The sequence below is a fragment of the Microbacterium sp. Leaf436 genome (assembly GCF_001424715.1).
In the GTDB taxonomy this organism is placed as follows: Bacteria; Actinomycetota; Actinomycetes; order Actinomycetales; family Microbacteriaceae; genus Microbacterium.
The window spans coordinates 1-115343 of record NZ_LMRB01000001.1 but is presented as its reverse complement, the minus strand read 5'-3'; the positions used below and the strand labels follow the sequence as shown (position 1 = coordinate 115343).

General features: G+C 71.3%; 102 protein-coding genes and 1 pseudogene (1 of these 103 running past the window's edge). 45 read left to right on the top strand and 58 right to left on the bottom strand.

Going from position 1 to position 115343, the window contains the following annotated elements:
- Positions 1–1215, top strand: the 3' portion of a protein-coding gene (locus ASG45_RS00505) for a lipopolysaccharide biosynthesis protein (protein WP_055831979.1). 246 nt of this gene lie to the left of the window's left edge; 1215 of the gene's 1461 nt are visible here — the last part of the coding sequence; the start codon falls outside the window, past its left edge; it ends in the stop codon at positions 1213–1215.
- 19 nt (positions 1216–1234) lie between these two features.
- On the opposite strand, the gene ASG45_RS00500 is transcribed toward ASG45_RS00505, so the two are convergent.
- From ASG45_RS00500 to purS, 6 genes are all read right to left on the bottom strand, one after another.
- On the bottom strand, positions 1235–2164 hold the full coding sequence (locus ASG45_RS00500) for a 2-hydroxyacid dehydrogenase (RefSeq protein ID WP_235561535.1): 930 nt from the start codon (positions 2162–2164) through the stop codon (positions 1235–1237).
- Entirely contained in the window at positions 2161–3627 is a 1467-nt protein-coding gene (locus ASG45_RS00495) for an FAD-dependent oxidoreductase (protein ID WP_055831977.1), read from the bottom strand. Before ASG45_RS00495 ends, ASG45_RS00500 begins: the two co-directional genes overlap by 4 nt.
- Positions 3624–4118 (bottom strand): ureidoglycolate lyase, encoded by a 495-nt coding sequence (locus ASG45_RS00490; protein WP_055831976.1) that lies wholly within the window; start codon positions 4116–4118, stop codon positions 3624–3626. Before ASG45_RS00490 ends, ASG45_RS00495 begins: the two co-directional genes overlap by 4 nt.
- A gap of 105 nt (positions 4119–4223) precedes the next feature.
- Complete coding sequence (locus ASG45_RS16675) at positions 4224–4940, bottom strand: GntR family transcriptional regulator (protein ID WP_055831974.1); 717 nt, start codon at positions 4938–4940, stop codon at positions 4224–4226.
- Positions 4941–5139: 199 nt separating this feature from the next.
- Positions 5140–5847, bottom strand: coding sequence for a phosphoribosylformylglycinamidine synthase subunit PurQ (gene purQ / locus ASG45_RS00480; protein ID WP_055831972.1), 708 nt, complete (start codon positions 5845–5847; stop codon positions 5140–5142).
- Positions 5844–6092, bottom strand: coding sequence for a phosphoribosylformylglycinamidine synthase subunit PurS (gene purS / locus ASG45_RS00475; RefSeq protein WP_022878640.1), 249 nt, complete (start codon positions 6090–6092; stop codon positions 5844–5846). Before purS ends, purQ begins: the two co-directional genes overlap by 4 nt.
- Positions 6093–6374: 282 nt before the next feature.
- Here purS and ASG45_RS00470 point away from each other — a divergent pair, with 282 nt between their 5' ends.
- From ASG45_RS00470 to ASG45_RS00450, 5 genes are read left to right on the top strand one after another with little or no spacing between them, the layout of a single operon-like run.
- Positions 6375–7652: an ABC transporter substrate-binding protein gene (locus ASG45_RS00470; protein WP_055831970.1), complete on the top strand. Its 1278-nt coding sequence runs from the start codon at positions 6375–6377 to the stop codon at positions 7650–7652.
- A gap of 60 nt (positions 7653–7712) precedes the next feature.
- Positions 7713–8789: a carbohydrate ABC transporter permease gene (locus ASG45_RS00465; protein ID WP_055831969.1), complete on the top strand. Its 1077-nt coding sequence runs from the start codon at positions 7713–7715 to the stop codon at positions 8787–8789.
- Positions 8786–9685, top strand: a complete 900-nt coding sequence (locus tag ASG45_RS00460; RefSeq protein ID WP_055831968.1) for a carbohydrate ABC transporter permease — start codon at positions 8786–8788, stop codon at positions 9683–9685. The genes ASG45_RS00465 and ASG45_RS00460 overlap by 4 nt, the downstream gene beginning before the upstream one ends.
- 29 nt (positions 9686–9714) lie before the next feature.
- Entirely contained in the window at positions 9715–11169 is a 1455-nt protein-coding gene (locus ASG45_RS00455) for a glycoside hydrolase family 1 protein (protein WP_055831967.1), read from the top strand.
- A 32-nt stretch (positions 11170–11201) separates the two neighbouring features.
- Positions 11202–12215: a LacI family DNA-binding transcriptional regulator gene (locus ASG45_RS00450; protein ID WP_055831966.1), complete on the top strand. Its 1014-nt coding sequence runs from the start codon at positions 11202–11204 to the stop codon at positions 12213–12215.
- 18 nt (positions 12216–12233) lie between these two features.
- Here the strand turns inward: ASG45_RS00450 and ASG45_RS00445 are convergent, their stop codons facing one another.
- The 7 genes from ASG45_RS00445 to ASG45_RS00415 all read right to left on the bottom strand — a co-directional run bounded on the left by ASG45_RS00445 (position 12234) and on the right by ASG45_RS00415 (position 19768).
- Complete coding sequence (locus ASG45_RS00445; RefSeq protein WP_082516387.1) at positions 12234–13025, bottom strand: MerR family transcriptional regulator; 792 nt, start codon at positions 13023–13025, stop codon at positions 12234–12236.
- Positions 13018–13530, bottom strand: coding sequence for a glycosyl transferase (locus ASG45_RS00440; RefSeq protein WP_055831962.1), 513 nt, complete (start codon positions 13528–13530; stop codon positions 13018–13020). The genes ASG45_RS00445 and ASG45_RS00440 overlap by 8 nt, the downstream gene beginning before the upstream one ends.
- A gap of 97 nt (positions 13531–13627) precedes the next feature.
- Positions 13628–14983 (bottom strand): MFS transporter, encoded by a 1356-nt coding sequence (locus ASG45_RS00435; protein WP_055831961.1) that lies wholly within the window; start codon positions 14981–14983, stop codon positions 13628–13630.
- 192 nt (positions 14984–15175) lie between these two features.
- Entirely contained in the window at positions 15176–16504 is a 1329-nt protein-coding gene (gene nhaA / locus ASG45_RS00430; protein ID WP_055831959.1) for a Na+/H+ antiporter NhaA, read from the bottom strand.
- A 125-nt stretch (positions 16505–16629) separates the two neighbouring features.
- The gene (locus ASG45_RS00425; protein ID WP_156458681.1) at positions 16630–16827 is read right to left on the bottom strand and encodes a hypothetical protein; all 198 of its coding nucleotides are present in this window, start codon (positions 16825–16827) and stop codon (positions 16630–16632) included.
- A 527-nt stretch (positions 16828–17354) separates the two neighbouring features.
- Positions 17355–18692, bottom strand: coding sequence for a uracil-xanthine permease family protein (locus ASG45_RS00420; protein ID WP_055831956.1), 1338 nt, complete (start codon positions 18690–18692; stop codon positions 17355–17357).
- 113 nt (positions 18693–18805) lie between these two features.
- Positions 18806–19768: a phosphoribosylaminoimidazolesuccinocarboxamide synthase gene (locus ASG45_RS00415; protein WP_055831955.1), complete on the bottom strand. Its 963-nt coding sequence runs from the start codon at positions 19766–19768 to the stop codon at positions 18806–18808.
- Positions 19769–19846: 78 nt separating this feature from the next.
- Here ASG45_RS00415 and ASG45_RS00410 point away from each other — a divergent pair, with 78 nt between their 5' ends.
- The 6 genes from ASG45_RS00410 (at position 19847) to ASG45_RS00385 (ending at position 26975) form a co-directional block, all read left to right on the top strand.
- Complete coding sequence (locus ASG45_RS00410; RefSeq protein ID WP_055831954.1) at positions 19847–21574, top strand: BCCT family transporter; 1728 nt, start codon at positions 19847–19849, stop codon at positions 21572–21574.
- 324 nt (positions 21575–21898) lie between these two features.
- The gene (locus ASG45_RS00405; RefSeq protein WP_055831952.1) at positions 21899–22522 is read left to right on the top strand and encodes a PadR family transcriptional regulator; all 624 of its coding nucleotides are present in this window, start codon (positions 21899–21901) and stop codon (positions 22520–22522) included.
- The gene (locus tag ASG45_RS00400) at positions 22519–24075 is read left to right on the top strand and encodes an MFS transporter (RefSeq protein ID WP_055831950.1); all 1557 of its coding nucleotides are present in this window, start codon (positions 22519–22521) and stop codon (positions 24073–24075) included. The genes ASG45_RS00405 and ASG45_RS00400 overlap by 4 nt, the downstream gene beginning before the upstream one ends.
- 272 nt (positions 24076–24347) lie before the next feature.
- Complete coding sequence (locus ASG45_RS00395) at positions 24348–25007, top strand: hypothetical protein (protein ID WP_055831949.1); 660 nt, start codon at positions 24348–24350, stop codon at positions 25005–25007.
- 9 nt (positions 25008–25016) lie between these two features.
- Positions 25017–25646 (top strand): TetR/AcrR family transcriptional regulator, encoded by a 630-nt coding sequence (locus tag ASG45_RS00390; RefSeq protein WP_055831947.1) that lies wholly within the window; start codon positions 25017–25019, stop codon positions 25644–25646.
- 45 nt (positions 25647–25691) lie between these two features.
- On the top strand, positions 25692–26975 hold the full coding sequence (locus ASG45_RS00385) for a glycosyltransferase (protein ID WP_055831945.1): 1284 nt from the start codon (positions 25692–25694) through the stop codon (positions 26973–26975).
- Between the two features lie 35 nt (positions 26976–27010).
- Here the strand turns inward: ASG45_RS00385 and purD are convergent, their stop codons facing one another.
- Positions 27011–28282, bottom strand: a complete 1272-nt coding sequence (purD, locus tag ASG45_RS00380) for a phosphoribosylamine--glycine ligase (RefSeq protein WP_055831943.1) — start codon at positions 28280–28282, stop codon at positions 27011–27013.
- 156 nt (positions 28283–28438) lie between these two features.
- Here purD and ASG45_RS00375 point away from each other — a divergent pair, with 156 nt between their 5' ends.
- Complete coding sequence (locus tag ASG45_RS00375; protein WP_055831942.1) at positions 28439–28795, top strand: sterol carrier family protein; 357 nt, start codon at positions 28439–28441, stop codon at positions 28793–28795.
- Between the two features lie 154 nt (positions 28796–28949).
- Here ASG45_RS00375 and ASG45_RS00370 read toward each other — a convergent pair whose 3' ends face one another.
- From ASG45_RS00370 to ASG45_RS00345, 6 genes are all read right to left on the bottom strand, one after another.
- Entirely contained in the window at positions 28950–29882 is a 933-nt protein-coding gene (locus ASG45_RS00370) for a sugar kinase (RefSeq protein WP_082516385.1), read from the bottom strand.
- Between the two features lie 106 nt (positions 29883–29988).
- Entirely contained in the window at positions 29989–30621 is a 633-nt protein-coding gene (locus tag ASG45_RS00365) for a bifunctional 4-hydroxy-2-oxoglutarate aldolase/2-dehydro-3-deoxy-phosphogluconate aldolase (protein WP_055831940.1), read from the bottom strand.
- Complete coding sequence (manD, locus tag ASG45_RS00360; RefSeq protein ID WP_055831938.1) at positions 30611–31837, bottom strand: D-mannonate dehydratase ManD; 1227 nt, start codon at positions 31835–31837, stop codon at positions 30611–30613. Before manD ends, ASG45_RS00365 begins: the two co-directional genes overlap by 11 nt.
- A 104-nt stretch (positions 31838–31941) precedes the next feature.
- Complete coding sequence (locus ASG45_RS00355) at positions 31942–33342, bottom strand: MFS transporter (RefSeq protein ID WP_055831937.1); 1401 nt, start codon at positions 33340–33342, stop codon at positions 31942–31944.
- Positions 33343–33377: 35 nt separating this feature from the next.
- Complete coding sequence (locus ASG45_RS00350) at positions 33378–34382, bottom strand: L-idonate 5-dehydrogenase (RefSeq protein ID WP_055831935.1); 1005 nt, start codon at positions 34380–34382, stop codon at positions 33378–33380.
- A gap of 43 nt (positions 34383–34425) precedes the next feature.
- The gene (locus ASG45_RS00345) at positions 34426–35925 is read right to left on the bottom strand and encodes a mannitol dehydrogenase family protein (RefSeq protein WP_055831932.1); all 1500 of its coding nucleotides are present in this window, start codon (positions 35923–35925) and stop codon (positions 34426–34428) included.
- 148 nt (positions 35926–36073) lie between these two features.
- On the opposite strand from ASG45_RS00345, the gene ASG45_RS00340 reads away from it, so the two are divergent.
- Positions 36074–37045 (top strand): LacI family DNA-binding transcriptional regulator, encoded by a 972-nt coding sequence (locus tag ASG45_RS00340; protein ID WP_055833076.1) that lies wholly within the window; start codon positions 36074–36076, stop codon positions 37043–37045.
- Between the two features lie 109 nt (positions 37046–37154).
- The gene (locus tag ASG45_RS00335) at positions 37155–37490 is read left to right on the top strand and encodes a hypothetical protein (protein ID WP_055831930.1); all 336 of its coding nucleotides are present in this window, start codon (positions 37155–37157) and stop codon (positions 37488–37490) included.
- On the opposite strand, the gene ASG45_RS00330 is transcribed toward ASG45_RS00335, so the two are convergent.
- Entirely contained in the window at positions 37491–38102 is a 612-nt protein-coding gene (locus ASG45_RS00330; protein WP_055831928.1) for a hypothetical protein, read from the bottom strand. It lies immediately after the preceding gene.
- Positions 38103–38314: 212 nt separating this feature from the next.
- Between ASG45_RS00330 and purM the strand changes: the two genes are divergently transcribed.
- Genes purM through ASG45_RS00315 form a run of 3 tightly spaced genes read left to right on the top strand, consistent with a single transcriptional unit; the run spans position 38315 to position 42153 of the window.
- A complete protein-coding gene (gene purM / locus ASG45_RS00325) occupies positions 38315–39457 on the top strand; it encodes a phosphoribosylformylglycinamidine cyclo-ligase (RefSeq protein WP_055831926.1) in 1143 nt (380 codons plus the stop codon).
- Between the two features lie 6 nt (positions 39458–39463).
- Positions 39464–40939 (top strand): amidophosphoribosyltransferase, encoded by a 1476-nt coding sequence (purF, locus tag ASG45_RS00320; RefSeq protein WP_055831924.1) that lies wholly within the window; start codon positions 39464–39466, stop codon positions 40937–40939.
- A complete protein-coding gene (locus ASG45_RS00315; protein ID WP_235561534.1) occupies positions 40936–42153 on the top strand; it encodes an MFS transporter in 1218 nt (405 codons plus the stop codon). Before purF ends, ASG45_RS00315 begins: the two co-directional genes overlap by 4 nt.
- A gap of 13 nt (positions 42154–42166) precedes the next feature.
- On the opposite strand, the gene ASG45_RS00310 is transcribed toward ASG45_RS00315, so the two are convergent.
- Positions 42167–42349, bottom strand: coding sequence for a DUF3073 family protein (locus tag ASG45_RS00310; RefSeq protein WP_055831919.1), 183 nt, complete (start codon positions 42347–42349; stop codon positions 42167–42169).
- Positions 42350–42515: 166 nt separating this feature from the next.
- Between ASG45_RS00310 and ASG45_RS00305 the strand changes: the two genes are divergently transcribed.
- Positions 42516–43034, top strand: a complete 519-nt coding sequence (locus ASG45_RS00305) for a universal stress protein (RefSeq protein WP_055831918.1) — start codon at positions 42516–42518, stop codon at positions 43032–43034.
- A 4-nt stretch (positions 43035–43038) separates the two neighbouring features.
- On the opposite strand, the gene ASG45_RS00300 is transcribed toward ASG45_RS00305, so the two are convergent.
- The 3 genes from ASG45_RS00300 to ASG45_RS16420 form a co-directional block, all read right to left on the bottom strand.
- Positions 43039–43644 carry a PadR family transcriptional regulator gene (locus ASG45_RS00300; RefSeq protein ID WP_055831916.1) on the bottom strand — a complete coding sequence of 202 codons (606 nt, stop codon included), beginning with the start codon at positions 43642–43644 and terminating at the stop codon, positions 43039–43041.
- Complete coding sequence (locus ASG45_RS00295; RefSeq protein WP_055831914.1) at positions 43644–44489, bottom strand: DUF4097 family beta strand repeat-containing protein; 846 nt, start codon at positions 44487–44489, stop codon at positions 43644–43646. The genes ASG45_RS00300 and ASG45_RS00295 overlap by 1 nt, the downstream gene beginning before the upstream one ends.
- Positions 44490–44717: 228 nt before the next feature.
- Positions 44718–44882: a hypothetical protein gene (locus ASG45_RS16420; RefSeq protein WP_191916165.1), complete on the bottom strand. Its 165-nt coding sequence runs from the start codon at positions 44880–44882 to the stop codon at positions 44718–44720.
- 251 nt (positions 44883–45133) lie between these two features.
- Here ASG45_RS16420 and ASG45_RS00290 point away from each other — a divergent pair, with 251 nt between their 5' ends.
- From ASG45_RS00290 to ASG45_RS00275, 4 genes are all read left to right on the top strand, one after another.
- Positions 45134–45403: a DUF7218 family protein gene (locus ASG45_RS00290; protein ID WP_055831912.1), complete on the top strand. Its 270-nt coding sequence runs from the start codon at positions 45134–45136 to the stop codon at positions 45401–45403.
- 3 nt (positions 45404–45406) lie between these two features.
- On the top strand, positions 45407–46372 hold the full coding sequence (locus ASG45_RS00285; RefSeq protein ID WP_055831910.1) for a DNA topoisomerase IB: 966 nt from the start codon (positions 45407–45409) through the stop codon (positions 46370–46372).
- 68 nt (positions 46373–46440) lie between these two features.
- A complete protein-coding gene (locus tag ASG45_RS00280) occupies positions 46441–47511 on the top strand; it encodes a LacI family DNA-binding transcriptional regulator (RefSeq protein ID WP_082516384.1) in 1071 nt (356 codons plus the stop codon).
- A gap of 107 nt (positions 47512–47618) precedes the next feature.
- The gene (locus ASG45_RS00275; RefSeq protein WP_055831908.1) at positions 47619–48275 is read left to right on the top strand and encodes a hypothetical protein; all 657 of its coding nucleotides are present in this window, start codon (positions 47619–47621) and stop codon (positions 48273–48275) included.
- Between the two features lie 60 nt (positions 48276–48335).
- Here the strand turns inward: ASG45_RS00275 and ASG45_RS00270 are convergent, their stop codons facing one another.
- The gene (locus tag ASG45_RS00270; RefSeq protein WP_055831906.1) at positions 48336–49172 is read right to left on the bottom strand and encodes an inositol monophosphatase family protein; all 837 of its coding nucleotides are present in this window, start codon (positions 49170–49172) and stop codon (positions 48336–48338) included.
- A 160-nt stretch (positions 49173–49332) separates the two neighbouring features.
- Here ASG45_RS00270 and ASG45_RS00265 point away from each other — a divergent pair, with 160 nt between their 5' ends.
- The 6 genes from ASG45_RS00265 to ASG45_RS00240 all read left to right on the top strand — a co-directional run bounded on the left by ASG45_RS00265 (position 49333) and on the right by ASG45_RS00240 (position 56633).
- Positions 49333–50277, top strand: coding sequence for a carbohydrate ABC transporter permease (locus ASG45_RS00265; RefSeq protein WP_055831904.1), 945 nt, complete (start codon positions 49333–49335; stop codon positions 50275–50277).
- A gap of 29 nt (positions 50278–50306) precedes the next feature.
- A complete protein-coding gene (locus tag ASG45_RS00260; protein WP_235561533.1) occupies positions 50307–51113 on the top strand; it encodes a carbohydrate ABC transporter permease in 807 nt (268 codons plus the stop codon).
- A gap of 23 nt (positions 51114–51136) precedes the next feature.
- Complete coding sequence (locus tag ASG45_RS00255; protein ID WP_055831902.1) at positions 51137–52483, top strand: ABC transporter substrate-binding protein; 1347 nt, start codon at positions 51137–51139, stop codon at positions 52481–52483.
- Positions 52484–52565: 82 nt separating this feature from the next.
- Positions 52566–52931: a fluoride efflux transporter FluC gene (locus ASG45_RS00250; RefSeq protein WP_055831901.1), complete on the top strand. Its 366-nt coding sequence runs from the start codon at positions 52566–52568 to the stop codon at positions 52929–52931.
- Positions 52928–53293: a fluoride efflux transporter FluC gene (locus tag ASG45_RS00245; RefSeq protein ID WP_055831899.1), complete on the top strand. Its 366-nt coding sequence runs from the start codon at positions 52928–52930 to the stop codon at positions 53291–53293. Before ASG45_RS00250 ends, ASG45_RS00245 begins: the two co-directional genes overlap by 4 nt.
- Before the next feature lie 178 nt (positions 53294–53471).
- Positions 53472–56633 (top strand): efflux RND transporter permease subunit, encoded by a 3162-nt coding sequence (locus tag ASG45_RS00240; protein WP_055831898.1) that lies wholly within the window; start codon positions 53472–53474, stop codon positions 56631–56633.
- Positions 56634–57078: 445 nt separating this feature from the next.
- On the opposite strand, the pseudogene ASG45_RS16740 reads toward ASG45_RS00240, so the two are convergent.
- The 3 genes and pseudogenes from ASG45_RS16740 to ASG45_RS00230 all read right to left on the bottom strand — a co-directional run.
- Positions 57079–57615, bottom strand: a pseudogene (locus tag ASG45_RS16740) (DUF998 domain-containing protein); the annotation flags it as partial.
- 334 nt (positions 57616–57949) lie between these two features.
- On the bottom strand, positions 57950–58855 hold the full coding sequence (locus ASG45_RS00235; protein WP_055831896.1) for an aldose 1-epimerase family protein: 906 nt from the start codon (positions 58853–58855) through the stop codon (positions 57950–57952).
- Positions 58852–59478 carry an antibiotic biosynthesis monooxygenase gene (locus ASG45_RS00230; RefSeq protein WP_055831892.1) on the bottom strand — a complete coding sequence of 209 codons (627 nt, stop codon included), beginning with the start codon at positions 59476–59478 and terminating at the stop codon, positions 58852–58854. Before ASG45_RS00230 ends, ASG45_RS00235 begins: the two co-directional genes overlap by 4 nt.
- Before the next feature lie 390 nt (positions 59479–59868).
- Between ASG45_RS00230 and ASG45_RS00225 the strand changes: the two genes are divergently transcribed.
- Positions 59869–62247: a DEAD/DEAH box helicase gene (locus ASG45_RS00225; RefSeq protein ID WP_055831890.1), complete on the top strand. Its 2379-nt coding sequence runs from the start codon at positions 59869–59871 to the stop codon at positions 62245–62247.
- Positions 62248–62297: 50 nt separating this feature from the next.
- On the opposite strand, the gene ASG45_RS00220 is transcribed toward ASG45_RS00225, so the two are convergent.
- Entirely contained in the window at positions 62298–63401 is a 1104-nt protein-coding gene (locus ASG45_RS00220) for an Rv2578c family radical SAM protein (protein ID WP_055833071.1), read from the bottom strand.
- A 125-nt stretch (positions 63402–63526) separates the two neighbouring features.
- Between ASG45_RS00220 and ASG45_RS00215 the strand changes: the two genes are divergently transcribed.
- Together ASG45_RS00215 and ASG45_RS00210 are read left to right on the top strand one after the other, a co-directional pair.
- Positions 63527–64219 (top strand): hypothetical protein, encoded by a 693-nt coding sequence (locus tag ASG45_RS00215; RefSeq protein ID WP_055831888.1) that lies wholly within the window; start codon positions 63527–63529, stop codon positions 64217–64219.
- 106 nt (positions 64220–64325) lie between these two features.
- Positions 64326–65468 (top strand): M15 family metallopeptidase, encoded by a 1143-nt coding sequence (locus ASG45_RS00210; RefSeq protein WP_055831887.1) that lies wholly within the window; start codon positions 64326–64328, stop codon positions 65466–65468.
- A gap of 141 nt (positions 65469–65609) precedes the next feature.
- Here ASG45_RS00210 and ASG45_RS00205 read toward each other — a convergent pair whose 3' ends face one another.
- From ASG45_RS00205 to ASG45_RS00170, 8 genes are all read right to left on the bottom strand, one after another.
- Entirely contained in the window at positions 65610–66170 is a 561-nt protein-coding gene (locus ASG45_RS00205; RefSeq protein WP_055831885.1) for an ECF transporter S component, read from the bottom strand.
- 17 nt (positions 66171–66187) lie between these two features.
- A complete protein-coding gene (locus ASG45_RS00200) occupies positions 66188–67009 on the bottom strand; it encodes an energy-coupling factor transporter transmembrane component T family protein (protein WP_055831883.1) in 822 nt (273 codons plus the stop codon).
- A complete protein-coding gene (locus ASG45_RS00195; protein WP_082516444.1) occupies positions 67006–68688 on the bottom strand; it encodes an ABC transporter ATP-binding protein in 1683 nt (560 codons plus the stop codon). Before ASG45_RS00195 ends, ASG45_RS00200 begins: the two co-directional genes overlap by 4 nt.
- A 125-nt stretch (positions 68689–68813) precedes the next feature.
- Positions 68814–69371, bottom strand: coding sequence for an ECF transporter S component (locus ASG45_RS00190; RefSeq protein WP_055831879.1), 558 nt, complete (start codon positions 69369–69371; stop codon positions 68814–68816).
- 122 nt (positions 69372–69493) lie between these two features.
- Positions 69494–70738, bottom strand: coding sequence for an LCP family protein (locus tag ASG45_RS00185; RefSeq protein WP_055831877.1), 1245 nt, complete (start codon positions 70736–70738; stop codon positions 69494–69496).
- A gap of 132 nt (positions 70739–70870) precedes the next feature.
- Positions 70871–71926, bottom strand: a complete 1056-nt coding sequence (locus ASG45_RS00180) for a pirin family protein (protein ID WP_055831875.1) — start codon at positions 71924–71926, stop codon at positions 70871–70873.
- On the bottom strand, positions 71923–72261 hold the full coding sequence (locus ASG45_RS00175; protein WP_055831873.1) for a GNAT family N-acetyltransferase: 339 nt from the start codon (positions 72259–72261) through the stop codon (positions 71923–71925). The genes ASG45_RS00180 and ASG45_RS00175 overlap by 4 nt, the downstream gene beginning before the upstream one ends.
- A 162-nt stretch (positions 72262–72423) precedes the next feature.
- Positions 72424–72945: a CGNR zinc finger domain-containing protein gene (locus ASG45_RS00170; RefSeq protein WP_055831871.1), complete on the bottom strand. Its 522-nt coding sequence runs from the start codon at positions 72943–72945 to the stop codon at positions 72424–72426.
- Between the two features lie 25 nt (positions 72946–72970).
- Here ASG45_RS00170 and ASG45_RS15775 point away from each other — a divergent pair, with 25 nt between their 5' ends.
- Positions 72971–73165 (top strand): hypothetical protein, encoded by a 195-nt coding sequence (locus ASG45_RS15775; RefSeq protein ID WP_055935621.1) that lies wholly within the window; start codon positions 72971–72973, stop codon positions 73163–73165.
- Positions 73166–73227: 62 nt separating this feature from the next.
- The gene (locus tag ASG45_RS00165) at positions 73228–74454 is read left to right on the top strand and encodes a DUF5684 domain-containing protein (RefSeq protein ID WP_055831870.1); all 1227 of its coding nucleotides are present in this window, start codon (positions 73228–73230) and stop codon (positions 74452–74454) included.
- Here the strand turns inward: ASG45_RS00165 and ASG45_RS00160 are convergent.
- The 10 genes from ASG45_RS00160 to ASG45_RS00115 form a co-directional block, all read right to left on the bottom strand.
- Positions 74451–75776, bottom strand: coding sequence for a S8 family serine peptidase (locus tag ASG45_RS00160; RefSeq protein ID WP_055831868.1), 1326 nt, complete (start codon positions 75774–75776; stop codon positions 74451–74453). The genes ASG45_RS00165 and ASG45_RS00160 overlap by 4 nt on opposite strands.
- Positions 75773–77107, bottom strand: coding sequence for a type VII secretion protein EccB (gene eccB / locus ASG45_RS00155; protein ID WP_055831866.1), 1335 nt, complete (start codon positions 77105–77107; stop codon positions 75773–75775). The genes ASG45_RS00160 and eccB overlap by 4 nt, the downstream gene beginning before the upstream one ends.
- Before the next feature lie 4 nt (positions 77108–77111).
- Positions 77112–78446 (bottom strand): type VII secretion integral membrane protein EccD, encoded by a 1335-nt coding sequence (gene eccD / locus ASG45_RS00150; protein ID WP_055831863.1) that lies wholly within the window; start codon positions 78444–78446, stop codon positions 77112–77114.
- Positions 78447–78584: 138 nt separating this feature from the next.
- Positions 78585–78872 (bottom strand): WXG100 family type VII secretion target, encoded by a 288-nt coding sequence (locus ASG45_RS00145; RefSeq protein WP_055831861.1) that lies wholly within the window; start codon positions 78870–78872, stop codon positions 78585–78587.
- 1 nt (position 78873) lies between these two features.
- Positions 78874–79191, bottom strand: coding sequence for a WXG100 family type VII secretion target (locus ASG45_RS00140; protein WP_055831859.1), 318 nt, complete (start codon positions 79189–79191; stop codon positions 78874–78876).
- Positions 79184–80743, bottom strand: coding sequence for a hypothetical protein (locus ASG45_RS00135; RefSeq protein WP_055831857.1), 1560 nt, complete (start codon positions 80741–80743; stop codon positions 79184–79186). Before ASG45_RS00135 ends, ASG45_RS00140 begins: the two co-directional genes overlap by 8 nt.
- Positions 80740–82038 carry a S8 family serine peptidase gene (locus tag ASG45_RS00130; RefSeq protein WP_055831855.1) on the bottom strand — a complete coding sequence of 433 codons (1299 nt, stop codon included), beginning with the start codon at positions 82036–82038 and terminating at the stop codon, positions 80740–80742. The genes ASG45_RS00135 and ASG45_RS00130 overlap by 4 nt, the downstream gene beginning before the upstream one ends.
- Positions 82038–82406 (bottom strand): hypothetical protein, encoded by a 369-nt coding sequence (locus ASG45_RS00125; protein ID WP_055831853.1) that lies wholly within the window; start codon positions 82404–82406, stop codon positions 82038–82040. Before ASG45_RS00125 ends, ASG45_RS00130 begins: the two co-directional genes overlap by 1 nt.
- A gap of 173 nt (positions 82407–82579) precedes the next feature.
- The gene (locus tag ASG45_RS00120; protein WP_070408677.1) at positions 82580–82867 is read right to left on the bottom strand and encodes a WXG100 family type VII secretion target; all 288 of its coding nucleotides are present in this window, start codon (positions 82865–82867) and stop codon (positions 82580–82582) included.
- A gap of 29 nt (positions 82868–82896) precedes the next feature.
- Entirely contained in the window at positions 82897–83208 is a 312-nt protein-coding gene (locus ASG45_RS00115) for a WXG100 family type VII secretion target (RefSeq protein WP_055831852.1), read from the bottom strand.
- Between the two features lie 292 nt (positions 83209–83500).
- Between ASG45_RS00115 and ASG45_RS00110 the strand changes: the two genes are divergently transcribed.
- The 8 genes from ASG45_RS00110 to ASG45_RS00075 all read left to right on the top strand — a co-directional run bounded on the left by ASG45_RS00110 (position 83501) and on the right by ASG45_RS00075 (position 99372).
- A complete protein-coding gene (locus ASG45_RS00110) occupies positions 83501–84862 on the top strand; it encodes a hypothetical protein (RefSeq protein WP_156459314.1) in 1362 nt (453 codons plus the stop codon).
- Positions 84859–85881, top strand: coding sequence for an RDD family protein (locus tag ASG45_RS00105; protein WP_055831847.1), 1023 nt, complete (start codon positions 84859–84861; stop codon positions 85879–85881). The genes ASG45_RS00110 and ASG45_RS00105 overlap by 4 nt, the downstream gene beginning before the upstream one ends.
- Complete coding sequence (gene eccCa / locus ASG45_RS00100) at positions 85878–89879, top strand: type VII secretion protein EccCa (RefSeq protein ID WP_055831845.1); 4002 nt, start codon at positions 85878–85880, stop codon at positions 89877–89879. The genes ASG45_RS00105 and eccCa overlap by 4 nt, the downstream gene beginning before the upstream one ends.
- An 84-nt stretch (positions 89880–89963) precedes the next feature.
- A complete protein-coding gene (recQ, locus tag ASG45_RS00095; protein WP_055831843.1) occupies positions 89964–92006 on the top strand; it encodes a DNA helicase RecQ in 2043 nt (680 codons plus the stop codon).
- Between the two features lie 262 nt (positions 92007–92268).
- Positions 92269–94371 carry an acyl-CoA dehydrogenase family protein gene (locus ASG45_RS00090; RefSeq protein ID WP_055831841.1) on the top strand — a complete coding sequence of 701 codons (2103 nt, stop codon included), beginning with the start codon at positions 92269–92271 and terminating at the stop codon, positions 94369–94371.
- 144 nt (positions 94372–94515) lie between these two features.
- Positions 94516–95088 carry a DNA-3-methyladenine glycosylase I gene (locus tag ASG45_RS00085; protein ID WP_055831839.1) on the top strand — a complete coding sequence of 191 codons (573 nt, stop codon included), beginning with the start codon at positions 94516–94518 and terminating at the stop codon, positions 95086–95088.
- A gap of 219 nt (positions 95089–95307) precedes the next feature.
- Complete coding sequence (locus ASG45_RS00080) at positions 95308–96864, top strand: DEAD/DEAH box helicase (RefSeq protein WP_055831838.1); 1557 nt, start codon at positions 95308–95310, stop codon at positions 96862–96864.
- A 162-nt stretch (positions 96865–97026) separates the two neighbouring features.
- Positions 97027–99372 carry an ATP-binding cassette domain-containing protein gene (locus ASG45_RS00075; protein WP_055831836.1) on the top strand — a complete coding sequence of 782 codons (2346 nt, stop codon included), beginning with the start codon at positions 97027–97029 and terminating at the stop codon, positions 99370–99372.
- A 116-nt stretch (positions 99373–99488) separates the two neighbouring features.
- Here ASG45_RS00075 and ASG45_RS00070 read toward each other — a convergent pair whose 3' ends face one another.
- The 8 genes from ASG45_RS00070 to ASG45_RS00035 all read right to left on the bottom strand — a co-directional run bounded on the left by ASG45_RS00070 (position 99489) and on the right by ASG45_RS00035 (position 107847).
- Positions 99489–99965, bottom strand: coding sequence for a hypothetical protein (locus ASG45_RS00070; RefSeq protein WP_055831833.1), 477 nt, complete (start codon positions 99963–99965; stop codon positions 99489–99491).
- Between the two features lie 199 nt (positions 99966–100164).
- A complete protein-coding gene (locus tag ASG45_RS00065; RefSeq protein WP_055831832.1) occupies positions 100165–100917 on the bottom strand; it encodes an SDR family NAD(P)-dependent oxidoreductase in 753 nt (250 codons plus the stop codon).
- Between the two features lie 188 nt (positions 100918–101105).
- A complete protein-coding gene (locus tag ASG45_RS00060; RefSeq protein WP_200943377.1) occupies positions 101106–102854 on the bottom strand; it encodes a cation:proton antiporter in 1749 nt (582 codons plus the stop codon).
- A 71-nt stretch (positions 102855–102925) separates the two neighbouring features.
- Complete coding sequence (locus tag ASG45_RS00055) at positions 102926–104167, bottom strand: kynureninase (RefSeq protein WP_055831830.1); 1242 nt, start codon at positions 104165–104167, stop codon at positions 102926–102928.
- Complete coding sequence (locus ASG45_RS00050; protein WP_055831828.1) at positions 104157–105095, bottom strand: amidohydrolase family protein; 939 nt, start codon at positions 105093–105095, stop codon at positions 104157–104159. The genes ASG45_RS00055 and ASG45_RS00050 overlap by 11 nt, the downstream gene beginning before the upstream one ends.
- A gap of 10 nt (positions 105096–105105) precedes the next feature.
- Positions 105106–105363: a glutaredoxin family protein gene (locus ASG45_RS00045; RefSeq protein WP_055831826.1), complete on the bottom strand. Its 258-nt coding sequence runs from the start codon at positions 105361–105363 to the stop codon at positions 105106–105108.
- 43 nt (positions 105364–105406) lie between these two features.
- Positions 105407–106534 (bottom strand): glycosyltransferase, encoded by a 1128-nt coding sequence (locus ASG45_RS00040; RefSeq protein ID WP_055831824.1) that lies wholly within the window; start codon positions 106532–106534, stop codon positions 105407–105409.
- Between the two features lie 158 nt (positions 106535–106692).
- Complete coding sequence (locus tag ASG45_RS00035) at positions 106693–107847, bottom strand: polysaccharide deacetylase family protein (protein ID WP_055831821.1); 1155 nt, start codon at positions 107845–107847, stop codon at positions 106693–106695.
- A 128-nt stretch (positions 107848–107975) separates the two neighbouring features.
- Here ASG45_RS00035 and ASG45_RS00030 point away from each other — a divergent pair, with 128 nt between their 5' ends.
- The 3 genes from ASG45_RS00030 (at position 107976) to ASG45_RS00020 (ending at position 111837) form a co-directional block, all read left to right on the top strand.
- Positions 107976–108932 carry a Gfo/Idh/MocA family protein gene (locus tag ASG45_RS00030; protein ID WP_055833063.1) on the top strand — a complete coding sequence of 319 codons (957 nt, stop codon included), beginning with the start codon at positions 107976–107978 and terminating at the stop codon, positions 108930–108932.
- A gap of 41 nt (positions 108933–108973) precedes the next feature.
- A complete protein-coding gene (gene chrA / locus ASG45_RS00025) occupies positions 108974–110170 on the top strand; it encodes a chromate efflux transporter (protein ID WP_055831820.1) in 1197 nt (398 codons plus the stop codon).
- An 83-nt stretch (positions 110171–110253) separates the two neighbouring features.
- Positions 110254–111837 (top strand): AMP-binding protein, encoded by a 1584-nt coding sequence (locus tag ASG45_RS00020; RefSeq protein ID WP_055831817.1) that lies wholly within the window; start codon positions 110254–110256, stop codon positions 111835–111837.
- Between the two features lie 59 nt (positions 111838–111896).
- Here the strand turns inward: ASG45_RS00020 and ASG45_RS00015 are convergent, their stop codons facing one another.
- On the bottom strand, positions 111897–113957 hold the full coding sequence (locus ASG45_RS00015; protein WP_055831816.1) for an MDR family MFS transporter: 2061 nt from the start codon (positions 113955–113957) through the stop codon (positions 111897–111899).
- A 187-nt stretch (positions 113958–114144) separates the two neighbouring features.
- A complete protein-coding gene (locus ASG45_RS16025; protein WP_156459313.1) occupies positions 114145–114660 on the bottom strand; it encodes a hypothetical protein in 516 nt (171 codons plus the stop codon).
- Positions 114661–115343 lie beyond the last annotated feature (683 nt).

Sequence of the window (115343 nt, the reverse complement as noted above, 5' to 3'; positions counted from 1 at the left end):
CTGTTCTGGATCAACACCGGCATCGGGGCCGTTCTGGCGCTGCTGGTGGCGGCCGTCGCCGTTCCGATCGGCGCCGCGTTCGGCGACGGCCGGCTGGTCGGGGTCGTGCTCATCGCGGCACCCGCCTATCTCCTCCGCGCCGCCGCGGTCCAGTTCCTGGTCGAGCTGAATCGCCGGGAGAGGTTCTCGCGCCTCGCCGCGTCGGAGGTGGGAGGGGATGCCGCGGGGATCGTCGCCGCGATCCTGCTCGCCCTGCTCGGCTCGGGTTATCTGGCTCTCGCCGTGCAGGGCACGGTGGCGGCGGTCGTGTCGCTCGGGTGGGCCGTTGCCGCGGCGGGCTGGCGTCCCGGACTCCCGCGTCGCGTCGAGATGGGGTCGCTGCTCACCTTCGGCCTGTCGACGCTCGCCACCCACGCAGCGCACTACGTCACGACGAACGTCGACACGATCGTCATGGGGGCCTGGTACCCGTCGGCGATCGTCGGGTTCTACTCGCGGGCGTACCAGCTGGTGATGCTGCCGCTGCTGCAGGTCGCCGCCCCGCTGACGCGCGTGGTGCTGCCGCGATTGGCGCACGTCGCCGACAGCCTTCCCGCCCTCAACGAGGCGCTGGCGCGCGCGCAGCGGCTCGTCAGTCACGTGCTGCTCGCCGTCACGGGCCTGCTCGTGGTGTGCGGTGCGCCGTTGATAGACGTGGTGCTGGGCGCCGACTGGCTCCCCGCGATGCAGTTCCTTCCGATCCTCGCCGTGGGCACGGTCTTCCAGACCACGGCGTACGCCTACTACTGGGGGTTCGCCGCTCTGGGACGCTCCGGGGCTCTCTTCCTGTCGGAGATCGTCGGGCGCGTGCCGATGGTGCTCCTCATCGTGCTGCTGGCGCCCCTGGCTCCCGCGGGGATCGCCTGGGGAGTGGTCGTGGGCCAGGTGCTCATCTGGGCCTCGGGAACCTTCGTGTTCGCCCCCCGCGCGGGCCTCGAGGTCGGGGTCCTCGTGCGCGCGTCCCTCGTGCCCCTGGCGGTGAGCGGCGGGGCGACCCTCGTCGCGTGGGGCCTGGACCTCGCGGTCTTCGGGCCGTGGCCCGCTCTGCTCCGCCTGGTCTGCCTGGCAGCGGCGTGGCTCGTGGCAGCGGCGGCGATCATGGCGGTGGGGGGCCGCGGCGACGCCCGGCTCATCGCGCAGACCCTCCGGTCGATGCGTCCGCGACGCTCCGCCTGATGCCCGACGGCGGCGGCTCTCAGCCGCCGATGACGACGTTCAGCGGTTCCTCGCCGGCGCGGAGGCGCTCGATCTGACGGCGCACGAGTCGCGCGATGCGCGGGCGCATGGCATCGGTGGCTCCTCCGACGTGCGGGGCGATGAGCACGCCGTCCAGGGCCCAGAGCGGGTGATCCGCGGGAAGGGGCTCGGGGTCGGTCACGTCGAGCGCGGCGCGGAGACGCCCGCGACGCACGTGGTCTACGAGCGCATCGGTGTCGATGAGGGGACCGCGGCCGACGTTGACGACGAGGGCGCCGTCGGGCAGGGCCGACAGGGCGGCGTCGTCGAGGATGTGGCGGGTGCGGTCGCCGCCGGGGAGCGACGCGATGAGGATGTCGGTCTCGGCGAGCACGTCGTCGAGCTTTCCGAGGGGGAAGACCTCGACGTCGTCCTGCAGCCGGCCGTGCGAGGCGACCGCGCGCAGCTCGACCTCGAAGGGCTTGAGGCGCGCGGCAATGGCGCGGCCGACCCCGCCGAATCCGAGGAGCGTGACGCGCTGGTCGGCGAGACCGGTCGCGCCGCCGCCGATCCACTCCGCGCGGTCCTGAGCGCGCACGAACTCCGGCAGGCGCCGCTGCGCCGCCAGGGCCAGCGTCACCGCGAGCTCCGCGGTCGCGGTCTCGTGCACGCTGGAGGCGTTCGCGAAGGCGAGGCCCTTCGGCAGGCGTCCCTCGACATTGTCGTAGCCGATCGACTGGCCCTGCACGAGGCCGACCTCGACGCTCGACAACGCCTCGATGACGCCGTCCATCGACATGTACGGGGGCACGACCAGGTCGAACCGCTCACGGGGAGCGGGCCCCGTCATGTCCCACAGCACGAGCTCGACGCCCTCGGGCAGGGGCTGCAGATCGTCGCGCAGCTGTTCGGTGGGCACGGACACGATCAGGGGGGTCTCGTTCGTCACCCCCTCGACGCTACCGCCGTCGGCGCCTCGGCGGCGGCGGGTTGCGCGCGTCGGCCGATCTGCACGCCCACGGGAACGTCGTACGCGAGGTACTCGGCCAGCAGGCTCGCGGAGTCGCGCGCGAACAGGCGGCGGGAGAGCGCGGCGGCCAGCTTCGTCGCCCCGCCCACGAGGCCGGGGATCTGGTGGCTCAACATGCCCTGGCTGATCCGCGCACCGTGGTTGAACATGTGGATGCGCGACAGCGCCTCCCCGCCCGCGCGGTCGACGAGCCCGAAGTCGTCGTCGAGGTAGGGGAACGCGGCGAGCCCCGGGTTCTGCGCCACGGCCTCGGGGGTGAGCCGCTCGCTCCAGAGCACGGCGTCGGCGGCCACTCTCGCCAGCTCGGGCCGTCGGGCCAGGTCCGAGGCGATGCCGGTCGCGGCCAGGACGACGTCGTAGTGATGGATGCCGTGCGGCGTCGTCACCGCGATGTCGCTGCCCGTCCACTCCACGCCCTGCCACGGTGACGAGGTGAGGAAGCGGAACGAGTCGAAGGCGTGCGCGCGCCACAGGGCGTTCTGCGTCGCGGGCTGGTCGACGGCCGACAGGTGCACGTTGAACGCCCACTTCTGCGCGTCGGTGAAGGTGCCGTAGTTCTCGATGAGTCCGGCGAACTCCATCCAGCGGTACGGGCTGACCTGGGGCATCGCGGCGCGGCGCATGTGCACGTCGACGAGGGCGGCTCCGTGCTCGAGGGCGGTGGCGGCGTTGTCGAACGCCCCCGTGCCGGCACCCAGGATGCCGATGCGCAGGCCCGCGAGGGCGGCGAAGTCGATGTCGTCGTGCGTGTGCCGCACCCGATCCGCGGGAAGGTCGTGCAGCAGCGACGGGATGGACCGCCCGCCGGCTCCCTCGATGCCGGTGGCGAGCACGACGTGGTGGGCCGAAAGCGTCCAGGTTCCGTCGGGGCCCTCGAGCGCGAGGTCGAGCGGACCGTCGGTGGGGGTGATCGCCGTGACGTGGGTGGCGGGCACCACGGTGATGGCCGAGACCTCGCGGTACCACTGCAGGAATCCCTGCCACGCCGTGGTGGGGAAGTACTCGATCTGCTCCCACGCCGCCGTGCCGTACACGGCTTCGAACCACGCGCGGGGACTCACCGCGGGGGTGCCCCACGTCGGCCAGGCGATGTCTTTGGGGGTGCGCAGGGTGTGCATGCGCGCGTAGGTGGTCCAGGGGCCCGCAGCCCCCGCGGGGGCGGCGTCGAGGACCACCACGTCGTCGATTCCGCGGCGCCGCAGGCCCCGCGCGAGCACGAGCCCGGCTTGACCGGCGCCCACGATCACGACGGGGCGCACTCCGTCGCGCGCGCCCACCCAGGGCCGCCCGTCGCCGGCGCTCAGGGCGGACTGGTGCGCCGCCTCGCGTTCGAGGCGCGCGAGACGCGCGGGGGCGTCGGGAAGCGGGGTGAGCACCGTCACTCCGCGTCGATCACGACGCGCACGCCGAAGGCGTCGTCGAGCCGGTGGTTGTGGTGGTCGGTGACGTTGGTGTCGTCGAGCTCGAGGTTGACGAAGTCCATGCTCGGGTCGGCGAAGAACGGTCCCGCGTGCCAGGTGCCCTTGCGCATCGTGATGGCCGTGCGCGGCGGAATACGGAACGCCCGCAGGTCGTCGAGCGCGGGGGCGTCGAGGCCGGGGGCGGCGACCGCGATCGTCCACTCCACGTCGCCGACGGCCATGAGCGTCTGCGTCGTCTCGAGGTGACGGGTGACGCGTACGAACTCGGGCGACTTGTCGTCGAGGTGCATGAGGTAGAAGCGGGGGATGCCGTTCGACACGTCGAGCACGGCTTCCTCGGCGGTGAAGGGCGTGCCGTCTTCCATCGGGGTCAGCACGACACCGTAGGGCTCGAAGCCCGCGGGGGTGACGGTCTCGGCGGTGAGGTGGTGGGTGGAGAGGGTGTCGGACACGGGGGCTCGCTTTCGTCGGGTAGCCCGACAGTACGCTTGTCCAACAAGCTCGCGCGCTACTTGTCCAACAACTTCACCGCTCGTTTACGCGGCAGAAACGCGCGTTCAGGAGCGGACGCGACGGATCAGCGCATTGCGCAGGCCCGCCGGCGCCGGCAGCTGCACCTCGCGCGACCAGTACCCGATGGCGTCGTCGACCCCGTACCCGCAATACGTCATCTCGATGGCCGGGGTGCCGGCATCCGTCGACAGGATCGCGGCGCGCTCGGCGTCGAGGGCGATCGCGTCGATCCACAGGGTCTCCCACGCGACCCGGATGCCGTTGGCCGCCTCGGCCAGCTCGAACACCGGCCGGTGCGGGTCGAGATCGACCTCGCGCGAGAGCGGCACGAGGTCTTCGGCCAGTGCATAGGGGGCGGCGTCGACGCGCCACATCTTCACCGTGCGCAAGACCCCGGTGCCGTCGGGCAGCTCGTCGTACCGCGCCGGATCGCCCGCGGCGAGGGTGAGTCGATCGGATGCCACGAGCTCGAGCGTCGGCTCGTACCCCGCCGCGCGGATCGACAGCGAGTGGTCGAACTGCTGGTCGATGCGCCGGCCGACACCGGGGAGTCGCCGGTTCGGCGACGTGCGGGCACCCTGCGTGCGATGCACGTACCCGCGCTCCTCGAGGCGGATGAGCGCCTCGCGCACCGAGTTGCGGCTCGCGCCGGTGAGCTCGGCCAGGCGCGGTTCGGAGGGCAGGGTCTCGGCATCCGCTCGCCACAGGTGCAGGATGCGGTCGATCAGTGCGTCCTGGTCGGGCGCGCGCTTCTCGGTCACGCCCTCACGCTATCGCGGGGGCGCGCCGGTGGCCGCCGCGGGCGGGCCTGCGCAGCGCGGTGAGGAGCGCAGCGCGGTGAGGAGCGGAGGGCGAGGGGCCGCGGGAGGACGCTGGGCGGCGGAAGGACCTCCGCTCGTCTCCGGCTCTCCGCACGTCACGGATGCGGCGGGCTTGCGGGGGCCGACGGCCCGCCGGGTGTCAGGCTGCGGCGCCCACCACGGCGGCGATGGCCGAGGTGAAGAAGCCGAGTCCGTCGACGCCCGAACGCATCGCGACGTCGGTGCCGGGGCCGAAGCCGGGCTCCACCGCGTGCTCGGGGTGCGGCATGAGTCCCACGACGTTGCCGCGCTCGTTGGTGAGGCCGGCGATGTCGTCGAGCGAGCCGTTGGGGTTCACGCCCACGTAGCGGAACGCCACCAGGCCCTCGCCGTTCACGCGCGCCAGGGTCTCGGCGTCGGCGATGTAGCCGCCGTCGGCGTTCTTCAGCGGGATGACGATCTCGTCGCCCTCGGTGAAGTCGCTGGTCCACGCGGTCGAGGCGTTCTCGACGCGCAGGCGCTGGTCGCGGCGGATGAACTGCTGGTGGGCGTTGCGGATGAGGCCGCCGGGCAGCAGGTGCGCCTCGACGAGCATCTGGAAGCCGTTGCAGATGCCGAGCACCGGCATGCCCTTGGCCGCGGCGTCTTTGACCTCGGCCATGATCGGCGCGAAGGCGGCGATGGCCCCGGCGCGCAGATAGTCGCCGTAGGAGAAGCCGCCGGGCAGCACGAGGGCGTCGACGCCCCGCAGGTCGTGCTCGCCGTGCCAGAGGGCGACGGGCTCGCCGCCCGCGAGGCGGATGGCGCGCTGCGCGTCGCGATCGTCGAGCGAGCCGGGGAACGTGATGACCCCGATGCGAGCCGTCACTCGACGACCTCGATGTTCACGACGTCTTCGATGACCGCGTTCGAGAGCATCTCGTCGGCCAGCTCGCGGGCGCGGGCGAGGGTGGCCTCGTCGACCTCTCCCTCGACGGTGAGTTCGAAGCGCTTTCCGATGCGCACGTCCGAGAAGCGGTTCTCGCCGAGCCGCGACAGGGCGCCGGCGACGGCCTTCCCCTGCGGGTCGAGAAGCTCGGCCTTGGGCATGACGTCGACGACGATGGTGGGCACTGCAGCTCCAGAAGTCGGGTGGCGTTGTGGGTGCCAGTCTACGACGCTCGGGCTCGGCATCCCCGCCTCGCGCGGACCGACCGCGCGCGCGGGGATCGCATCGGGTGGACCGAGCTCGGGGTCGTCGGCTCCCGGCTGGACCGCGAGGAATGTGGGAGCGCTCCCTTGACGTGATGGGAGCGATCCCATATCGTCGACCTCGATCGGTTGAGAGCGCTCCCACGTGAGGTTGCGGGGGAACACCAGCGCTACCGGTCAGCACCCACCACAAAGGAGTGATCTGTGAATTCACGTGCCCTGCGCCGGACCGCGCTCATCGCCGCCGTCGCCTCCACCTCCGCCCTCGTGCTCGCCGGTTGCTCCGGTGGCGGGGGAACCGCCGCGGGCGGTGGTGACGAAGAGGTGACCCTCACCGTCGCCACGTTCAACGACTTCGGCTACACCGACGAGCTGCTCAACGCCTACACGGCCGAGCACCCGAACGTGAAGATCGTGCACAACCGCGCGGCCAAGTCGAACGACGCCCGCGCCAACTACTTCCAGAAGCTCGGCAAGTCGGGCCTGGCGGACATCGAAGCCATCGAGGTCGACTGGCTGCCCGAGGTCATGAAGTACTCCGACCTGCTGGCACCCGTTCCCCAGGACCTGCAGAGCCGCTGGCTGGACTGGAAGGTCAAGGCCGCCACCGATGCCTCGGGCAACCTGATCGGGTACGGCACCGACATCGGCCCCGAGGCCATCTGCTACCGCGCCGACCTGTTCGAAGCGGCCGGGCTCCCCTCCGACCCGGCCGAGGTGGCCGCCGCCCTCGAGGGCGACTGGTCGACCTACTTCGAGATGGGCGACAAGTACGTCGCCGCCACCGGCAAGCCGTTCTTCGACTCGGCCGGCAGCGTCTACCAGGGCATGATCAACCAGGTCGAAGCGGCCTACGAGAACCCCGACTCGGGCGAGATCACCGCCACCACCAACCCCGACGTCAAGAAGATCTACGGCATGACCCTCGACGCCGCCAAGACGCAGTCGGCGCACTTCGAGCAGTGGTCGACCGACTGGTACGCCGGCATGGCGAACGGCGCCTTCGCGACGCTGTCCTGCCCCGGCTGGATGCTGACGCAGATCGAGGGCAACGCCCCCGAGGTGGCGGGCTGGAAGATCGCCGACACGTTCCCCAACGGCGGCGGCAACTGGGGCGGGTCGTACCTGACCGTTCCCGGCAACGGCGCCCACGTCGCCGAGGCGCAGGCCCTCGCCGACTGGCTGACCTCGCCCGAGCAGCAGGTGAAGTTCTTCCAGCAGGCGGGCACCTTCCCGAGCCAGGTCGACGCGCTGAAGGCGCCCGAGCTGCTCGCGAGCACCAACGCCTACTTCGGTGACGCCCCCATCGGCGAGATCTTCACGAAGCGCGCCGAGGCGGTCAGCGTGACGCCGTTCAAGGGCGAGTACTACTTCCAGGTCAACGACGCGATGCAGAAGGCGCTGACCCGCGTCGAGAGCAACACGCAGGACGCACAGACCTCGTGGGACCAGTGGGTCTCGCAGGTGGACGCCATCGGCTGATCTCGCCTCGATCACGGGCCGGACGCTGCGCGTCCGGCCCGTGCTCCCGGAAGGAACCTCGTGACCACGACACTGCAGCCCCCCGTGACCCCCGCGGCATCCGCCGCCGACGGTCCCCCCGCCCGTTCCCCCCGACGTGTCGGCTTCGGCTCGAAGCTCAGCGCGTGGGACCTCAAGCTCTCGCCCTACCTCTACATCTCGCCCTTCTTCCTGCTCTTCATCGTCACGGGCCTCTTCCCGATCCTGTACACGGGCGTCATCTCGTTCATGGACTGGGACCAGATCCGCGGCTCGGGGACGTTCGTCGGCTTCGACCAGTACGCCTACGTGCTCTCGCAGCCCGCCTTCTGGGACGCCCTGCGCAACACCTTCAGCATCTTCGTGCTCTCGACCGTTCCGCAGCTGCTGCTCGCGGTGTTCATCGCGGCGATGCTCGATCAGAACATCCGGGCGAAGACCCTCTGGCGCATGGGCGTGCTCGTGCCGTACGTCATGGCCCCCGTGGCCGTGGCGCTGATCTTCAGCAACATGTTCGGCGACCAGTACGGCATCATCAACACCCTGCTCGGCCGGATCGGCCTGCCCGGGGTCGGGTGGCACTCCGACGCGTTCGCCAGTCACATCGCCATCGCCACGATGGTCAACTTCCGCTGGACCGGGTACAACACCCTCATCCTGCTGGCCGCGATGCAGGCGGTGCCGCGCGAGTACTACGAGGCGGCGACCGTCGACGGGGCCGGCAAGATCCGCCAGTTCTTCTCGATCACGCTGCCGAGCCTCAAGCCCACCCTGATCTTCGTCATCATCACCTCGACGATCGGTGGCCTGCAGATCTTCGACGAGCCACGCATGTTCGACCAGTCGGGCACCGGTGGCTCGGACAACCAGTGGCTGACCATCTCGCTGTACCTCTACAACCTCGGCTGGGGCGAGTGGAACTTCGGCCGCGCCGCGGCACTGGCGTGGATCCTCTTCCTCATCATCCTCGCGATCGGTGCGGTCAACCTCTTCATCAGTCGCTCCCTCGTGCGCGACGAGGGCTCACGCGACGGTCTCAGCCGCGCGCAGCGTCGCGTCGCCGCCCGTGCCGCGAAGCAGCGGCTCGCCGAATCGACCGGAAAGGTCGCCCGCTCATGAGCGTCATCGACACCAGCCCCGTCACCGGGGCAGCCGACCCGAAGCCCGCGCGTCGGCGCCCGCGCGCCGTCCGCGGCTCCCGGCCCGGGTGGTTCGTCTACGCCAGCCTCGGCGTCGTGCTGCTCGCCGCCCTCGTGCCCTACTACTGGGCTCTCCTGATCGGTTCGGGCGACTCGGCGACCATCCGCAACCCCGAGCTGTCGTGGATCCCGGGCGGCAACTTCTTCGTCAACGCCGCCGCGGTGCTCGGCAACCCCGCCGTCAACTTCTGGGCGGGGCTGTGGAACTCCATCTTCAGCTCGGCCGTGATCGCGGCATCCGTCGTCTTCTTCTCCACGCTCGCGGGCTGGGCGTTCGCGAAGCTGAAGTTCCGCGGCGGCCCCTGGCTGCTGTTGTTCGTCGTGGCGACGATGGCCGTTCCCACGCAGCTCGGCGTCGTGCCGCTGTACATCCTCTTCAGCGAGATGGGATGGACGGGGCAGATCGGCGCGATCATCGTGCCCGCGCTGACGAGTGCGTTCGGGGTGTTCTGGATGACGCAGTACCTGCGTCAGGCCGTGCCCGACGAACTCATCGAGGCCGCCCGCGTCGACGGCGCGAGCTCGTTCCGCACCTTCCTCACCGTGGGGGTTCCGGCCGCGCGGCCCGCCGCCGCGATGCTCGCGCTGTTCACCTTCGTCACCGCGTGGAACAACTTCTTCTGGCCGTTCATCGTGCTCGACCGCCAGAACCCCACGCTGCCGGTGGCCCTGTCGCTGCTGCAGTCCAACTACTTCGTCGACTACTCCATCGTTCTGGCGGGAGTGCTGCTGTCGACGATCCCGCTGCTGCTGCTGTTCGTCTTCGCCGGCAAGCAGCTCGTGAGTGGCATCATGCAAGGGGCGGTGAAGGGATGACCCTCGCGCCCACGGAAGGAACCCGAACCATGTCCGACACCCGAGCCTTTCCCGAGGGCTTCCTCTTCGGCGCCGCGACCGCGGCCTACCAGATCGAAGGGGCGGCCTTCGAAGACGGCCGCGCCGCGTCGATCTGGGACGCCTTCAGTCGCGTCCCCGACGCCGTCATCAACGCCGACAACGGCGACGTGGCGTGCGATCACTACCACCGCTACGCCGGTGACGTGCAGATGATGAAGAGCCTCGGACTGCAGACCTACCGCTTCTCGACGTCGTGGGCGCGCGTGCGCCCCGACGGGGGCCCGGTGAACGCGAAGGGCGTCGACTTCTACAAGCGTCTCGTCGACGAACTGCTCGGTGCCGGCATCCTTCCCTGGCTGACGCTGTACCACTGGGACCTCCCGCAGGCGCTGGAAGACCGCGGCGGATGGACGGTGCGCGAGACCAGCGAACGCTTCACCGAGTACGCGCTCGACATGCACGACGCCCTCGGCGACCGCGTCGACGTCTGGACGACCCTCAACGAGCCGTGGTGCTCGTCGTTCCTGAGCTACACCGCCGGCGCGCACGCTCCCGGCCACTACTCGCAGGCCGAGGGCATGCTCGCCGCCCACCACCTGCTGCTCGCCCACGGGCAGACGGTGCGGGAGCTCCGTGCGCGCGACTCGTCGCTCAACCTCGGCCTCACCCTCAACCTGACGGTCGCGGATGCCGTGGACGCGGCCGATCCCGCCGACCTCGACGCCGCGCGTCGCGTCGACGGACAGTTCAACCGCTGGTTCCTCGACCCCGTGTTCCGGGGCGAGTACCCCGCCGACATCATCCGGGACTTCCGCGACACCGATGCCGCGGCCGTGGCCCGCTGGCAGGAGGCCGTCCGGCCCGGCGACCTCGACATCATCTCGACGCCGATCGACTCGCTCGGTGTGAACTACTACCACGGGGAGTTCGTCGGCGGCACGCCGCCCGAGGTCGACCCGCCCGCCGGGGACGCGCCCACCACGCGTCCCATCGGAAAGCCGTTCCCGGCCCACGAGAACCTGTACTGGCACGACCGCGGCCTCGCGCGCACCAACATGCACTGGGAGGTGCAGCCCGAGGGGCTCACCCGGCTGCTCGAGCGGGTCAGCGAGGAGTACTCGGCCGAGGCCGGCGTCGCCCTGTACGTCACCGAGAACGGCGCCTCCTACGACGACGAGCTGGTCACCGACGGCGACGAGGCGCGCGTGCACGACACCGAGCGCGTGGAGTTCGTCGAGGCCCACCTGGGCGCGGTTCTGGATGCCGTGGACAAGGGCGTCGATGTGCGCGGCTACTTCTACTGGTCGCTCATGGACAACTTCGAGTGGGCCTGGGGATACGAGAAGCGCTTCGGCATCGTCTACGTCGACTACCAGACGCAGGAGCGCACGGTGAAGGACTCCGGCCGGCAGTACGCTCGCATCATCGCCGAGCGCGCACTGGTCACCGCACCCGCGGTGTAGGCCGCGCGCGAGGGGGTCGAGGAGGCAACGCGATGGAACTCGCACCCGTGCGGGGCACCGCCACGATCGAAGAGGTCGCGGCGCGGGCCGGTGTGTCACGCTCGACCGTGTCGCGCGTGGTCAACGGTTCCACCGCCGTCTCCCCGGCCGCCCTCGAAGCCGTGCGCCGCGCGATCGACGAACTGCAGTACGTTCCCAATCGCGCGGCGCGCTCCCTCGCCAGTCGGCAGACCCGGGCCATCGCCCTCGTCATCCCCGAGCAGACGGAACGCTTCTTCGGAGACCCGTTCTTCGCCTCGATCGTCGCCGGCATCGGCGAGGTGGTCGGCGAGTCGGACTACATCATGAACATGCTGATCGCCAGCGACGACGCCAGCGCCAAGGCTCTGGCGTACCTGCGCGGCGGCAGCGTCGACGGGGCGATCGTGGCCTCGCACCACACCAGCGACACCTTCCTCGACCGCGTGGCCGACGTCGTGCCCGTGGTCTACGGCGGGCGCCCGGCCCGCGTGCGCGCCGACGACTACTACGTCGACGTCGACAACGTGGAGGGCGGTCGTGTCGCCACCGCCTATCTGCTGGCGCGCGGTCACCGCCGCATCGGCACGATCTCGGGCCCGCTCGACATGCCCGCCGCGATCGACCGCCTGCAGGGCTTTCGCGACGCGCTCGGCGAGGCGGGCGTCGAGCCCGCGGCGATCGAAGACGGCGACTTCACCGAGATGGGCGGCGCGCTGGCGATGAGCCGCATCCTGTCAGCGGGCCCGCTGCCCGACGCGCTCTTCGTCGCCAGCGACCTGATGGCCCGCGGCGCCTACGCGGCGCTGCGCGACAAGGGGCTCGAGGCCGGGCGCGACCTCGCCGTCATCGGGTTCGACGACTCCGCCGTGTCGACCGCGTTGCGCCCGGCGCTGACCACCGTGCGTCAGCCGTCGTTGACGCAGGGGCGGCACATGGCATCCGTTCTGCTCGACATCCTCGCCGGGCGCCCCGCGGCGCACGCGACGATCCTGCCCACCGAGGTCATCGAGCGCGACTCGGCCTGAGACTCTCGCGATCGGCCGTCACTCCCAGGCCGCCGTGTCGGGATCGATCCCGTGCGCGCGAGCGCTCGCCTCGATGGCGTCGCGGAGCCAGGTCGAGAGGCCCGGCCGCACGGCGTCGTAGTGGTCCGCGAAGCGCGGATCGGCGGCGTACATGCGCCCGAGGTGCACCTGCATCTGCCGGGTGATCGGGAAGTACTGCGAGAAGACCTCGCGGTGGCGTTCCACGAGCGCGTTCGCGGTGGCGTCTCCGGGCACCGCTCCCGCATCGACCGCGGCGCCGAGCTCGGCGTCGAACGTCGCGACCGTCTCGGTCACGGCCGCCCAGTCACCGGCCGTGCGCGAGGCGGAACGCTCGGCGTACTGCTGCCACTGCGCCGATGCGCCGTACGCCTCGCGCGCCTGGGCGGGCCACGCGGTGTTCCACCCCGGGCCGAACGTCTCGCGCTGCTCCTCGTCGGAGAGCAGGATGCCGTGTTCCTGTGCCGCGATCATGCGCTGCAGATCGTCGTCGAGGTCGCGCAGCTGCGCGATGCGCCGGGTGAGCTGGGCGCGCTGCACCCGCAGCTGCGACGCGACGTCGCCGCCGGGCTCGTCGAGCACGGCGCGGATGGCGTCGAGGTCGAGTCCGAGCTCGCGGTAGACGACGATGCGGCGCAGTCTCTCGAGGTCGTCGTCGGTGTAGAGGCGGTACCCGGCGGCGGATCGCGCCGCGGGGCGCGCGAGGCCGATCTCGTCCCAGTGGTGCAGAGTGCGCACGGTGAGGCCGAGCCGGGTGGCCGTCTCGCCCACCGGCATCCCCTGGTCAGTCATGCGACTCATTGTCGTCGCGCCCGATGCCGACGGCCTGCAGATTGCGCCCCTCCGCGGTGGTCGGGTCGAAGACCTTCGCGGCGGTGAAGAGCACGCGGGCGTTCTCGGGCGTGACGATCTCGACGTCGCGGGTGTTCCACGGGGTGTCCCGTGGCCCGGCGTCGATCCCGACTGTCCGCAGCGACTCGACGAGCGGGCCGATCTGGTCGATCACGCAGGCGAAGCTCACACTGGCCGCCGGTGCGACGGCGGGCGCATCGCCGACCGTCAGCAGCACGTCCTGGAAAGCCCAGCGGCGCAGGTGCACCATCTGCCCCGGAATGCCGAACAGCTCGAAGAACCCGAGCCCCCGCGTCCAGAAGTCGACGGAGGCCGCGAGATCGGCCGTCGGCACGGTGACGAACATCGGCATCCCGTAGAGGCCGCGAAACAGCGGAGGCGCGACGGCGGCGGGGCCGGGAGGCGGGACGGGGCTGATGTCGAAGGCGTCGAAGGTGTCGTTCATTCCCCCAGGCTCGGGCCTGACGCCGCGTGAGGGTCAAGCTCGAGTGCGAAGCCGTCGTCGGCACTGCCGGGGCCCCGCCTCCCCGGCAGCGTCGACGTCAGCGTCGTGCGGTGCTCGCCCCGACCCCGGGTGCGGGTTCGTCGTCGACTTCCTCGCGGTGCAGGGTCTCGGGCAGAGCCGAGATGCCGACGACGCCGATGATGCTGAGTCCCACGAGATAGGCCGCGACCAACCACGGTGCCCCGCCGGCGAGGCCGACGAGCGCGGTGGCGACGAGGGGCGCGGTGCCCCCGACCAGAGCCGCCGGGATCTCACGCGAGATCGCGATACCGCTCCACCGCATGCGGGTGGGGAAGAGTTCCGCGAGCATCGCGGCGCTGACGCCGATCGTCGCCCCCTGCACGATGGCCAAGCCGAGCACGAGGGCGACGCCCACCAGAACGGAGCTCTCGGTCTGGAACAGCAGGAACATCGGGAACGCGAAGACGATCGCGAACACGGCCGCCGCGAGCAGCACCGGCTTTCGCCCGATGCGATCGGCGAGCCGACCGAACCCCAGCGTGGCGGGGATGGTCAGCAGCTCGGCGACGATGAGCGCGATGAGCGCGTGCGTCGGATTCACGGCCAACGTGCCCGTGGTGTACGAGATCGAGAACGTCTGCACGATGTAGACCCACGGCAGCGCGAAGACGAAGAACGCCATGCCCGCCAGCAGGGTGCGCCAGTGCGAGCGCACCGCGGTGGCGAGCGGCGCGCGCGACACCTCGCCGTCTCGCTCGGCCGCCGAGAAGGCCGCGGTCTCGGTCACCCGCAGGCGGAAGTACAGCGCGAAGGCGACGATGACGATGCTGGCCACGAACGGGATACGCCAGCCCCACGCCTGGAACTGCTCGAGCGGGAGCAGGCTGATGAGGGCGAACGTCGCCGTCGCGAGGGCCATGCCGAGGTAGACGGAGGCGCCCGGGAATCCGGCGATGAACGCCCGGTTGCGCGTCTCGGACGACTCGCTCGCCATCGTCATCGCGCCGGCGAACTCGGCCCCCGCGCCGGCACCCTGGAACAGACGCAGGACGATGAGCAGGATCGGAGCCCAGATCCCGATCGACTCGGCCGTGGGGAGCAGACCGATCAGGGTCGTGGCGATGCCCATCATGAGCAGGGTCGCCAGCAGCGTGCCCTTGCGGCCGATGCGATCGCCGAAGTGCGCGAAGATGAGGCCGCCGATCGGACGAGCGCCGAAGCCCACCGCGAAGGTCGCGAAGGCGCCGAGGAGCCCGGCGAACTGACCGCCGCCGGGGAAGAACAGCGGCGCGAAGACCAGAGCGGATGCCAGTCCGTAGAGGGTGAAGTCGTACCACTCGATCACCGTGCCGACGGAGCTTCCGATCACCGCCCGGCGGCGCTGCGCCCGCGGGTTGAGCTGCCGATCGTCGATGTCGTTCGCGATGTCCATGTCCAGGCACTCCCTCGTGTCTTGCGGTACCTCCCCAGGCTAGGAAGGCGCCACCCGCGGCCCGCTGTGCCCACGACACAGCATCCGAGGAGGGGAATGGATGCATCGCACAGGCCGGCGCACGGCGAGGCCCGCGGGCGGGGGGACTCCCCGTCGCGATGCGGCGGTCGCCGTGCGACGCGCGGTCGGGACTCAGCGGTCGCCGCTCGACGGCTGCTGGTACACGTCTGCGACGTCGTCACCGTCGGCATCCACCGCTTCGTCGCGCGCCAGCTGCGCGTACCGGCGATTGCGGACGAGCAGCACGCACGACGCCAGGAGCGAGGCGAGGAGCGAGGCGACCATGATGGCGATCTTGGCGTCGTCGGTGTGCGGGGAGCCGTCGGGGAAGCTCAGCTCGGCGATCAGCAGCGAGACGGTGAAGCCGATGCCGGCCAGCAACCCGACCCCGGCGAGATCGATCCACCGCAGCGCCGGGTCGAGACGCACGCGGGTGACGAGCGTGAGCAGGCGCACACCCAGCAGGATGCCGAGGGGCTTGCCCAGCACCAGACCCGCCACGACGCCGATGGTCACCGGGTCGCTGAGCGCTCGGACGATGCCGTCGCCCCCGCCCACGGCGACCCCCGCGGCGAAGAACGCGAAGATCGGCACAGCGATGCCGGCCGAGATCGGACGGAACCGGTGCTCGAACTGCTCGGCGAGGTCGGTGCCCGCGTTCGTCCGCCGACGCGAGGGCCCCACGGGGATCGTGAAGGCCAGGGCGACACCGGCGATGGTGGCGTGCACGCCCGACGCGTGCAAGAACGCCCACGCCGCGAAACCGATCGGCAGCAGCACCACCCACGCCGCCCAGGGGGTGCGCGCGAACCACGCGCGTGCGCGATGGGCGATGACTCCGTAGACCACGACGAGCGCGGCGAACACGCCGAGGGGCAGCAGGGCGATGTCGCTCGTGTAGAAGATCGCGATGATGGCGATCGCGATGAGGTCGTCGACCACGGCCAAGGTCAGCAGGAAGATGCGCAGCGGACCCGGGAGGTGCGACCCCACCAACGCGAGCACGGCGACGGCGAAAGCGATGTCGGTCGCCGTCGGGATGGCCCAGCCGGCGAGCAGGCTCGGCTGGGTGTGCACGACCGCGATGTAGATGAGCGCCGGGACGGCGACACCGGCGACGGCGGCGGTGACCGGCACGATGGCCGTCTGGAATCGGCGGAGGCTGCCCACGACGATCTCGCGTTTGAGCTCGAGGCCCACGAGGAAGAAGAAGATGGCGAGGAGGCCGTCGGCCGCCCAGGCGCCCACGCTGAGTTCGAGGTGCCACGGCTCGTAGCCGAAGCGGAAGTCGCGCAGCGCGAAATAGGAGTCGGAGGCGGGCGAGTTGGCCCACACGATGGCGACGACCGCCGCGATGACGAGCAGCAGGCCGCCGACGGACTCGCGGCGGAGGATCGTGGTGACGCGGTGCACTTCGGCGTAGCCGGGCCAGCGCGGGGCGCGGAGGTCGTTCTGGGTCATCGGGATTCCTCAGGGGTCGGTCGACAGAATGTCGACCAGACTTCCCGACGCACCGTCATCCATTCTACGCGACAGGCACGACGGTGACCGGCGGTCCGCACCACCGGTCACCGAGCGAGGAGCGGTCAGTCGGACTGCTCGTCTTCCTCCGGGTTGAAGTGCGAGGCGGTGGCGGAGTGCCCGGCCGCGACCCCGTCGGGATCGTTGGGGATGGTCCCGTCGGCGCCCAGGCCGCCCGGCTTGGGCGTGCCCTCGTCGTCGGGCGCGTCGTGCAGGTTCTCGTCCGCCGCGGGCTGCGAGGGGTCGGAGGTTCCGGATGCCATGATCGTGCCTTCCTCGTCATCGGTGGCGAGGCGCCGGTCGGGCACCCTCGCCGAGAGGCCCGACGCTATCGACGCCCGTGTGCGGCGTATGCCCGCTTGCGGGACGGCGGCGGGTGTGCTGCGCCTCGCCGCCAGCCGCGGCCGCCGCCCGCGAGCGGGGCTAGGCGGGTCCGCCCGCCCGGTGCGCGTACCCCCGCCACGCCGGCTGCCGGCCTGCCCGCGCGGTGCGCGCGCTCGCGGGTCTGCACGCGCGGGGCGGGGGACCGACGGGCCGAACTCCTGAGTTTCCCGAGCATCGCCGGCGTTTCCGCCCACGAGCGCTCCCGGCCGCGTGACTGATCAGGAGTTCGGCCCGCCGTCGCGCCCCGGACGGCGGGGGTCGGTTCGCCGTGGCGCCCGGGCGGCCTGCGCCGTCGAGACCGCATCCGATTGTCGAGACCGCAGCCTTTCGGCGGCAATCGCGTGCGGTTTCGGCAAACGGATGCGGTCTCGGCGAGGAGGGCGCCCGGCGAGGGGCGCGCCCGGCGTCAGTTCGGGTCGCCGCCCAGCGGCCCCACCGCGGGGATCGGGCCGCCGTCGTCGGCGCCGGTCTTGCGCGCTCGGGCGATGGCGTTGCCGAGGTGGTAGATCACGAGCGCCGCGACCGAGCCCAGCACGATGGCCCCGAGCTGGAAGTCGCCGAACTGCATCGTGAAGCCGGCGATGGCCAGCACCAGCGCAACGGCGCCGGTGTACTGGTTGACCGGACGCGAGAAGTCGACGCGGTTGTCGACCCAGATCTTGATGCCGATGATGCCGATCAGGCCGTAGAGCGCCGTGGTGACACCACCGAGCACGCCCGGCGGAATGGTGTTGAACACGGCGCCCACCTTGGGCGACAGGCTCAACACGATCGCTGCGAGACCGGCCACCCAGTAGACGGCCGTGGAGTACACGCGGGTGGCGGCCATCACGCCGATGTTCTCGCCGTACGTCGTGGTGCCCGATCCGCCGAAGGTGCCCGCGATGGTCGTCGCCACGCCGTCGGCGATGAGGGCGCGGCCGGTGGAGCGGTTGGCGGTGGCATCGGTCATGGCGGCGACCCCGCGTACGTGGCCGACGTTCTCGGCCACGAGCACCAGCACCACGGGAAGGAACATCGCAATGACCGACCACGTCTGCGGCGAGGCGAAGTCGGCGAGGTGGAACTCGGGCCAGCCCACCCACGGAGCGGCCTCCACAGCGGCGAAGTCGATGAGCTTCTCGCCCGTGCCGGCCTGGATCAGCACGGTGGCGACGTAGCCGACGATCACGCCGAGGAAGATCGAGATGCGGCCGAGGAAGCCGCGGAACAACACGCTGAACAGGATGACGGCGACCAGCGTGATGGTGCCGGGCAGCGGCTGGAGCTGGAAGTTCGACCACGCCACGGGCGCCAGGTTGAAGCCGATGAGGGCCACGATCGCGCCGGCCACGACCGGCGGCATGACCTTGTCGACCCATCCGAGACCGACGAACTGCACGACGAAGCCGATGGCGGCGAGCAGGATGCCGACGGCCACGATGCCCGCGAGGGCGGAACCCATGCCCGCGGTCGCGGTGGCCGCGGTCACCGGCGCGATGAACGCGAACGACGAGCCGAGGTAGCTGGGGAGGCGGTTGCGCGTGACGAGCAGGAACAGCAGCGTGCCCACGCCCGAGAACAGCAGCGTCGTCGACACCGGGAAGTCGGTGAGCACCGGCACCAGGAAGGTGGCGCCGAACATCGCGATGACGTGCTGAAGGCCGATCGCGACCGTGGCGCCCCAGTTGAGGCGCTCGCCGGGTGCGACGACCGCTCCCGGTGCGACGGTGCGCCCGTTTCCGTGCAGCTTCCAGCGGAACATGTGTCTCCTCGTGAGGTCGTGATCGGATGCCGAGATCACACGGCATCGGCGAGGTCACACGCCGTGTCGTGGTGTCTCGGCGACGGCGCGTGATCTCGCGAGGGGGAAAGGGGTCAGGCGGTCAGGAGGCGCAGGAGTTCGGCGTAGCGGTCGCGGGTGCGGGTGACGATCTCGGCCGGGAGCGCGGGGGGCTCGCCCTGCTTGTCCCAGTTGTCGGCGAGCCAGTTGCGCACGATCTGCTTGTCGAAGCTCGCCATGCGCTCGGCCGCGGTGGACCCGGTGCGCCAGGCCTCGGCATCCCAGTAGCGGGAGGAATCCGAGGTCAGCACCTCGTCGGCGAGTGTCAGCACGCCGTCGGCGTCGTATCCGAACTCGAACTTGGTGTCGGCGAGGATCAGGCCGTGCGCCTCGGCGGTGGCGGCGGCGCGGCGGTAGATCTCGAGCGACAGCTCGCGCAGCGCCTCGGCGGTGTCGGAGCCGACGAGCTCGACCGACCGCTCGAACGTGATGTTCTCGTCGTGCTCGCCCATGGGCGCTTTGAACGCCGGGGTGTACAGCGGCTCCGGCAGGCGGTCGCCGTCGTTCAGGCCGGCGGGCAGCGGGATGCCGCACACGGTGCCCGAGTCGCGGTACTCCGCCCAGCCCGATCCGGTGAGGTACCCGCGTACGACGCATTCGATCGGCTGCATATCGAGGGAGCGCACGAGCATGGCGCGTCCGCGCACGGCATCCGGGATCAGCTCGACGGCCTCGTCGCCCACGAGGGCGTGGTCGGCCGCGAGGTGGTTCGCGATGCCGCGACCGCCATCGGCGCCGGCGAGCTGGTCGAACCACCACAGGCTGAGCGTGGTCAGCAGCGTGCCCTTGTCGGGGATGCCGGGGGCGAGCACGTGGTCGAAGGCGCTCACGCGGTCGCTGGCGACCACCAGCAGGTGCGTCGGGGCGGCCTCGTCGGCGGTGCCGGCGGGAACGTAGAGATCGCGCACCTTGCCGGAGTAGATGTGGCGCCAGCCGGGGAACTCGAGCGGGGGAGCGGTGGTCACACGCTCATTATTGCGGAGGCGCGGCCTCTTCATCGGCGCGGATTGTGTCATATGCGGCCTCGCGGTGCCCGCCCCCGGGCTCGCGCGCGGCTGTTGACTACCCTCGGAGGAATGACCGAGGCAGCCCCCGACACCGCGGTGAACATCGACCCACACCTGGGTAGTCGCCACAAGACCATTCGCGGCTGGGTCTTCTGGCCCGCCGCCGGCATCGCTCTGGCGTTCATCGCCTTCGCCATGCTCTTCCCCCACGCGGCCGAAGCCACCTTCGGCGCCGTCCAGACCACCATCGTCTCGGCCTTCAACTGGTACTACGTGCTGATCGCGGCGTTCTTCGTCGTCTTCGCCCTCGCGATGGGCTTCAGTCGCTTCGGCACGATCAAGCTCGGCCAGGACGACGACGAGCCCGAGTTCTCGACCATGTCGTGGTTCTCGCTGCTGTTCGCGGCGGGAATGGGCATCGGCCTGGTGTTCTACGGCGTGAGCGAGCCGCTCAGCCACTTCGCCCAGCCCCGACCGGGCGTGGAGGGGACCCCGAACCAGCTCGCCCAGCAGGCGATGTCGCAGACGTTCCTGCACTGGGGCGTGCACGCCTGGTCGATCTACGTCGTCATCGGCCTCGCCCTCGCCTACGCGTTCCACCGCCGCAAGCGCCCGCGCACCATCCGCTGGGCGCTGGAGCCGATCCTCGGGGCGCGCCTCGTGCAGGGCGCCTGGGGCAACGCCGTCGACGTGGCGGCCCTGGTCGGCACGCTCTTCGGTGTGGCGACATCGCTGGGTCTGGGCGTCATCCAGATCAGTGCCGGCCTGGACTATCTGGGCATCGTGGCGCCGTCGGCGATCAGCGAGGCCATCATCGTCGGCATCATCACCGGCTTCGTGCTGTTCTCGGTGCTCTCGGGTGTCGGCAAGGGCATGAAGTGGCTGTCGAACATCAACCTCGTGCTCGCCGGCGCGCTCATGCTGTACCTGCTGTTCGCCGGTCCCACCGAGTTCCTGCTGCGCGACGTGGTGCAGTCGATCGGCAACTACATCCAGAACTTCGTCGGGCTGTCGTTCACGACCAGCGCCTATTCCGGTGAAGACGGGGTCGCCTGGCAGGGGACCTGGACCTCGTTCTATTGGGGCTGGTGGATCTCGTGGGCCCCCTTCGTGGGGATCTTCATCGCGCGCATCTCGCGCGGCCGCACGGTGCGCGAGTTCGTCACCGGCGTGATCCTGGTGCCCACGCTCGTCGGCATCCTGTGGTTCACCGTGCTCGGTGGCACCGCGATCTACGGCGAGCTCACCGGCAGCGTGTCGCTGCTCGGTTCCGACGGCTCGGTGAACGTCTCGACCGCGCTGTTCCAGATGCTCGAGGGCATTCCCGGCACCGTGTTCCTGGCGATCGGCTTCCTCGTGCTCATCGGGATCTTCTTCGTCACCTCGGCCGACTCGGGCGCGCTGGTGATGGGAATGATCGCGACGGGCGGCGAAGAGGAGCCCAAGCGGTGGGTGCGCATCTTCTTCACCCTGGCGACCTCGCTGATCGCGTTCGCCCTGCTGCTGGCCGGTGGTCTCACCGCGCTGCAGACGGCGGCGATCAGCATCGCGCTGCCGTTCAGCGTCGTGCTGCTGGCGATCTGCTGGGCCACGGTCGTGGCGTTCCGCCGTGAGATGAAGGCGTACGACAAGGCCGAGCGCGCGCACTTGCGCGACTCGATCGGCGAGCACTACGGCCTCGAGGTCGAGGAGCCCAACCAGCGGGGCATCTTCGGCCTGCCGGCGCGCTGGCGTCCGCGCAAGTCGGTCACCGCCTCGGCTCCCGACTCGGACGCTCCGGCGTCGTCGGAGTCGTAGGGCGCGGTCCCGCTGAACGTCCACGACTCCCGGATGCCGCGCCACGCGGCCCGGGTGTCGTGGACATTCGCGTTTCGCGTCGCGGCATCCTGGCCCGCTCCGCGCTCCGCGCTCCCCGCTCCCCGGCACGCGCTCCCCGCTCCCCGGCAAGCGCGCGTGAGTCGCCGCGCTCGCGAGCCCGTTGAGTGTCCAAGACGCGCCGCATGGAGCGCCCCGACTGTGGCGTGTTCTGGACACTCAACGTTCAACCCGCGAGCTCGCGTCCCGCCGTCCGAGAGCGTATAGTCCACGTGGACTAGTCGACACGGACCATGAGGGGGACGGATGCCGGAACAGCCCCGCCTCACCCCGATCGCGGTCATGATCCTCGCCACCCTGCGCGAGGCCGACATGCACCCCTACGAGATGGTGCGCTTGCTCAAGGAGCGGGGCGACGATCGCCTCGTCCCCCTGCAGAAGGGCACGATCTACCACGCGGTCGCCCGCCTCGAACGCGACGGCCTGCTCGCCGAGGTCGGCGTCGATCGCGACGGCAACCGCCCCGAGCGCACCACCTACACACTGCGGGATGCCGGGCGCCGGGCCGTCGAGCAGTGGGTGCGCGCCGAGCTCCCCCAGATCGACCGGGCCAGTGACTTCCGCGTCGCGCTGTCGGAGGCCCACAACCTCCCGCGCGACGAGGTCATGGCCCTGCTCGACCGACGCCGCGGCCTGCTCCTCTCCTCGGTCGACGAGCATCGCGCCGGTCTCGACAAGGCCGCCACGTCTGAGACCCCCGAACAATTCCTCGTCGAGCTGCAGCGGCAGTCCGCTCTGCTCGACGCCGAACTCGCGTGGCAGGACTCCCTGCGTGCGCGTCTCGCCGACCGCTCCCTCGCCTGGGGCATCGCCGAAATCCCCGAACACATCAAGAAGAAGCGCCGCGTCTCAAAGGAGACCACCCCATGACCGACTCCCGCGCCGCCTCCGCGGCATCCACTCGTACGGGATCCACCCGCACCGAACGCAGCCCCTGGCCCGCCCTCTGGGCTCTGGTCATCGGGTTCTTCATGATCCTGGTCGACACCACGATCGTCTCGGTGGCGAACCCCGCCATCAAGGCCGCCCTCGACCCCGACACCAACAACCTCGACAACGTCGTGTGGGTCACCTCGGCCTACCTGCTCACCTATGCCGTGCCGCTGCTCATCACCGGCCGTCTCGGCGACCGCTTCGGCCCGAAGAACGTCTACCTCACGGGCCTCGCGATCTTCACCCTCGCCTCGCTCGCGTGCGGGCTGGCCCCCTCGCTCGAGATGCTGATCGTCGCTCGCGCCGTGCAGGGTCTGGGCGCCGCCCTCATGACACCCCAGACGATGGCCGTCATCACCCGTACCTTCCCGGCGCAGAATCGCGGCGCCGCCATGGGTCTGTGGGGAGCGACCGCCGGTGTCGCCACCCTCGTCGGCCCGCTGGCCGGTGGCCTGCTCGTCGACGGCCTCGGGTGGGAGTGGATCTTCTTCATCAACATCCCCGTCGGCATCATCGGCTTCATCGCCGCGGTCATCCTGGTGCCCCAGCTGCCGCGCACCGCGCACAAGTTCGACATCCTCGGCGTCGTGCTGAGCGCCGTCGGTCTGTTCCTCATCGTGTTCGGCCTGCAAGAGGGTGAGCACTACTCGTGGGCGGCGTGGATCTGGGCGATGGTCGTCGCCGGTGTGGTCGTGATGGGCGTGTTCATCTGGACGCAGGCGCGCAGCAAGGGCGAACCCCTCGTGCCGCTCGAACTGTTCCGGGAGCGCAACTTCTCGATCGCGAACCTCGCCATCGCCGCGGTCGGTTTCACCGTGACGAGCATGGCGTTGCCGCAGATGTTCTACCTGCAGCTCGCCCGTGGCCTCACCCCGACCGAGTCGGCGCTGCTGCTCATCCCGCTGGCGATCCTGTCGGGCGTGCTCGCGCCCTTCGCGGGCAAGCTGCTCGACCGGACCGACCCGCGATTCCTGCTCGTCCCCGGTCTGCTGCTCGTCGGGGGCTCGCTCGGGCTCTACGCCGCGCTCATCCTGAACGACGCGCCGATCTGGGCCTTCCTCATCCCCGCGGCCTTCATGGGCATCGGCAACGCCGGCATGTGGGGCCCGCTGGCCACCACCGCGACGCGCAACCTGCCGCCGCGCCAGGCGGGTGCCGGCGCCGGCATCTACAACACCACGCGCACCGTCGGCTCGGTGATCGGCTCGGCATCCATCGCCGCGTTCATGCAGGCGCGTCTCGAGGCGAACCTGCCGGGGGCCGCGGATGCCGGGGCGAGCTTCGGCGGCGGCACGCTTCCGCCGCAGGTGGTCGATGGCTTCTCCGCGGCGATGGGGCAATCGCTGCTGCTGCCGATCATCGTGATCGCGGTCGGCCTGGTCGCCGTGCTGTTCATGCGTCGCCCGTCGATGATTCGCCCGCACGGTGCCCCGCGCGAGGCCGAGCCGGCCACGCAGGCGCAGGCCGCTCCGGCCGTCGCGGGCGAGTAACGTCCGACGCGCGAACGCCGTCGTCCCCCGCGGGGCGGCGGCGTTCGTCGTTCGCGCTCAGGGTTCGGACGCTCGCGGCGGTGACGAGGGGAGGAGCTGGGGCGGAGGGAGGACGGATGCCGGTCCGGCGGTCCTCCGCTCGTCACGGCTCCTCCGCTGGGCCCCCGCGACGCGATCGGCGGTGCGTCACGGCGGGCGGTTCCATATTCAGTTATACGCCGCTATAGTCAAAACGAGCCGCCGTCCGATCCCGGTCACTCGCAGGAGCATCCATGATCACCTCTGCCCCGAACACCGCCACCCGCACCGCCGTCGAGAGCGACGCCGCGACGACCGGCACCCGCCCGCGGTGGGCCCGAACCGCCGGCATCCTGATCGTCGTCGGCGGGGTGCTGCTCACCGCGGCGACCGCCGTCGAGCTCACCGCCGACGTCGCCACCGAATCCGGGCCGGCGACCGCCTTCTGGGTGTTCTTCCTCGCGAGCACGCTCGCCCATGTCGCGGCGATGGTCCCGCTCGCGCTGGGCCGGGGCGACGGAGAGGGCGCCGTCGGCTCGTCTCTCGTGGGCAAGGTCGCGCTTCTCGGGTTCGGGGCGCTGTTCCTCGCGAACCAGAGCATGTACCTCGTCACGGCCTACCTGATGCCGTCCGCCGTGTTCACCGAGGGGGCGATGGCGTTCCTGGTCGCCGTGAGCGCCGTGCAGGGCATCGCTCTGCTGATCGGCGGCATCGTCATCGTCCGCGCCGGGGTTCTGACGGGCGCGGCACGCTGGGCCGTCCTGGTGCTGGCTCTCGTCGGCTTCGCGCTCGGCGTCGTCCTCACCGTGAGCACCATCGAGGCGCTGTCGAACGCGATGTACTTCGTCTCCACCGGCGCGCAGATCGTCGCGGGGCTCGTGATCTTCCGGTCGACGGTCGCGGCGGCGAAGTAGCGTTCTCCCGTGCCCCGTAGCTACCACTCTCCCCGACGGCAGGCCGACGCCGCCGAGACCCGCGCGACGATCGTCGAGGCGGCGGCCCGGCTGTTCGTGCGCGACGGGTACGTCGCCACCTCGATCAAGGCGATCGCGGCCGAGGCGGGGGTGTCGGTGCCCACGGTGCACCTGAACGGACCCAAGCACGGTCTGCTCATCGCGGCGTTCGAGCGCACGTTCGCGGGAGATGAGGGGCGGCACTCGCTCGCCGAGCGCCCCGAGCTCGTCGCCATCATGGGCGAGCCCGACACCGATACCGCGATCGCCCGGTACGTGGACTTCCTCATCGACGCCAATCAGCGCTCGGCGGCGATCGTGCGCGCGATGGTGGCCGCCGCCGACAGCGACCCCGAGGCGCGCGCCGCCTACCTCGACCTCGAGATGCGGCGCCACCGCGACATGACGATCGCCGCGGGCTGGTTCGAGCAGCGCGACCGCATCCGCGTCGACCAGCTCGATGACGCCGCCGACGTCCTGGGGCTGCTCACCGGCCCCGATCCGTGGACGCACCTCACCGTGGCCCGCGGGTGGGACGTAGCCGCCTACCGCACCTGGCTGACCGCGCAGCTCGTCCACCTCTCCGACAACCTCGCCTAGACCCCCGCCCGTCGGCGGACAGGGTCATCCTCGAAAGACGCAGACATGACACCCTCCGCCCTGTTGTGCAGCATGCCCGCCACAGGCCACGTGGGCCCGCTCCTCGTCGTCGCGCAGGAACTGCAGCGGCGCGGGTGGCGCGTGCGCCTGCTCACCGGGTCGCGGTACCAGCGGATGGTGGAGCAGGCCGGCATCCTGTTCCTCCCCCTTCCCGCCGAGGCGGACACGCTCGACGGGATCGGCGCCGACGAACGCGACCGCGGACTCGCCACCATCAACCGCGGGGTCGAGCGCGCGTTCGTCGATCCCGCTGCCCCGGCGGCGGCCGCCCTCGACCAGATCCTGAACGACGAACCCGCCGACGTGGTGCTGCACGACATGACCTTCCTCGGCGTGCAGACCTTGTTCGCACGAACGCGCTCTCAGCGCCCCCTCACGGTGATGTGCGGCATCGGGCCCGCGGGTTTCTCCAGCCGCGACACGGCCCCGTACGGACTCGGCATCACGCCGCTCCGGCACCCCACGCTGAACCGCCTGCGCAACGGCGTGCTCGGGGTGACGGCCAAGACGGTGCTGCGTCCCGTGCACCGCTCGCTCGATCTCTTCCTCGCGGGCGTCGGCGCGCCGCCCCTGAACGGCGCGTTCTTCATGGACGTCCTCTCGCGCAGCGACCTGCTCGCGCAGTTCACGGTGCAGGAGTTCGAGTACGCCCGACGCGACGCCCCGGAGGCGCTCCGGTTCTACGGCCCCATGGCATCCGCCGCCGCCCATCCTGTTGCGGCACCGGAGTGGTTCGACGACCTCGACCCGACCCGGCCGCTCGTGCACGTCACGCAGGGAACGGTCGCGAACACCGACTACACCGAGGTGATCGAGCCGACGCTCACGGCACTGGCCGACCTACCCGTGCAGGTAGTCGTGACCACCGGCGGGCGCGACGTCGAGACCCTGCCCGTCCTCCCCGACAACGCCTTCGCCGCGAGCTACCTGCCCTACGACGACCTGCTCGCCCGCACGAGTGTGCTGGTGACCAACGGCGGCTACGGGGGCCTTCACCACGCGATGCGCCACGGCGTGCCGATCGTGATCGCCGGCGACTCGGAGGACAAGGTCGAGACCTCCGCGCGCGTGCAGCACGCCCGGGTGGGCGTCAACCTGCGCACGGGGCGTCCGACTCCGGATGCCGTCCGCGCAGCCGTCCAACGCATCCTCGCCGACGACGGTTACGCGGCCCGCGCCCGCCGTATCGGCGACGCGATCGCGGTCGCGCCCGGCGCCCCCGGGCTCGTCGACGACGTCGAGAAGATGCTCGCGGCGCGCCGCCGCTGATCTCGCTCCGGGCGGGAGCGCCGAGACCCCCGGTGTCAGGCCTCGACGACGCGCGCGGCGATGTCGGTGCGGTACTGCCCGCCCTCGAGGCCGATGCGCTCGAGCCCGGCGTAGGCCGCGGTGCGCGCCTCGCCGAACGTGGAGCCGGTGGCGACGACGCTGAGCACGCGTCCGCCGGTGGCGACGAGCTCGCCGTCGCGGAGCGCCGTCGCCGCGTGGGCCACGTGCACGCCGTCGACCTCTTCGGCCTCGTCGATCCCCGTCAGCACGCGACCGGTCAGCGGCGCCTCGGGGTAGCCCTCGCTCGCGAGCACCACGGTGACGGCGGTCGCGTCGGCGAAGGCCGGGCGGGGCTCGTTGTCGAGCGTGCCGGAGGCTGCGGCCAGCAGCAGTCGCGACAGGGGGTCGACCAGGCGCGGAAGCACGACCTGCGTCTCGGGATCGCCGAAGCGGGCGTTGAACTCGATGACCTTCACGCCCTGCTCCGTGAGGATGAGACCGGCGTAGAGCAGGCCGATGAACGGGGTGCCCTCGGCATCCATCTGCCGGATCACGGGCTCCGCGATCGCGCGCGTCACGTGGTCGACGAACTCGGTCTCGCCACCGAAGCGTTCCGACAGCCAGGGGAGGGGGGAGTACGCCCCCATGCCGCCGGTGTTCGGGCCCTCGTCGCCGTCGCGCAGGCGCTTGAAGTCCTGGGCGGGGCTGAGGGGCGCGACGCGATCGCCGTCGCTGAGGAAGAACAGCGACACCTCGGGGCCGGAAAGGAACTCCTCGATCAGCACCGCACCGGTGGGCAGGTAGGTCTCGGCGTGGGCGAGGGCGGCCTCGCGGTCGGAGGTGACGATGACGCCCTTGCCCGCGGCCAGTCCGTCGGCCTTCACCACGTAGGGGGCGCCGTACTCGTCGAGGGCGGTTTCGACGGTGGCGAGGTCGTGCGCGCGCGCCGAGCGTCCGGTGGGCACGCCCGCGGCATCCATGATCCGCTTCGCGTAGGTCTTCGACCCCTCGAGCTGGGCCGCGGCCTTGCCCGGACCGAACACGGGGATGCCGTGCGCGCGCAGCGGATCGGCGACACCGGCGACGAGCGGCGCCTCGGGTCCCACGACGACGAGATCGATGGCCTCGGCTTTGGCGAACACCAGCACGGCGGCCGGGTTGAGCGGGTCGAGGTCGACGAGGTGGGCCTCGCGGGCGATGCCGGCGTTGCCGGGCGCGGCGAAGATGGCGTGCGAGGCCTCTTCGGAACGCAGCGCGAGGATGATGGCGTGCTCGCGCGCGCCCGAACCGAGGACCAGGATTCTCACTCGGCCAGCCTACCGAGCGGGGCCTTTCGCCGTTGAGTGTCCACGACACGCCGCATCCGCTCGAGGCGATGCGGCGTGTCCTGGACACTTAAAGGGGGGACCCGGGGATGGGCGACCCGGGCGACGCGGGGGAGGCGGCGCGGGTACCGTGGAGGCATGCCTCCCCGCCGAATCGAGACCGGTGACGGCCGCGCGGCGCTCGCGGCCGTGGCCGCGGGTGACGCCCCGCGCACGGCGACGGCCACCGCCGTGCGCTACCTGCTGCAGCTCCTGGTCGAGAAGGCTCCCGGCAACTCCGTCGAGATGCGCGTACCGCCCTTCGGTGCGGTGCAGGTGATCGAGGGCCCCCGCCACACACGCGGCACCCCGCCCAACGTCGTCGAGACCGACGCCGCCACCTGGATCGCCGTCGCCACCGGGCGGGAGCACTGGGCGGATGCCGTGACCGCCGGCCGCATCGTCGCCTCCGGCGTGCGCGCCGACATCAGCGCGCTGCTGCCGCTGCGGCCCTAGGCCCGCCCGCCTGCCGCCCGCGCGCTCGCGCCGAGACGCCACCTGTGGGCGCCGAGACCGCATTCGTTCGCCGAGGCCGCACGGTATTGCGGACGAACACGTGCGGTCTCGACGAACGGATGCGTCCTCGCGGGGCGCCGAGGGGTGCGCCTCGTCAGCGCCGGACCGGGTCGCCGCCGCCGGCGAGGAACCGCACCAGGTCGCGGCGGGTCGGGGCCGCCTCCCAGTCGCCGGGTACGAGGCACGCCATCGCCCCGCAGGCGTTGGCGCGCACGAGCGCGTCGGCGACGTCGAGTCCCTCGAGGTGGGCGCTGAGGTAGCCGGCGACGAACGCGTCTCCGGCGCCGACGGTGTCGAGGGGGTCGATGACGAAACCGAGCGCCTCGGTGAGGCCGGTTTCGGTGAAGACCGCCGCCCCCGCGGGACCGCGCTTGACCACCACCTGCTCGACGCCCGCCGTGAGCAGGGAGTCGGCGGCATCCGGGGTCAGCAGGGCGAACTCCTCGACCCCGCCGAACACGAGCGTCGAACGCTCGGCGATCTCGCGCAGGATCGGCCCGGCGACATCGGGGGCGGCCAGCGCGGAGCGGTAGTTCACGTCGAAGCTCACCGGCACACCCGCGGCGCGGGCGCGATCGACGGCGGCGAGCACCGTGTCGTGCGCCGTGGCCGACAGCAGCGGGGTGATGCCCGTGACGTGGAGCAGGTCGGCATCCTCGATCCATCGAACCGGGAGGTCGCCGGGGGCGAGGCGCGAGCCGGCCGAACCGCGTCGGTAGTAGTGGACGGCGGTGGATGCCGCGGAGGGACGCTCCTTCAGCATGAGCCCCGTGGGCGCATCGGTGTCGACGAGCGCGTGCACGTCGAGGCCCTCGCCGCGCAACTCGCGCGCGATGCGCTCGCCGAGGGGATCATCGCCCACGCGGCCGAGCCACCCGGTGTCGACGCCCAGGCGCCGCAACCCGACGGCGACGTTGCTCTCGGCTCCGCCGATGCCGAGCGCGAGGCCCGCGGCATGGCGGAGCGACCCGATCTCGGTCGTGCGGGCGAGCGCCATGGTCTCGCCGAGGGTGACGACGCGGGTCACGAGCCGTCCCCCGCGTCGCAGGCCGACCCCGCAGCTGTGCGCGCGACGCCGGAACGGCCGACCGCCGAGGTCGCGGCGCGGGCCCGACCCGCCGGGGAGGCGCCGCTCACGCCGAGACCCCCGCGCACACCGCGACGAACCGCTCGGCCCTCGCGCGCAGCGCGCCCAGATCGCCGCCGCGGAACGCGTCGCCGAGCAGAGGCCCGCCCACGCTGACCGCCACCGCGCCCGCCGCGAGCCACGCGGCCGCGCTGTCGGCATCCACTCCTCCCGAGGGGACGACGGCGATGTCGGGGAACGGTCCGCGCAGATCCTTCAGGTAGCCGGGGCCGACCTGGCCGGCCGGGAACACCTTGACCGCCGAGGCGCCCGCCGACCACGAGGCGAACAGTTCGGTGGGAGTGAGCCCTCCCGGCACGATCGGCATGCCGGCGGCGACCGCGTGCTCGACCAGGGCGGTCGAGGTGATCGGGGTGACGACGTAGTCGGTGCCGACGGCGATCGCGCGCTCGAGCTGGTCGAGGTTCGTGACCGTGCCGATGCCGAGGTCGCCGTCGAACGACCCGCGCAGCTCGGCGAAGGCGTCGAACGTGCCCGGCGTCGTGAGGGTCAGCTCGACGCTCTGCACGCCCGCCTCGGCGAGGGCTGCGAGCACCGGTGCGTAGTCCGAGGCCGCGGACGCGCGGGCGACCACGACGAGCTTCGACGAGACGGTGCGGAACGGAAGCTCACCAGTCATGGACGGTCCCATCCAGCAGGCGGTTCACGGGCAGGTAGGCCTTCGTGTACTCGAACGCACCGGCGGCCTCCTCGTCGAGCTCCACGCCGAGACCGGGCTGGTCGCCGGGGTGCAGGAAGCCCCGGTCGAAGGTGAAGGAGGTTTGGAACACCTCGAGTGTCTGCTCGTTGTGCGGCATGTACTCCTGGATGCCGAAGTTGTGGATCGCGAGATCCAGGTGCAGCGCCGCCGCCATGCCGACGGGCGAGATGTCGGTGGGGCCGTGGATGCCGGAGCGGATGCCGTAGATCGCGGCGAAGTCGAGCAGCTTCTTCATCGCGGTGATGCCGCCGGTGTGGGTGACGGCCGAGCGGACGTAGTCGATCAGACGCTCGGTGATGAGCGTCTGGTAGTCGTAGACGGTGTTGAACACCTCGCCGATCGCGAGCGGGGTGGTGGAGTGCTGGCGGATGAGGCGCAGTGCCGTCTGATCCTCGCCGGGGGTGGCGTCCTCGAGCCAGAAGAGGTCGTAGGGCTCGATGTCCTTCGCGAAGCGCGCGGCCTCGATCGGCGACATGCGGTGGTGGCCGTCGTGCAGGATGCGCAGGTCGGTGCCGAACTCCTCGCGGATCTGCGAGAAGACCCCGGGCATGTGGTTCAGGTACTGACGGGTGTCCCAGGTCTCCTCGGCCGGCCGGTCGCCGGAGCGCTTCGCCGGCTCGTAGTCGTAGCGCACACCGGGGCCGGCGGCCGAGACGCCGTAGATCTGGCCGAGCCCGGGAACGCCGGTCTGCACGCGCACGGCCGTGAAGCCGAGCTCGCGGTAGCCGGTGATGGCGTTCGAGAGGGCCGCGAAGTCGGTGCCCGAGGCGTGCGCGTAGACGCGCACGCCGTCGCGGCTCGCCCCTCCGAGCAGCTGGTACAGCGGCATCCCGGCCTTCTTGGCCTTGATGTCCCACAGCGCCATGTCGACCGCGGCGATCGCGGCCATCGTGACGGGGCCGCGGCGCCAGTAGGCACCCCGGTAGAGGTACTGCCAGGTGTCCTCGATGCGGTCCTCGTCGCGGCCGATGAGCATCGACGCGAGGTGGTCCGAGAGGTACGACGCCACCGACAGCTCGCGGCCGTTGAGGGTGGCATCCCCCCATCCGACGACGCCGTCGGACGTGGTGACCTTGAGGGTGACGAAGTTGCGGCCGGGGCTCGTGACGATGACGTCGACGGTGGCGATGCTCATGCGGGGTCTTTCTGGTCGAGAGGGGAGGGGGCGGCGAACGGGCGGGCTCGCCGTCACGAGCCCGCCCGGGAGCGGGCCCGCGACGACGGCGGGCCCGCGCGGGATCACATCGCGGGGCGGGGATCCCGCAGGTCGCGACCGGTCCACTCGGGTGCCACGAGCGCGGCCACCAGAGCCGAGGCGGTGAAGATGCCCATCAGCACCATGATCGGGATGATGCTGCCCGTCACGGCGGCCACCCAGGCGGCGGCGACGACCGGGCCGATGCCCGTCGCGATGATGGCCGCGATCTCGCGGACGACGGCGGTGAGGGTGTAGCGGTTGCGGGCACCGAAGATCTCGGGGATCGAGATGTTCTCCATGGATGCCAGACCCAGCACCGAGATGTTGTGGATCAGCGCGTAGCCGACGAAGATCCAGCCCACCTCACGGGAGTTGATCAGCAGCAGGGTCGGGACGATCAGCACGAGCGACAGCGCCGACATCACGATGTACATCCGGCGGCGACCCACCTTGTCGCCGAGCCACCCGACGAGCGGGATCGTGATGAAGCCGATCAGCGACGACACGATCACGATCTCGGGGCCGACCTCTTTCGAGATGGCGAGGGTGATGGTGATGAACGAGATGAGGTAGGTCTGCACGATGCCGGAGTTGCCGGCCTGACCGAACCGCAGGAAGAACGACACGAGGACGGCCTTGATCGGCTTCTTCTGCAGCGACTCGAGCGTGCGGACGTCGTTGGTCTCGGTGGCGACCTTCTGCAGCTCGGCGCGCGAGAGCGCCTTGCCGTCGACGACGTCGGTGCGCTCCTCGAAGACCGGGCTCTCCTTGAGGTTGAAGCGCACCCACAGGGCGAAGAGCATGATGATGGCGCTGCCGATGAAGGGGATGCGCCAGCCCCACGCGATGACGTCGCTCTCCATCATCACGGCGAGCAGGATCGCCCAGATGCCGGAGGCGAACAGGGTGCCGCAGTTGGTGCCGAGGGCGACGAGCGAGGCGACGACGCCGCGGCGGTTGTCGGGGGCGTACTCGGCGAGCATGACGCCCGCACCCGAGATCTCCGCTCCCGCGCCGAAGCCCTGGGCGAGGCGCAGGATCACCAGCAGGATCGGGGCCAGGATGCCGACCTGCTCGTACGTCGGCAGGACGCCGATGAGGGTGGTCGCCGCACCCATGAGCAGGATCGTGTAGAACAGCACCTGCTTGCGGCCGATCTTGTCGCCGATGCGGGCGAAGAAGAACGCGCCGACCGGGCGGGCCACGTAGCCCACGCCATAGGTCGCCATGGCGAGCACGACCGCCATGGCGGCATCCCCTCCGGCGAAGAAGATCTGGCTGAAGACGAGGGCCGCGGCCAGCGAGTACAGCTGGAAGTCCATGAACTCCAGCGCGGTGCCGAGCCACCCCGAGACGGCGGCGCGGGCGAGATCGCCGGTCGACCTCTTGACGACGGGCGGTGACGTCGAGGCATCGACGCCGGGGGCGGAAGAGTTGCTCATCGGATTACTCCTTTGTAGTGATGACGGGTCGGGTGTCAGAGGGAGAGCAGGACCTTGGCGGATGCCGAGGAGTCGCGCGCCGTGGCGAACGCGGCGACCGCGTCGGTGGCGGGGATGACGTGCGAGACGACGGCGTCGAGGGCATCGGTGGATGCGAGGAGGTCGATGGCGTCGTCGATCTCGGTCGAGAAGCGGAACGCGCCGCGCAGGGTGAGCTCCTTGGCGAGCATCGGCGCGAGGTTCACCCCGATCTCGGCGTCGGGGAGCATGCCGACCTGCACGACGGTGCCCGCCCGGCGGGCCGCGCGGATCGCCTGGGTCAGGGCGACGCCCACGCCGGAGCACTCGAAGACGACGTCGAACGACTCGGGCGCGATCGCGTCGGTGCCGACGAGGAACGTCTCTTCGGCGCCGAGGGCGCGGGCTCGCTCGAGGGGCTCGGGCCGCACGTCGCTGGCGCCCACGACCGCGGCGCCCGCGTTCACGGCGGCGGCGGCGACGAGCAGGCCGATGGGGCCGGAGCCGATGACCAGGGCGCGTCGACCGGCGAGGTCGCCGGCCACGCTCACGGCGTGGATCGCGACGGCGAGGGGTTCCGCCAGGGCCGCCCGCTCCAGGGTCAGCCCCTCGGGCAGCACGCGCACCATGTGGTCCTCGACGACGATCAGCTCGGCCGCCCCACCCTGGCGGTGGGGGAAGCCCGCGGCGCTGCCGAGGTAGTCGCCCCCGGCACGCAGGTGGGGGCGGTCCTCCAAGCCCTCGACGGACGGTCCGAATCGCGCGGGGTGCACCGTGACCGGCGTGCCCGGGGCGAGGCGCCCGGAGGGGTCGAGGTCGACCTCGGCCGACAGCTCGTGACCGGGTGTCAGGGGCTCGCGAACGGCGTACTCGCCGTTCTTGCCGTGGAAGTAGTAGTGCAGGTCCGATCCGCAGATGCCCACGTACCGCACGCGCAGGCGCACTTGCCCCGCACCGGGTTCCGGTGACGGTCGGTCTTCCCAGCGGATGTCTTCTGCGCCGTGGATTGCGAGAAGCTTCATCGCGTCTCCTTCGTGTCGATGCGCTCCGCAGAGCGCCGGGTGGTCAGGGGGTGGTCGGTGCCAGGACATCGGATGCTGCGAGGGCGTCGGCGATCGCACTGTCGACGCCGCGCTGCACGATGGTGTCGAGCAGGTCGCCGACCCGATCGACGAACGCCGTGCGATGGGCGAGGTCCTCGCCGAACAGGTGCAGGTCGACGATGGCGCGGGCGGCGAGGTCACGGCCGCCGCGGGCGGGGCCCGCGGTCAGACGCGCGCGTGCGGGATCGGTCATGGCCGCCGCGTGCGGACCGGGATCGAAGCCGGCGGGCGGGGCGATGCAGGCCAGGTAGGCCGCGACGGTGAGCGCGATCAGGTGCGGGAACCCGCCACCATCGAGGGCGTGCCGCACCGGGCCGGGGATGCGCTGGCCGAGCTTGACCGATCCGTCGGAGCCGACCTGGCTCGTGCGGTGCCCCAGCGCGCTGTTGCCCCAGCGGGAGAAGAGCTCGCGCTCGTACTGCTCGATGTCGACACCCCGGGGCGCGGTCACGGACGGCTCGTACTCGTGCCGCAGGACGGCCGCGGCGGCGGCCTCGACGTCGGGGAGGGCGATGGCATCCGGGATCGTGGGCACGCCGCGCAGCGCGCCGAGGTAGGCGATGAGCGAGTGCGTGCCGTTGAGCAGGCGCACCTTGAGCTGCTCGTAGGCGCCGACCTCGTCGGTGAAGACGGCACCACCGGCCTCCCACGCGGGTCGGCCGCCGGCGAAGCGGTCTTCGATCGCCCACATCGTGAACGGCTCGGCGGGGACGGGTACGTCGTCGCGGACGCCCAGCAGGCCGGCCACGCGATCGGCGAACTCCGGGGTGGTGGCGGGGACGATCCGGTCGACCATGCTCGAGGGGAAGCTCACCGCGCGGTCGAGGTAGGTCAGTGCATCGGCGCCCTCGGCATCCGGCAGCTCCTGCAGGAAGGCGCGGACGAGCTTCTCGGTGTGGGAGCCGTTCGAGAGCAGGTTGTCGCAGCTGAGGATCGACATCGGCTCCCCTCCGGCCGCGGCGCGGCGTTGAAGGCCGCGGGCGAGCTGCCCGATGCTCGATCGGGGGTCGCCGCCGCGCAGGTCGGCCGCGACGATCGGGTCGTCGACATCGAGGCGCTGCGTCGAGGGCGAGTAGCTGTATCCGTTCTCGGTCACCGTGAGGGTGGCGATGCGGATGCGGGGATCGGCGAGGTCGGCGACGACGCGCGCCGGGTCGTCGGCGGCGACGTACGAATCGGTGTGCGCCCCCGGGATCTCGAGCGTGGTGCCGGTGGGCGAGATCGTCGCGACGGTGTACAGGTGGTCTTGAGCGTGCAGGGCGTCGACGACGCGGCGCGAGCGCGAGGCGACGCCGACGATGCCCCAGTCGCCGCCTGCCGCGCGCATTGCGGCGGCGGTGTACACGGCCTGGTGGGCGCGGTGGAAGCTGCCGAGGCCCAGGTGGACGATCCCGGCGGCGGCGGGGGCGTCGGGCAGGGAGGCCGTCGAGGTCGGCGCGTCGCGGCGCAGTCGGGCGGTCACGCGCGGGCTCCCGGCGACGCGGCAAGGCTCGCCATGAGGGGATCGTCGATGATCGGCATGAAAGCAGTGTGCTGTGTTTGTACAAACTTGTCAACCTTTTTCACGACCGCATGCCCGATGATGGGACGACAGAGGTATGGGGGTGGACATGGCGGCGAACCTCACGGAGGTGGCACGGCACGCGGGCGTGTCGATCGCCACCGCGTCGCGCGCCTTCGGCGAACCCGACCGCCTCGCCCCCGCCACGCTGGACCGTGTCCGGCGCGCCGCGGTCGAGCTGGGCTACGCCACCCCCCAGGTGGCCACGGGCACCCGCACGATCGCGGTGGTCGTCCCCGACGCGGCCAACCCCGTGTACGCCACCCTGCTCAAAGCCATCCAGGGCCAGGCGTGGCACGGCCGCCACCGCATCGTGCTGTTCGATGCCGACGAAGACCTGCGCCGCGAACGGGAATCGATCGAGCTCGCGGGCCGCACGGACGGTCTGCTGCTGTGCTCGCCGCGACTGCCCGAGGCCGAGGTCCTCTCGCTGGTCGGCGACACTCCGCACGTCGTCATCAACCGCGTCCTCGCCGGTGCCCCGTGCGTGGTGATGGATGCCGAGCGAGGACCGACGCAGGCGGTGGAGCACCTGTCGGCCCTCGGCCACGACCATGTCGCGTACGCGTCGGGGCCGCACGGCTCATGGGCCGACGAACAGCGGGCCGGCGCCGTGGCTCGCGCCTGCGAACGCTTCGGCATCCGCCTGTCGAGATTGAGCCACCACGCAGCCTCCATTCAGGGCGGACGCGCGGGCGCTGCCGCCGCCGCGGCCAGCGGCGCCACCGCCGTGATCGCCTACAACGACCTGGTCGCCCTGGGCCTCGAAGCGGGCATGGCCGAGCTCGGCCGTGTGTGCCCCGACGACGTCAGTATCGTCGGCATCGACGACATCGACCTCGCCGGTGCGGTCACGCCCAGCCTCACGACGGTGCGCATGCCCATCGCGCGCTCCGGCGCCCTCGCGGTCGACCTGCTGCTGCAGGCGATGGTGGGCGCGGCGTCGATCGGCGAGACCGTGCTGCCGTCGCAGCTCATCGTGCGCGGCTCGACGGCGCCCCCGCGCGCGCTCGCGCGCTGACGCGGGGCGCGGTCGACCTACTCGTGCGCCGCAGGCCGTGCGCCAGGCGGTGTCACGTCGGCGAGGCATGCGCGACCCGTCCGACGCGCCGCGGTGGGAGAATAGGGACATGGCCGAGCAGCCCGCCCCCGAACGACCGTCTCCCGTGCGCGATGACATCGAGACGGTCAGCGTGCGCCGCGCACCCAAGTACGGTGTCTTCCTCGCGGCGGGGGCCTTCATCGGCATCCTGGTCGCGCTCGTTTTGACCTTCGCCATCCAGGGCAGCGGCATGAGCCCGTACACGCAGGTGGTGTACTCGGAGCTTCAGGTGTTCGGCTTCACGGCGCTCATCTGCACCGTCGTCGGGTGCACCGTCGGGGCCGTCGTCGCGTTGATCTTCGAGCGCACCGTGGGCAGCCGTACGCGTCAGGTCATCGTCGACCACGAGCGGCACGGGGCCTGATCAGGCCAGTTCCGCGATGATCGGGTGGATCGCGGTGTCGAATGCCGCGACGTCCCCCCGCAGCCCGTCGGTCACCGCCACGGTGAGCGAGCCGATCCACCACACCCCGCGCTGAGTCAGCGGGAGCACCTGCACGTTCAGTTCGAACGAGTGCGCGCGGCGTCCGACGACGCGTTCGTGCGCGGCGATCGCGCTGGCATAGGCCCGGTAGGACACCCCCGGACGCGCCGCCGCCTCGCGGGAGTACCGGTCGTGGGCATGACGGGCGTAGTCGACGGCGTCGTCGGCATGGGCGACGATCTCCTGCCGCAGGGCATCGGCACCCTCCACGGGAAGCGCGACGAGCGTCTCGAACCCGTCGACCAGTTCGAGCGGCACGGGGGAGGGGTGCGCCTGCGGCTCGACCGTCATCGCCCAGTACTCGCGCCACTCCCGCTCGAGCTGGGACTGCGCGGCATCCGTGCGTTCCCCGACCGTCGACGGCGGAACGCGCCGCAGAGCGGGCAGTTCCTCGGGGGACCGGATGCCGAGAACCTGGCGCAGGAAGAGCGCGACGAGCACCGGTTGCGCCGCGTCCTCGCGGATCGTCCACTGCGGCTGGCCGCCCGTCATGGCGTCATTGTAGGACGCGAGGTCGGGGGCGGATGGGCCTTGCGCGCGGCGCACCCGAGGATCGGGGGCGGGGGTAGCGCGCGTGGTCGCCCGGCGGTGGGGCCCCTCCGCTCGTCACGAGACCCCACGCCACAGCCCCCACCGACCCGTCCCACACCCCCGCCGCGCCGCACTGGACACCCGCGCGTGTCCACCCCGGGTAGTCTGTTCCGGTGGCTTCCGCTCCCCACGAAAACCCATACTCCGCCGCAGGCGTCGATACCGCCGCCGGAGACCTCGCCGTCGAACTGATGAAGTCGGCCGTGCGCCGCACGCACGGGCCCGAGGTGCTCGGTGGGGTCGGCGGATTCGCCGGTCTCTTCGACGCTTCCGCGCTGCGCGATTACGCGCGTCCCCTGCTCGCGACAAGCACCGACGGCGTCGGCACGAAGGTCGCGATCGCCCAGGCCATCGACAAGCACGACACGATCGGCGAAGACCTCGTCGGCATGGTCGTCGACGACATCGTCGTGGTCGGTGCCCGCCCGCTCTTCATGACCGACTACATCGCGTGCGGCAAGGTCGTGCCGCAGCGCATCGCCGACATCGTCGCGGGTATCGCGCGCGGCTGCGCCATGACGGGCACCGCGCTCGTCGGCGGCGAGACCGCGGAGCACCCGGGCCTGCTCGGCATCGACGACTACGACGTGGCGGGGGCGGCGACCGGCGTGGTCGAGGCCGACCGCATCCTCGGCGCCGACCGCGTGCGCAGCGGCGACGTCGTGCTGGCCCTCGCCTCGAGCGGTCTGCACTCCAACGGCTACTCGCTCGTCCGCCACATCATCACCGGCGCGGGCATCGCGTACGGCGCAGCGTCGGCCGAGCTCGGCGGCACGTGGGGCGAAGCGCTCCTCGAGCCCACGCGCCTGTACACCTCGCCGCTCCTGCGCCTGCTCGACGACGGGGCCACGGGTTCCGGCATCCACTCCCTCAGCCACGTGACCGGCGGCGGCATCGCCGCCAACCTCGCGCGCGTGCTGCCGCAGAACACGTGGGTCGACGTCGACCGCTCGACGTGGAGCCCGTCGCCGGTGTTCCGCGTGCTGGCCGACATGGGTGGGCTCGAGCTGACCGCGACCGAGGGCACGTGGAACCTCGGCATCGGCTTCCTCGCGGTCGTCGCGCCGGAGGCTGCGGATGCCACGATCTCGGCGCTCCAGGCCGACGGCATCGCCACGTGGCAGGTCGGCGTCGTCCGCGACGACGCGCGCCCCGACGGAGAATTCGAACAGGGCGCGAAGGGCGTCGACGGAGGCGCCGTGCGCCTGGTCGGAACCTACGCGGATGCCGGTGCGCCGGCGAACGGAGCGAGCTAACACCCCATGTGCGGCATCGTCGGCATGGCCGGGCAGGGCCCGGTCAATCAAGAGATCTACGACGCGCTTCTGCTCCTGCAGCACCGGGGTCAGGATTCGACGGGCATGGCCACGGCCGAGTCCAGCGGCGTCTTCCACATCTACAAGGCCCGCGGCCAGGTGCGCGAGGCGTTCCGCACGCGCGACATGCGCGCGCTCCTCGGCGACATCGGCCTCGGCCACGTCCGATACGCCACCAAGGGCACCGCGTCGAACGAAGAAGAGGCGCAGCCCTTCTACGTCAACGCGCCCTACGGCATCGTCCTCGTGCACAACGGCAACCTCACGAACACGCGCGAGCTGACCGGCGAGCTCTTCCACAAGGACCGCCGGCACCTCAACACCAGCAGCGACACCGAACTGCTCGTGAACATCCTCGGTTCCGAGCTGCAGTCCGAGATCACCGGACCCGACCTCGACCCCGCGCAGGTGTTCCGCGCGGTGGGGCGCGTGCACGAGCGCGTCGAGGGCTCGTACGCCTCGATCGCCCTCATCGCGGGCTACGGTCTGCTCGCGTTCCGCGACCCGTTCGGCATCCGCCCCCTGATCCTCGGCAAGCGTCCCGCGCCGGAGGTGCCCGGCGGCGAGCCGCGCGACGAGTGGATCGTGGCATCCGAATCCCTCGTGCTCGAGAACGCCGGCTTCGAGGTCGTCCGCGACGTCGAGCCCGGCGAGGCGGTGTTCATCACGCTCGACGGCACGCTGCACGCTCAGCAGTGCGCGACGCAGTCGACGCTCGCGCCGTGCTCGTTCGAGTACGTGTACCTCGCCCGACCCGACTCGATCATGAACGGCATCTCGGTCTACGAGGCGCGACTGCGCATGGGTGAGCGCCTGGCCGACACGATCGCGAAGTACACCCCCACCGGCACCATCGACGTGGTCATGCCGATCCCCGACTCCTCGCGCCCCGCCGCGATGCAGGTGGCGCGCAAGCTCGGCATCGAGTACCGCGAGGGCTTCTACAAGAACCGCTACGTCGGCCGCACGTTCATCATGCCGGGCCAGGCGGTACGCAAGAAGAGCGTGCGCCAGAAGCTCAACGCGATGTCGAGCGAGTTCAAGGGCAAGAACGTCCTGCTCATCGACGACTCCATCGTGCGCGGCACGACGAGCCGCGAGATCATCCAGATGGCGCGGGATGCCGGGGCCAAGAGCGTGACGTTCGCCTCGGCCGCTCCTCCCGTGCGCTTCCCGCATGTGTACGGCATCAACATGCCCTCGCGGGAAGAGCTCGTGGCGCACAACCGCACGATCCCCGAGATCGCCGAAGAGCTCGGCTGCGACTACCTCGTCTACCAGGAGGTCGACGACCTCAAGGCCGCGATCATGGAGGGCACCGACCTGGTCGACCTCGACATGAGCTGCTTCGACGGCCGGTACGTCACCGGCACCGTGTCGCCGGAGTACCTCGCCTGGGTCGAGGGCAGCCAGGAGTCGTGACCCCGCGCCGGGCGGGGATGGCCGCGCTCGCTGCGGCCGCCATCGTTCTGCTCGCGTTGACGCTGCGCATCGCCGTGGCGTCGCTGTCGCCGTTGCTCACGACGATCCAGCGCGACTTCGACGTGCCCGCGGCGATCGTGGGCCTCATCGGAATGGCGCCCCCGGTGGCGTTCGCGCTGGCCGGCACCGTCACCCCGTCGATCGAGCGACGGATCGGTCTGGAGCGCCTGGTGCTGGTGGCCGCGGTGGTGGCCGCCGCCATGCTCGGCCTGCGGGCGGCCGCGGTCGACGCGTTCAGCCTGCTGGCGGCGACCGCGGGGGTCTTCGGGGCCGTCGGGATCGCGAACGTGCTGCTGCCGGCGGTGGTCAAGAAATACTTCCCCACGCGGATCGGCGTGATGACGACGGTGTACTCCACGACCATGGCCGTCGCGACCTTCACGCCCCCGCTCGTCGCGGTGCCCCTGGCCGACGCGGTCGGGTGGCGCGGATCGTTCCTCGTGTGGGCGGTGGTGGCCGTCGCCGCGGTGGTGCCGTGGATCGCGATGAGCCTGCGCGCCCGCGCGTCGCGCGCCGACATCGTCGAGGCCCCGCGTGCGTCGGTGCTCTCGCGCATCGTGCGGGTGCCGCAGACGTGGGCGCTCGTGGCGACATTCGCGGTGAACTCGTCTGTCGCCTACGGCCTGTTCGCGTGGCTCCCGCCGCTGCTCATCGACGTCGCGGGCGTGGAACCGGCCGAGGCCGGCAGTCTGCTGGCCCTGTTCTCGTTCATGGGCCTGCCCGTCTCGCTCGTCGTTCCCCTGCTCGTCGGGCGGATGCGCAGCACGGCACCGTTCTACGTCGTGGCGGTGGGGGCCGGGCTCGCCGGGGTCGCCGGTCTGCTGTTCGCCCCGACGCTCGCCACCACTCTCTGGGTCGTGCTCATCGGGCTACCCCCGCTGATGTTCCCCATGGTGCTGGTGCTGTTCGGCCTGCGCACGCGCTCGCATGACACGGCGGTCGCGCTCAGCGGGCTCGTGCAGAGCGTGGGCTACGGCATCGCCGCGCTCATGCCCCTCGCGATCGGAGTCACCCACGAGCTCACCGGAGGCTGGACCGCCGGTCTGCTCCTGTTGGGCGCAGCGGTGATCCTCGTGATTCCGGCGGGCTTCATCGTCTCGCGTGGCGAGACGATCGAGCAGTCCTGGGAGCGCCGTACGGGCGCCACATGGTGACGACGCCCGGGCGTTACGCCTTCTCGTCTTCGTAGGTGCCGCTGTACTCGTCGGCCCACTTGTCGACGTACGCGTCTTCACCCGCTTCGGGTGCACCCAGTTCGCGCTCGAGAGCCGAGTAGTTCACCGAATAGGTGTCGTACTTCAGCTCACGGGCGATCTTGGTGTTCTTCGCCTTCTGACGGCCACGCCCCATGCGAGACCCCCTCACGATCGACGTCGAGGGCCGTGCTTCGGGCCCTGCGTATTGCGGTTCCGGACCGAGCCGGTAAGAGTAACACCCAGGATATCACGGCGCCTTCCTCCCCAGCCGTCGGGCGGGATGCCGGCGACGTGGCCGCACCGACGAAAGGCCCGCGCGCATGACCGACTCCCCTCGCCCGCACACGGCTTCCGGCCCGGTGATCGCCGGGGTCGTGCCCGGTCAGTCCCCCCGAGTCGTGCGGGAAGCGGCGCGGTACGCAGCGCTCGCCCAGGCAGAACTGGTGATCGCCTACGTCGACACCACCCGCTTCGTGGCGTTCGAAGACCCCGACGGCTACGTGCATTCGTCGACCGTCGATGTGGCGGGAGCCGCGGCGAAGGCGGCACTCGACGAGGTGCAGCGGGCAGCGACCGAGATCCTCGCGGGCGATCCGACGCCGTGGCGCGTGCGCCCGGTGATCGGCGACCCGGCTCTGGCGTTGATCGGCCTCGCCGACGAGCTCGGCGCCTCGCTGCTGGTCGTCGGAACGCGGAAGCGGGGGTTGGGCGAGTCGCTGCGCGAGTTCCTCACGGGCTCCGTGGCCGCCCGGCTCACCCACCGGCAGAACCGTCCGGTGCTGGTGGTTCCGGTGAGCGAGGCGGCCGGCCCCGAGGAGCAACTGCCCTGGGAGAGCTGACGCGTCAGCCGCGCATGGCGCGGGTGACCGCGTCGGACGCCTGGCGCAGCGCCGTCTCGATGTCGTCGACTCCGGATGCCGCGAGCTCGCCGCCGCGCGAGACGTGCGCCCGAAGCTCCGAGCGCACGCGCCCGCGGAACTCGTTGATCGCCGCATCGGCGCGAGACAGCTGCTCGCGACTGCGGGAACGGGCGTCGTCGACGGGGGCGGACTGCGCGTGCTCGCGTTCCTCACGGGAGGCGGCGGCGAGGTCGGCGCGCAGGCTCCGCATGGCGTCGCGCACGCTGCCGCGGACCTCGTCGGCGATGAGGCGGACGCTGTCGGCCAACCCCGCCTGGATGCCCTCGAGGTCGCCCGCGCGGGAGGCGACCTCGGCGCGACCGGCGTCGGTGATCTCGTAGACCGTCTTGCGGCCGTCGACGGTCTTGGTGACCAGGCCTTCTTCTTCGAGCTTCGCCAGACGCGGATAGATGGTGCCGGCCGAGGGCGAGTAGGTGCCGCCGGTGCGCTCGCCGAGTGCCTGCATGAGGTCGTATCCGTGCCGGGGCGATTCGTCGAGCAGGCTCAGGATGTAGAGGCGAAGGTCGCCGTGCGAGAAGACGGGGCTCATCACCACTCCTCCTCTCCGGCGAGTTCCTCGGGACGCAGGCCCGAGATGCCGCGACGGAGCACCGTGATCTCGCCCGAGACGGTGTTCGCTCGCACGTCGACGAACGACCCCGCGAGGGTACCGGTCGAGCCGGTGTAGTTGGTCGGGCCGGAGCCCGAACGCACGTGACCGTCGATCTGCACGCGCCCGCTCACCGAGCGGGAGACGTAGTTTGCGGGCAGCGAGCGATCCAGACGCACGGTGGCGGTGCCGTTGACGGAGTTGAGGCTGATCGACTGGGTCGCACCCGTGGAGTCGACGAGCATCGCGCCCGAGACGGTGTCGATCGACGCCTTGGTGACGGCGCCGGTGACGGCCACGTCGCCCGAGACGCTGTTGGCGCTGAGGGCGCCCTCGAGCTCGCGCACCTGCACGTCGCCCGAGACGGCGTTGAGGGTGACGTCGCCGACGAGGCCGTCGACGATGATGTCGCCCGAGACCGTGTTGAGGCGGGCGTCGGTGCGCAGGCCCGAGACGAGGGCGCTCGCGCTGACGACGCCGAGGGTGAGGGCGACCGTGCGGGGAACGGCGACGCTGACCTCGGCCTTGGGGCCGCCGGCGCCGAAGTTGCGGAACACCTCGAGGAAGTTGTCCCACCGCAGCTGCGGGTGGTCGATCTCGAGGCGGCCGTCGATCATCTCGATGCGCAGGTCTTTGACGGTGACGCCGTGCACCTCGATGCGCGCGTCGGGCTCGTCATGCGCGATGACGTCGACCTGTCCGCCGACGAGGCCGATCTTGAGTTCGCGCAGCGACTCGATGTCGATGACGCGGGTCTCGCCGGGATGGACGATCCATTTCTCCATGCTGGTGCTCCTCACTCGCGATATATCGCGTTAGGGACAGTATCGAGATATATCGCGAGTTCGTCAAGACCCCATGCGGTGATGGCGCAGGGGCGCTGCTCGCGCGGCAGCGCCGCCCCGCGAAAACACGGATGCCACGCCCTCACCGAGGACGTGGCATCCGGGGCGGGGGAACCCGCCGGGGGGAGAGGGGTGGCGCGCACCCGAAACGCGCCGCTCCTCGGTGAGTCAGACGGGCTTGCGGCCGCTGATGAGGCGGAACAACAGCACGATGAGGGCGATGAGGCCGACGATGATCGCGATCCAGAGCAGGAAGTTCGCGGCCTGGCTCAGTCCGCTGACCACGGCGATGACGATCGCGGCGACGATGATGATGATCAGGAAGATGTTCATGGGGGGACTCCTTGCTGTGTCCACGTCGAGACGCGGATGCTGTGCCCGCGTCGAAACACGGAACCGGGCGAGTGGTTGATTCCACCGTGCCACCACCCTTCGGATGACCGCGCGGGGTTGACGATCCTATGAGCCCGCTGTTAGCCGGGCTCGCGCGCGATAACACGGTCGTTCGGCCGCGCCGTGTCAAGCCCGACAGGCCCCGCGCCCGCCGGGTCGTAGCGTCGGTGCTCCGACGGAGGGAGACGGCCATGCCGGAAGGGCGAGGATCGCGGAGCGTGAAAGACCCCGATCTCTACGAGGCCCTGCGCGCTCAGGGCGACTCGAAAGAGAAGGCTGCCCGCATCTCCAACGCGGCGGCGGCCCGGGGCCGCGGCTCGGTGGGGGCGAAGGGCGGGAAGGCCGGGGACTATCCGGACCGCACCGTCGCCGAGCTGAGAGCGCGGGCGAAGGAGCTCGGACTCACCGGCTACTCGGGCAAGAAGAAGGCGGAGCTGATCGACATGCTCCGCGACCACTGACGCATGCCGCGCCTTCTGCGCGTACGCCCCTACGAGGACCCGGGCTATCGGCGGGTCCGATCGGGCACGGGCTTCCGGTTCGTCGATCACACGGGTGCCGCCGCGCCCGAGCGCGATTCGGAGCGCGCGCGGGGTCTGGTCATCCCTCCCGCGTGGCGTGAGGTGTGGATCGCGAGAGACGCGAACGCCCACATCCAGGCCGTCGGGACCGACGAGGCCGGACGCCGGCAGTACACGTATCACGCCGACTGGTCGAAACGACAGGACAAGGGCAAGTTCGCGCGTGCTCTGCAGCTGGCCGAGTCGCTGCCGCGGGCGAGAGCGCGCGTGACGCAATCGCTGCGCCGCAGCGAGGGGGACCGCGAGCGGGTGCTGGCGGTGTCGTTCCGCTTCCTCGACCTGGTCGCCCCGCGCGTCGGCAACGCCCGCTACTTCGTCACGAACGGCAGCCGCGGCCTCACGACCCTGCAGCGCCGCGATGCGACGGTCGAGGGCGACATGATCCGCCTGTCGTTCCCGGCCAAGAGCGGCAAGCGCGCCGATCTGACGCTGCACGACGAAGAGCTTGCCTCGCTCGTCGCGGAGCTGGCGCTCGGTCGCTCGCGCGCGGCTCTGCTCAGCTACGCACGCGGGCGCCGCCGCGTTCCGCTCACGCCCGGTGACGTCAATTCGTACGTGCGCTCGCTGACGGGCGGGCCCTTCAGCGCGAAGGACTTCCGCACGCTACGCGGCACGATCCTCGCCGCGGAATCGCTCGCGAAGGTCGGCGCGGTCGGAGGCAAGAACGAGCGCAAGAAGGCCGAGATCGCCGCGGTGCGCGCGACCGCCGAGGCGCTGGGCAACACTCCCGCCGTGGCTCGGTCGAGCTACATCGACCCCCGCGTCTTCTCGCTGTACCGCAAGGGACGCACGATGGAACTGGGTGGGTCGAAGGATGCCGCGATCCGGCGTCTCATCCTGGGTGAGTGACCGCCGGGCGCTGCGGCATCCGGCTCGCGGGGCGACCGCGCGGGGCACCCGACCGCTAGCGTGAAGGGGTGCGAGACGACACCCCCGATGACGGTGCGCTGTCCGCCCGCGCGTCGACGCCGCGCTCGACCGGGGCCGTCCCCACCATCCACGATGTGGCCGCGGCCGCGGGGGTCTCGAAGTCGGTCGTCTCTCGTGCGCTCTCCGGCGTTCCGGGAGTCGCCGCACAGACCGTCGAGCGCGTGCGTCAGGCGGCCGCCGGCCTCGGGTACGTGCCCAACGCCCACGCGCGGGGGATGTCGGCTCGCCGCAGTCACACGCTCGGGGTGTTCGTCCGCGACGCCGCGACACCGTTCTACGGGCACCTGCTCACCGCGTTCCAGGAGCAGGCGGCGGCGCGCGGATACCGCGTGGTGACGGCGACCGGGGCGGGGTCGTTCTCGATCGACGACGAGCGCCGTGCTCTCGAGACCCTCGTCGCCCTGCGGGTGGAGGGCCTCATCGTCTGCAGTGGCGCCCTCCCGGTCGAAGACATCACGCCCTTCGCCCGGCGCATTCCGACGGTGGTGGCGGGACGCCCGGAAGAGGATCCGACGGTGAGCAGCGTCTACTGCGACGAGGTGAGCGGGGGGCGGGCCCTCGCCGACCACGTGGCCGATCTCGGTCATCGGCGGGTCGCCGTGATGACCTTCACCCCTCGATCGTCGATCACGCAGTCGCGGCGCACCCACGCGATGGCGGAGCGTCTTCGCGAACGCGGTGTCGACGTGGTGACGTTCGGCGGCGACGAGGCCGGACCGGGCTTCGACGGAGCGGGCGGCATCGTCGCCTCCGTCCTCGAGGCGGGCGGGGTCACTGCCTTCATGACCCCCAGCGACGCGTGGGCGGTCGCTGTGCTCGAGGTTCTCCGCCGGCGGGGGATCGCGGTGCCCGGGCAGCTCTCGGTGACCGGGTACGACGGCGTCACTCCGTTCATGACGTCACTTCTCGGCCTCACCTCGTGGCGTCAGCCGCTCCGCACGATCGGGCGCCTGTCGGTGAACGCGGTGGTCGATCAGATCGACGGCATCGCCACGACCGTGGGTCACGTGGCGATCGACGGCACGCTCGTCGCCGGTCGCACGGCCGTCGCCGTGTGACCCGCGTCACCCGTCGTTCATCGACCGGTTGCTGTCGCGTCGATCGCGACAGGCGTGTTCTGCGCAGAATAGGGAACGTTCCCTATTCCCCTTGATCGAGAGACCGCATGAACGACCACATCGCCCACAAGCTGCCCCGAGACAATAGCGACCCATTCCGCTACGGCATCTACCTGCGCCCCGATGCGAGAACGTGCCGCGCCGTCACCGTCGTCACCGACCAACTGCGCGCGCAGTACGGGCTGCTCTCGTCGGGGGTCTTCCCCCCGCATGCCACGCTCGTGGGCAGTCAGCCCTTCGGTTTCTCGGAGCCCGCCGTCATCGACGCGATCACCGCGCTGCTCGCCGGGCGTCCGGCCTTCGCCGTGCACAATGCGGGCGTCCGACCGCAGGGGCGGGGGTATGTCTACGACGTCAGCGAGAATCCCGACGGTTCCGTGAACGACGACCTGGTGAGTCTCGCCCGCGACATCGAGGCCGCGGTCGCGCCCTTCCGTGTTCCGATGAACAACCCGCTGCCCAACGACTTCGTGCCCGAGTCGTACCGCGGGCACCTCTCTCTCGCCTCGCACGACCTCTACGTGCGCCCCGATCTGTACGAGGAGGTGGGGGCCTTCATCGAAGAACTCGAGGTGCCCGTCCCCGATGGCTTCGCCGGGCGGACCGTCGTGATGTACCGCACCTCCAGCCCCGACTGGTCGGGGCGCTGGTGGCAGACGATGACGTGGGAACACGTGCGTACTTGGTGGCTGGCCGACGCGTAGGTGGGCCCCGGGGATCCGGATGCCGCTCGGTCGCGGCATCCGGATCCGATCAGCGCCCGATCAGCGTCCGATCGCCATTCGCTCCGCCGAGAGCTCACGCACACGCTCGATGAGCGCGCCGTGCTCTCCGCCCGCCCCCTGCGCGACGTAGTCGACGCTCTCTTGCGCACGGTCGACCGCGACGCCCGCGCGAAAACCGGTGTAGGCGCCACCCGCCCGTCGGAGGATGTGGGCGCCCGCCGCCACGTCCCAGGGTTTCGTGTCGAAGCCCATCGTCGCGTCGGACCACCCGGCCGCCACGTGGGCGAGGTTCAGGGCGCCGCTGCCGGTGCTGTGATGGTGCTGGTACGTGCGGGTGATCTCGGCGAGCAGGGTGAACGCCCCCTCGCCGAGCAGGTCGACGTCGTGCTGGTTGGGGAAGCTGGTGAGCAGCGTGGACCGCTCCAGCGAGGCGGACGCCGAGGTCATCGGCATCCCGTTCCGTTCGGCGCTCGAGGCCCCGGCGGCGAACATGTTGTCGGCGACCGGGTCGTAGACGACGCCCGCCACGACCTCGCCGTCGAGCTCGGCGGCGATCGAGATGCACCAGTAGGCCAGCCCTCGCGCGAAGTTCGCGGTGCCGTCGATGGGGTCGATGATCCAGCGCAGCGGTGCGTCTCCGGAGCTTCCCGTCTCTTCGCCGAGGATCTCCGAACCGGGCGCACCGCGGCGCAGGATCGCGGCGATCTCGGCCTCGGCCGCCCTGTCGTGTGCCGTCACGACGTCGTGCACATCGCGCTTGAACGACACGTCCATGTCGGAGCGGAACGCGGCGAGCAGTGCCGTGGCCGCCGTGCGCGCGGCTATTTCCGCGAGGGCGCGGAGCTCGTCGGGGTCGGGGTGGGGGTGGTTCGTCATGGTTCTCCTCGGGGTGTCAGGGGGATTGATTCAGGTGCTCGTGAACGCGGAATGAACGCTCGGCGACCGCTCGCCAGTCGCCTTGACCGGGTCTCACGAGCTGTCGCAGAGTGAGTCCGTCATCGAAAAGGGAACGTTCCCTATGACGGAAAGGTAACCGATGTCGCTCTCGATCCTCGACCGCCGGCGCACGTTCGCCGAGCGCCGGCGACCGGCCTCGACGCCCGCCTGGCGGCGCGCCGACCGACGCGTGGGGGCGGCTCTCCTGGTCCCCGCTCTCGCGGTCTTCGCCGTGTTCGTGTTCTACCCCCTCGCGAAGGTCGTCTGGCTGAGCGCGCAGGGGACCGACATCTTCGGTCAGGCCGCAGGCTTCGTGGGGGTCAAGAACTTCGCGACGATCTTCAGCGACCCGCAGTTCGGCGACACGCTGTGGCGGACGGGCGTCTTCTGCGTCGCCGTCGTGGTCGGCCGCATCGTCGTCGGATTGCTCATCGTCATCCCGTTGACCGCGAAGCTCCGCGGCATCCGGATCTTCCGGGCCCTCCTCACCTCGCCTCTCGTGGCGTCGGTCTCGGTGGCATCCGTCGCCTTCGCGGCGATGCTCGCGCCGGCCGGCGGCCTGGTCAACTCCGTCATCACCGGCTTCGGCGGGACCGCGGTGCCGTGGCTCACGAGTACCCAATGGGCGATGCCGAGCGTGATCGCCGTCACGGTGTGGGGCTCGCTCGGCTTCACGGTGCTGCTGCTGCTCGGGGCCTTCGGCGCGATCGACCCCGACGTGATCGAGGCGGCGCACCTGGACGGCGCGGGCCCGCTCCGCACGCTCTGGTCGATCTCGCTGCCACTGATCACGCCGACGCTGTTCTTCATCGCCGTGACGGGGGCTGTGGAAGCGCTCACGACGTTCGGGCAGATCCAGATCCTCACCGGGGGTGGACCGGCCGACTCCACGACGACGTTGGTCTACACAATCTACCAGTCGGCGTTCGGTGCGGGCAGCGCGAACTTCGGCATCGCCGCCGCGGTCGGGGTGGTGCTGTTCCTGCTGGTGCTCGGCCTCTCCCTGGTGCAGTTCGGCGTGCTCGAGAAGCGGGTGAACTACTGATGGCGCGGCCCCGGTCCGCTCGCGCACGCGTGCGCAGCGCCCTGCTCTACACCTGGCTCGTCGTCGCGGTGGTCGTGGTCTGCTTCCCGCTCTACTACATCTTCGAAGGCGCCCTCACGCCCACGGCCTGGCTCGACGAAGGGCTCGAGGGTCTCCTGCCGATTCACCTGACCCTCGACAACGTCATCCGCGCCACGCAGGTGATCCCGCTCGGGCACCAGTTCCTCAACAGCCTCATCGTGACGCTCGTGCAGACCTTCTTCCAGATCGCGATCGGAATCGCCAGCGCCTACGCCCTCGTCTTCTGCGGGTTGAGGGGGACGCGCGCACTGTTCCTGTTGATCCTGTCGAGCATGATGGTGCCGGGCGAGACGATCCTCATCGCGAACTACCTGACGATCTCGTCGTGGCGGCTGATCGACACCCTGCCGGCGGTGTTCCTGCCCTTCCTGGCCTCGGCGCTGAGCATCTTCCTCTTCCGCCAGGCATTCCTGAGCTTCCCGGGGGAACTGCGCGAGGCGGCTGTCCTCGACGGCGCGGGGCACGTCCGATTCATCCGGTCGATGCTGCTGCCGATCGTGCAGCCGACCCTCATCTCGGTGACCCTCGTCAGCGCGACCGCCGCGTGGAACGGGTTCTTCTGGCCGCTGCTCGTGACGAACTCGCCCGAGAACCGCACGGTGCAGGTCGGCATCGCCCAGCTCTCCAGCGCCGAGGCCGCCGATGTCGGGGTCGTCCTCGCCGGTGCGGCCATGGTCACCCTCCCCGTTCTCGTCCTCGTGCTGCTCGCGCAGCGCTTCCTCGCCGGCGGCATCACCGCCGGCGCCCTCAAGTAGCCCCACAGAAAGAAGCCCGAGCCATGTCCCACCGCCCTCGCGTCCTGACCGCGGCGACCGCCGCCGGCGCCGTCGTCCTCCTCTCCCTCGCCGGATGCGCGACATCCGGATCCGCACCCGGTGCCGACTCCGGACCCGTGACCCTGCAGTTCTGGCACGAGATGAGCGGACCGGCGGCCACCGAGCTCGACGCCCTCGTGTCGCAGTTCAACAGCCAGGAGGACGGCAAGATCACCGTCGAGTCGTCGTTCCAGGGCTCGTACGCCGACGCCCAGACGAAGTACACCGCCGCGGTGCAGTCGGGCACGACGCCCGACGTGCTGATGATGAACGACATCTCGACCGGCTTCATGGTCGATTCGAAGAAGACGGTGCCGCTGTCGACCTTCACCGCCGGTGACCCCTCGTTCTCTCTCGACAGCTTCCCCCCTGTCGTCAGCGCGTACTACGCCGACGGCTCGGGCGGGCTGGCTGCCATGCCCTTCGCCGTTTCGCAGCCCGTGCTCTACCTCAGCCGCGACCTCGTGACCCGTGCCGGTCTCGACCCCGAGGCGCCGCCGCGGACCCTCGCGGAGGTCGCGTCGTGGGCCGAGAAGATCCATGCGGCGACGGGGGCGTCGGGTCTCACGATGAACATGTCGGACTCGTGGATGATCGAGCAGATGACGGCCGCGGGTGGCGAGGAGTTCTGCACCCCCGACAACGGTCGTGGATCCGACCGGGTCACCGGCCTCGAACTCACCTCGCCCTCCCAGGTGACGTTCATGCGACAGCTGCAGACGCTGTTCCAGGACGGCACCATGCTCAACCCCGGCGCCGACAACAGCGCGATGGTCTCGGCCTTCGCCAGCGGCAAAGTGGGCATGATGCTGACCTCCACCGGTGCGTACACGGCGGCGGATCCGAACAAGACCGCGTCGAAGGTCGCGGCCTTCCCCTCCACCGCCGAGTCGGACGAGGCAGGGGTGGTCGTGGGCGGCAACGCGCTGTGGATCTCGGGGGAGGGGCACTCCGACGCGCAGCAGCGTGCGGCGTACGCCTTCGTCAGCTTCCTGCACTCCGCCGAGGTCCAGGCAGCCTGGTCGAGTGCCACCGGGTACCTCGCCTCGAACACGGAAGCGGCGTCGACGTCGACCGGCATCGCGTCGCTCGCCGATCCGAACGTCAAGGCCATGGCCGACCAGCTCGCGAGCACCCCGGCGTCGGATGCGGCTGCGGGATGCCGCACGGGTGCCTTCCCCTCGCTGCGCTCCACCGTGATCGGCGCGTTCACCCAGGTCGCCGAGGGCGCCGACGTGACCTCGACGATGGCGGATGCCGAAGAGAAGGCCGCCGACCAGATCGCCGCCTACAACACCGCCGCGGGCTGATCCGCCGCGCCGACAGGCGCTGAGCCCGTGACCCCCGAGCCTCGTCGCCCGGGGGTCACGGGCGTAGGGTGGCGCGGTGAGCATGTGGCGTGACGTCGTCCTCGTCGCCGTCGGCGGTGCCATCGGCACGGCGATACGCGCCGGTGTCACCCTGGCGCTCGGCGACGACCTCGGCCCGGCTCTGGTGCCCATCATCAACGTCGTGGGGGCGTTCGCGATCGGTGTGCTGTTCGGCTGGAGGTCTCGGATGCCGGGATCCGCGCGCGCGCAGCGCGTGCAGCTGTTCGTGGGCACCGGGGTGCTCGGCGGGTTCACGACGTACAGTGCGCTCGCCGTCGAGGCGGCCGGACCGGCCATGCTGTGGTGGGGCGTGGGCACGGTCGTGCTCGGGACCGCGGCGGCCTGGGGTGGCCTGGTGTGGGGCCGCGGCGGACGGCGGCAGCGATGAATCCCCTCGTCTTCGTGGCCGTGGCCCTCGCCGGCGGGGTCGGTGCGGCCCTGCGGTTCCTCCTCGACACGGCGGTGCGACGCGTGACGGGCGAGCGCTTCCCCTGGGGGATCCTCGTGGTGAACGTCTCGGGCGCGTTCGTGCTCGGCATCCTGAGCATGCTCCCGGCCGACGAGGCGTGGCGCTGGATCGTGGGCACGGGGCTGCTGGGCGGGTACACGACCTTCAGCGCCGTCGCGGTGACGACGGTGCTGCTCGCCGAGGAAGGCCGCGGACGCACCGCGACGAACTACGCCGCGGTCTCGTTCGCGGGGTCGTTGTTCGCGGCGGCGGCGGGTCTCGCGCTCGGCTCGCTCTTCTGAGGGGCCCGGTCCTCACGGGCTCGGCGGCCTCGTCGGGGATCAGCGGTCGGTCACCGCCCGCGTCGCACGCCGCCTTCTGCGCATCGCGGCCATCGGGGCGGATCCCGCGGGGAAGGCCCGTGTGATACTTACTGTCGATACATCTCTGTATCGAAACTCGACCCCCGAAGGGTGCTTCGTGTCGTATCTGGCCGTTCTGAGCCTGAAGAACCGCGCCCTCATCGCCCTGGTCACCATCGTGGCGGCGATCTTCGGCGGGCTCGCGCTGACGAGTCTCAAGCAGGAGCTCATCCCCTCGATCGAGTTCCCCCAGCTCGCGGTCGTGACGACCTATCCCGGTGCCTCGCCCGAGGTCGTCGAGGCCGATGTGTCGACGCCCATCGAGAACGCGATCCGAGGGGTCGAGGGGCTCGAGTCGACCACCGCCACGAGCACGACGAACTCGTCGATCGTGTCGGCGTCGTTCACCTACGGCACCGACCTCGCCGGCGCCCAGCAGAAGATCCTCGCGGCGATCGCGCGCATCAACGACCAGCTGCCCGAGTCGGCCGACACCACCGTCGCCTCGGCGAGCATCGACGACTTCCCCGTCATCCAGCTGGCGGTCACCGGCTTCACCGATGCCCAGGCCACCCAGGCCACCCTCGAGACGAGCGTCGTGCCCGACCTCGAAGACGTCGACGGCGTCAACGGGGCGCAGATCGTCGGCGGCATCGGCCAGCGCGTGACCATCACCCCGGATGCCACCCGGCTCGGCGAACGGGGATTCAGCCAGCAGTCGATCACCGACGCCCTCGACGCCAACGGCGTGCTGTTCCCCGGTGGTTCGCTCACGCAGAACGACCAGACCCTGACGGTGCAGACCGGCACCAAGCTCACCAGCGTCGACGAGATCACCGCCCTCCCCCTGGTTCCGAGCGACGCGTCGCAGTTCCAGGCGGGTCGCACGACCATCGGCGACGTCGCGACGGTCGCCCTGCAGACCGACCCGGTCACCACGCTCTCGCGCGTCGACGGGCAGCCGGCGCTCACCATCGCCGTCACCAAGCTCCCCGCCGCCAACACCGTCGATGTCTCGCGCGGAGTGCTCGCGGCCCTACCCGCCCTCGAGAGCTCCCTCGGTGACGGCGCGACGTTCACCGTCGTCTTCGACCAGGCGCCGTTCGTGCAGCAGTCCATCGAGGCGCTCGCGCAGGAGGGCCTTCTGGGCCTCGTCTTCGCCGTCGTGGTGATCCTGGTGTTCCTCATGTCGGTGCGCTCGACGCTCGTGACGGCGATCTCGATCCCTACGAGCGTGCTCATCACCTTCGTCGGTCTGCAGGCCTTCGGGTACTCCCTGAACATCCTGACCCTCGGCGCCCTCACCATCGCCATCGGCCGCGTCGTCGACGACTCCATCGTCGTGATCGAGAACATCAAACGGCACTACGTCGGAGACGCCGACAAGATCCCCACGATCATCCGTGCGGTGCGCGAGGTGGCGGCTGCGATCACGGCATCCACGATCACCTCCGTCGCGGTGTTCCTGCCCATCGCGTTCGTCGGCGACGTCACGGGCGAGCTGTTCCGCCCGTTCGCGCTGACCGTGACGATCGCGATGGCCGCGTCGCTGCTGGTGTCGCTGACGATCGTGCCCGTGCTGGCGTCGTGGTTCCTGCGGCCCGGCAAGGTGGTCCGCGACGCCGAGGGCAACGCGATCGACCCCGAAGCTCCGGATGCCCCGCCCTCGCGCCTGCAGAAGGCGTACGTGCCGGTGCTGAGCTGGACGCTGAAGCACTCGGGAGTGACTCTTCTGCTGGCCGTGCTCGTGCTCGGCGGCACCCTCGCCACCGTGCCCCTGTTGAAGACCGACTTCCTCGGTGACTCGGGCCAGAACACCTTCACCGTCACCCAGAAGATCGGCTCCGCCCCCAGCCTGGATGCCGAGGACACGGCCGCGCAGAAGGTCGAGGCCGTGCTGCTCGACACCGACGGGGTCGAGACCGTGCAGACCTCGATCGGCTCGAGCGGATCGGCGCTGCGCGACGCCTTCTCGGGCGGCGGGTCGGGGATCACGTACTCGATCACCTCGCAGTCGGGCGTCGATCAGGTCGACCTGCGCGAACGCGTGCGCACCGAGCTCGAAGCCCTCACCGACGCCGGTGAGATCGAGGTCGCGGCCTCGGGCGGGGGCTTCGGTTCCACCGCCATCACCGTCGACGTCACCTCGGCCGACTCGTCATCGCTCCAGCAGGCCAGCGATGCGGTCGTGAACGGTCTGCAGGGACGCGACGGCATCGGTCAGGTCACCAGCAGCCTGTCGGCGTCGCTCCCGTTCGTCTCGGTGCGCGTGAACCGCGACGCGGCGGCCGAGCGCGGCCTGTCGGAGCGCGCCGTGGGCGCCCTCGTGTCGAACACGCAGCAGCCCCGCCAGGCCGGCACCGTCGAGCTCGACGGTCGGGGGGTGACGGTGTACCTCGCCGCCGCCAACCCGCCCGCCACGATCGACGACCTGCGCGCGCTCGAGATCCCCACGGCGAGCGGCCCGGTGCGCCTCGACGAGATCGCGACCGTCGAAGAGAGCCAGACTCCGCCGTCGATCACGACGTCGCGGGGGCTCCGCACCGCCACCATCACCGTCACCCCCACCACCGACGACCTCGGCAGCTCATCGGCCAGCGTCACCTCGGCCCTCGCCGACGTGCAGCTGCCCGAGGGGTCCACCGCCGAGGTGGGCGGTGCCGTGACCGACCAGCAGGACGCCTTCACCCAGCTCGGCCTCGCCCTGCTCGCGGCGATCCTGATCGTCTACGTCGTGATGGTCGCGACCTTCAAGTCGCTGCGTCAGCCGCTCGAGCTTCTCGTGTCGGTGCCGTTCGCGGCGACCGGCGCCATCCTCATGCTGCTCATCACCGGGGTGCCCCTGGGTGTGGCCGGAATGATCGGTGCGCTCATGCTCGTCGGGATCGTCGTCACCAACGCCATCGTGCTCATCGACTTGGTCAACCAGTACCGGGCACGGGGACTCAGCGTGCGCGACGCGACCATCGTCGGCGGGGCCAGGCGTCTGCGCCCCATCCTCATGACCGCGCTCGCCGCGATCTTCGCGCTCGTGCCGATGGCCCTGGGCATCACGGGCCACGGCGGATTCATCTCGCAGCCGTTGGCGGTCGTGGTGATCGGTGGCCTGGTGTCGTCGACGTTCCTGACGCTGCTCGTGCTGCCGACCCTCTACAACCTCATCGAGGGAGCAAGCGAGCGGCGCCGGGAGCGACGGGCGGCCCGAGGGGAAGAGTCCGACGAGACGCCGACCGACGACGCCCACCCGCTGAGCCGCCGAGAGCTGCGCGGGAGCCGCTGACCCGGTCCGGGCCCGTTACCGTACGCCGGCGTGGCACCGGGCCCGCGCACGTTGCTGTCGACGCGGCGCGGTCGCTCGACGCGGGCGCGGGCGGGGTGGTGAGCGTGGGCATCATCGGCACCTGAACCACGGATGCCGTGGCGTGCGAGGTGTCGCGGGCTTCGGGGTGGAAAGCCCCGAGGTCTCCCGCCGGGGCGAGAGCACGTGCGACGAGCGGCACCGGCGGTGTCGTGCTCGGCGCGCGGCCGACCGCGGTGACCGACACCGCTCCCAGGGCCCCGGGGCGCGGTGCGCGGGCGCTCGACGAGGCGGAGCCCGCGCGGCGCGCGATCGACGACCGGTGCGCGCGGCGGCGGGGGGCGAGGTGCACGACGTGGGGGGTCCCGGCATCCGGCGCTCGAACGGCCGTCGCCTGGGCCGAGGCGAGGATGTGCGTGAACATGCCCGCCCACGCGAACATCGCGGCGCACGCGATGGTCTCGAACAGGGCGAGGTTGATCGTCGCCGACACGAACAGCGCGATCGAGATGACCAACCACACCAGGGCGACGCCCGTGCTGATGGCCATGCGCTTGCCGAGGCGGTGGAACAGGACGGGTGAGGTGAGCAGCAGCGCCAGGAAGCCGAGCACCATCGAACCCGCGACCCGGTCGTGCAGGTCTTTGTCGGTGTTGAGAGGAATGCAGCCGACGAGGGCGAGATTCACGCCGATGACATTGAGGCAGAGGAAGGCGATTGTCGCGGCTCCCCGGCGCACCGGTCCGCGACCGAGGCGGCGGACATCGCGGCGCACGCGGAAGGCGAAATACACGACGATCATTCCGCTGACCTTGAGCGTGTTGTTGAAGAATGCGGCCGAAAGGTCGTGGAACGTCCCCAACTGGCTGAAGTGCAGCTGCCACCACAGCGGGTCGCTCGTCGTCGCGATCGACAGCAGCAGGCCGCCCACCAGGACGATCAACGCCGCAGCGCCGACGTGCATCGTGGGCACGGCGTCGAGGCGTCGGACGACTCCGCGCAGGCGCAGGCGCGGGATCGAGGGCGAGGAAGGGACGGCGGATCGGAGCGCGGTGCTCATGGCGGGGGATCTTTCCTCAGGACGGAACGAGCGTCCCCCCACACCGCGGGACCCTCGGCCCCCGTCGGCTCATTCGGGTATCAACCGAGGGAACCGTGGTCCTCGGCCGCCCCCGGCCTTGACGGAAACCGTCACTCGAATGGTAACGTTCGCGGCGCGTTATTGGGAAAGGGGTTGCCTGAGGATATCCCTGATCATCCGCACATTCCGTGTCCCCCAAATGGGGGACAAGGAATGCTCACGAGTGAAAGATGATGCCCCATTCCCGGGTGAGCGAAGCCCCCGGATCGAGGGTGTCGAGGTCGAGTCCCGAGGCGAAGGCGTTCGCCGGGGCGGTCATCGGCTCGATCGCCACGGCGAGGGGCTGGCCGGGGTACCGATCGGTCGTGAACACCTGCGCCCAACGGAATCCGTCGTCCTGCCAGAGTTCCACGGCGCGTCCGTCGGGCGCGGTCAGGGTGTGCCGCGCGCGGCCCTCGGCGTCGCGCTCGAGACCGCGGTAGCCGTTGTCGAGCGAGGCATCGCCCAGGCGTCGGCCCGCTCGCAGGTCGTTCGTCTCGTCTACCGACACCTCGTCGACCGGGATCTTGCGGTCGTCGAGCACGAGCGTGGTCGTGCCGGTGGACTGTACGACGAGATCGGCGGTGTCGACCCCGCCGATCTGCAGGTACGGGTGCACGCCGAGCGCGACCGGGGCGACCGTCGCTCCGACGTTCTCGATGACGTGCGTGACGTGCAGGCCATCGGGCTGCAGCGCGAATGTCACCCGGGTGCGCAGGTGGAACGGGTATCCGGTCTGCGGAACGACGTCGGCGCTGAGCACGAGGCGGTCGGTCGTGTGCTCGATGGGCTGGTACGTGCCGAAGCGCAACAACCCGTGGCTGGCGTTGCCGAGGGCGGGCTCACTGATGGCGAGCTGCCGTTCGACCCCGTCGAAGGTGTACCTGCCGTCGCGGATGCGGTTCGGCCAGGGGACCAGCACGACGCCGGATGCCGCGGGCGTGGGTTCGTCGTCGGCGTAACGCGGAACCAGGTCGACGCCGTCGACCGTGAGCGCTCGCAGCGCCGCGCCCACCTGGGCGATCTCGGCGGACGCGTGGTCGGTGCGCAGGGGGAAGCGGTGTCCGGTGGGGTCGGCGGTCATGACGAGGCCTTTCTCGGGCGGGGCGGGCGCTGCAGCCAGGGGCGCAGCAGGCGGGTGACCCACGGGAGCACCGCGTAGGTCATGACGGGCGTGAGCATGACGGTGGTCGCGAGCACGCGCAGCACCAGGGGAACCTCGGTGAAACCGGGCACGAAGCCCAGCAGCCAAGAGGCCAGCAGGTTGGTGGGGAAGAACCCGACCCAGATCGTCACCGCCTGCTTCCACCGCGGGGGAGCGGACGGGACCGGCTGCTGCACCGGTTGGGTCCCGGCATCCGTCGTCGCCTCCATGATCGAGCCGAACGGGGCGTCGAACCACCCCTCGATCCCGGTGCGTCGCTCCACGCGCTCCTCGCGGGCGAACGGGCGCCCCGAATCGAGCCACCATTGACGCTGCGTCGAGGTGTCCCACTGCTCGAGCGTCGTGATGTCGCGGAACCGGTAGAGCATGTACCAGAGGTCGCTGTCTTCGCCCGCGCGCACCCAGCCCGAGCCGAGGAAGCCGGGGAACGCGGTCGCGAGGTCGGTGCCGGCCTGCATCCAGGAGGTCGCTTCGGCGGTGCGCGTCGGGTCGATGCGCCGCTCGATCGCCACCGTGATGGGGTGGGCGTCGGTGTCTGCCATGGGTCCATCTTCGTCCACGCCGGGCGTTCACCGACGGCGGGGGAGGCATGTCCCCCTTCGTGCGGTTCTGAGGCGTCGAACCCGCACGAAGGGGGACATGAGCGCGGGTGGGGGAGGGGGTGTCCCACTTGGTGCGATCGACGGGCCGCGAACCTGCACGGATGGGGACATGGATGCCATTCCCAGCCGCGACCGGTAACTTCGGTGAGTCGGCTCTGGACACCGCGCGTGATGCGCGGATGGGTTTGTAGTCCAAGGGGCCGATGGAGAGCACGCGATCGCGTCCTCCCATCACTAGTGAATGGCCCCCGGCCGACGGATGTCCGGGTTTCGCACCGCTGCGCGCGGTGCCGCTGTCTCGCGCGAAACAGAACCCAGAAGGACATCGTCATGCCCAAGAACAAGAAGCCCGCCGGCGGCCGCCCCGCCAAGAACTTCGAGCCGCGCTACGGTGCGCAGACCTCGTTCCAGGACCGCAAGCGCCGCCCCGAGGGCGCCGCGTCCGCGAAGCCCGGCAGCAAGAGCCCGAGCCACCGCGGTTACCGTCCCGAGGCCGAGGCCGCCCCCGACAAGCGTCGCTGGAGCGCACAGGACCGCGTCGGTCGCGACGAGTCGCGCGGCATCCGCAGCTCCGCCCGCGATGACCGCTCCGGCCGCACCGACCGCCCGGCGCGTTCGTTCGACGATCGCCCCGCGCGTTCGTTCGACGACCGCCCCCGCCGCGACTTCGGCGACCGCCCGGCCCGCTCGTTCGACGACCGCTCCGGTCGTCCCGCTCGCGACGACCGCGCCCCCCGCGTGGATCGCGTCGACCGCGACAGCCGCCGCGCCACCGGCGACGGTCGCCCGTCGTTCCGCGACGCTCGCCCGCGTCGTGACGCCGGCGAGCGTCCGGCCCGTTCGTTCGACGAGCGTCCCCGCCGCGACTTCGGTGACCGTCCGGCCCGCGACGACCGCCCCGCCCGTTCGTTCGACGACCGCCCGCGTCGTGACTTCGGCGATCGTCCGGCCCGTTCGTTCGACGAGCGTCCCCGCCGCGACTTCTCGGACCGTCCCGCCCGCGACGAGCGTCCCCGCCGCGATGCCGGCGAGCGTCCCGCCCGGTCGTTCGACCGCCGCGACGAGCGCCCGGCCCGTTCGTCGGACGACCGTCCCGCTCGTTCGTTCGACCGCAGCGACCGTCCCGCACGCTCGTTCGACCGCACTGATCGTCCGGCGCGTTCGTTCGATCGCAGCGATCGTCCGGCCCGTTCGTTCGACCGTAACGACCGCCCCGCGCGCTCGTTCGACCGTAACGACCGCCCCGTGCGCTCGTTCGACCGTAACGACCGCCCCGCTCGTTCGACCGACGACCGTCCCGCCCGGTCGTTCGACCGCAACGAGCGTCCGGCTCGTTCGTTCGACGAGCGCCCGGCCCGTTCGTTCGGTGACCGCCCCGCCCGCGACGAGCGTCCCCGCCGCACCGATGGCCCGAACCGCGCGGACTGGAACGCCACCCCGAAGCGCTCGGCCGAGCACGAGCAGCGCGTCGACGTCGTGCACGAGCGCCTGCAGGCGCAGGCCGTGGACGTCGCGACCGAGACCGGTGTCGGCTTCGCCGAGCTCGGCTTCGGCGACAACATCGTCCGTGCCCTCGCCAGCCTCGGCGCGGCCACGCCGTTCCCCATCCAGGCGGCGACGGTGAAGCCCATCCTCGACGGCCGTGACGTGCTCGCGCGCGGTCGCACCGGCTCGGGCAAGACCATCGCGTTCGGTGCCCCCATGGTCGAGAGCGTCCTGCGTTCGCAGGCGGGCGAGAAGCGTCAGTTCGCTCGCGCGCCCAAGGCCCTCATCCTCGCCCCCACGCGCGAGCTCGCCCTGCAGATCGACCGCACGGTGCAGGTCATCGCCCGCAGCGTCGGCCTGTTCACCACGCAGATCTACGGCGGCGTGCCCCAGGCCCGCCAGGTGGGTGCGCTGAAGAAGGGCGTCGACATCATCATCGGCACCCCCGGCCGCATCGAAGACCTGCTCAACCAGGGCAAGCTCGACCTGTCGCAGGTGCAGGTGGCCGTGCTGGACGAGGGCGACCACATGTGCGAGCTCGGTTTCCTCGAGCCGGTGCAGCGCATCCTGCGCGCCACCGCGAAGGGCAGCCAGAAGCTGCTGTTCTCGGCCACGCTCGACCGTGAGGTCGCCGCCCTCGTCGACGAGTTCCTCGTCGACCCGGCCGTGTACGAGGTCGCCGGTGAGGACCAGGACTCGGGCACCATCGAGCACCGCGTGCTCGTGATCGACCACCGCGACAAGGCCGAGATCCTCGGTTCGCTCGTCGACCGCCCGGGCAAGACCCTCGTCTTCGCGCGTACCCGCGCATACGCCGAGACGCTCGCCGCGCAGTTCGACGACGCCGGTATCGCCGCGGTCGCGCTGCACGGTGACCTCAACCAGCAGAAGCGCACGCGCAACCTCGAGAAGCTCACCTCGGGTCGCGTCAACGTGCTCGTCGCCACCGACGTCGCCGCCCGCGGCATCCACGTCGACGACATCGACCTGGTGATCCAGGCCGACGCCCCCGACGAGTACAAGACGTACCTGCACCGTTCGGGCCGCACCGGCCGCGCCGGTCGCAGCGGCACCGTGGTGACGCTCATCACGCGGCAGCGTCAGCGCCGCATGACCGAGCTGCTCGACCGCGCCGAGATCCAGGCGCCGTTCGAGCCGGCGCAGCTCGGCGACGACCTGATCGAAGAGATCTCGGGCCGCCAGCTCGCGGACGTCACCTCGTAATCCGCCTCGATCGAGACCCCCGTCGCGTCCGCGACGGGGGTCTCGTGCGTTCAGAAGAGCCGCGGCTCGCTGGCCGGGGCGACGCGGGGGCGAATGGATGCCGAGGGCCCGGTGCCGCGGACCGGACCGAGGCTGCTCGTCGGCGTCGCGCGGGCGGCGAGGCCCGGCTGCGGTCGCCCGCGAGGGTGCTCGTCTTCGTCCCACCCGTCGAGCCGGTGCAGGCGCAGCAGAGGGCGCATGCGCGCGCCGAGCCAGGTGCGGTAGGCCTTGGGCGCTTGGGCGGAGACGCCCGGGTAGAGACCGCGGTACGACGACACCAGGTGCGGTTGCTCGCGCCCCAGCCATTCGAGGAACCACTGCTTCGCGCCCGGACGCAGGTGCAGCGCGCCGTAGACGACGCGAGCCGCGCCGGCGGCGCGGATGCGCGCGAGGGCGTCGTCGAGCACGGCGAGCGAGTCGGTCAGGTGCGGCAGGATCGGCATGAGGAAGACCGTGACGCGGAAGCCGGCGGCGGTGGCGGCGCGGACCGTGTCGAGGCGGGCGTCGGCGCTGGGGGTGCCCGGCTCGATCGCGTTCTGCAGGGTGTCGTCGAAGACGGCGATCGACATCGCCAACGAGACCTTCACCTGCGTGGCGGCGTCGGCGAGCAGGGGGAGGTCGCGGCGCAGGAGCGTGCCCTTGGTGAGGATCGAGAAGGGCGTGCCGTTGTCGGTGAGCGCGCCGACGATGTCGGGCATGAGGCGGTATCGCCCCTCGGCGCGCTGGTAGGGGTCGGTGTTCGTGCCGAGCATGACGGGCTCGCGCGCCCACGATCCCCGACGCACCTCCGTGCGCAGCACGTCGGCGACGTTGACCTTGACGACGATCTGGGAGTCGAAGTCGGCGCCGTAGTCGAGGTCGAGGTACTCGTGCGTCTTGCGGGCGAAGCAGTACGAGCACGCGTGCGTGCAGCCCCGGTACGGGTTCACGGTCCAGTCGAACGGCATGGCCGACATGCCGGGCACGCGATTCAGGGCGCTCTTGCACTGCACCTCGTGGAACGTCATTCCGGCGAACTCCGGGGTCGTCACCGATCGGACGAGACCGTCGATGCGCTCCATGCCCGGGAGCGCCGACGGGTCGTCGACGCCCAGCTGCTGCCCCTGCCATCTCATCGCCATAGTCGAACACATGTTCGATTTTCTTGCAACCGCCACGCCGCGCATCTCGCCTGCACGAACGAGCGTCGTCGCGGTACGGTGATCGCGACGCCGACCACCGGCGAGACACGGAGGCGCCCATGGAGTCGGTCTCGCGAGTACGCGGTCAGCACCTGCTCCATGCGTCGATCGGTCGCTTGGAGCCCTGGCATCCGGCGTTGGTCGTGCGTCGTCCGGCGCTGTCGGGATGGTCGTGGTTGGCACTCATGGCGGCGCTGCTGCTGGTGTGCGACCTCGTGGACGCCCCGGAGGGGGTCGCGCTCGTCGTGTCGCTCAGCGCGGCAGCGCCCAGCCTCGGCGCGACCCTCATCGTGCTCTCGCAGACGCCGCGCACCCACCTCGATCACGAGGAGTCGATCCTCGGACACTTCTTCGCGCGCTTCTTCGCCGTGCTCGGGGCTCTGGTGCTGTGGGTCGGGTCGGTGGTGCTCGGCGCCGCGGTCGCCGTGCAGCTCGCCGAAGACACCGGCAGCAACCCCGATCAGGCGTGGTTCGAGGCGTTCGAGATCATCGGCGGGGTAGTGCCGCTGATCATCGCGATGCTCTGGGCGGTGCTCGTGCTGCGCTGCGTGGGATACATCGCGCGGCTGCGGGGGTGGGCCGCCGTCCCCGACCGGCACCGCATCCCCGATCACTTCTTCGCCGAGCACCCTCGCACACGTCGCGTCCTGATCGGGTTCGCCCACCCGCTGCTGCTGCTGGTCGCGGGTGCGGTGAGCATCGTGCTGGGCTTCCTGGCGGCCGGTGAGCTGAGCCTCGTGACCGATATCTGACTGCTCGCCGTTCCCGTCGGCCCGAGTCTGCCCGACCGCACATTCACCGCGCGAACGTGCGGCCGACTCGACCCGTGCCCCCGTCCAGGGGAGAATGGGTCGAGTCATGTCGCACGATCCCGAGATCTCGCCCCGCCGCGCCGCGCGCGCGGAGGCCGAACGACTCGCGACGGCGGCCCTCACGCTCCCGCCCGCCGCGGCCGAGCCCGTGCCCCCGATCCCCGCCGCCGAGCGGCCCGCCACCGACACGGCGGCCCTCGCCACCCGACGCCGGCTGCGCGAGGCCGCGACCGCTGCGCCGACGACGGCCTCGATCCCGGTCCTCCGCCGCCGTCGCCTTGTCGCCGTGGGCGGGGCCGTCACCCTGGTGGCCGCCCTCGCCCTCGCGATCGGTGCGGCGACCGCGGGATCCCCCGGTGGCGCCGCGGCCGACACCGACGCTCCGCCCGTCGCTTCCGTCGTCGCCGGGCCTCCCACGGTGCCCGACGAGGGTCTGCCGGTCGTGCAGCAGGCCGCCGTCGCCGCCACCTCGACGCCCTGCGACGACGCGGCGTTCACCTCGGCCCTGGCCGCGGGTGACGACGCCGGCGCGATCGCGGCCGCCGGGGGCGGGAGCGCCTTCCGCGCAGCGGTGGCATCCGGGATCGCGCCCTGCGTGTCGCTGTCGGACCCGAACCGCGAGTGGATGGTCGTCAACAAGCAGCGCGCGTACGATCCGGTCGACTACCGCCCGGGCGACCTCGTGATGCCCGACAGTGTGCGCGCGCTCGAGGAGTCGGCGCTGCGCGCGCCCGCGGCCGGGGCCCTGACCCAGCTCGTGCGTGCGGCCTCCGACGCCGGTGCCGGCGAGATCGGCTACCTGAGCGCTTTCCGCTCGTACAGCACGCAGCAGTCGACGTACGCCGGCCGCGTGGCCGTGGGTGGTGTCGAAGCCGCCGACCGCGAGAGCGCCCGCGCCGGGTACAGCGAGCACCAGTCGGGCCTGGCCGTCGACATCGTGCCGTGCAACGGCTCGTGCGCGACGCTCGACGACGTCGCCGCCTCGCCCCAGGGCGCGTGGGTGCGCGATCACGCGTGGGAGTACGGCTTCATCACCCGCTACGTCGAGGGCAGCGAGGGCATCAGCGGATACGAGCCCGAGGCGTGGCACCTGCGTTACATCGGCCCCGAGTTGGCCCGCGCGTACCACGAGGGCGGTTACGCCACCCTCGAGGAGTTCTTCGGCCTTTCCGGGGCGCCCTCGTACTGAACGTCAGCGGACGACCTCGCGTTGCGCCTGTGGGGCGTCGGATGGGGCCTTTGGCTCGTCGCGTCCGACGGCGAGCGAGGCCGCGGTCCGGCCGTACGCGACGCCGCGCGCCGGCCGGATCGTCCCCCGGCGGGGTCGTCCTCAGGTGGCGCTCGTCCGCGGGCGGCGGCGGGCAAGGCGCGCGACTCCCGCGCGGCGCAGAGCATCGGCGACGGCGATACCGATCGCCATCCCGGCAGCGGATGCCACGAGCGTCAGCAGGTAGAAGAGCACGACGGTGAGGGGCGCGAACGTGTCGAGTCCGAAAGACGCCCAGGCGAGGGTCGGGTAGACGGCTGCCACCACGACGGCTCCGGCGAAGAACTGCCACCGGTGGAAGAACCGGTACAGCACGACGAGGAACGGCAGCTCGACGAAGAAGGCCCACCAGAGGTTGGTCGCGACGCTGCCCCACCCGTAACCCGAGAGCGGCGCGGCCACGAGGCCCGAGATGAGCCCGACCAGCAGCGCGGAACCGGGGCGTTCGAGCAGACGCATCGCGACGGCCGCGGGCACCAGCCACAGCCCGGCGAGTGCCACCGCCGCGAACGGCGCGGCGGCGAACAGCACCGTCGACACCCAGTTGGCGGCGGTCAGCATGATGCCGCCGGCGACGCCGATGGCGGCACAGGTGAGCAGGAAGACGGTCGAGATGCGCGACATGGATGCTCCGGATCGGGTCAGGCGGACAGACGGGGAACGACGAAGAGGGCGGCCGAGATGGCCCAGAACGCCAGGGTGAAGACGGTGTCGCGCCGGCGCCAGGGCACGCGGTGGCGCTCGGTGCGGTCGGGGTGGGCGCCGAACGCCCGCGCATCCATCGCGAGGGCGACACGTTCGGCGTGCCGGATGGCCCCGGCCAGAAGGGGCACGACGTATCCGATCCCGCGCGCGGGGGCCGCGAGCACGCCGCCCCGCGTTCCCCGCACGCGGTGCGCCTGGCGGATCACGTCGAGCTCGTGACCGAAGCGCGGCACGAAGCGGATCGCCGCGAGAGCCGCGTAGCCGATGCGGTAGGGCACGCGCAGGTTCTGCACCAATGCCCGCACCAGGTCGGGGCCGGAGGTGGTCAGTCCGCCGACGAAGGCGAGCGTCATGATCGCGGCCAGCCGCAGCGCGGTCGACAGACCCGTGGACACCGCCCCGTCGGTGAGGGTCCACTCGCCCACGCGGATCAGCGCGGTGGTGGACTCCACCCGTGCGGGGTCGACCCAGAGCGAGAAGCCCAGTCCGATCACCATGATCGAGAGGGGCACCACTCCGGCGAGGAGGGCGACGAGACGCCGGGTGAGACGCGTTCCGGTCAGGAGCAGGACGTAGGCGAGGCAGAGGAACGCGATCGGAGTGGTCAGGTCGCGCACGAAGACCAGCGCGATCATGGCGGGGGCCGGGCCCGCGATCTTGGCGAGCGGGTTGAGACCCCCCAGCCACCGCGTGCCGCGCCGGCCGCGGGTGACGGCGGTCGTGGCGGTGCGTGTCGGTGCCGTGGTGGGGGCGGTCATGCCGACCCGCCCGGAAGGTCGCGCAGTCGCAGGAGAGATGTGAGCTCGGGATGCCGCTGCAGACCGGCGAAGGCGCGCCGCAGCGCGGGGGTGCTGAGGCCCGCGCGTCCGACGACGTCCTCGTCGTCGAAGACATCGCCGACCGGTCCGTCGGCGGCGATCCGGCCGTCGTCGACGACGATCACGCGGTCGGCGTGCTCGGCGACCACCTGCATGTCGTGGGTCACGACGATGATGGTCGTGCCGTTGTCGCGCAGGTCGTCGAGCAGGCGCAGCAGTTCCTCGGCGCGGGCGCGGTCCTGGCCGAACGTCGGTTCGTCGAGCACGAGCAGCCGGGCGCCGCCGACGAGCGCGGTTCCCACCGACAGCCGCCGCTTCTGACCGCCCGACAGCAGGAAGGGGTGCATCGCGGCCTTGTCGGCGAGGCCGAACCGCTGCAGCAGCGCCTCGGTGCGCGCGCGGACCTCGTCGTCGGAGAGCCGCTGTCGGCGCAGGCCGTGGGCGATCTCGTCGAACACGGTCGTCGCGATGAACTGGTGCTCGGGGTTCTGGAACACGAAACCCACGTGACGCGAAAGCGTGCGCGGATCGGTGCGGCGAACGTCGAGCCCCGCGATCCGCACGGTTCCGCGCGGTGGGCGCAGCACCCCGGCCAGGGCCTGCACGAGGGTCGTCTTCCCCGCGCCGTTGGCGCCGACGACGGCGACGAACTCGCCCGCGCCGACGGACAGGTCGACGCCGTGGAGCACGCGCGTGCGTCCGCGCGAGATCGTCAGCCCCTTTACCTGCACGAGGGGGTCGCCGATGCCTCGTCGCGGGGGCGGGGGAGCCGGTGCCGTCGCGGGCGGGGCGATCGTCTCGAGCGCCCGTCGCAACTCGCGAGGGGTCAGCGGCAAGGGGGCGATGTCGTATCCCGCCCGTCGCAGGCGCAGGGCCGCGAGGGTGGCCGTGGGCAGCCACACCCCGAGCGCGTGCAACTGCTCCGCGCGGTCGCGCAGCACGTCGTCGACGCCGCCGTCGGCGACCACCCGGCCCGTGGCATCCAGGGCGACGACGCGGTCGACCAGACCCATCGCGGCATCGAGGTTGTGCTCGACGAGCACGATCGCCCGGTCACCCTCGGCGACGACGTCGCGCAGCGCCGCGTATACGTCGTCGACGCCGCGAGGGTCGAGGTTGGCGGTCGGCTCGTCGAGCACGAGCAGGGGCGAGCCCATCGCCAGCGCGCAGGCGATGGCCAGACGCTGACGTCCGCCGCCGGAGAGCACGTCGGGGGCGTCGTGGCGACGCTCCCACAGGCCCACGCGGCGCAGGGCCTCTTCGGTGCGGGCGAGCACGACCTCGACGGGGAGCCGCAGGTTCTCGGGTCCGAACGCCACCTCGTCGAGAACGGTGCCCGTCACGAGCTGTGCATCGGGGTCTTGGAAGACCATGGCCACGGTGGTCGCGAGCTCGGCGACGGGCGTGGTCGCGGCATCCTTCCCCCCGACGCTCACCGTGCCCTCCACCGTGGCGGGCACGGCGTGCGGGATGAGGCCGTTCATGGCGAGCGCCGCCGTGGACTTCCCCGATCCGCTCGGACCGAGCAGCAGCACCACGTCTCCGGGGTGCACGTCCAGACGAAGCGCGGAGGGGGTGGGCGTCGCGGCGTCGAGGTGGGTGATGGCCACGTCGCGCATGCGCAGCAGAGCCCCGGTGTCGGCGCGGGTGGGCGCGGTATCGGGGTGGGGGTGAGCGGTCACGGGCGAGTCCTCGAGAAGTGAGTACGCCCTAACTTAGTGCAGCCTAAGTTGGCCGCGCGCCCTCATTTCGTCGTCGAGAGACCGCGCCCCACCCCGGCGCGACGCAGACCCGAGCCGATGGCGAGTCCTACTGCGGTCCAGGCCACCGGTCCCGCGACGCCGATCACGAGGTAGGCGACGCGGGTGACCGGCGCGAGGCTGGCGATGTCGGCCGCGAACCAGACGACCACGGCGACGAGCGCGCCGATCACGAGCGCCGAGCCGTAGAAGCGCACGGACGCCCACACGCGGTACCGGGTGAGGGCGGCGACGCCTTCTTGGATCCCGCCGAACAGCAGGGCCGTGCCGAGGAAACGGAACGTCCACTGCGGCGCCATGGCACTCGCCACCAGCGCGGCGAGCACGTGCGTCACCAGGGCCACCCCGGCGCGGCGCACCACCTGCTGCGCGATGATTCCGGGCAGCACGTGCGAGCCCAGCACGAGCCCGTAGGCCCAGGGTGCGCCCGCCAGGACGATCAACGTCAGCCACCCGGCGGCACCGCCCACGATGCCGGTCCCCACCCCGATCGCGGCGCAGACGAGCAGCACGCGCGTGGAGAGACCGGATGCCAGGGACACCCGCTCAGCGTAGCGGCGACGCCGGGATCGCTGGACGCCCCGCCGGTCGAGTCGGGCTGGTCACGGGGGAGGCTGCTGAGCGTGACGAATCCGGCGGGCTCGGGGGACCTCGGCGACGCCGGTCAGTTCACCACGCCGGCGCTGCACGTCTGCTGCGCCGCGCTCGACCCCGTGATCGACTCGGGAAGGGCCACCGCGCCGGTGTTCGGGTCGACGGTTCCGGGCTCGACCGCTTCGCCCTCGGAGGGCGCCTCGCTCGGCGCGGCCTCACCCGGAGCGGGTTCTGCGACGACGACGCCCCCGTTCGCGCCGGCGTCGCCGGTCACCTCGATGCCCTGGTTGGCGAGAAGGGCGTCCCACAGCACCTGCGCCGCGTCGTAGTTCGGCTCGACGCGGTTGGCGTCGGCGCTGGCCTGAACGGTCGGATACTGCACGAACACGATGTCCTCGAACGGCACGTCTTTGACCGCGGACGCGATCTGTACGAGCGTCAGCGGGTTGGTCAGGCTCTGCGTCGGCGTGACGTTGCGCAACCCCGTGGAGGCCAGACGGAACAGCGTCGCCGGGTTCGACAGCACCTCTTCGCTGACGAGCTTGCGGGCCAGACGCGACATGTACTGCTGCTGGTTGCTCACGCGCGCCAGGTCGCTGCCGCCCACGCCGTAGCGGGTGCGCAGGAACTGCAGGGCCTCGAGACCCTGGATGGTGCGCGGACCCGCGGCCCAGTCGATGCCGGTGTTCTCGTCGCGCATGTCGCTGGCGAGGCAGATCTCGACGCCGCCGATGGCGTTGGTGATCTCGATCACGCCGCCGAAGGTGACCATCGCGCCGAACTGCACGGGTTGCCCGCTCATGTCGGAGATCGCCGTCATCACGCACGACAGTCCGCCGTAGGTGTAGATCTCGTTGATCTGCACGTAGCCTCCGCCCCAGCGGTCGCCGTCGGCGGTGTCGCAGGCCGGGGCGTCGAAGAGCAGGTCGCGGGGGAACGACACCACCGTCACCCGACGCGGGGCATCGGAGATGTGCACGAGGATGTTGACGTCGTTGAGCTGCCCCTCGGCGTCGGGGCCCTCGCAGCGCTCGCCGAAGACCTCGCGCAGGCTCTCTTCGCACGCGTCGATGCCGACGACCATCATGTTGACGCCGCCCTCGAGCTCGCTGAGGTCGGGCGGGACGGGCGGCTGGTTCTCGACGACGACGGCCTCTTCGGTGAAGCTCGTGGTCAGGTCGTAGGCGGTGTACGCGGCAACGCCCGCGGCCGAGACGAGGACCACCACGACGGCGACGGCGACGACGGTAAGCAGCTGAGCGATCGGGTGCGGGGACCGCAGGCGCGCGTGCTGTGCGACGGTGCGACGGCGCATGGTTCCTCCTCGAATTCCCCCGAGTCTAGGGGCACCGGATGCCGCGGCTCTGCGGTCTCGGCGAGGCGTTTCACGCCGGGCTCGCTGGTCGGGTCGGACTCGTGCGCCCTGCGCGCTCCGCGGACTGACGCGTCAGTCGCGCCGCCGCCGCGGCGTCAAGCGCACCGCGGGCAGGGGCGGAGCGGGAATGCGCTCGGGGCCGTGATCGATCACCGTGCCGAAGCGGTCGGCCCGTGCCTCCCAGGCGTCGCGCGCCTCGACGATCTCGTCGTGCGAGCGGCCGACGAAGTTCCACCACATCACGATGTCGGCTTCGAACGGCTCTCCGCCCAACAAGAAGACCCGGGCGCCGCCGTCGCTGCGCAGTTCGAGGTGGTCGCGTCCTTTGCCGACGTACACCAGCCGGCTGTCGTCGATCGCCGCGGTGGATCCCGGCTCCAGGCCCGGCGCCGGTCGTCGCGCGGCGTCGGCGTCGACGGCATCCATTCCCGTCACGGCGTCGGCGTCGACGGCATCCATTCCCGTCACGGCGTCGGCGTGGCCGGTCATTCCGTAGAGGGCATACTCCCATTCGGGGTGAAGGGGCACGCGCACGGTCACGCCGGCGGGCAGCCGGACTTCGGCCCCGACGATCGGGGTGTGCACCGTCGCGGGAGAGGCGACGTCGCCGAGTTCGCCCATCACGACGACCGCGTCGGCGCCGTCGCCGAGGTCGATCGTGGGCAGGTGCTCGTGTCGCTCGAAGGCCGGAGCACCGTGCCGGCGCGCGTCGGGAAGCGCGACCCACAGCTGGAGGGCGTCGAGGGGGATGGGGCCCTCGCCGACGGAGTATTCCGAGTGCGCGATGCCCGCACCACTGGTCATGAGGTTCAGCGCCCCCGGTCGCACCACGACGTCGCTGCCCACCGCGTCGCGGTGTCGCACCTCGCCCACGATCGGCCACGTCACCGTCTGCAGGCCGATGTGCGGGTGCGGTTCGACCCGCATGAGGGTCTCTTGCGGGCCGAACCGGTCGAGGAAGCACCACGCCCCCACCATCGGCAGGGCGCGATGCGGCAGCGTGCGGTGCACCTCCATGCCCCGGACGCCGCCCAACGGCACCTCGCGCGCCTCGATCACGAGGGAACGCGGTCCGTCGCACGCGATCGGACCCTCGGATGCCGGCGGGGCGACGTCGAGTCGGGTCACGAGGGTTCGCCGGGCCCGGCGGCGTCGGCCGCGTCGTCGTCGTTCGGCCACTCCACGACGAGGCCCGGCACGTCGTTCTCGCGCAGGTAGTGCGCCACGAAGGGGCACGACGGGATGATGCTGCCGCCGCGTCGGGCGAGGTCGGCCAGCGCCTCGCTCGCGAGGACCTTGCCGAGGCCGCGACCCGCGAAGGCCGGGTCGACCTCGGTGTGGGGGAGGGTCGTGCGGTCCTCACCCGCGGGGCGGAAGTCGAGGAAGCCACCGAGCTCGTCGCCCACGTGGATCTCGTAGCGGCGCGCCTCGTCGTTTCGGGTCACGGTCAGTTCGTCGGCCATGGGCGTCTCCTATCGTCGGTGTCCGTCGTCGGTGTCCACGACAACGTACGTGCGTCCCGCGGTGTTCCGCCATCCCCGCCCGGTCGGCGACGGATCTGGTACCCCCGGTCCCCGCGGGCGCCCCGGCAGCGCCCGCCAGAACCGTCGCGCGCGCCGGGGAGGTCAGCGCGGGACGCGCGCGCGGTGTCGGCGCACCGCGGCGCGATTCGCGCAGCGCACCGAGCAGTACCGTTGCCGGCCGTTGCGGGTGACGTCGACGACCACGCGATCGCAGGGCTCGGCGGCGCATCGAGCGAGGCGGGTCATTCCCCGGGTGACGAGGTGCAGCGACGTGCCGACCGAGATGACCGCCGCGAGCACGCGGGGGAGCGATTCGTCGCTGTCGCGGTAGTGCAGGTGCCATCCCTCTCCGTCGTGGTTCGTCAGGCGCGGGTAGGCCGTCACGGCGGCCATCTGGGCGTTCAGTCGCGCGGCACGCGCATCGAGATCGGTCTCGTCGACGATCCGCAGCCACTCGTCGACGACGGTGCGGGTGCGTTCGTGGTCGTCGGGCGCCGCGGGGAAGGTCATCGTCATCCCGCTCTCGCGCGTGCGGCGTTCGATCCCCTCGCGGTCGGCCGGCCAGTCGTTCGCGAGCGAGGCGGCCAGCAGGACGGCGTACTCACCGTAAGGGTTGAGATGCATAACGGCATTACATCACGCTGGTTCCATGACCGCCCTCCCGACCGTCCTGCCCGCCGCCCCGGCATCCGTCCACGAACACGCCTGGCTCACCGAATCTGTGCACGCCACGAGCGCCGGTCGCGTGCGTTACGTGCGCTGCACGGGCTGCGCCGCCCGACGCGTGGACTTGGATCCGGTGTCACCGGCGCCGCCCGTTGCGATGACCCGACCGATCGGCTGACCACGCCTCCGCGCGCGCCGCGCGAGACGGTAGCGTCGGAGCAGACCATCGACGGGGGATGCATGAACGCTCTGGGCCTGATCGCCACGACCGCGGGCGCGGTACTCGTGCTCGCCGTGGTGCTGCACGTCTGGTACGCGATGGGCCTGTCGCGCGTCTTCGCGGCGCGCGGTGCGGAGCCCTGGCGCGCGTGGGTGCCGATCGTGAACGACGCCGAGGTCTTCCGGCTGGGGCGGGTCGACCCGGTGCGCGCCGTGCTGCTGCTCGTGCCGTTCGTCAACGTCTACGCCCTCGTGCTCAAGGCGACCGCGGCGCACCGCCTGGGCGCTGCGTCGGGACGCGGTGCCGGTACGACGGCGCTGGCGCTCGTTCTGCCGCCCGTGTGGGCGGGGATCCTCGCCGCACCCGGAGCGACCCCGGATGCCGCGAAGCCCCACGACGCGAACGACCCCGCGGTCGACGAGGCCGCGGTGGACGACGCCGAGGAGCCCTCGTCGGGCCCCCTCACCGCGGTCCCCGGGGCGGGAACGCCGGCCGCGGCCGCCGGAACCCGCCGCGCTTCGCGCTCCGTCGAGGTCCCGGCCGCCGTACCGGTGCTGGCCGGACCCGTCGACGTCCCCCCGCGGGGCGCGTCGGTCCTCACGACGACGCCCGAGGTCGGATCCTCCGTGCCGGTCGCTCCCCCCTCCGGCTCCGCTGTGCACGGCGACGATTCCGGCCCGGCCGAGCACGACGACGTCGCGCCGGTGAGTGCCGCCCCCGTCGCCCCGACCGCCGAGAGCGGCCTCGGGGGGATCGACGCCGCGGACGGACCCGCGGCCGCTGACACCGGCGCGCCGTTCGACCGGGTCGCCGAGACGACCGACGCCACGGCATCCGCCGCCGACCGCGCCGAGATGCCGGTCGCGGCGCCGCTCGACGAATCGACGCAGACCGCTCGGCCCCGCTCCCGCCGCCGGGGGGAGTGGATCCTCGGCCTCCCCGACGGGGAGCAGGTGAGCATCACCGGACGAACCGTCGTGCTCGGACGCAAACCCGCGCAGACCGAGGAATCCGTGCAGTACATCGCGGTCGCCGACGACACGCGCACCATGTCGAAGCAGCATGCGCGGCTCGACTGGACGGTGACGGGCTGGACCATCACCGACCTGGACTCGACGAACGGCGTGACGCTGCTGCACGACGACGGGCGCAGCGAACGGCTGCGCGCGCAGACCCCCGCTCTCGCCTCGGAGCGGTTCCGTCTCGGCGACGCGCAGATCGATCTGCGTCCCGGCGCGATCGCCTAGTCGGCCGGCGCGTCCCCGTAGAGTCCACGGCCCGTGGGGGCGGGGCGGCGGGGCTCGGTCTCCTCGCGGCGTCGGCTCACGAGGACCGCGAGGGCTCCGATCGCGCCCAGCACGATGAGACCGCCGACGCCGATCCCCGTCGCCAGGGTGATGGCCGCGGCATCCGGTCCGGGTCCGACGACCACCGCGACGGCCTCGGGCGTCTGCGTCGGCTGCGGCGTGGACGCGGCACCCGGGAAGGGGCTCTTGGGGCCGCGGAGCCCTGAGCCGGGTACGAGCACGATCGCGTCGTAGGGCTGCACGATGCCCCAGCCCGACGAGTTCGAGCGCGTGTCGGGCTGCGCCCGCACGGCCGTCGCCTCGAGGCGGTAGGCCCACTGCGCGGGCGTCTCGTCGGGATGGGCGGCGGCGACGAGGGCCGCCGCGGCCGAGACGTAGGCGGCGGCGTAGCTGGTGGCGGGGGCGTCGGTGGCGACCGCGCAGTCGCCGCCCTGCGGCCACGCCGACGCGATGTTCTGCCCGGGGGCGGCCAGCGCGACATGGGAGCCGCGGATGCTCGCACTCGTGACGACGCCCGCGTCGTTGGCGGCCGCGACCCCGATGGCGCCGGAGAAACCGGCGGGGTAGCGCGTGCCGTCGGAACCGTTCTCTTCGACCGCGGAGGTGGAGTCGCGGTTGCCGGCGCTGGCGACGACCAGGCTGCCGCGATCGCGGGCGTAGGCGACCGCGTCGGCCAGGGCCGCGTTCTTCTCGGTCGTGCTCATCGAGACGTTGATGATCTGCGCGCCACGGTCGGCCGCGATGCGGATGCCCTCGGCCATGCGCGCGGTGTTCGGACCGAACCCGGCCTCGACCTGCTGATCGGAGTCGCCGGCGTACACGCGCACCGGCAGGATCCGCACCTCGGGGGCGAGTCCCTGAACGCCCGACTTCGGGATGAGCCGGGCGGCGATCTGCCCGGCGATCACCGTTCCGTGACCGTAGACGTCGGTGCGCCCGATGCCGTCGGTGCCGTCGGGCACGAGGTTGACGCCGGCGATGATCGCGTCGTCGAGGTGGGGGTTCGGGGCGACGCCGGAATCCACGACGGCCACCGTGATGCCCGCGCCGCGGGTGAGCTCCCACGCCGCCTCGCTCTGCAGCTTGTCGAGGGCGGGCGGGGTCTGGCTGATCCGCGTCGCCGCGAGGCACTGGTCGCGCGACGACGACACGACACCGGATGCCGGGCCCGAGGCGTGAGCGGCGGCGGGCGAGGCCGACAGCAGCAGACCCGCGACGAGGATCGCCGCACCGAACCCGCCGGTCCGCCGGCGAAGGGTCACTTCGACCCCGTGGTCGGGGACTGCTGCGCGGCGCTCTCGCTCAACGACGGGCCCGTGCGCAGCAGCGCCGTCCACCCGTCGGTCACGGCGGCGACGTCGGAGGGGGAGTAACCGAGGCGGGCGATGGTCTCGTCGGTGGCGTTCGGCAGCGGGTAGGCCGTGCCCGTGGCATCCACCAGGGTCAGCACGCTGGAGCTCTGGTCTCCGCGCCCTCCGGCGCGCACGAGGGCACCGTGGCTCGGGTCGACCCGTACGCCGGCCGTGACGGGCGCCGAGGCCGGCTGAGTGGCGAGAGCGGTCGTCGCCTGCCCCTCGCCGCCCCGGAGGATCGCGCAGGGGCGTTCGCCGGCGGCGACGGTCTCGAAGCCGGTGCGCGGCCACTCGTCGCCGAGGCCGGTGGGCGCCGTCGAGAGCGTGCGGATCTCGTCGGCGGTGACCTCGGTCACGGAGCCGTTCAGCGCGCTGCCGCTGCCCAGCTGGTAGAGCTGCCAGGCGAGGGGGGTCAGCGCCTCGAGCACCCCGCCGGTCTGCACGAGGAACCGCTCGTCGTCGGCCGAACCGGCCTGCCGGATCACCTGGCCCACCTTGAGGTTGGTCCCGGGCACCGAGGCGCCGTAGTTCTGCAGCGTCAGGGGGGTGAGGGGCGTGCTGGCGGTGAACAGATCGAGCCACGCCGCGGGCACCGTCACCGGCGACAGCGCCGAGATGCCGGCCGCGCGCAGCACGGCGTCGGCGTCGCTGCTCGACACCGCGAAACTGCGACCCCCCAGCACCACGTGCAGGATGCCGTCGACCGAGACGACGACCGCGCGGTCGGTCTCGGTGGCCGGACCGCTCGCCGTGGACAGGCGCACGTCGAGGCCGGCCACGTCGGAGACGCACGCGCTCCACCCGGTGTTGATGAGCCCCGACGCGGGTGGGATCTCGTCGGGCGCTCCCGTGATGCCGAGGGTGTCCCCCACGGGAGTGCCGGCCAGGGTCGCCTGGTCGGTGGAGATCACGCCGAAATCGCTCGCGGGCAGCAGCAGGCGGGCGCTGGCCGTGTTGATGACGGGGTGCAGGACGCCCTCGACGGTGACGAAACGCGCCCCGGTGTCGGAGACGAGCACGAGCTTGCCGTTCTCCCATCCCGTCGGAAGGCCGGGGCGGATCAGCCCGTAGAACACGCCGACCAGCACGACGATGACCGTGAGGGCGATGGCCGCGATGACCGCGCGCAGCGGAGACGTCGGCTGCAGTTCCTTGCCGCCCGGCGCGCCGCTGACGAACGCGGTGAGCAGGCGTCGGCGCGAGAAGTTCTGCGCCTCGATCAGGTCGCCCTTGGTGGCCACGACGTCAGGCCAGACCGGAGGCGATGACCGACAGCGGAAGCAGCGACGCCAGCACCAGCAGTTCGGCGGTGTCGGCGATCCGGATCAGCCGCAGGCGCGTCTTCGGAGCCAGCAGGGTGACGGTGACCACGCTGACGGTGGCGATCGCGAGCACGACCAGGATGCCCACACGCAGGTCGGGCTGCGTCAGCGAGGCGACCACGCCCGAGACGACGAGACCCAGGATGCCGGTCGTCATCACCGTCAGCACGCCCGCTCGCGCGAACGTCTGCCGGGAGGGGAACATCATGCCGGCGAAGGCCAGGGCGCCCAGGAGCGCCCCCGCGGCGTTCTGCGCGGCGACGAGGGGGACGGCGAGGAGCACGGACGCGGCGAGGGCGAGCCGCAGGGCCATGAGGATGCGCTTGCCCTGCGCCACCCGCTCCGCGACGTCGTCGGCGTCGATGGGCTCCGGTTCGGCGAACATCTCGGCGTCACTCTGCGGCGAGACGATGCGCAGTCGAGTGGTTCCGAGGGCGAGCCACGGGAGTGCGCCGCCGAGGGTCGCGATGATGCCGACCATGAGCGTCCACACGGTCGCGGCGGGGAAGAAGGCGGCGAAGGTGCCCGTGACGCCGATGACCCCGCCGGCGATCAGGGGCGCGAGCTGAAGTTCGGCGCGGTCGCGGGTGAGGGCCAGAGCGACGCCGGCGATCACGAAGGCTCCACCCCCCGCGGCGGCGAGCGGCCAGCCCCAGATGTCGAACGCCGGCGGGACGGCGAGGAACCCCGCCACCGCCGCGAACACGGAGGCCGCCATTCCCAGGCCCTGGCCGGCCTCGCGTTGGCCGAGCCGCGCGACGACGGCTGCCACGACGAGCAGCACGACCGCGCCGCCACCGGCGACCAGGGCGCCGAAGGGGAGGGCACGGCCGGCGGCGAGGAGCAGCACCGCGCAGACGCCGAGCAGGGCCAGGCTGACCGCGAGGGCCGTGCGGGCGTTGTCGCGCGTCGTCCAGGGCCGGTTCTGCTGCGACGTGGCGTCGATGACGGCCTCGACGATGTCGTCATAGACGCGCGGCTGAGCGACGAGCCCGCCACGCACGAGGGTGAGCACCTCTCCGTCGACGATGCCCTGGGCCGAGGCCCCGCGCGACGGATCGACGGTGGTGCCGTCGGCTCGCTGCAGGGCGTAGCCGGCGGAGGTCATCGACGGATCGAGCACCCCGAGCGATCGGGCGAAGCCCGGCAGGAACTCGATGACGGGCACCTGAGCGGGAATCGCGATGTCGAGCCGGCGGCCCTCGCTCTGCACGGACAGGCGCAGCAGCGCCCGTGTGGCGTTCATGACGTCAGCCATCCGCGGCCCCCTCTTTCCGGACCGAAGCCCCCTGCGGTCAGACCCCGAAATCCTATCGTCGGGGCACGGCGTTCCGCGCGCCGAGCACGGGACCGCGCGTCCGATCGGAGCGCCCGGTCACGTGCCCGGTCGACGCGTTCAGCCGAAGCGCGCCGCGGACGCGCGGTCGGCCGTGACGTAGTCGTCGGCGATGTTGTCGGTGGCGGTCGAGATGCGGTGCAGGGCGTCCCTCATCTGCTCGAGGGTGGCGCTCCACTGCTGCTGCGCGTTGTTGTAGGCGACCTGGGCGGTGCCCTCCCATTCGCCGCGCAGTCGGGACACCTCGGCATCGAGGCCGCTCAGAGCGGCGTCGATGCGGGCACTCTCGGCGCGCAAGCGGCCGGCCGCAGCGTGCAGGGATTCGGGTGTGACGCGGAGATCACTCATCTCATTCGCCTCCCAGCAGTGAGCCCAGCCCGTGGATCGTCGTGCTGTGCGCCTCTTCGACGGCTTCCTGGTCACGCGCCGTCGCGGTCAGGGCGGCGCTGAGGGTGACCAGCACGTCGTTGAGACGGTTCGCCCCGGCCGTCCACTCGTTCACCAGCACCCCGTACGCCGTGGCGGCGTCGCCCGTCCAGTTGGCGCGCAGCTCGTCGAGCTCGGCGAGGACCCGGCGGGCGCTGTCGGCGATGTCGGCGTGCGTGCCCGCCACCACTTCGGCGCCTCGGACGAGGGCGCCCTCGCCCGCGGAGATGCGATCAGACATTGTCCTCACTCCTGTCGGACCCGTCGCGACCGCCCGCCTGGGCGTTCTCGGAACGGGGACCGATCTCTTCGTCGTCTTCCATGCGGGGAGCGATGGGGCCACCGAGGCCGCGTGCCGCCTCGTCCTTTCGGTCGGACCGGGAACCCGGTCCGCCCATCCCACCGACGCCCCGGTTGCCGCCCGCTGCGCCGCGCGTCGCGCCGGCCGCGGCGCCCGCGCCGCGTGCTCCGCCCGCGGCGGTCGCCGCTCCACCGGCACCGCGGCGTCCTCCGCCGGCGGCTGTGCCACCACCGGCCGTGCCGCCGCCTGCCGCTCCGCCCATGCCGGCACCGCGCATGCCCGCGCCGCGTGCCGTCGACGAACCGGCTGCGCCGCCGCCGACGCCACCGAGTCCACCGACACCGCGGGCGCCGGTGCCCCCGCCGGGGGTCTTGCCCAGCAGTCCGCCTGCGCGCCCGCCGGCGCCGCCGCCACCCGCCACGGCGCCGCCGCCGCCGAAGAGGCCGCCACCGGCGCCCCCCGTGGGGGCGCCGACGCGACCGAGAGCGAGGGCGCCGCCGCCGCCGGCGACGAGTCCGGCCGACAGGCCCGAGCCGAGGCCCGCGCCCGGACCACCGGGGGTGCCGATCAGTCCGCCGCCGCCGCCTCCTCCGCCGGGCAGGCTCGGGATGCCGCCGGGAAGGGTGGGCGAGCCCGAGATCGGGCCGTCGGGAGTCGGGTCGGGCGGGATGTTCTCGAGGTCGATCGGCGGTCGGCCGGTCGGCAGGTCGGGGTGGCCGTTCGGGAAAGGACCGTACTCGCTCGGGCCCGAGGGAGTGCCGGGCAGCGTCTCGTAGTCGCCGGGGGTCTCACCCGTCGAGGGGGGCGGAATGTCGATGCCGCCGTTTCCCCCGCTGCTACCGCCGCCGCCGGGGCCGAGCGGCGACACGTCCCAATTCGGGTACTGCTCGATGCTCCGACCGCCGACGCGTCCCGGTCCGGGTTGCGAGCCGGGCGTCGGTGCGGGCGACGGATCGTCGTCGGGCGTGGCCGTCGGGTTGAACGGTGGTGGGTTGGTCATCGAGATCTGGTCGAGCTCGTCGGAGTGCGCTTGAAACTTCGTCCTCGCGTCGTCTTCGCGTCGATCCGCCAGGTAGCCGTTGATGACGTTGGTGGCACCTTCGCCCGCGAGGAACGACACGGGACCGAGCATGAAGGTGGAGCCCATGGCGGCCCCGCGGACCGCGATCTCCTGCCCGGGAGTCATCTCCCCGGCGGGCAGCGAGGCCAGCGAGTCCCGCGCGCGCGAACGGATGTCGTTGGCATCAGCGAGGTATCGGGGGATCTCGTCTTCGACGTAGCCGATCTGCTTCGAGACCTCGGACGCGGTGGAGCTGAAAGCCGCTTGCGCCGACGTTCCCGCTCGTCCCACCAGGCCCGGGTCGCTGGCGACGCGATCGAGGACGTTCTTGAGCGCCGTGAGGCCGCTCACCAACTCGGTGCGCGTCGGAACGTCCCATGGAACGCCACCCTCGGCGAGGCGCTGCAGGCGCAGTTCCCAGTCTCCGGTCATGACGACTTTCCTCCCTCTGCCTTACGGCGTCGGCTGATGGTGATGATGACGATGGTGATGACGATCGCGAGGACCACGAACCCGACGACCGCGCCGATGATCCAGGGGACGAGCGCCCCGATGTCGAAGCCGCTGGGCTCGTCGCCGTAGGCGTCGAAGCTGCGCGACCGCGCAGCGGGGGCGACGTAGCCCTGCGTCTTGGCGGTGGCGATCTGTTCCGCGGTCGGCATTCCCGCGGGCTTGTCCATCAGCGGGGTCTCATCGGGGTACTGCAGCGGATCGACGGAGAGAAGCGACGACAGCCAAGCGGCGCCGTAGCCGTAGCCGTCATCGGTGCGGGCCGGCGTGTGCACCTCGTCGTTCGTGGTGGCGATGAGGGCCTGCACCAGCTGGTTCCCCGTCGCCTGGGGCGTCTTCTGGGCGGCCAACGCGAGCATTCCCGCGACCAGGGGAGCGGTGTTCGACGACCCCGTCCCCGATCCGGTGGCCGACCAGTCGCCCTCGCGCCCCACCCCGGGGATCCGGAACCCTCCGGCGACCACGGTGGTGTGGGTGATGACGTAGTCCGAGCCGTCCGAGCTCTTCTGGATGTGGCCTTCGCGATCGATGGCCGTGGTGGTCACGACGCCGTTGAGCGCACCGACCGAGGTCTCGGAGTCGCCGAGTTGGCTGGGGTTCGCCGAGGCGCTGACGACGGCGACACCCTTCGCGACGGCGTACGCGATCACCGGGGCGTCCCGCTCGTCCCAGGGCTGGCCGACGGCCGTGTAGACGATCTCGTTGCCGTCGTCGACGGCGGTCTTGACCGCCAATCCGAATTCGCTGATGTCCTCGTCGGAGTTGACGTCGCACCGCTCGTCGCTCTCGGGCCCGTATCCGTAGACGGTGACGTCGGCGTCGGGGGCCACACCGTTGATGTTGCCCGACCCGGTTCCGTTGCCGATGAGCAGTGCGGTCATCGTGGTTCCGTGACGCGCTGCCGAGTTGGCATCCGCCGTCTTCACCTCGGGGGCGTTGGAGCAGATCGGGAAGTCCGAGATGCGGAGGTTGCGTCCCTCGAACACCGGGAGGTCGGGATTGATCTGCTTCTCGATGACTCCGACCTTGACGCCCGCGCCGGTGAGGCCGGCCGCGTGCGCCGCGTCGACGCCGTAGGTGGAGTACCAGAACGCGAGGTTCTCTTGCGGGTTGTCGCTCTCGCCCTCCGCGAGGGCGGGGGAGGCGGCGCCGAAGGAGACGATGGTGGCGACGAGAACGGCGCCGACGGCGCGGCCCGCGGAACGGGGCGCGCTCATCACAGAGGGATGTTCCGACTCGAGAACGGCGATCGGCTGCCCGCCGACGGGGGCGTCGCCGCCGCGTCGATCAGCGAGAGGGCGTTGGTGGCGTCGCTGGCGTTCATCTCGTCGCGATCGCGGAGCGTGGTGACGGCCTGAGCGAGCGCCTCGGCGTTCTGCTGGACGTACTGGCGTACCTCTTCGATGCGCATACCCAGCATCTGGGCGCGCTGCTCGAGGTGCGACGTGAATGCGGCCGCGGGGACCTCGGTCGAGTTGCCTTCGACCATCGCGATGACGGCGGCGGACGGCAGCTGATCGGTCGATGTCGTCAGCGTGCTCGAGTTGTGAAGGGGAAGGTCGCCTTCGTAGCCGATGTCAGACATGGGATCACTCGTTTCTCGAGGTCAGAAGAGGGTGATGCGCGGAGTCTCCGCGCCCGCGACGCCGGGCCGGGGCGGTGCGGGCGACTCCGACGGCGGCGCAGCGCCGCAGAAGAAAGCCCGTCAGGGCCGAAAGAACCGGCGGTCGCGAGTCGCGACCGCCGGCTCGATGCGACTCAGACGAAGCGGCCGGCGGCGGACTTGTCGGTCGAGGTGTAACCCTGGGCCATCTCGTCGGTCTTGGCGGCGATCTGCTGGAGCAGTTCGTTCAGGCGCGTGATGGACTGCGTCCACTGAGCCTGGGCCTGGTCGTAGGCGGTCTGCGCTTCACCGTCCCAGGAGGCGCGCAGCGCGCCGACCTGCGACTCGAGGTCGTCGAGACGGGTGCGGATGCCGGAGGCACCGTTGCGGATCTGACCGGAGAGGGCGATGACCTGCTCGGGACGAACGGACATGGACTGCATGGGAGTTCCTTCTTTCGTGTCGAGCGGGGTCAGCCGAGCAGCGAGCCCAGGTTGCCGATGGTCTGCTGGTGCGACTCTTCCGAGGCCGCCTGGTCGCGCTCGGTGCCGCGCAGAGCGTCTTCGAGCGTGACGAGCACGTTGTTGAGCTTGGTGGTCTCTTCGTTCCACCGCTGCATGAGCTGCGTGTAGGAACCGGCGGCGGCGCCGGTCCAGAAGCCGGCCACCTGGTCGAGCTCGGTACGAACCTTGCGAACCTGCTCGTCGATGCCCGACTTCGCGGTGTTGACCGCTTCGGCTCCGCGACGAAGCGCACCCTCCTGGGCTGCGATGAGATCTGCCACGTCTGTCTCCTCGTTGTTCCTCCGGGCGCGCCCGGGCGTTGCGGATCATGTCTTCACGCACGGGAATCGGACCCGGACGCGGGATCGATGGAACAACCGGAGCCCCCCACCGACCCACTGAATGTACGTAAAGGAGGGGGTCACGGCAAGCCTCTTGCGCAAACCCAAAAATGACAAAATTCTCATCTTCACACCCCGGCCGTCGAGGACCACGCGGCCGGTGCCGGGCGGCTACGCTGGTGCGGTTCCCGCGCCTTCCGAGGCGGACGGGCGGCGAGAACGAGGGGGACCGTTGAGCGCTGAGGTGGTGCACGGGCGACGTGTCGCGCTGGTCGACGGCGCCACGCGGTTCGATCTCGTGGTTCCGCTGCACGCCAGCGTCGACGACGTCCTGCGCGCCGCGGCCGTCACGGGCGACGGCGTGCGGGTGGTGGGCATCGCCGGCCGCGAGATCGATCGGTCCACGACCATGCGCTCCCTCGACGACGGCTCCGTCCTGGTCCTCGTCGATCCCGCGGCCTCGTTCGCCGCCGCGACCGCCGACGCGAAGCGGCCCGTTCTCGCCCGTCGGGCACCGGCCGTGTGGTCGGTGCTGGCGGCGGGGGGCGGCATCCTGGCCCTTCTGCGTCTCCTCGGCGGCGACGCCCTTCCGGCGTCGGTCCGCGTGCCGGTCGCGGTCGTCGCGCTGATCGCCGCGCTGGCCTCGGCCACCGCGTTCTCGCTGTCGGCCCGCTCGACCACGTCGACCCTCGTTCCCGTGGTCGCCCTGATCTCGCTCGCGTTCGGGGGAGGGGTGGCCGTCGTCCCCGACGTGCCGGCGTCGTCGGCGTCGGTGGCCGTGTTCACCGGGCTGCTCGGCGGGGCGATCCTCGCCGGCGTCATCGGCGTGCTCGGCGCTCCCGAGACCCTGCGCGCGCAGGGTCGGACGGCCGCGATCGTGGTGGGCGTGCTCGCGGGCGTCTGGGGCCTCTCTCTTCTTCTGCATCTCGACCCCACGGCGCCCGCGGCCGTCACGCTCGGTCTCGTCCCCGTCGCGCAGCGCGTGCTGCAGGCGAGCCTCGTCGACGTCGCGCCCGGCACGTTCGTCGACTACGCCCGGTTCCAGACCACGCGGTGGACGGTGCGGCAGAGCCTGCCCGACGAGGTGCGCACGATCGAGGCGGCCGATGCCGACGCCCTGGTCGAGCGCTCCACGGCGCGACTCACCATCGGGGTGCTGCTGCTGATCCTGGCGGGGGCGGCCAGCGCGTTCACCGCGCTGCCGTCGTTCCCCTCCGAGGACCCGGTGATCCTGGGCGGGCGGATCGCCCTGGCGACGACGGTCGTTTTGGCGTTGCTGCTCGGCTCGCGCAAGAGCACCGTGCCGTTCCTCCGCTGGGTCGAGCGAGCGGGAGCCGCCGTCGTCCTGGCTGCGGTGCTGGTGGCGCTGCTCCCCGCGATCTCGTCGGGCCTGCTCGTGGTGATCGCCGGCATCTGCCTCGCGGTGGGTCTCGGGTGCGCGCTGCTGACGGTGCCCATCGGCCGCGGCTTCCGCTCCCTCGGCTGGTCGCGCACGGGCGACGTCTTCGAGGCGCTCGCGACGGCTCTGTCGCTCCCGGCGGGCATGCTCGCCGCCGGAGCGATCGAGATCGCGCGTGCGATGATGGCGACATGACGCAGACGCCGCCGTTCGGCGCGCCCGCGACGGTGGGGGTGCGCGTGGGCGCCTTCAGCGTCGACGCCGCCCTCGTGGTCATCGCCGCGGGCGTGGCATCGCTTCTCGGCTCTCCCGTCCTCGGTGCCGCGGTCGCGGCCGAGGCGTTGTTGGGCCTGTGGATCCTGCAGGCGCGTCGGGGGTCGACCCCCGGTGCGCTGCTGTTCGGTGTGCGCACGTCGCGGATCGAGGCGCCGCTCGTCCCGGGCGCCGGGCGCGCCTTCGTGCGCGGCCTGCTCGTCGTGCTCGGCGGGCTGGTGCTCGTGGCGGGGGCGTGGGTCGTCGTGGCCTCGGCCGCCTTCGACCGCTCGGGTCGGCGACGCTCGTGGGCGGATCGCGCGGCGGGAACGGTCCTTCTGGCCGTCCCGCGGGGCGAGAAGGCCCCGGATGCCGACGACCCCCGCGCTCTGTCGGAGCCCACGGTCCATGCGCGACCGGCGTCACCGCGCGAACCCCTCCGCGTCGACGCCGGCGTGGCGGCGCTTCCGTCCGCCCCCGAGTGGGATTCCCCGCTCATCGCGATCGAGGCGCCCACGTCGGCGGGCGCACGCCCGGCCCCCGTGGCTCCGGCCGCGACCGTCGACGCCGACGGTGACGGCGACGCCGCGCCGACTCCGCGCACCGGTGTGACGGGCGCCGAGCTGCTGGTCGTCTTCGACACCGGCCAGCGCGCGCAGTTCGCACTCCCCGCCGCGGTCAACTTCGGGCGCGCACCGGTCGCCGATCAGACCGGCGACGTGCTCATCGCGGTCGACGACCCCGACCGCCTCATCTCCAAGACGCACCTGCGCCTCGAACACGACGGCGAGGTGGCGTGGGTCATCGACGCCGGATCGACGAACGGCTCCGAGCTCATCGACGACGACGGCGCCGTCCATCCCCTCCCTCCCGGTGCGCGCACCCTGCTCGAGGACGGCACCCGCGTGCGCCTCGGCGAACGCGTCTTCACCCTCAGCCGCCTGATCGGAGGTCCCGCGTGAGCACGGGTCCGCGCATCGCCCCGCCGTCGCTGCCGAACGGGCGGATCGTGCTGCAGCCGCCGCCCGAGCTCGTGCCGAACGAGGGCGGCAGCGGCATCCTGACCTCGCTCCTGCCGATGCTCGGCAGCGTGGGCGCCATCGTGATGGTCACCATCTCGAACAGCGGGCCGACGGGCTTCCTCATCGGAGGCATGTTCCTGCTGTCGTCGCTGGGCTTCGTCGCCGTCAACGGCTGGCGTCAGCGCGCCCAGCGCAACGCCGAGGTGCTGGGCAATCGGCGCGAGTACCTCGCGTACCTGTCCGACCTCCGCGAGACGGTGCGGGTCGCCGCGCGCAAGCAGCGTCGCCACGGCGGATGGATCATGCCCGCTCCCGCCGCCCTGCCCTACATCGCCGAGGAGCGGTCCCGCGTCTGGGAACGCCAGCCGGGCGACGAGACGTTCCTCCTCGCGCGCATCGGCGTCGCCGACCAGCCGCTCAGCCTCGCCCTCGAGGCACCCGAGCTGCCGCCCCTGGCGCAACTCGATCCGGTCGCCGCCTCGGCCGCCCACCGCTTCATGCTGACGCACGAGATCCAGCGCGACCTTCCTCTCGGCTTCCCCCTCGGCGACTACGCGCGCATCGAGCTCGTGGGCGCCGACGAAGACGCCGTGCGCAGCCTCGCGCGCTCGCTCGTCGCTTCGGCGGCGACGCTGCACGATCCCGAAGACGTGATCGTCGCGGTGCTCGCCGGCCCCGCGCAGACGGCCGCCTGGGACTGGGTGAAGTGGCTGCCGCACGCGATGTCGTCGCGGGTGCAGGACCGACTCGGCCCCGCGCGCATGATCTCGGGCTCGCTCGACGAGCTCGTCGACATGCTGCCGACCCAGCTCGCCGGTCGTCCGCGGTTCGCGCCCGGCGGCGGGGTCACCCCGCACGTCGTGCTCGTCGTCGACGGTGTCGACACGATGGCGCACGCCTCGTTCGCGGGGCTCGAGGGCGCGCAGGGCGTCACCGTGATCGACCTGCCCGCGCGGTGGGACGAGCTCGACGATCCGTCGATCGCGCGCGTGGCGCTCGCCGAGACCGTGGCTCCCGTGCGGCCCCGCCGCGGCGAGACCGCGGCCGTCGTCGCGCCCGCGGAGTTCATCGACGGCGCGGGGCGCGCGCAGACCTTCTACCCGGATGCCATGACCATCGCCGAGGCCGAGGCCACCGCGCGCCGGCTCATGCCGCTGCGGCCCGCGCCCATGGTGGTCGTCGACGCGCCGACGACGCAGGGTCAGGCCGAGCTGACGGAACTGCTCGGCCTTCCCGACGTGCGCGCGGTCGACTTCGACCAGGCGTGGAGCCCGCGCCTCGAGCGCGACCGCTTGCGCGTCCCGATCGGTCAGGAGCCGTCGGGGGCGCCGCTCATCCTCGACCTGAAAGAGTCCGCCTCGCAGGGTATGGGGCCCCACGGCGTGATGGTGGGGGCGACCGGTTCGGGTAAGTCCGAGGTGCTGCGCACCCTCGTGCTCGCGCTCGCGATGACCCACTCGCCCGAGCAGTTGAACTTCGTCCTCGTCGACTTCAAGGGCGGCGCGACGTTCGCGGGCATGGCCGACATGCCCCACGTCTCGGCCGTCATCACCAACCTGGGGGCCGAGCTCGCTCTGGTGGACCGCTTCCAGGACGCCCTGCAGGGCGAGATCGTGCGCCGTCAGGAGCTGCTGCGCGCGTCGGGCAACTTCGCCAACGTCGGCGAGTACGAGGCGGCGCGCCGCGGCGGGCGCTCCGACCTGGCTCCGCTCCCGGCCCTGCTGGTCGTCGTCGACGAGTTCTCCGAGCTGCTGTCGGCCAAACCCGAGTTCGTCGACAGCTTCCTCAACATCGGGCGCGTCGGCCGATCGCTCCACGTGCACCTGCTCCTGGCATCCCAGCGCCTCGAAGAGGGCAAGCTGCGCGGGCTCGACACGTACCTGTCGTACCGGATCGGTCTGCGCACCTTCTCGGCCGCCGAGTCGCGCACGATCATCGGCACGCCCGACGCGTACACGCTGCCGCAGGAACCGGGCGTGGGCTTTCTCAAAAGCGACACCGAGAACCTCGTGCAGTTCCGCGCGGCGTACGTGTCGGGGCGGCCGAGGGGCAATCCCGGCGTCGCCGTCGACGAGTTCGACGCCGTCTCGTCGGGGCCCGCGCGGGTCGAGGTGTTCACGGCCATGGCCCAGCCCGACGACGACACCGACATCGAGATGGATGCCGCGCCGGCGGCGATCTCGGCGCCCGTCGCCGAGAAGCGGTCGACGTTCCAGATCGCCGTGGACCGCATGAAGGACCGCGGTCCCGAGGCCCACCAGGTGTGGCTGCCGCCGCTGGCCGAACCGTCCCCCCTCGACGAGCTCATGCCCGACCTGGCGGAAGACCCCGTGCTGGGCCTCGTCTCGCGCCGGTGGCGTGACGCCGGAGCCCTCACCGTGCCGATCGGTGTCGTCGACATCCCGCTGGAGCAGCGCCGCGACCACCTCACGGTCTCGCTCGGCGGTGCGGCCGGTCACGTCGCGATCGTCGGTTCGCCGCTGAGCGGCAAGTCCACGCTCGCGCGCACCCTCGTCTCGGCGCTGGCGCTGACGGGCACCCCGCAGGAGCTGCAGTTCTTCGTGCTCGATTTCGGCGGCGGCGGCTTCACGGCGATGCAGCGGCACCCGCACGTGGCCGGTGTCGCCACGCGAACCGAGCCCGAGGCCGTGCGTCGCGCGGTGGCCGAGGTCGAGGCCGTGCTCGACGCGCGCGAGCAGTACTTCCGTCGAAACGCCGTCGACTCCATCGAGACGTACCGCTCGCGACGGCGCGACGGGCGGCTCGACGACGGCTTCGGCGACGTCTTCCTCGTGGTCGACGGGTGGTCGACGCTCCGGGCCGAGTTCGAGCCCCTCGAAGCCCGCATCCAGACGATCGCCGCGCGCGGCCTGAGCTTCGGCGTGCACGTCGTGGTGACCGCGAACCGGTGGCTCGAGATCCGCGCGGCACTCAAAGATCTCATCCAGACGCGGGTCGAGCTGCGTCTGGGCGACCCGACCGACTCCGACGTCGACCGCAAGCAGGCGGCCAACGTGGCCGCGGGCCAGCCCGGCCGTGGCCTCAGCGCGACCAAGCTGCAGATGCTCACCTCCGTGCCGCGCATCGACGGCTCCGGCGACGCGGGCACCCTCGCCGACGGTGTGGCCGACATGATCGGCAAGGTCGCCGCCGCCTGGCACGGCGAGCCCGGCCCGAAGATGCGACTGCTCCCCGAGACCATCTCGCTCGACGAGGTGCGCGCGCTCGCCGCGCCCGACGACCCGCGCCTGCTGCTCGGCATCGAGGAGGCGCAGCTCTCGCCCTTCGGCGTCGACCCGCGCGTCGAGTCGCACCTGTTCGTCTACGGCGACTCGGGAATGGGCAAGTCGGCGCTCCTGCGGGGCGTGGCGAAAGAGATCCAGCGCCTGTACACGGCCGCCGAGGCGAAGATCTTCGTCGTCGACTATCGTCGCGCGCTGCTCGGTGAGATCCCCGACGAATACCTCGGGGCCTATCTCACCTCGCACGACCTGGCCACGGGTGGAATGAACGACCTCGCGCAGTACTTCTCCACGCGCATCCCCGGCCCCGACGTGACCCCCACGCAGCTGCGCGAACGCAGCTGGTGGAAGGGCGCCGAGGGCTTCATCCTGGTCGACGACTACGACCTCGTCGCCACCAGCCAGGGCAACCCTCTCGCGGTGTTGCAGCCGCTGCTGGCGCAGGCCGGCGACCTCGGTCTGCACGTCATACTGACGCGTCGGTCGGGCGGCGCGAGCCGAGCGGCCTACGACCCGATCATCCAGCGCTTCACCGATCTCGGCGTGACCGGCATCCTGCTGGGGGGGAACCCCGAAGAGGGTGCCTTGATCGGTCGGGTCAAGCCCGAGCGGGCAGCGCCGGGTCGGGCGCAGATCGTCAGCCGCGAGCACGGTCTCGTCGCCTCGCAGCTGGTCTTCTCGCCGCCGACGAGCTGATCACCCCTCCTCCCCACCGCCCCGGCCTCCCCCGATGGAGGTCGGGGCGGTGTCGGTGTCGGTGGGGCCGGTTACCGTGGAGGGGTGACATATCCCGGCGCCGCACCCGAGTCGTACGCCGACGCGCCGCCCGAGTCGTACGACACCCCCGACGACCCCTACGCGGGAGCGGACTGGGACCCCGATCTGTTCGCCCCGCCCGACGACCTCGACGCCCCGCCGCCGCCGACGGATGCCGTGAATTCGCGGTTCGCCCGCGCCGCGGTCGCGACGGGCACCGCCCGTGAGCTCCCGGCCGTGCGCGACTTCACCGGACGCGATCCGCGCGAGGTGCTGCACGAGGTCTACGGCTACGACGCGTTCCGCGGCGATCAGGCCGACATCGTGCAGCACGTCGTCGACGGCGGCGACGCGGTGGTGCTCATGCCCACCGGCGGCGGCAAGAGCGTCACGTACCAGGTGCCCGCCCTCGTGCGCCCGGGTACGGGCCTGGTCGTCAGCCCGCTGATCGCCCTCATGCACGACCAGGTCGAGGCGCTCATCGCCAACGGTGTGCGTGCCGGGTACCTCAACTCCACGCAGGCCCCCGCCGAGCGGCAGGCGGTGGAACAGGCCTTCCTCGCCGGCGAGCTCGACCTGCTCTACGTCGCCCCCGAGCGCCTCAACGGCGCGCAGACGCTGGGGCTGCTGTCGCGCGGACGCCTGAGCGTCATCGCGATCGACGAGGCCCATTGCGTGTCGCAGTGGGGTCACGACTTCCGCCCCGACTACCTCGCGCTGGGCGACCTCGCCGAGCGCTTCCCCGGTGTGCCGCGCATGGCACTCACCGCCACCGCGACCACGGCGACCGCGCAAGAGATCGTCGAACGTCTCCGTCTGCGCGACGCCCGCGGCTTCGTCGCCAGTTTCGATCGCCCGAACATCCAGTACCGCATCGACGCCAAGGTCGACCCGCGTCGTCAGCTGGTGCAGTTCATCAAGGCGCAGCCCGAGGGCTCGGCGGGCATCGTGTACGCGCTCAGTCGCAAGAGCGTCGAACAGATGGCGGCGTACCTCTGCACGCAGGGGCTCGACGCGCTGCCGTACCACGCCGGTCTCGACGCCTCGGTGCGGGCGGCGAACCAGTCGCGCTTCCTGCGCGACGACGGCGTCATCATGGTCGCCACGATCGCCTTCGGAATGGGCATCGACAAGCCCGACGTGCGCTTCGTGGCGCACATCGACCTGCCGAAGTCCGTCGAGGGCTACTACCAAGAGACGGGCCGCGCCGGCCGCGACGGCGACCCCTCGGTCGTCTGGATGGCCTACGGCCTGGGCGACGTCGTGCAGCAACGCCGCATGATCGACCAGTCGCCGGGCGACCGCTCGTACAAGATGCGCCTCGGGCAGCATCTCGACGCCATGCTGGCGCTGTGCGAGACGGTCGGATGCCGTCGGCAGAACCTCCTCGAGTACTTCGGGCAGAAGTCCGACCCCTGCGGCAACTGCGACACCTGCCTCACCCCGCCCGACACCTGGGACGGCTTGGTCGCGGCGCAGAAGCTGCTGTCGACCATCGTGCGTCTACAGCGCGAGCGCGGCCAGGCGTTCGGCGCGGGCCACCTCATCGACATCCTGCGCGGAGCCAAGACCGAGCGCATCGCCCAGCAGGGGCACGACCGACTGAGCACCTACGGACTCGGCGCCGACCTGTCCGATCAGGACTGGCGCAGCGTCATCCGTCAGCTCCTCGCCCGCGGGATCATCGCCGCGCAGGGCGATTACGGCACGCTCGCGCTCAGCGAGGCGTCGGCCGGGGTGCTTCGGGGCGAGTCGCCCGTTCCCCTTCGCCGCGATGCTCTCGGGCGCACGGGCGGCGGCGGTGGTTCGACCCGGCAGCGCAAGTCGAGCGCCGACGACGTCGCGCCCGCCGATCGCGACCTGTTCGAGGCCCTGCGCGCCTGGCGCGCCGAGAAGGCTCGCGAGCAGGGGGTTCCGGCGTACATCGTCTTCGGTGACGCCACGCTGCGCGCGATCGCGGCGGCGCGACCCGCCTCGACCGGCGACCTCGACGGCATCACCGGCATCGGCGCCAAGAAGCGCGAGGCGTACGGCGACGGCATCCTCACGGTGGTCGCCGCGAACTGACGGGACGACAGGGCGCCGTTTCACCGGCGGCGGCGGCCCAGCTCCAGCGGTCGACGCCCGCGGTCGAGCAGGGTGAGTACGCGGTGGGTGCTGCCGACGCCTCCGGCGCGCGGTCAGCGCATCCTCGGAAATGGTGACCCCCCACAACCTCCGGGCCCGACGTCCGCCGGACGAGTTGTGTACATCCCACAGGTCGATTGCCGGGGCGTTGTGGGACACCTACCGTGGGGGTATTCCTTTGCAACGTCGAAAGGTGCCGAGAATGACCGACGCCGCCGTCCGTCCCACCACGCCCGCCACGAGCACGCGTACCCCCGTCGGGGGAGCCCCCGCCGCCCCGCACACCGCCGCCGAGGCCGCCGAGGCGCGCATCGACACCGAGCGGGTCACCGACCTGCTGCTCGGCACGTGGGCCGACACCCGCCGCCAGGCGCGCGAGATGCTCAAGGATCCCGCGCTGTGGCGCGACGATTCGCTGGGCATGGACGCCCACCGCGAGCGCACGCTCAGCCAGCTGCACCTCCTGGTGCAGAACAAGGCGGTGCACCGGGCCTTCCCGAAGCGCTTCGGCGGAGAAGAGAACAACGGGGCCAACATCGCCGGCTTCGAGGAGCTGGTGGCGGCCGACCCCAGCCTGCAGATCAAGTCGGGTGTGCAGTGGGGCCTGTTCGGCTCGGCCGTGCTGCAGCTCGGCACCGCCGAGCACCACGACAAGTGGCTCCCCGGCATCATGAGCCTCGAGATCCCCGGCGCCTTCGCCATGACCGAGACCGGCCACGGCTCCGACGTCGCCGCGATCGGCACGACGGCGACCTACGACGCCGACACCGAGGAGTTCGTCATCCACACGCCCTTCCGCGGTGCGTGGAAGGACTACCTCGGAAACGCCGCCCTGCACGGCAAAGCCGCGACGGTGTTCGCGCAGCTCATCACGAACGGCGTCAACCACGGCGTGCACTGCTTCTACGTGCCGCTGCGCGACGAGTCGGGCGCCTTCCTGCCCGGCATCGGCGGCGAGGACGACGGCCTCAAGGGCGGCCTGAACGGCATCGACAACGGCCGTCTGCACTTCGACCACGTCCGCGTCCCGCGCACGAATCTGCTCAACCGCTACGGCGACGTCGCCGCCGACGGCACCTACTCGAGCGACATCGCCAGCCCCGGCCGCCGCTTCTTCACGATGCTCGGCACGCTCGTGCAGGGCCGCGTCTCGCTCGACGGGGCCGCCGCGTGGGCCTCGGCCATCGGCCTCACCATCGCCATCACCTACGGCAACCAGCGCCGCCAGTTCGACTCGGGCAGCGGCACCCCCGAGGTGACCCTGCTCGACTACGGCAAGCACCAGCGGCGTCTGCTGCCGCGCCTGGCGACGACGTACGCCGAGATCTTCGCCCACGACGAATTCCTGCAGAAGTTCGACGGCGTCTTCAGCGGCGCGCTCGACACCGACGCCGACCGCGAAGACCTCGAGACCCTCGCCGCAGCCCTCAAGCCGCTGTCGACCTGGCACGCGCTCGACACCCTGCAGGAGTCCCGCGAGGCCTGCGGCGGCCAGGGCTTCCTGTTCGAGAACCGTCTCGTGGGCCTGCGCGCCGATCTCGACATCTACGTCACCTTCGAGGGCGACAACAACGTGCTGCTGCAGCTCGTCGGCAAGCGTCTGCTCGCCGACTACGCCCGGTCGTTCAAGGGCAAGGATGCCAAGCAGCTCGCCGCCTTCGCCGTGGGCCAGACCGCTGGGAAGCTCTTCCACGGTGCCGGCATGCGCCAGCTCGGCCAGGCCGTCAGCGACTTCGGCTCCACCGCGCGCTCGGTCGAGAAGGGGCTCCGCGCCGAACAGCAGCACGAGCTGCTGGCCGGCCGCGTGCAGCAGATGATCGCCGACATCGCGGGGCGCCTGCGCCCGGCATCCAAACTGTCGCGTGAAGACGCCGCCGCCCTCTTCAACGAGAACCAGTCGCAGCTCATCGAGGCGGCGCGCGCGCACGGCGAGCTCCTGCAGTGGGAGGCCTTCACCGACGCGATCAACCGGATCGACGACGACGGCACCCTGCGGGTGCTCACCTGGTTGCGCGACCTGTTCGGTCTGCAGCTCATCGAGAAGCACCTCGCCTGGTACCTCATCAACGGGCGCCTGTCGACGCAGCGCGGTGCCGCGGTGTCGAGCTACATCGACCGCCTGTGCGCGCGTCTGCGTCCGCACGCGCAAGACCTGGTCGACGCCTTCGGCTACGGTCCCGAGCACATCCGCGCCTCGATCGCGTCGGGTGTCGAAGACGATCGGCAGAACGAGGCGGCGTCGTACTACGCCGCGCAGCGGGCGTCGGGCAACGCCCCCGTTCCCGAGAAGAAGCCCGCGAAGTAGCGGCGTTCCGCGGCGAGAACAAGCTCCGCGCGAACAGGCCGATCTCCCCCGGATCGGCCTGTTCGCGGCTGTGTCACCTGCTCTCGTGACCGCCTTGTCGGGCCGGCGCCCCGCCGTGTCGGCAGCCCCCTCTAGCCTGGGCGTATGACCGACCTGGTGACCGGCGCCGACGGCGTCGTCCGATGCGCGTGGGCGGGCTCCGACGCCGAGTATCAGCGGTACCACGACGAGGAGTGGGGCTCCACGCTGCGCGGCGATCGCCCGCTCTTCGAGAAGCTCAGTCTCGAGGGCTTCCAGGCCGGGCTCGCCTGGATCACGATCCTGCGCAAACGCCCGCGCTTCCGCGAGGTCTTCCACGACTTCGCCCCCGAGGTCGTGGCCGCGTTCGGTCCCGACGACGTCGCGCGTCTGCTGCAGGATGCCGGGATCATCCGCCACCGGGGCAAGATCGAGGCGGTGATCGGCAACGCGGCCATCGTGGCCGCCCTGGCCGAGGGCGAGTTCGACGCGCTGATGTGGTCGTTCGCCCCCACCGGGCACACGCCGCCCGCGACCTTCGCCGAGGTGCCGGCCGTCACACCGGAATCCACCGCGATGAGCAAAGAGCTGCGGCGCCGCGGATTCCGCTTCGTCGGCCCGACCACGATGTACGCCCTCATGCAGTCCTCCGGCATGGTCGACGACCACGTCGCCGGCTGCTGGCGCGCGTCGCACTGAGGCCGACCGGAGTCGCCGATTCCGCGTGTCGCCACTCCAGGCGGTAGGCTGTTCGATTGGAGCGTTCCGCTCCCAGCGTCGTCGAACGCACCGGCCCCTCTCTCGGGCCTTTGACCTTCACGGCGAACGGATGCGCCACCCGGCGCCTTCGCCCATTGCAGCCGCAGCATCGCGGCATCCCGAACCGCCGTGCGTGCCCGCGCGCCGGCAGGAGTATTCATGACGTCTCAGACTTTCGCCGACCTCGGCGTGCCCGCCCCCCTCATCGACGTTCTCGCCGCCCAGGGCAAGAACGAGCCCTTCCCGATCCAGGCCGACACCCTGCCCGACACGCTCGCCGGGCGCGACGTGCTCGGCCGCGGCAAGACCGGCTCGGGCAAGACCCTCGCCTTCGCGCTGCCCCTCGTCGCCCGCCTCGCGGCCACGAGCGATCGCCGTCGCGGACGTCGCCCCCGCGCTCTCGTGCTGGCGCCCACCCGCGAGCTCGCGAACCAGATCGACGAGGTCATCAAGCCCCTCGCCGCCGCCTTCGACCTGACCACGACCACCGTGTACGGCGGCGTGAACCAGAAGCGCCAGGTCGACGCTCTCGCCGCCGGCGTCGACATCCTCGTCGCCTGCCCCGGCCGCCTCGAGGACCTCATCGGTCAGGGCTTCGCCAACCTGGGCGACATCGAGATCACCGTGCTCGACGAGGCCGACCACATGGCCGACCTCGGCTTCCTGCCCGGCGTGACCCGTCTGCTCTCGCGCACGCCCGCCGACGGCCAGCGCCTGCTGTTCTCGGCCACGCTCGACAACGGGGTCGACAAGCTCGTCAAGCGATTCCTGCGCAACGAGGTGCTGCACTCCGTCGACGAGGCCCACTCGCACGTCGCCGCGATGACCCACCACGTCTTCGCGCCGGCCGACACCGAGGCGAAGAACCGCCTCGTGCAGACCCTCGCCTCGGGTACCGCCCGCCGCATCCTGTTCATGCGCACCAAGCACCAGGCCAAGAAGCTCGCCAAGGCGCTGACCGCGGCAGGCATCCCCTCGGTCGACCTGCACGGCAACCTGTCGCAGCCGGCACGCGACCGCAACCTCGCCGCCTTCGGCGACGGCCGCGCCCGGGTGCTCGTCGCCACCGACGTCGCCGCCCGTGGCGTGCACGTCGACGGCGTCGAGCTGGTCGTGCACGTCGACCCGCCCGTCGAGCACAAGGCGTACCTGCACCGCTCGGGCCGCACCGCCCGCGCCGGTTCCGCCGGTGACGTCGTGACGATCATGCTCCCCGAGCAGCGTCGCGACACCCTCGACATCCTGCGCAAGGCCAAGATCTCGGCCACGCCTACGGTCGTGACCTCCACCTCGCCCGAGGTCGTCGCGCTCGTCGGCGAGGTCGCCGAGTGGGTCAAGCCCGAGCCCGTCGTCGCCCCGCAGCAGCAGGGTGGCGGACGCTCGCAGGGCGCCAACGCCCAGCGCAAGCGCGCCGCTCGCGGCGAGGGCCAGCAGTCGTCGGGCCGCGGTGGCGCCCAGGGTGCCGGCGGCGGCGGTCGTCGTCGCAGCGCCGGCGCCCCGGCGGCCGACGCCGCATCGGGCGCACGCGCTCCCCAGGGCGGTCGTGGCGGTCAGCGTTCCGGTGCGGGCCGTGGCCAGGGCGCAGGCGGCGCACAGCGCGCCGGTGCCGGCGCCGCACGTCCGCAGGGCGCGGGCCGCTCGGCATCCGGCGCCCCCACGACCGGCATGGTCGTCGGCTCCCGCTCGCCGCGCACCAACCGTCGCGCGCAGGGCTGACCTCTCCTCGATCGACGCCCCCGCAGCTCCGGCTGTGGGGGCGTCGTCGTCTCCACCGGCCGTGGTCGTTCGGGGCCGGCGTGCGGGGAGCCTCGCGGATGTCGGGGGTCTGCGCCACACTGGGGGCGGCCCACCCGGGGCCGATCCTCGAAGGAGCGCCGCATGAGCGACCCCGTCCCCGATGCGCACGACGTCATCCGCGTGCGCGGCGCGCGCGAGAACAACCTGAAGGGCGTCGACCTCGACGTTCCCAAGCGTCGGCTCACGGTGTTCACCGGGGTGAGCGGCTCGGGCAAATCATCGCTCGTCTTCGGGACGATCGCCGCCGAGTCGCAGCGGCTCATCAACGAGACCTACCCCACGTTCGTGCAGCAGTTCATGGGTCAGCTCTCGCGGCCCGACGTCGACGCGCTCGAGAACCTCAGCGCGACCATCCGCGTCGACCAAGAGCGCATGACCGCCAACGCCCGCTCGACGGTGGGCACCGCCACCGACGTGCACGCCATGCTGCGCATGCTCTTCAGCCGCCTGGGGCAGCCGCACGTCGGGTCGTCGCAGGCGTTCTCGTTCAACGTCCCGTCGATCTCGGGCGCGGGGGCCGTGACCGTCGCCCGGGGCGCCCGCAAGGGCCAGAAAGAGCGACGCTCGTTCGAGATCACCGGGGGCATGTGCCCCGAGTGCGAGGGGCTCGGCAAGGTCAGCGACATCGACCTCGACCAGCTCGTCGACAAGACGCTGTCGCTGAACGCGGGCGCCATCCTCGTTCCGGGATACACCGCCGACGGCTGGATGGTGCGCGTGTTCAGCGAGTCGGGGTTCGTCGACGCCGACACCCCGATCGAGCAGTACTCGGCGCAGGAACGTCACGACTTCTTCTACAAAGAGCAGACCAAGGTCCGCATCGCGAACACCAACATGACCTACGAGGGACTCGTTCCCAAGATCACGAAGAGCATGCTGCAGAAAGACCGCGACGCCCTGCAGCCGCACGTGCGGGCCTTCGTCGATCGCGCCGTCACCTTCGTCGCGTGCCCGGCGTGTGCGGGAACACGGCTGAACGACGGCGCCCGCTCCTCGCGCATCGGCGACGTGAACATCGCCGATGCCGCCGCCATGCAGATCACCGACCTCGCGGCCTGGGTGCGGACGATCGACGACTCCTCCGTGGCGCCCCTCGTCGAGGGGCTGGGCGACACCCTCGACGCCTTCGTGCGCATCGGTCTGGGTTACCTGTCGCTCGATCGCGCGAGCGGCACGCTCTCGGGTGGCGAGGCCCAGCGCACCAAGATGATCCGGCATCTCGGCTCGAGCCTCAGCGACATCACCTACGTCTTCGACGAGCCCACGGCGGGACTCCACCCCCACGACATCCAGCGCATGAACGAGACCCTCCTGCAACTGCGCGACAAGGGCAACACGGTGCTCGTCGTCGAGCACAAGCCCGAGGTCATCGACATCGCCGACCACGTCGTCGATCTGGGCCCGCGCGCCGGGCGCGACGGGGGCCGGGTGCAGTACGAGGGCGACGTCGCGGGGCTCCGTTCCTCCGACACCCTGACCGGCCGGTTCCTCGACCACCGCGCGCGGCTGAAGCCCGCGGTGCGCGCGGCGACCGGCGCCCTGCCCATCCGCGGAGCCGTCGACCACAACCTGCGGGGCGTCGACGTCGATGTGCCCCGCGGCGTCCTGACGGTCGTGACCGGGGTCGCGGGGTCGGGCAAGTCCTCGCTCATCCACGGCCACCTGCCGTCGTTCGACGACGTCGTGGTGGTCGACCAATCGGCGATCAAGGGCTCGCGCCGCAGCAGCCCGGCGACCTACACGGGCATCCTCGACGCGGTGCGCGCGGCGTTCGCCAAGGCGAACGGTGTGAAGCCGGCGCTCTTCAGCGCCAACTCCGAGGGCGCATGCGTCGCCTGCAAGGGCCTGGGAGTCATCGTGACCGAGCTCGGGTTCCAATCGACCGTCGAGACCGTGTGCGAACTGTGCGGGGGAACGGGCTTCTCCGACGCCGTGCTCGAGTACACCCTCGACGGCAAGAACATCGCCGAGGTGCTGGCGCTGTCGGTCGCCGAGGCGGCGGAGTTCCTCGTCACCGGACCGGCCGTCGCGGTCCTTGCTCGTCTGAACGACGTCGGCCTCGGGTACCTGACGCTCGGTCAGGCCCTCAACACGCTCTCGGGCGGTGAACGTCAGCGTCTCAAGCTGGCGATCTCGATGGCCAAGTCGGGGGCCGTCTACGTGCTCGACGAGCCCACGACGGGCCTGCACCTGGCCGATGTCGACACTCTGCTCGGGCTGCTCGACCACCTCGTCGACGCCGGCAACACGGTCGTCGTCATCGAGCACCACCAGGCCGTGATGGCGCACGCCGACTGGATCATCGACCTGGGACCGGGCGCCGGTCACGACGGCGGCACCGTGGTGTTCGAGGGCACGCCGGCCGACCTGGTCACTGCCCGCTCGACGCTCACGGGCGAGTATCTGGCGCGGTACGTCGGGGAGTGACGCGCGGGCCCACGTCGACCGAACGCGAGTCGTGAGGCTCCGCCCGGCGGGCGGGACCGCGCGCGAACGGATGCGATGCGCTGCCCGCGTCGGACAGACGCGGGGCGCCGACCGCGTCAGGCGGGTGCGGTGAGCGACGCGTCGTGCAGGTGACGGTCGCCGTGCGGCAGCACCTTCACCATCACTCCGCGGCGGCGCAGGTCGGCGACCGCGCGCGTCTCGTCTTCGCGCGTGAGACCGAGAGCGTGGACGCTCGCGACCACGAGCACGTCGCCGTGCGTGAGGGTTCCGAAGAATCGGTCCAGCCGCTTCGCCCACCCCTCGAGCGTTTCGGGCGCGGGGTGGCGGAATCCCTCGATCGGCACACCGAAGCGCGTGAGATCGTCGCGCTGCTGCACCACCGTCGGCATGTCGGGGCGCGAGACGACCAGCCCCACCAGGCGTGAGCCCGCGGGGCGGGCACGCCACCAGTCACGGTCGCTCTGCAGCTCGGTGAAGCACTTCGGGCACTCGGCCGCGGCGTGCACGAGGGGCACGGGGCTGGTCCCGGCGGCATCCGCAGATGACGGCATCGTCGGGATCGGATCGCTCATGGAAACCTCCGTCACCATTGTGCCGTACGCCGCGAGGAATCAGTCAGCTCGCCCCGGCGCACTCTCGTGTCGGTGTCCGGTTCTTGCGGGAAACGGCCGCCCGGATGCCCTCCGTCCAGCCATCGGGGGACAGGCCTCGCCGTGCCGGACGCACCGCGGGCCCGTCGCGATGCGCGCGACGGGCCCGGGAGCGGTCGGCTCAGTGGGCCGAGTAGCCGCCGTCGACCAGGTGGTAGCTGCCCGAGATGAACGAGGCGGCGTCGCTCAGCAGGAACAGCGTCAGCGCGGCCACTTCGGCGTCGGTGCCCAGGCGACCCGTCGCGTGCTCGTTCTCGAGGTGGGTGAGGGCCTCGGGCGACAGGCTCGAGCGCACGAGCGGGGTGTCGATGAACCCGGGGCCGACGGCGTTGGTGCGCACGCCCTGCGCGGTGTACTCGAGCGCGGCGACCTTCGTCAGGCCGACCAGGGCGTGCTTGCTGGCGACATACGCCGCGTTCTGGGCGATGCCGACCGATCCGAGGACGGAGGCCATGTTCACGATGGCGCCGCCACCGGCCCCGACGATCGCGGGCAGCTGGAACCGGAGGCCGTAGAAGACGCCGTCGAGGTCGACCGCGCGCACGCGGTCCCACGCCTCGATGTCGTAGTCGCCGATGTTCTGCGGGGCGGCGCCGATGCCGGCGTTGTTCACCGCCAGGTGAAGGGCGCCGAACGTCTCCTTCGCGAAGGCGACGGCGGCTTCGGAGTCCTGCCACTTCGCCGTGTTCTGGGCGAAGGCGGCAGCCGATCCGCCCGCGTCGGTGATCTGCGCGACGACGGCGTCAGCCGCCTCGCGGTTGATGTCGGTGACCACGACCGAGGCGCCTTCTTCGGCGAGTTCCCGCGCGATCTCCGCGCCGATGCCGCTGCCCCCACCGGTGACGAGTGCGACTTTGCCGGTGAACCTGCTCATGAACGAACTTCTCTCCCGCCGTCGAGTCACCACGGCTTTCGCGGTGACCGCAGGCGCGTGGGGGAGAACCCACCAGCCGTCGCGCCTATTCCAGCTCCCACCCCCCGCGCGAGTCGCCAAGATTTGTCCCTTCCGTGCCCCCGAGAGCGACAAATCCTGGCGACTCGCGCGGGGGCTGGGGGCAGGGATCAGTCGTCGGTGCCGTCGTCGATGCGCAGCTCCAGGCTCAGCTGGTCGGCGTCGAGCTCGGCCAGGGCGTGGCGCAGGGCGGCGGTGCTGTACCGGCCGTCACGGCTGAGGCGGTCGAGTCGTCGGCGCATGGCATCCAGCGACGCCAGGCGCAGCTCCAGCAGGTCGCGCACCCGGCTGGTCGCCTCGTCGTCGGGCGGCCGGGTGAGCCGCGCTCCGGCGCGTTCGACCATCTCGGCGGGGAAGGTGCCGCCGTCGCGTCGGGTGAGGGTTCCCGACTGCACGGCGGCGATCGCGGCGTCGCGCAGCTCGGCGTCGAGCGCGCGCTGCTCCTCCCGTGACGGTCCCTGGCCGCCTTCCCCGGCCAGCCCGACCGTCCGCACCACCGCGGGCAGCGTGATGCCCTGCAGCACCAGGCTGAAGAGCGCGACCAGGAAGGCCACGAAGATCAGCAGCGGTCGCTGAGTCGTGTCTTCGGGCAGCGTCTGGGCGGCGGCCAGCGTGACGACCCCGCGCATGCCCGCCCACACGATCACCGTGCCGTGCCGCGCGCCCAGGGGCGTGTCGCGGTAGTAGTCGAGGTCGGCCATGGTGCGCGAGATGCGCGTGCGCATCCAGCCGATGCGCCGCGCGGCACGCGCCGGGTCGTCGGCTCGACCCTGCGTGTCGAGCTCACCCGCGTGGTACGCCTCTTCGAAGTCGTCGAGGCGCTGTTGCGCGTCCTCGACGCGGTCCTGGTGACGCCAGAGGCCGTGACTGCGGCGGCCCTGCACCCAGACGAGACCCGACACGTACAGGCCGCGCACGACGAGAGCGATGCCGAGGGCCGACAGGGCGAGCCAGGTGCCGTGCCACAGGCCCTCGTGCTCGCGCAGGTTGCTGGTGACGATGTCTTTCAGCTCGAGCCCGAACACCAGGAAGACGCCGCCCTCGAGGATCAGCTCGATCGTGCGCCAGTTCAGTCGGTCGCTCATGCGCTGCTCGGGGGTGAACCGCCGGGCGGCGCCCTGGCCCGTGACGATGCCGGCGACCACCGCGGCCACCAGACCGGAGCCACCGAGGTGCTCGGTGGGCAGGTACGCGATGAACGGGATGGCGAAGCTCAGCGCGGTGTTGGCGGCGGAGTTGGTGACGCGCTCGCGCACGCGCAGGTTCACCCAGCCGACGACGGCGCCGAGCACCAGGGCGAGCACGACGGCCCACGCGAAGTTGGCGAGGGCGTCGGCGAACGCGAACCCGGATGCCACGGCGGCCACCGCCGTGCGCAGGAGCACCAGGGCGGTGGCGTCGTTGAGCAGACTCTCGCCCTCGAGCATGGTGACCACGCGGGGCGAGATGCCGAGGCGCTTGGCGATGGAGGTCGCCACGGCGTCGGTGGGACTGAGGATCGCTCCGAGCGCGATGCCCAGAGCGAGGCCGAGCCCGGGGACCACCGCCCAGAAGAACAGCCCCAGAACGATCGAGCTGAAGACGACGAGCAGCACCGACAGCCCGGCGATCGGGGCGAAGTCGCGGCGGAACTCGATGGCGGGTAGTTGCACCGCGGCCGAGTACAGCAGGGGTGGGAGCACCCCGATCAGGATCACCTCGGGGTCGACCGCGAAGGCGGGGACGAACGGCAGCAGGCTCACGGCCGCGCCGATGGCGAGCAGCACGAGCGGGCCCGCGACGTTGAAGCGGGGAGCGATGACCGTCACCAGCGCGACGACCACGACGCCCGCGACGATGGCGAGGAGGGGATCGATCACCGTCCGAGGCTATCCCTCGCGAGCGTCCGAGTCCCGGCCGGGAACCGGCGAAAGCCCGATGCGGAGCCTTCTCACCCCTCGCGGGCGACGGCGGCGGCGACCGCACGCATACCGGCGAGGGTCTCGGCGAAGCTCGTCGACAGGGGCGACAGTCCGATGCGCAGCCCGTGCGGGTCGCGGTAGTCGGGGATGACGTCGTCGGCCCAGAGCCGTGCGGTCACGGCGCGCATCGACGGGTGCGAGAGCGTGAGGTGGCCGCCGCGCTCGGCGGGGTCGCGGGGCGAGGCGAGCCGCACACCCAGCGGACTCAGGATGCCGTCGGCCACGCGCAGCGCGAATTCGGTGAGGGCGACGGACTTGGCGCGCACCGCCGCGATGCCGGCCTGCTCGAGAAGATCGAGGGTGTCCTGCAGGGCGATCATCGCCAGCACCGGAGGCGTCCCCGACAGGAACCGACGCATGCCGTCGGCGGGGCGGTAGAGCGGCCCCATCGAGAAGACGTCGGCCGCTCCCATCCACCCCTGGACCGGCTGGGTGAGCGTCGACTGGTGCCGGGCGGCGACGTAGGCGAACGCCGGAGACCCCGGCCCGCCGTTCAGGTACTTGTACGTGCAGCCCACGGCGAGGTCCGCGCCCCAGGCGTCGAGCTCCACCGGCACGGAACCCGCCGAGTGGCAGAGGTCCCACAGCACGAGGGCGCCGGCGTCGTGGGCGATCGCGGTGAGACCGGCACCGTCGGCGAGGAACCCGGAACGGTACGACACGTGGCTCAGCAGCACCACGGCCGTGCGCGGGCCCACGACGGCGCGGAGCAGGTCGGCATCCACTCCCCGGGCCGTGTCGACCTCGACCCACACCACCCGGGCACCCCGTTCGGCGGCGATCCCCTCGACGAGGTAGCGATCGGTGGGGAAGTCGTCGCGCCCCACGACGATCTCGACGCGGTTCGCGTCGGCGGTCATCTGCGCGTCGAGGGCGGCGCGCAGCAACTTGTAGAGCAGCACGGTGGTGGAATCGCCGATCACCGTCTGGCCGCCCGCCGAGCCCAGGGTCGACGCGCCGATCCGGTCGCCGATGACGAAGGGCAGCTCCATCCACGCCTCGTCCCACCCGCGGATGAGGCGACCGCCCCACTCGTCGGTCACGAACCGCGCGAGTCGGTCGGCGGTGGCGCGGGGCGGTCGTCCGAGCGAGTTGCCGTCGAAGTAGACCAGCGAGCTCTCGGCGCCGACGAAGGCGTCTCGATGCGCCGCGAGGGGATCGGCGGCGTCGAGGGCGGTGGCTTCGGCGTCGAGGGCGGAATCAGTCGGCACGGGGGAGCTCCTCGGTGGGGACGACCGTTCCGCGACTGAGCCAGGTCGGCACGTCGTCGGGGTCGGTGGGGGCGGGACCGGCGACGAACGTCGACACGGCCTCATCGGGGACGGTGGCGGGCCACGGGTCGGCGAGAGCGGCGATCAGCGCGTCACCGCGCACGCCGGCCTCGTGCAGGGCGAGGAGCTCGCGGCGATTGAGACCGACCGGCAACGGGCCGTTGCCGAGGTCGGTGCCGTACAGCACGCGTCCGCCACGGGCGGCGAAGGCGCGAAGATTGGCGACCGCGTGCTCTCGCTCGGCCCCGCGATGGATGTCGAGGGTCGAGATCCACGCCTGTCCCGCCGTGACGGCGCGCGAGACCAGACGGCGCGAGACGCGGGTATCGAAGGGGGTGTGCGCCAGGGCCGACACGCCGGCCTCGACCGCCCGCTCGACCTGTCCCGCACCCTGCGCGTGGGCGACGACGGCGAGACCGCGTTCGGCGGCGGCCACGATGACGGCGGCGAGCACGTCGTCGCTCACCACCGGTCCCGCGTCGGCGTGCAGGGCGATCTTGATCACCGACGCACCGGCGTCCGCCTGCTCGTCGACCGCCGTGCGTGCGCCCCCGACGACTCCCGGATGCAGAGAGGCGTCCCAGACGTCGCGCACGATTGCATCCGGAGCCCATCCCCGGCCACGCGGATACCCGCCGGGCGCTGTCAGGAAGGCTCCCGCGTAGGCGACGCGGGGCAGGCCCGTCGTGCGACGGGCGAGGGCCACCGGATCGCCGCCGAGGTCGACGACCCCGGCGATGCCGCGCGCCGCCAACCCCTCCGGGTCGATCAGGTGCAGATGCACGTGGTGATCGACGAAGGCGGGAAGCGCCGTGCCGGCGACGCCGGTGAGCGCGCGGCGGGTGGGACGCGCGGTGGCGAGGGTCATGCCGACCCGGTCAGATCAGCGACAGCTCGCGGAGCTTGGCCTCGACGTCGGCGTTCGAGGGCTCGACGTGGTGGCTGGAGTCGGGGTACAGCACCACCGGGATGCTCGTACGCCCGGAGATCTCTTTCGCGACGTCGGCCGCGGCCGGGTCGGCCACGAGGTCGACGTACTCGTACGCGACGCCGAGCTCGTCGAGCTGCTTCTTGGTGCGGATGCAGTCACGGCACCAGTCGGCGCCGAACATACGGATGGGAGCTTCGCTGGACATGCTTCCAGCGTACGCCGCCGCACGGCGACGAGCGCCGATCGGATCAGGCCGTCAGTTCGTCTTCGAGCGGCTCGACGGCCCGCACCGCCTTGCCCACGCGGCTCTTCTTGGGCGCGTAGACGACGAGGGCGTGGAAGACGAAGCGCACCACGAATGCCGCGACCAGCGTGAGGGCGGCCGCGATGACGCTGGGCATGTGCGCGCGCTCGACGAGGATCGCGATGACGGGGATGCGCACGATCGCCTCGACGCCGTTGAACGCGAACGACTTGACGAACCGGTGGCGCATGAGCCCCGACTCGGCTCGCATGTCGGCGAACACGAGGTATTCGAGCGCGAGGAAGTTGGCGACGATGGTGATGACGCTGGCGATGACCGCGGCGAGGATGTATTCGACGTGTACGGCCACCAGGGCCCACATGATCGCGAGGTTGGCCACCGCGCCGATGCCGCCGACCAGGGCGAACGCCGACATGCGGCCGAAGCGCAGCATGGTCAGCTGCGTGAGGAAGCGCATTCCCTGGCTGAACGAGGCCTTGGATTCACCGGCGAAGCGCGGCGCGAAGGAGAACGGGACCTCGGCCACGCGCATCTGCTTGCGGGCGAGGATCTCGAGCAGGATCTTGAAGCCGCGTGGGTGCAGTTCTTCGAGGTCGAGCGAGCGACGGTCGATGAGGAAGAAGCCCGTCATGGGGTCGGAGCAGTTGTGCAGCTTCTTCGGGAACATCGACTTGGTCAGCAGGGTCGACGCGCGCGAGACCGTGGTGCGCACCGCGTTGGCGAGCCCGTCGGAGGTGCCGCCCGCGATGTAGCGCGAGGCCACGACCACGTCGGCGTCGCCGACCTCGACCCGGTCGAGGAGTTCGGCGATGACCTCGGGCGGGTGCTGCAGGTCGCCGTCCATGACGACGCAGTAGTCCGCCGCAGCGGCCCGGATGCCGTCGACGACGGCGCCGCCGAGGCCTCCGACGGGGTCGTCGCGGTGGATGAGGCGCACCGGGACGTGCGCGGCGGCGGCGACGGCGCGGATGATGTCGGGGGTGTCGTCGGTCGAATCGTCGACGAAGATGATCTCGACGTCGCGACCGAGGAGCGCCTGCGTCGTACGACGGACGAGTTCGGCGACGTTCGGACCCTCATTGAAGGTCGGAACGATGACGGAAAGGTCCATAGGTGCTCGCGTTTTCTCGGTGAGACAGAAGTACACAGCGTAGACCGGCCGACGCGTGCTCAATTGGGCATTGTGGCCGAGTTACCTGGGAGACTGCGGATGCCCACCCCTGCGAAGCACGGGAATCCCCTCGGAAACGTCGGGAATCGGCATCCTGATCAGCCGATGTACCCCTTCAGGTCATCGACGGTCATTCCGTAGTTCATCCGGACGACCGGCAGGGCGAGCTTGTCGGTGCCGATGCGCACGTACCCCTGCTCGACGGTGCGCCCCATCTCGAAGCCGGCCTTGCGCACCGCCTCTTTCGTCGTGTCGTTGTAGTGACCGAACGGGTAGGCGACCACTTCTTTCGCGCCCAGGATTTCGGCGGACTTCTCGAGGTCTGCGGCGATCGTGTCGACGTCGTCGTTGACCATGCGGCCCTTGCCGTTGGCCCCGGCGCGGTGCAGGTCGTGGGTGTGCGAGCGCTGCAGCACGAACTGGTTCGGGGTGGGCTCGGTGCGCGAAGAGGTGATGACGAACGAGGTCGTGAGCAGGTTGCGCCCGTCGACGATCGGTGCGGCGAGCTCGAGCCAGGAGCTGTCGGCGTCGTCGTCGGTGATGATGACGGAGTGCTTCGGCAGGTACAGGGCGCCGTCGATGAACGCGCTCAGCTCGTCCCACGTGGGCAGGTAGAAGCCGGACTGCTGGATGTACGCCATCTGCGCGTCGAAGTCGCCGACGTAGGCGTAGTTCAGACGCAGCCAGGTGTCTTCGCCCTGCGGGTTCCGCGTGAACTGGTGGTACATCAGGATCGGGATGCCGGCGGCCTCGGCCGTGTTCGCCTCGGGGGAGGTCCACCCGGCGTGCAGCGTGCGCTCGCGATCGGTGCACGACACCAGGTCGGCGCCGTTCAGTCGCGCGGAGAGGTTCAGTGCGGCGGCGTCGGTGGCCGCGGCGTACCACCCGGCGAACACTCGACCGGCGGTCCGGGGGATCGGCAGGCCCTGGTACCGGTTGCCCTCGGTCTGCAGCACGGGGGCGATCTCGATGCCTTCTCCCTCGTACGACACCGCGCAGGCTCTCGCGTCGGTCGAGGTGGCGAGCAGCTGCTGGGCGGCGCTCAGCGCCGGCGGGGTCGGCGTCGGGGTGCTCGTGGGGGTCTCGACCACGGCGGTCTCGTCGGCGACGGGTGGGGCGGCGGGCCCGCGGGTCAGAGCGAGAGCGGTGACGCCGGCGGCGATGACCGCGACCGCGACGGCGGCGACGAGCGTGCGGCGGGCACGGACGCGTCTCGAGGAGCGGCGACGGTGCTGGGCTCGGGTGGTGGTCATGGTGCCTCGGGCTCGGGTGGCGATTCGCGCCGATCCTATCGGGACGGTTCACGGCGCCGATGAACGGTTTCGACGGGCGCGAGGACGGGTGCGAGGGCGGGCGCGAGGACTCGCGCGACAATGGGGGCATGATCCGCATAGGCATCGTCGGCACCAGCACCATCTCCGAGCGTCTCGCCGGGGCGGTGGCGGAGGTCGAGGGTATCGAGGTCTCGCGCGTCGCCTCGCGCGACCCCCGACGCGCGCGGGAGTTCGCCGACGCGGTCGGCGCGCCCGGGACCGCCGTCGGCCTCGACGACCTGCTCGCGGCCGCCGACGTCGACGCCGTCTACCTCGCGAGCCCCAACGCGCTGCACGCGGAACAGGTGCGGACGGCGGTGGATGCCGGCATCCCGGTGCTCGTCGAGAAGCCGGCCGTGCTGACGGCAGCGGACTGGGATGCCGCGGTCGCGCACGCCCGTTCCCGCGGCGTCGTGCTGCTCGAGGCGATGCGCACGGCGTACGACCCGGGGCTGGCCGCCGTGCGCGACGCCCTGCCGCGGCTGGGGACCCTCCGCCGCGTCTCGCTGCGCTACGAGAAGCGCTCCGCGCGGTACGACCACGTGCTCGCCGGGGAGCAGACGAACATCTTCGATCCCGCGCTCGGGGGCAGCGCCCTGCGCGACCTGGGCGTGTACCCGCTGCACGCCCTCGTGCGGCTTCTCGGGGCGCCGCGGAGCATTCACGGCGTGCGCGTCGGCATCGCTTCGGGCACCGACGGGCTGGGCAGCGCGCTCGCCGCCTACGACGGGTTCGTCGCCGACGTCGCCTGGTCGAAGATCACCGACACGGCACTGCCCAGCGAGATCCAGGGCGAGACGGCCTCGCTCTCGATCGATGCGATCGACGCCCCGAGACGCCTGACGATCACGCCCCGCGACGCCGAGCCGCAGGTCATCGACGTCGTAGCTGCCGCCAACCCGATGGTGGCCGAGGTGGAGCGCTTCCGCGACGCGGTGCTCGGCGCCGACGTCTCCGCGGATCAGGACCTCACCGCCCTCACCCTGCGTCTGGTCGACGACCTGCTGCGGGTGCCGCTGACGTAACGGTTCACCCGGTGTTTCCCCCGGGGCGAGAGGATCCGGCCATGCAACGACCGGGACGCGTGAGCGAGGTGTTCCTCGCCTTCCTGCGCCTGGGGCTGACCTCGTTCGGCGGGCCGGTCGCCCACCTCGGGTACTTCCGCGACGATCTCGTCGCGCGGCGGCGGTGGATGGACGACCGCGCCTACGCCGACCTCGTGGCGCTCTGCCAGTTCCTCCCGGGGCCGGCGTCGAGCCAGGTGGGCTTTGCGATGGGTCTGCAGCGCGCCGGGATGCTCGGCGCGCTCGCCGCGTTCGTGGCCTTCACGCTGCCCTCGGCCGTGATCCTGGTCGTCTTCGCCGCGGGCGCGTCACTCGTGGGCGGTCCCGTCGGCGACGGCGTGCTCTCGGGGCTGAAGATCATCGCGGTCGCCATCGTCGCCCACGCGGTGTGGGGCATGGCGCGCACCCTGACCCCCGACGCCCGCCGCGCGGGCATCGCCGTCATCGCCCTGGCGGTGGCTCTCATCGCGCCCGGCGCACTCGGGCAGATCGGCGCGCTGGTCATCGGGGTCATCGTGGGCCTGTGGCTGCTGCGCGGTGTCGCCGAGCCGCCCGCGGCCGCTCTCGCGCCGTTCGGTGTGTCGCGCCGGGTGGCGGTCGTCTGCCTCGTGCTCGCCGCCGCCGGCCTGGTCGGGCTTCCGATACTGGTCGCGGTGACGGGCTCGGGCACCGTCGCGCTCGCCGACGCGTTCTTCCGCTCCGGGGCGCTCGTGTTCGGCGGCGGCCACGTGGTGCTGCCCCTTCTGCAGGCCGCGGTCGTCGAGACCGGCTGGGTGTCGCCCGAGGTCTTCCTCACCGGGTACGGCGCCGCGCAGGCCGTGCCCGGCCCGCTGTTCACCTTCGCCGCCTACCTGGGCGCCGTGTCGGACGTCGGACCGGGCGGTGTCGCGGGAGCCGCGATCGCGCTGCTCGCGATCTTCGTGCCCGGTTTCCTCGTGCTCGTGGGGGTACTGCCCTTCTGGGACGCCCTGCGGGGGAGACCCCGCGTCCGCGCGGCGATGCGCGGGGCGAATGCGGCGGTCGTCGGCATTCTGGCCGCGGCGCTCTACAGCCCCGTCTTCACTACCGCGGTGACCGGGCCCGGGCCGTTCGTCCTCGCGGCGCTCGGGTTCGTGCTGCTGACGGCGTTCCGGGCACCGGCCTGGGCCGTGGTGCTCGTCGGGGCCGCCGGGGGAGTGCTGCTCGGCGTCATCGGGTGACAGGGTCATCGTCCGCTGTCAGGATGAACGCACCGCACCTCGCCGTACCGTTGTCGGCCGTACCGTTTTCGAAGGAGAGAACCGTGTACCAGAGCCCCTTCCCGCGCATCGACATCCCCGACCAGAGCATCTACGACTACCTGTTCGGCTCGCTCGCCGACGACGATCTCGATCGCGTCGCCCTGATCGACCCGGCCAGCGGCGCCGAGACGACCTACGGCGGACTCCGCGCCCAGGTCGACGGGTTCGCCGGGGCTCTCGCCGCACGCGGGGTCGACACCGACACCGTCGTCGCCGTGCTCTGCCCGAACGTTCCGGCCTTCGCGACGGTGTTCCACGGCATCCTGAGACTCGGCGCCGTCGTCACCACGATCAACTCCCTCTACACCGCGCGCGAGATCGAGACGCAGCTGCGCGACGCGGCGGCGACCTGGCTCGTGACGGTGTCGCCGCTGCTGCCGCAGGCGCTCGCCGCCGCCCGGGCCGCGGGACTCGACGACGACCGCGTCATCGTGCTCGACGGCGCCGAGGGACACCTCGACCTGCGCTCCCTGCTGGGCGAGGGGCGCACGCCGCCCGAGGTGCGTTTCGACCCGTCGACGCACGTGGCCGTGCTGCCGTACTCGTCGGGGACGACCGGGGTGCCGAAGGGCGTGATGCTCTCGCACCGCAACCTCGTGGCCAACGTGCACCAGTGCCGGCCGGTGATCGAGATCTCGAGCGCCGACCGGGTGCTGGCGGTGCTGCCGTTCTTCCACATCTACGGCATGACGGTGCTGCTGAACCTCGCCCTGCGGCAGCGGGCGAGCCTGGTCACCATGCCGCGGTTCGACCTGACGGAGTTCCTGCGGTCGGTGCAGGATCAGCGGTGCACCTTCCTCTTCATCGCGCCGCCCATCGCGGTCGCGCTGGCCAAGCATCCCCTGGTCGACGAGTTCGACCTCTCGAGCGTGCACAGCGTGTTCTCGGGGGCGGCACCCCTCGACGGCGAGACCGCCGAGACCGCCGGGCGCCGCATCGGCGCGCGCTTCTTCCAGGGCTACGGCATGAGCGAGCTCAGTCCCGTGTCGCACGCGATCCCCGCCGGCGGCGACATGCCCGTGAGCTCGGTGGGCGTGCTGCTGCCGAACGTCGAGGCGAAGCTCGTCGACCCCGAGACGGGCGACGAACTCGAGATCCACGGCGACGACGGCCTGACGGCACCGGGCGAGATCTGGGTGCGCGGGCCGAACGTCATGCTCGGCTACCTGAACCGACCGGATGCCACAGCCGAGACCCTCGACGACGACGGGTTCCTGCACACCGGCGACATCGGCGTGCACCACGTCGACGGATACTTCACGATCGTCGACCGCCTCAAGGAGCTGATCAAGTACCACGGGTACCAGATCGCCCCCGCCGAGCTCGAGGCCCTGCTGCTCTCGCATCCGCAGATCCAGGATGCCGCGGTCATCGGCGTGCTCGACGACGACGAGCAGGAGATCCCCAAGGCGTTCGTGGTGGTCGGCCCCGACAGCGAGCTGACCGAGGACGACGTGAAGACGTTCGTCGCCGCGGAGGTCGCCCCGCACAAGAAGGTGCGGCGCGTGGAGTTCATCGACGTCATCCCCAAGTCGACGTCGGGCAAGATCCTGCGCAAAGACCTGCGGGCGCGCGAGCAGGCCTGACGACGACGAAGGGGCGGGGAGTCCGCGTGACTCCCCGCCCCTTCGTCGACTCACGCGCGTCAGGGTGCGATCAGCGCACCCGTCTGCGCGGCGGCCTCTTCGGCGCGCTTGTCTTCGTCGTCCTTGCCGCGGCGCTCATCGGCGGCTTCCTGCAGCGCCGACTTGGCACGCAGCGGCGGCGTGCGGAAGAACAGCGACAGCACGAACGCGAGCAGCACGACCGACATCGCGACCCAGTAGACCGTCGTCGACGACGAGTTGAACCCGACGAGGAACGGCTTGGTCAGTCGCGCATCGGCGCCCACCAGGAACGACGTGTCGTCGAGGGCGGCACCCCCGAGCGCGGAGGTGTCGCCGCCCGCCGCGAACTGGTCCTCCAGCGTGGTCGCCACCGTGTCGACGAACGCCGAGCGCTCGCCGGCATTCGAGAAGTCCAGGCTCACCGTTCCGTCGGTGCCGATCCGCGCGACCGGCACCTGCTGCTGGATCTGCGCCGACGCGGCCGAGAGGGCTTGCGAGACGGCGGTCTGCGTCGCCGCGGCCTGCGCCGAGGCGGGGATCTGCCCGGCGGCGACCTGAGCGGCGACCGCCTGGGTCGCGGCATCCGTCGCCTGTTGCACGCCCGCCTGCACCTGGGCGGTCGTGCCCGCGGTGACCTGCGAGAGGATCGGGCCGTAGATCGTCGACATGATCTTCTCGTTCGCCGGTGCCGACGACACCGTGGGGTCGAGGGCGGCGTCGAGCGCGTCGGTGAGGGTCGCGCGGTCCGAGAACGAGCCGATCACGTTCGTGGGCATGAGCGTGAACAGCAGCGACAGCAGCACGGCCGTGCCCAGCGTTCCACCGATCTGGCGGAAGAACGTCGACCCGCTCGTGGCCACGCCCATGTCGCGCACCCCGACCGAGTTCTGGCTCGCGATGGTGAGCGTCTGCATCAGCTGACCGAGGCCCAGGCCGATGACGAGCATGGCGATGGCCACGTGCCAGTAGGGGCTGTCGTACTTGAGGAACGTCAGCAGGAAGAAGCCGACCGACATGAGCAGCGTGCCGAGGATCGGAAACATGCGGTAGCGGCCGGTGCGGGCGATGAGCTGTCCGCTGACGATCGAGGCGACCATCAGGCCGAGGATCATCGGCAGCATCTCGAGGCCGCTCTGCGTGGGCGAGGAGCCCAGCACGAGCTGCAGGTACAGCGGCAGGGTCAGCATCGCACCGAACATGCCGAAGCCGACGAGCACGCCGATGACCGTCGCCATCGAGAAGGTGGGGGAGCGGAAGAGCTTCAGCGGAATGAGCGCGTCATCCTTCATCTTCGTCTCGGCGATGACGAAGGCCAGGATGCCGAGTGCTCCGATCACGTAGCAGGCGAGGGCGATGGGCGAGCCCCAGCCCCACTCGCGGCCCTGCTCGGCGACGAGCAGCAGGGGCACGAGGGCGACGATCACCGTGGTGGCGCCCCACCAGTCGATGCGCACCGACCCGCGCGGCTGCTTGGGGATGTGCAGGAACCGCCAGACGATGGCCAGCGCCATGATGCCGATCGGCACGTTGATGAGGAACACCCAGCGCCATCCGGTGATGAACAGGATCTCGCTGGCACCGGCGAACAGGCCGCCGACGAGCGGACCGATGACGCTCGAGATGCCGAACACGGCGAGGAAGTAGCCCTGGTACTTCGCGCGCTCGCGCGGGGCGAGGATGTCGCCCATGATCGCCAGGGGCATCGACATCAGGCCGCCGGCGCCCAGGCCCTGGATCGCGCGGAAGGCCGCCAGCTCGACCATCGAGGTCGAGAAGCTGGCGAGCACCGAGCCGATGATGAAGATCAGGATGGCGATCAGGAACAACGGACGGCGTCCGAAGATGTCGGAGAGCTTGCCGTAGATGGGCGTCGAGATCGTCGAGACGATCAGGTAGGCGGTGGTGACCCACGCCTGCAGGCTCAAGCCCTGCAGGTCGTCGCCGATCGTGCGGATCGAGGTGCCGACGACCGTCTGGTCGAGGGCGGAGAGGAACATTCCGGCCATGAGGCCGAAGATGACGAACATGATCATGCGGTGGGTCATGACCGTGTCGGTGCCGGCGGTGTGCGCGCGGCGATTGCGAGTGATGTCTGACATCGGGGCCTCATCGGGAAGGGTCGGCGGGCGGCTCGATCGAGCGGAGCCGGGCGCCAGGTGTTTGCTAAAAGTCAACAAATAGTAGCGCTGTCTGGCAGCCGCGAGGAACCACACCTGTCTGAGCCCGCCTGATGCGGCGATTGTGCGGGTCGGCGCGCCGGCCCAGCCAACCCGCAGTATCCGAGAGTCAGCGAGTGACCGGCCGGGTCGGGGCTGAGGTCTCAACCTTGTTCACATAGCCCTGGAGCGTCCCCGTCACACGGACACTCAGGCGACTGCCGACATGCGCCGCCTTTGGTACGAAGGTGGCGCTCGTTGCGCCGGCAATAGGCTGCGCGCCCGCGAACCATTGGTAGCGCAGTGCGGCCCCGGAAGTCCACGTCCCCGCCTTCGCTGTCAGCGTGCTACCAACTTTGGCTGCCCCGGAGATGGTGGGCGGGGCCGAGGTCAGAGTGGCCTTCGTGACCGGATTTGTCGCGGCGGAAGTTTTGGAGCTGGAGGAGTAGCCCGCCAGCGATCCCGTCACGCGGACCGTGATCTTCTTGCCCACGACCCCCGCGGTGGGAACGAAGGTTTTGGCATTCTCCCCAGCGATCACTGTGCCGTCGGCCGACCAGCTGTAGCGGAACGTCGTGCCCGCGGGCCAGGACGAGGGCGCGGCGGTGAGGATAGCCCCCACTTTCGCTGTACCCGTGACTTTCACGGACCCGGCGGAGATCGTCGGGGCTTTGGCGGTGACGGTGATGGTGGCGATGGTGCGGAATCCGCCGACGCCGTTGCCGAGTGAGTCTTTGAGGGGGAATAGGTCGATCGTCCAGGTCCCGGGGGCCTGGGGGCTTTGGCGGTGACGGTGATGGTGGCGATGGTGCGGAATCCGCCGACGCCGTTGCCGAGTGAGTCTTTGAGGGGGAATAGGTCGATCGTCCAGGTCCCGGGGGCCGCGGTGGCGGGGAAGGTGATGGTGCGTTTCCAGGTGCCGTTCGTGGCGGTGCCTGCGGCGAGGTCCATGCCCCCGAATCCCGCGCTTTGGTCGGTTTCGTTGCTGCTGGCGGAGATGGTGGGGGTGCTGACCCCGGAGGGGTCGCTGGCTTTGACCGTGACGGTGATGGTCTTATCGCCGGTGGAGGGGCTCACGGTCGTTTTNCTGCTGGCGGAGATGGTGGGGGTGCTGACCCCGGAGGGGTCGCTGGCTTTGACCGTGACGGTGATGGTCTTATCGCCGGTGGAGGGGCTCACGGTCGTTTTGTCGACGGACCCGCTGATAAAGATCGGACCCGTGGTGTCGGTGGGGGCTTTGGCGGTGACGGTGATGGTGGCGATGGTGCGGAATCCGCCGACGCCGTTGCCGAGTGAGTCTTTGAGGGGGAATAGGTCGATCGTCCAGGT

Coding starts and splice junctions, on each gene's coding strand:
- ASG45_RS00460 (WP_055831968.1), top strand. CDS start 8,786: ATGAGCGTCATCGACACCAGCCCCGTCACCGGGGCAGCCGACCCGAAG.
- ASG45_RS00455 (WP_055831967.1), top strand. CDS start 9,715: ATGTCCGACACCCGAGCCTTTCCCGAGGGCTTCCTCTTCGGCGCCGCG.
- ASG45_RS00450 (WP_055831966.1), top strand. CDS start 11,202: ATGGAACTCGCACCCGTGCGGGGCACCGCCACGATCGAAGAGGTCGCG.
- ASG45_RS00445 (WP_082516387.1), bottom strand. CDS start 13,025: ATGACTGACCAGGGGATGCCGGTGGGCGAGACGGCCACCCGGCTCGGC.
- ASG45_RS00440 (WP_055831962.1), bottom strand. CDS start 13,530: ATGAACGACACCTTCGACGCCTTCGACATCAGCCCCGTCCCGCCTCCC.
- ASG45_RS00435 (WP_055831961.1), bottom strand. CDS start 14,983: ATGGACATCGCGAACGACATCGACGATCGGCAGCTCAACCCGCGGGCG.
- nhaA (WP_055831959.1), bottom strand. CDS start 16,504: ATGACCCAGAACGACCTCCGCGCCCCGCGCTGGCCCGGCTACGCCGAA.
- ASG45_RS00425 (WP_156458681.1), bottom strand. CDS start 16,827: ATGGCATCCGGAACCTCCGACCCCTCGCAGCCCGCGGCGGACGAGAAC.
- ASG45_RS00420 (WP_055831956.1), bottom strand. CDS start 18,692: ATGTTCCGCTGGAAGCTGCACGGAAACGGGCGCACCGTCGCACCGGGA.
- ASG45_RS00415 (WP_055831955.1), bottom strand. CDS start 19,768: ATGAAGAGGCCGCGCCTCCGCAATAATGAGCGTGTGACCACCGCTCCC.
- ASG45_RS00410 (WP_055831954.1), top strand. CDS start 19,847: ATGACCGAGGCAGCCCCCGACACCGCGGTGAACATCGACCCACACCTG.
- ASG45_RS00405 (WP_055831952.1), top strand. CDS start 21,899: ATGCCGGAACAGCCCCGCCTCACCCCGATCGCGGTCATGATCCTCGCC.
- ASG45_RS00400 (WP_055831950.1), top strand. CDS start 22,519: ATGACCGACTCCCGCGCCGCCTCCGCGGCATCCACTCGTACGGGATCC.
- ASG45_RS00395 (WP_055831949.1), top strand. CDS start 24,348: ATGATCACCTCTGCCCCGAACACCGCCACCCGCACCGCCGTCGAGAGC.
- ASG45_RS00385 (WP_055831945.1), top strand. CDS start 25,692: ATGACACCCTCCGCCCTGTTGTGCAGCATGCCCGCCACAGGCCACGTG.
- ASG45_RS00375 (WP_055831942.1), top strand. CDS start 28,439: ATGCCTCCCCGCCGAATCGAGACCGGTGACGGCCGCGCGGCGCTCGCG.
- ASG45_RS00365 (WP_055831940.1), bottom strand. CDS start 30,621: ATGACTGGTGAGCTTCCGTTCCGCACCGTCTCGTCGAAGCTCGTCGTG.
- manD (WP_055831938.1), bottom strand. CDS start 31,837: ATGAGCATCGCCACCGTCGACGTCATCGTCACGAGCCCCGGCCGCAAC.
- ASG45_RS00355 (WP_055831937.1), bottom strand. CDS start 33,342: ATGAGCAACTCTTCCGCCCCCGGCGTCGATGCCTCGACGTCACCGCCC.
- ASG45_RS00350 (WP_055831935.1), bottom strand. CDS start 34,382: ATGAAGCTTCTCGCAATCCACGGCGCAGAAGACATCCGCTGGGAAGAC.
- ASG45_RS00340 (WP_055833076.1), top strand. CDS start 36,074: ATGGCGGCGAACCTCACGGAGGTGGCACGGCACGCGGGCGTGTCGATC.
- ASG45_RS00335 (WP_055831930.1), top strand. CDS start 37,155: ATGGCCGAGCAGCCCGCCCCCGAACGACCGTCTCCCGTGCGCGATGAC.
- ASG45_RS00330 (WP_055831928.1), bottom strand. CDS start 38,102: ATGACGGGCGGCCAGCCGCAGTGGACGATCCGCGAGGACGCGGCGCAA.
- purF (WP_055831924.1), top strand. CDS start 39,464: ATGTGCGGCATCGTCGGCATGGCCGGGCAGGGCCCGGTCAATCAAGAG.
- ASG45_RS00310 (WP_055831919.1), bottom strand. CDS start 42,349: ATGGGGCGTGGCCGTCAGAAGGCGAAGAACACCAAGATCGCCCGTGAG.
- ASG45_RS00305 (WP_055831918.1), top strand. CDS start 42,516: ATGACCGACTCCCCTCGCCCGCACACGGCTTCCGGCCCGGTGATCGCC.
- ASG45_RS00300 (WP_055831916.1), bottom strand. CDS start 43,644: ATGAGCCCCGTCTTCTCGCACGGCGACCTTCGCCTCTACATCCTGAGC.
- ASG45_RS00295 (WP_055831914.1), bottom strand. CDS start 44,489: ATGGAGAAATGGATCGTCCATCCCGGCGAGACCCGCGTCATCGACATC.
- ASG45_RS16420 (WP_191916165.1), bottom strand. CDS start 44,882: ATGAACATCTTCCTGATCATCATCATCGTCGCCGCGATCGTCATCGCC.
- ASG45_RS00290 (WP_055831912.1), top strand. CDS start 45,134: ATGCCGGAAGGGCGAGGATCGCGGAGCGTGAAAGACCCCGATCTCTAC.
- ASG45_RS00285 (WP_055831910.1), top strand. CDS start 45,407: ATGCCGCGCCTTCTGCGCGTACGCCCCTACGAGGACCCGGGCTATCGG.
- ASG45_RS00275 (WP_055831908.1), top strand. CDS start 47,619: ATGAACGACCACATCGCCCACAAGCTGCCCCGAGACAATAGCGACCCA.
- ASG45_RS00270 (WP_055831906.1), bottom strand. CDS start 49,172: ATGACGAACCACCCCCACCCCGACCCCGACGAGCTCCGCGCCCTCGCG.
- ASG45_RS00265 (WP_055831904.1), top strand. CDS start 49,333: ATGTCGCTCTCGATCCTCGACCGCCGGCGCACGTTCGCCGAGCGCCGG.
- ASG45_RS00255 (WP_055831902.1), top strand. CDS start 51,137: ATGTCCCACCGCCCTCGCGTCCTGACCGCGGCGACCGCCGCCGGCGCC.
- ASG45_RS00250 (WP_055831901.1), top strand. CDS start 52,566: ATGTGGCGTGACGTCGTCCTCGTCGCCGTCGGCGGTGCCATCGGCACG.
- ASG45_RS00245 (WP_055831899.1), top strand. CDS start 52,928: ATGAATCCCCTCGTCTTCGTGGCCGTGGCCCTCGCCGGCGGGGTCGGT.
- ASG45_RS00235 (WP_055831896.1), bottom strand. CDS start 58,855: ATGACCGCCGACCCCACCGGACACCGCTTCCCCCTGCGCACCGACCAC.
- ASG45_RS00230 (WP_055831892.1), bottom strand. CDS start 59,478: ATGGCAGACACCGACGCCCACCCCATCACGGTGGCGATCGAGCGGCGC.
- ASG45_RS00225 (WP_055831890.1), top strand. CDS start 59,869: ATGCCCAAGAACAAGAAGCCCGCCGGCGGCCGCCCCGCCAAGAACTTC.
- ASG45_RS00220 (WP_055833071.1), bottom strand. CDS start 63,401: ATGAGATGGCAGGGGCAGCAGCTGGGCGTCGACGACCCGTCGGCGCTC.
- ASG45_RS00215 (WP_055831888.1), top strand. CDS start 63,527: ATGGAGTCGGTCTCGCGAGTACGCGGTCAGCACCTGCTCCATGCGTCG.
- ASG45_RS00210 (WP_055831887.1), top strand. CDS start 64,326: ATGTCGCACGATCCCGAGATCTCGCCCCGCCGCGCCGCGCGCGCGGAG.
- ASG45_RS00205 (WP_055831885.1), bottom strand. CDS start 66,170: ATGTCGCGCATCTCGACCGTCTTCCTGCTCACCTGTGCCGCCATCGGC.
- ASG45_RS00200 (WP_055831883.1), bottom strand. CDS start 67,009: ATGACCGCCCCCACCACGGCACCGACACGCACCGCCACGACCGCCGTC.
- ASG45_RS00195 (WP_082516444.1), bottom strand. CDS start 68,688: ATGCGCGACGTGGCCATCACCCACCTCGACGCCGCGACGCCCACCCCC.
- ASG45_RS00185 (WP_055831877.1), bottom strand. CDS start 70,738: ATGCGCCGTCGCACCGTCGCACAGCACGCGCGCCTGCGGTCCCCGCAC.
- ASG45_RS00175 (WP_055831873.1), bottom strand. CDS start 72,261: ATGGCCGACGAACTGACCGTGACCCGAAACGACGAGGCGCGCCGCTAC.
- ASG45_RS00170 (WP_055831871.1), bottom strand. CDS start 72,945: ATGCATCTCAACCCTTACGGTGAGTACGCCGTCCTGCTGGCCGCCTCG.
- ASG45_RS15775 (WP_055935621.1), top strand. CDS start 72,971: ATGACCGCCCTCCCGACCGTCCTGCCCGCCGCCCCGGCATCCGTCCAC.
- ASG45_RS00165 (WP_055831870.1), top strand. CDS start 73,228: ATGAACGCTCTGGGCCTGATCGCCACGACCGCGGGCGCGGTACTCGTG.
- eccD (WP_055831863.1), bottom strand. CDS start 78,446: ATGGCTGACGTCATGAACGCCACACGGGCGCTGCTGCGCCTGTCCGTG.
- ASG45_RS00145 (WP_055831861.1), bottom strand. CDS start 78,872: ATGAGTGATCTCCGCGTCACACCCGAATCCCTGCACGCTGCGGCCGGC.
- ASG45_RS00140 (WP_055831859.1), bottom strand. CDS start 79,191: ATGTCTGATCGCATCTCCGCGGGCGAGGGCGCCCTCGTCCGAGGCGCC.
- ASG45_RS00135 (WP_055831857.1), bottom strand. CDS start 80,743: ATGACCGGAGACTGGGAACTGCGCCTGCAGCGCCTCGCCGAGGGTGGC.
- ASG45_RS00130 (WP_055831855.1), bottom strand. CDS start 82,038: ATGAGCGCGCCCCGTTCCGCGGGCCGCGCCGTCGGCGCCGTTCTCGTC.
- ASG45_RS00125 (WP_055831853.1), bottom strand. CDS start 82,406: ATGTCTGACATCGGCTACGAAGGCGACCTTCCCCTTCACAACTCGAGC.
- ASG45_RS00120 (WP_070408677.1), bottom strand. CDS start 82,867: ATGCAGTCCATGTCCGTTCGTCCCGAGCAGGTCATCGCCCTCTCCGGT.
- ASG45_RS00105 (WP_055831847.1), top strand. CDS start 84,859: ATGACGCAGACGCCGCCGTTCGGCGCGCCCGCGACGGTGGGGGTGCGC.
- ASG45_RS00090 (WP_055831841.1), top strand. CDS start 92,269: ATGACCGACGCCGCCGTCCGTCCCACCACGCCCGCCACGAGCACGCGT.
- ASG45_RS00085 (WP_055831839.1), top strand. CDS start 94,516: ATGACCGACCTGGTGACCGGCGCCGACGGCGTCGTCCGATGCGCGTGG.
- ASG45_RS00080 (WP_055831838.1), top strand. CDS start 95,308: ATGACGTCTCAGACTTTCGCCGACCTCGGCGTGCCCGCCCCCCTCATC.
- ASG45_RS00075 (WP_055831836.1), top strand. CDS start 97,027: ATGAGCGACCCCGTCCCCGATGCGCACGACGTCATCCGCGTGCGCGGC.
- ASG45_RS00070 (WP_055831833.1), bottom strand. CDS start 99,965: ATGAGCGATCCGATCCCGACGATGCCGTCATCTGCGGATGCCGCCGGG.
- ASG45_RS00065 (WP_055831832.1), bottom strand. CDS start 100,917: ATGAGCAGGTTCACCGGCAAAGTCGCACTCGTCACCGGTGGGGGCAGC.
- ASG45_RS00050 (WP_055831828.1), bottom strand. CDS start 105,095: ATGACCCTCGCCACCGCGCGTCCCACCCGCCGCGCGCTCACCGGCGTC.
- ASG45_RS00045 (WP_055831826.1), bottom strand. CDS start 105,363: ATGTCCAGCGAAGCTCCCATCCGTATGTTCGGCGCCGACTGGTGCCGT.
- ASG45_RS00040 (WP_055831824.1), bottom strand. CDS start 106,534: ATGGACCTTTCCGTCATCGTTCCGACCTTCAATGAGGGTCCGAACGTC.
- ASG45_RS00035 (WP_055831821.1), bottom strand. CDS start 107,847: ATGACCACCACCCGAGCCCAGCACCGTCGCCGCTCCTCGAGACGCGTC.
- ASG45_RS00030 (WP_055833063.1), top strand. CDS start 107,976: ATGATCCGCATAGGCATCGTCGGCACCAGCACCATCTCCGAGCGTCTC.
- chrA (WP_055831820.1), top strand. CDS start 108,974: ATGCAACGACCGGGACGCGTGAGCGAGGTGTTCCTCGCCTTCCTGCGC.
- ASG45_RS00015 (WP_055831816.1), bottom strand. CDS start 113,957: ATGTCAGACATCACTCGCAATCGCCGCGCGCACACCGCCGGCACCGAC.